This window comes from Saccharothrix ecbatanensis (assembly GCF_014205015.1).
Lineage (GTDB): Bacteria > Actinomycetota > Actinomycetes > Mycobacteriales > Pseudonocardiaceae > Actinosynnema > Actinosynnema ecbatanense.
On the sequence record NZ_JACHMO010000001.1, the window covers coordinates 2,121,332 to 2,236,674 of the forward strand.

At 71.2% G+C, this 115,343-nt stretch carries 94 protein-coding genes and 1 pseudogene (2 of these 95 running past the window's edge); 41 read left to right on the forward strand and 54 right to left on the reverse strand.

From position 1 onward, the window contains the following. The 3 genes and pseudogenes from F4560_RS09145 to F4560_RS46535 form a co-directional block, all read left to right on the forward strand. Positions 1–4,656 carry the 3' portion of a type I polyketide synthase gene (locus tag F4560_RS09145; protein WP_221483419.1) on the forward strand. 2,727 nt of this gene lie to the left of the window's left edge, so 4,656 of the gene's 7,383 nt are visible here — the last part of the coding sequence; the start codon falls outside the window, past its left edge; its stop codon occupies positions 4,654–4,656. Beyond that, on the forward strand, positions 4,653–6,188 hold the full coding sequence (locus F4560_RS09150) for an MFS transporter (RefSeq protein WP_221483420.1): 1,536 nt from the start codon (positions 4,653–4,655) through the stop codon (positions 6,186–6,188). The genes F4560_RS09145 and F4560_RS09150 overlap by 4 nt, the downstream gene beginning before the upstream one ends. A gap of 79 nt (positions 6,189–6,267) precedes the next feature. Beyond that, a pseudogene (locus F4560_RS46535) lies at positions 6,268–6,375 on the forward strand (hypothetical protein); the annotation flags it as partial. A gap of 172 nt (positions 6,376–6,547) precedes the next feature. Here F4560_RS46535 and F4560_RS09160 read toward each other — a convergent pair. Further along, positions 6,548–9,700, reverse strand: a complete 3,153-nt coding sequence (locus tag F4560_RS09160) for a glucan 1,4-alpha-glucosidase (RefSeq protein ID WP_184918588.1) — start codon at positions 9,698–9,700, stop codon at positions 6,548–6,550. A gap of 91 nt (positions 9,701–9,791) precedes the next feature. After that, entirely contained in the window at positions 9,792–10,952 is a 1,161-nt protein-coding gene (locus tag F4560_RS09165) for an ROK family transcriptional regulator (protein WP_184918590.1), read from the reverse strand. Positions 10,953–11,145: 193 nt separating this feature from the next. On the opposite strand from F4560_RS09165, the gene F4560_RS09170 reads away from it, so the two are divergent. From F4560_RS09170 to F4560_RS09210, 9 genes are all read left to right on the forward strand, one after another. Next, entirely contained in the window at positions 11,146–12,426 is a 1,281-nt protein-coding gene (locus F4560_RS09170; RefSeq protein WP_184918592.1) for an ABC transporter substrate-binding protein, read from the forward strand. Positions 12,427–12,449: 23 nt separating this feature from the next. Beyond that, positions 12,450–13,418, forward strand: coding sequence for a carbohydrate ABC transporter permease (locus tag F4560_RS09175; protein ID WP_184918594.1), 969 nt, complete (start codon positions 12,450–12,452; stop codon positions 13,416–13,418). 16 nt (positions 13,419–13,434) lie between these two features. Beyond that, positions 13,435–14,298 (forward strand): carbohydrate ABC transporter permease, encoded by an 864-nt coding sequence (locus F4560_RS09180; protein ID WP_312868918.1) that lies wholly within the window; start codon positions 13,435–13,437, stop codon positions 14,296–14,298. Positions 14,299–14,317: 19 nt separating this feature from the next. Continuing rightward, positions 14,318–16,045 (forward strand): glycoside hydrolase family 13 protein, encoded by a 1,728-nt coding sequence (locus F4560_RS09185; RefSeq protein WP_221483421.1) that lies wholly within the window; start codon positions 14,318–14,320, stop codon positions 16,043–16,045. A 46-nt stretch (positions 16,046–16,091) separates the two neighbouring features. Next, on the forward strand, positions 16,092–18,419 hold the full coding sequence (locus F4560_RS09190) for a family 49 glycosyl hydrolase (RefSeq protein ID WP_184918598.1): 2,328 nt from the start codon (positions 16,092–16,094) through the stop codon (positions 18,417–18,419). 170 nt (positions 18,420–18,589) lie between these two features. Then, positions 18,590–19,297 carry a hypothetical protein gene (locus F4560_RS09195; protein WP_184918600.1) on the forward strand — a complete coding sequence of 236 codons (708 nt, stop codon included), beginning with the start codon at positions 18,590–18,592 and terminating at the stop codon, positions 19,295–19,297. Positions 19,298–19,362: 65 nt separating this feature from the next. Continuing rightward, positions 19,363–19,776: a hypothetical protein gene (locus tag F4560_RS09200; protein WP_184918602.1), complete on the forward strand. Its 414-nt coding sequence runs from the start codon at positions 19,363–19,365 to the stop codon at positions 19,774–19,776. Further along, positions 19,773–20,204, forward strand: a complete 432-nt coding sequence (locus F4560_RS09205; protein ID WP_184918604.1) for a hypothetical protein — start codon at positions 19,773–19,775, stop codon at positions 20,202–20,204. Before F4560_RS09200 ends, F4560_RS09205 begins: the two co-directional genes overlap by 4 nt. Before the next feature lie 116 nt (positions 20,205–20,320). Next, positions 20,321–20,986 carry a lytic polysaccharide monooxygenase gene (locus tag F4560_RS09210; RefSeq protein ID WP_184918606.1) on the forward strand — a complete coding sequence of 222 codons (666 nt, stop codon included), beginning with the start codon at positions 20,321–20,323 and terminating at the stop codon, positions 20,984–20,986. Between the two features lie 263 nt (positions 20,987–21,249). Here the strand turns inward: F4560_RS09210 and F4560_RS09215 are convergent, their stop codons facing one another. Genes F4560_RS09215 through F4560_RS09235 form a run of 5 tightly spaced genes read right to left on the reverse strand, consistent with a single transcriptional unit; the run spans position 21,250 to position 29,090 of the window. Further along, positions 21,250–22,584, reverse strand: a complete 1,335-nt coding sequence (locus F4560_RS09215) for an ABC transporter substrate-binding protein (RefSeq protein WP_184918608.1) — start codon at positions 22,582–22,584, stop codon at positions 21,250–21,252. After that, positions 22,581–23,714 (reverse strand): GlnX family signal transduction membrane protein, encoded by a 1,134-nt coding sequence (locus tag F4560_RS09220; protein ID WP_184918610.1) that lies wholly within the window; start codon positions 23,712–23,714, stop codon positions 22,581–22,583. Before F4560_RS09220 ends, F4560_RS09215 begins: the two co-directional genes overlap by 4 nt. Next, positions 23,711–25,141, reverse strand: a complete 1,431-nt coding sequence (locus tag F4560_RS09225; RefSeq protein WP_184918612.1) for a vWA domain-containing protein — start codon at positions 25,139–25,141, stop codon at positions 23,711–23,713. The genes F4560_RS09220 and F4560_RS09225 overlap by 4 nt, the downstream gene beginning before the upstream one ends. Further along, the gene (locus F4560_RS09230; RefSeq protein ID WP_184918614.1) at positions 25,138–27,378 is read right to left on the reverse strand and encodes a serine/threonine-protein kinase; all 2,241 of its coding nucleotides are present in this window, start codon (positions 27,376–27,378) and stop codon (positions 25,138–25,140) included. The genes F4560_RS09225 and F4560_RS09230 overlap by 4 nt, the downstream gene beginning before the upstream one ends. After that, positions 27,375–29,090 (reverse strand): S1 family peptidase, encoded by a 1,716-nt coding sequence (locus tag F4560_RS09235; RefSeq protein WP_312868923.1) that lies wholly within the window; start codon positions 29,088–29,090, stop codon positions 27,375–27,377. The genes F4560_RS09230 and F4560_RS09235 overlap by 4 nt, the downstream gene beginning before the upstream one ends. Between F4560_RS09235 and F4560_RS09240 the strand changes: the two genes are divergently transcribed. After that, complete coding sequence (locus F4560_RS09240; RefSeq protein ID WP_184918618.1) at positions 29,074–30,282, forward strand: GNAT family N-acetyltransferase; 1,209 nt, start codon at positions 29,074–29,076, stop codon at positions 30,280–30,282. The two genes, F4560_RS09235 and F4560_RS09240, sit on opposite strands and share 17 nt — an antisense overlap. A gap of 21 nt (positions 30,283–30,303) precedes the next feature. Here the strand turns inward: F4560_RS09240 and F4560_RS09245 are convergent, their stop codons facing one another. Next, positions 30,304–30,690, reverse strand: a complete 387-nt coding sequence (locus tag F4560_RS09245; RefSeq protein ID WP_184918620.1) for a hypothetical protein — start codon at positions 30,688–30,690, stop codon at positions 30,304–30,306. Positions 30,691–30,962: 272 nt separating this feature from the next. Between F4560_RS09245 and F4560_RS09250 the strand changes: the two genes are divergently transcribed. The 6 genes from F4560_RS09250 to F4560_RS09275 all read left to right on the forward strand — a co-directional run bounded on the left by F4560_RS09250 (position 30,963) and on the right by F4560_RS09275 (position 39,668). After that, a complete protein-coding gene (locus tag F4560_RS09250; RefSeq protein ID WP_184918622.1) occupies positions 30,963–31,904 on the forward strand; it encodes an NAD-dependent epimerase/dehydratase family protein in 942 nt (313 codons plus the stop codon). After that, entirely contained in the window at positions 31,904–33,496 is a 1,593-nt protein-coding gene (locus tag F4560_RS09255; RefSeq protein WP_184918624.1) for an MFS transporter, read from the forward strand. Before F4560_RS09250 ends, F4560_RS09255 begins: the two co-directional genes overlap by 1 nt. 280 nt (positions 33,497–33,776) lie before the next feature. Beyond that, positions 33,777–34,796: a glycosyltransferase family 4 protein gene (locus F4560_RS09260; RefSeq protein WP_184918626.1), complete on the forward strand. Its 1,020-nt coding sequence runs from the start codon at positions 33,777–33,779 to the stop codon at positions 34,794–34,796. A 7-nt stretch (positions 34,797–34,803) separates the two neighbouring features. Then, positions 34,804–36,900 carry an amylo-alpha-1,6-glucosidase gene (locus tag F4560_RS09265; protein ID WP_184918628.1) on the forward strand — a complete coding sequence of 699 codons (2,097 nt, stop codon included), beginning with the start codon at positions 34,804–34,806 and terminating at the stop codon, positions 36,898–36,900. Between the two features lie 417 nt (positions 36,901–37,317). Then, positions 37,318–38,580, forward strand: a complete 1,263-nt coding sequence (locus tag F4560_RS09270) for a GlnX family signal transduction membrane protein (protein ID WP_184918630.1) — start codon at positions 37,318–37,320, stop codon at positions 38,578–38,580. Continuing rightward, on the forward strand, positions 38,577–39,668 hold the full coding sequence (locus F4560_RS09275; protein ID WP_184918632.1) for a transporter substrate-binding domain-containing protein: 1,092 nt from the start codon (positions 38,577–38,579) through the stop codon (positions 39,666–39,668). Before F4560_RS09270 ends, F4560_RS09275 begins: the two co-directional genes overlap by 4 nt. A 45-nt stretch (positions 39,669–39,713) precedes the next feature. Here F4560_RS09275 and F4560_RS09280 read toward each other — a convergent pair whose 3' ends face one another. The 7 genes from F4560_RS09280 to F4560_RS09310 form a co-directional block, all read right to left on the reverse strand. Then, positions 39,714–40,085: a CU044_2847 family protein gene (locus F4560_RS09280; protein WP_184918633.1), complete on the reverse strand. Its 372-nt coding sequence runs from the start codon at positions 40,083–40,085 to the stop codon at positions 39,714–39,716. A 30-nt stretch (positions 40,086–40,115) separates the two neighbouring features. After that, on the reverse strand, positions 40,116–41,546 hold the full coding sequence (locus tag F4560_RS09285) for a vWA domain-containing protein (RefSeq protein ID WP_184918635.1): 1,431 nt from the start codon (positions 41,544–41,546) through the stop codon (positions 40,116–40,118). A gap of 17 nt (positions 41,547–41,563) precedes the next feature. Continuing rightward, a complete protein-coding gene (locus tag F4560_RS09290) occupies positions 41,564–43,768 on the reverse strand; it encodes a serine/threonine-protein kinase (RefSeq protein ID WP_184918637.1) in 2,205 nt (734 codons plus the stop codon). Next, a complete protein-coding gene (locus F4560_RS09295; RefSeq protein ID WP_184918639.1) occupies positions 43,765–45,276 on the reverse strand; it encodes a S1 family peptidase in 1,512 nt (503 codons plus the stop codon). The genes F4560_RS09290 and F4560_RS09295 overlap by 4 nt, the downstream gene beginning before the upstream one ends. A gap of 151 nt (positions 45,277–45,427) precedes the next feature. After that, a complete protein-coding gene (locus F4560_RS09300) occupies positions 45,428–46,879 on the reverse strand; it encodes a class I adenylate-forming enzyme family protein (RefSeq protein ID WP_184918641.1) in 1,452 nt (483 codons plus the stop codon). Positions 46,880–46,937: 58 nt separating this feature from the next. Continuing rightward, positions 46,938–48,656, reverse strand: coding sequence for a glycosyltransferase (locus F4560_RS09305; RefSeq protein WP_312868930.1), 1,719 nt, complete (start codon positions 48,654–48,656; stop codon positions 46,938–46,940). Positions 48,657–49,012: 356 nt separating this feature from the next. Then, positions 49,013–49,951 (reverse strand): GDSL-type esterase/lipase family protein, encoded by a 939-nt coding sequence (locus F4560_RS09310; RefSeq protein ID WP_184918646.1) that lies wholly within the window; start codon positions 49,949–49,951, stop codon positions 49,013–49,015. A gap of 95 nt (positions 49,952–50,046) precedes the next feature. On the opposite strand from F4560_RS09310, the gene F4560_RS09315 reads away from it, so the two are divergent. Both F4560_RS09315 and F4560_RS09320 read left to right on the forward strand, forming a co-directional pair. Next, complete coding sequence (locus F4560_RS09315) at positions 50,047–50,571, forward strand: PadR family transcriptional regulator (protein ID WP_184918648.1); 525 nt, start codon at positions 50,047–50,049, stop codon at positions 50,569–50,571. Continuing rightward, complete coding sequence (locus F4560_RS09320; protein WP_184918650.1) at positions 50,568–51,185, forward strand: GyrI-like domain-containing protein; 618 nt, start codon at positions 50,568–50,570, stop codon at positions 51,183–51,185. The genes F4560_RS09315 and F4560_RS09320 overlap by 4 nt, the downstream gene beginning before the upstream one ends. Positions 51,186–51,457: 272 nt before the next feature. Here F4560_RS09320 and F4560_RS09325 read toward each other — a convergent pair whose 3' ends face one another. Continuing rightward, complete coding sequence (locus F4560_RS09325; protein ID WP_184918652.1) at positions 51,458–51,601, reverse strand: hypothetical protein; 144 nt, start codon at positions 51,599–51,601, stop codon at positions 51,458–51,460. A 46-nt stretch (positions 51,602–51,647) separates the two neighbouring features. On the opposite strand from F4560_RS09325, the gene F4560_RS09330 reads away from it, so the two are divergent. Then, positions 51,648–52,463 carry a hypothetical protein gene (locus F4560_RS09330; RefSeq protein ID WP_184918654.1) on the forward strand — a complete coding sequence of 272 codons (816 nt, stop codon included), beginning with the start codon at positions 51,648–51,650 and terminating at the stop codon, positions 52,461–52,463. 18 nt (positions 52,464–52,481) lie between these two features. Here the strand turns inward: F4560_RS09330 and qhpG are convergent, their stop codons facing one another. From qhpG to F4560_RS09355, 5 genes are read right to left on the reverse strand one after another with little or no spacing between them, the layout of a single operon-like run. Next, positions 52,482–53,825: a flavin-dependent monooxygenase QhpG gene (gene qhpG / locus F4560_RS09335; protein WP_184918656.1), complete on the reverse strand. Its 1,344-nt coding sequence runs from the start codon at positions 53,823–53,825 to the stop codon at positions 52,482–52,484. Next, entirely contained in the window at positions 53,822–55,153 is a 1,332-nt protein-coding gene (locus tag F4560_RS09340; RefSeq protein WP_221483423.1) for a radical SAM/SPASM domain-containing protein, read from the reverse strand. The genes qhpG and F4560_RS09340 overlap by 4 nt, the downstream gene beginning before the upstream one ends. Beyond that, positions 55,150–56,034: a hypothetical protein gene (locus F4560_RS09345; RefSeq protein ID WP_184918658.1), complete on the reverse strand. Its 885-nt coding sequence runs from the start codon at positions 56,032–56,034 to the stop codon at positions 55,150–55,152. Before F4560_RS09345 ends, F4560_RS09340 begins: the two co-directional genes overlap by 4 nt. After that, the gene (locus F4560_RS09350) at positions 56,031–57,437 is read right to left on the reverse strand and encodes a hypothetical protein (protein ID WP_184918660.1); all 1,407 of its coding nucleotides are present in this window, start codon (positions 57,435–57,437) and stop codon (positions 56,031–56,033) included. The genes F4560_RS09345 and F4560_RS09350 overlap by 4 nt, the downstream gene beginning before the upstream one ends. Next, positions 57,434–58,897 (reverse strand): ferritin-like domain-containing protein, encoded by a 1,464-nt coding sequence (locus F4560_RS09355; RefSeq protein ID WP_184918662.1) that lies wholly within the window; start codon positions 58,895–58,897, stop codon positions 57,434–57,436. Before F4560_RS09355 ends, F4560_RS09350 begins: the two co-directional genes overlap by 4 nt. Before the next feature lie 316 nt (positions 58,898–59,213). Here F4560_RS09355 and F4560_RS09360 point away from each other — a divergent pair, with 316 nt between their 5' ends. Beyond that, positions 59,214–60,362 (forward strand): L-talarate/galactarate dehydratase, encoded by a 1,149-nt coding sequence (locus F4560_RS09360; protein WP_184918664.1) that lies wholly within the window; start codon positions 59,214–59,216, stop codon positions 60,360–60,362. Between the two features lie 118 nt (positions 60,363–60,480). Further along, a complete protein-coding gene (locus tag F4560_RS09365; protein WP_184918666.1) occupies positions 60,481–62,217 on the forward strand; it encodes an OmpA family protein in 1,737 nt (578 codons plus the stop codon). A 147-nt stretch (positions 62,218–62,364) separates the two neighbouring features. Here the strand turns inward: F4560_RS09365 and F4560_RS09370 are convergent, their stop codons facing one another. Continuing rightward, positions 62,365–63,624: an NAD(P)/FAD-dependent oxidoreductase gene (locus tag F4560_RS09370; protein WP_184918668.1), complete on the reverse strand. Its 1,260-nt coding sequence runs from the start codon at positions 63,622–63,624 to the stop codon at positions 62,365–62,367. A gap of 121 nt (positions 63,625–63,745) precedes the next feature. Beyond that, a complete protein-coding gene (locus tag F4560_RS09375) occupies positions 63,746–65,272 on the reverse strand; it encodes a PucR family transcriptional regulator (protein WP_184918670.1) in 1,527 nt (508 codons plus the stop codon). A gap of 226 nt (positions 65,273–65,498) precedes the next feature. Between F4560_RS09375 and lysS the strand changes: the two genes are divergently transcribed. Beyond that, complete coding sequence (gene lysS / locus F4560_RS09380; RefSeq protein ID WP_312868935.1) at positions 65,499–67,172, forward strand: lysine--tRNA ligase; 1,674 nt, start codon at positions 65,499–65,501, stop codon at positions 67,170–67,172. Between the two features lie 53 nt (positions 67,173–67,225). Here lysS and lexA read toward each other — a convergent pair whose 3' ends face one another. From lexA to F4560_RS09395, 3 genes are all read right to left on the reverse strand, one after another. Next, positions 67,226–67,888 (reverse strand): transcriptional repressor LexA, encoded by a 663-nt coding sequence (lexA, locus tag F4560_RS09385; RefSeq protein WP_184918674.1) that lies wholly within the window; start codon positions 67,886–67,888, stop codon positions 67,226–67,228. Between the two features lie 19 nt (positions 67,889–67,907). Further along, positions 67,908–69,044 (reverse strand): glycoside hydrolase family 3 N-terminal domain-containing protein, encoded by a 1,137-nt coding sequence (locus tag F4560_RS09390; protein ID WP_184929009.1) that lies wholly within the window; start codon positions 69,042–69,044, stop codon positions 67,908–67,910. A 471-nt stretch (positions 69,045–69,515) separates the two neighbouring features. Next, positions 69,516–70,064 carry a carboxymuconolactone decarboxylase family protein gene (locus F4560_RS09395; RefSeq protein ID WP_184918675.1) on the reverse strand — a complete coding sequence of 183 codons (549 nt, stop codon included), beginning with the start codon at positions 70,062–70,064 and terminating at the stop codon, positions 69,516–69,518. A 120-nt stretch (positions 70,065–70,184) separates the two neighbouring features. Here F4560_RS09395 and F4560_RS09400 point away from each other — a divergent pair, with 120 nt between their 5' ends. Together F4560_RS09400 and F4560_RS09405 are read left to right on the forward strand one after the other, a co-directional pair. Continuing rightward, on the forward strand, positions 70,185–70,820 hold the full coding sequence (locus F4560_RS09400) for a phosphatase PAP2 family protein (protein WP_184918677.1): 636 nt from the start codon (positions 70,185–70,187) through the stop codon (positions 70,818–70,820). Between the two features lie 50 nt (positions 70,821–70,870). Beyond that, positions 70,871–71,260 (forward strand): hypothetical protein, encoded by a 390-nt coding sequence (locus F4560_RS09405; RefSeq protein WP_184918679.1) that lies wholly within the window; start codon positions 70,871–70,873, stop codon positions 71,258–71,260. Positions 71,261–71,456: 196 nt separating this feature from the next. Here F4560_RS09405 and F4560_RS09410 read toward each other — a convergent pair whose 3' ends face one another. Next, positions 71,457–72,053 carry a DUF3558 domain-containing protein gene (locus tag F4560_RS09410; RefSeq protein ID WP_184918681.1) on the reverse strand — a complete coding sequence of 199 codons (597 nt, stop codon included), beginning with the start codon at positions 72,051–72,053 and terminating at the stop codon, positions 71,457–71,459. Between the two features lie 70 nt (positions 72,054–72,123). On the opposite strand from F4560_RS09410, the gene F4560_RS09415 reads away from it, so the two are divergent. The 5 genes from F4560_RS09415 to F4560_RS45480 all read left to right on the forward strand — a co-directional run bounded on the left by F4560_RS09415 (position 72,124) and on the right by F4560_RS45480 (position 80,821). Further along, complete coding sequence (locus F4560_RS09415; protein ID WP_246477767.1) at positions 72,124–72,603, forward strand: MarR family winged helix-turn-helix transcriptional regulator; 480 nt, start codon at positions 72,124–72,126, stop codon at positions 72,601–72,603. Between the two features lie 506 nt (positions 72,604–73,109). Beyond that, positions 73,110–76,517 carry an ATP-binding protein gene (locus F4560_RS09420; protein ID WP_184918683.1) on the forward strand — a complete coding sequence of 1,136 codons (3,408 nt, stop codon included), beginning with the start codon at positions 73,110–73,112 and terminating at the stop codon, positions 76,515–76,517. Next, positions 76,514–79,921, forward strand: a complete 3,408-nt coding sequence (locus F4560_RS09425) for an ATP-binding protein (protein WP_184918685.1) — start codon at positions 76,514–76,516, stop codon at positions 79,919–79,921. Before F4560_RS09420 ends, F4560_RS09425 begins: the two co-directional genes overlap by 4 nt. 386 nt (positions 79,922–80,307) lie before the next feature. After that, on the forward strand, positions 80,308–80,484 hold the full coding sequence (locus F4560_RS09430; protein ID WP_221483424.1) for a hypothetical protein: 177 nt from the start codon (positions 80,308–80,310) through the stop codon (positions 80,482–80,484). Positions 80,485–80,698: 214 nt separating this feature from the next. Next, entirely contained in the window at positions 80,699–80,821 is a 123-nt protein-coding gene (locus tag F4560_RS45480) for a hypothetical protein (protein ID WP_281391897.1), read from the forward strand. 160 nt (positions 80,822–80,981) lie between these two features. On the opposite strand, the gene F4560_RS09435 is transcribed toward F4560_RS45480, so the two are convergent. The 12 genes from F4560_RS09435 to F4560_RS09490 all read right to left on the reverse strand — a co-directional run bounded on the left by F4560_RS09435 (position 80,982) and on the right by F4560_RS09490 (position 90,526). Next, positions 80,982–81,209 (reverse strand): hypothetical protein, encoded by a 228-nt coding sequence (locus tag F4560_RS09435; RefSeq protein ID WP_184918689.1) that lies wholly within the window; start codon positions 81,207–81,209, stop codon positions 80,982–80,984. A 1-nt stretch (position 81,210) separates the two neighbouring features. Further along, the gene (locus tag F4560_RS09440; RefSeq protein ID WP_184918691.1) at positions 81,211–81,831 is read right to left on the reverse strand and encodes a helix-turn-helix transcriptional regulator; all 621 of its coding nucleotides are present in this window, start codon (positions 81,829–81,831) and stop codon (positions 81,211–81,213) included. 150 nt (positions 81,832–81,981) lie between these two features. After that, positions 81,982–83,004, reverse strand: coding sequence for an NAD-dependent epimerase/dehydratase family protein (locus tag F4560_RS09445; protein WP_184918693.1), 1,023 nt, complete (start codon positions 83,002–83,004; stop codon positions 81,982–81,984). 31 nt (positions 83,005–83,035) lie between these two features. Beyond that, positions 83,036–84,025 carry an NADase-type glycan-binding domain-containing protein gene (locus F4560_RS45485; protein ID WP_184918695.1) on the reverse strand — a complete coding sequence of 330 codons (990 nt, stop codon included), beginning with the start codon at positions 84,023–84,025 and terminating at the stop codon, positions 83,036–83,038. 1 nt (position 84,026) lies between these two features. Continuing rightward, complete coding sequence (locus F4560_RS09455; protein ID WP_184918697.1) at positions 84,027–84,569, reverse strand: phage tail protein; 543 nt, start codon at positions 84,567–84,569, stop codon at positions 84,027–84,029. Continuing rightward, positions 84,566–86,494, reverse strand: coding sequence for a putative baseplate assembly protein (locus tag F4560_RS09460; RefSeq protein WP_184918699.1), 1,929 nt, complete (start codon positions 86,492–86,494; stop codon positions 84,566–84,568). Before F4560_RS09460 ends, F4560_RS09455 begins: the two co-directional genes overlap by 4 nt. After that, positions 86,494–86,901, reverse strand: coding sequence for a gp25 family contractile injection system sheath assembly initiator (locus F4560_RS09465; protein ID WP_184918701.1), 408 nt, complete (start codon positions 86,899–86,901; stop codon positions 86,494–86,496). Before F4560_RS09465 ends, F4560_RS09460 begins: the two co-directional genes overlap by 1 nt. A gap of 1 nt (position 86,902) precedes the next feature. After that, positions 86,903–87,208, reverse strand: coding sequence for a PAAR domain-containing protein (locus tag F4560_RS09470; RefSeq protein ID WP_184918702.1), 306 nt, complete (start codon positions 87,206–87,208; stop codon positions 86,903–86,905). 22 nt (positions 87,209–87,230) lie between these two features. Next, positions 87,231–88,994 carry a VgrG-related protein gene (locus F4560_RS09475; RefSeq protein ID WP_184918704.1) on the reverse strand — a complete coding sequence of 588 codons (1,764 nt, stop codon included), beginning with the start codon at positions 88,992–88,994 and terminating at the stop codon, positions 87,231–87,233. Further along, a complete protein-coding gene (locus F4560_RS09480) occupies positions 88,991–89,698 on the reverse strand; it encodes a CIS tube protein (RefSeq protein ID WP_184918706.1) in 708 nt (235 codons plus the stop codon). Before F4560_RS09480 ends, F4560_RS09475 begins: the two co-directional genes overlap by 4 nt. A gap of 15 nt (positions 89,699–89,713) precedes the next feature. Then, positions 89,714–90,139 (reverse strand): phage tail protein, encoded by a 426-nt coding sequence (locus F4560_RS09485; RefSeq protein WP_184918708.1) that lies wholly within the window; start codon positions 90,137–90,139, stop codon positions 89,714–89,716. Between the two features lie 75 nt (positions 90,140–90,214). Beyond that, entirely contained in the window at positions 90,215–90,526 is a 312-nt protein-coding gene (locus F4560_RS09490; RefSeq protein ID WP_184918710.1) for a hypothetical protein, read from the reverse strand. Positions 90,527–90,617: 91 nt separating this feature from the next. On the opposite strand from F4560_RS09490, the gene F4560_RS09495 reads away from it, so the two are divergent. The 3 genes from F4560_RS09495 (at position 90,618) to F4560_RS09505 (ending at position 91,624) form a co-directional block, all read left to right on the forward strand. Continuing rightward, the gene (locus tag F4560_RS09495; protein ID WP_184918712.1) at positions 90,618–90,806 is read left to right on the forward strand and encodes a hypothetical protein; all 189 of its coding nucleotides are present in this window, start codon (positions 90,618–90,620) and stop codon (positions 90,804–90,806) included. Between the two features lie 102 nt (positions 90,807–90,908). Continuing rightward, positions 90,909–91,058: a hypothetical protein gene (locus F4560_RS09500; RefSeq protein WP_184918714.1), complete on the forward strand. Its 150-nt coding sequence runs from the start codon at positions 90,909–90,911 to the stop codon at positions 91,056–91,058. Between the two features lie 206 nt (positions 91,059–91,264). Then, positions 91,265–91,624, forward strand: coding sequence for a hypothetical protein (locus tag F4560_RS09505; protein ID WP_184918716.1), 360 nt, complete (start codon positions 91,265–91,267; stop codon positions 91,622–91,624). Positions 91,625–92,735: 1,111 nt separating this feature from the next. Here the strand turns inward: F4560_RS09505 and F4560_RS09510 are convergent. The 8 genes from F4560_RS09510 to F4560_RS09545 all read right to left on the reverse strand — a co-directional run bounded on the left by F4560_RS09510 (position 92,736) and on the right by F4560_RS09545 (position 102,183). Then, positions 92,736–92,894, reverse strand: coding sequence for a DUF6760 family protein (locus tag F4560_RS09510; RefSeq protein ID WP_181320139.1), 159 nt, complete (start codon positions 92,892–92,894; stop codon positions 92,736–92,738). Continuing rightward, positions 92,891–93,367: a hypothetical protein gene (locus tag F4560_RS09515; protein WP_184918718.1), complete on the reverse strand. Its 477-nt coding sequence runs from the start codon at positions 93,365–93,367 to the stop codon at positions 92,891–92,893. Before F4560_RS09515 ends, F4560_RS09510 begins: the two co-directional genes overlap by 4 nt. Continuing rightward, positions 93,367–93,810 (reverse strand): phage tail protein, encoded by a 444-nt coding sequence (locus F4560_RS09520; RefSeq protein WP_033440650.1) that lies wholly within the window; start codon positions 93,808–93,810, stop codon positions 93,367–93,369. The genes F4560_RS09515 and F4560_RS09520 overlap by 1 nt, the downstream gene beginning before the upstream one ends. Before the next feature lie 33 nt (positions 93,811–93,843). Next, a complete protein-coding gene (locus F4560_RS09525) occupies positions 93,844–95,361 on the reverse strand; it encodes a phage tail sheath family protein (protein WP_184918720.1) in 1,518 nt (505 codons plus the stop codon). A 172-nt stretch (positions 95,362–95,533) separates the two neighbouring features. Continuing rightward, entirely contained in the window at positions 95,534–97,663 is a 2,130-nt protein-coding gene (locus tag F4560_RS09530) for an ATP-binding protein (RefSeq protein WP_184918722.1), read from the reverse strand. Further along, positions 97,660–98,331 carry a Pvc16 family protein gene (locus F4560_RS09535; protein WP_184918724.1) on the reverse strand — a complete coding sequence of 224 codons (672 nt, stop codon included), beginning with the start codon at positions 98,329–98,331 and terminating at the stop codon, positions 97,660–97,662. Before F4560_RS09535 ends, F4560_RS09530 begins: the two co-directional genes overlap by 4 nt. A gap of 16 nt (positions 98,332–98,347) precedes the next feature. Then, on the reverse strand, positions 98,348–101,398 hold the full coding sequence (locus F4560_RS09540) for a DUF11 domain-containing protein (RefSeq protein WP_184918726.1): 3,051 nt from the start codon (positions 101,396–101,398) through the stop codon (positions 98,348–98,350). Between the two features lie 164 nt (positions 101,399–101,562). After that, positions 101,563–102,183, reverse strand: coding sequence for a helix-turn-helix transcriptional regulator (locus F4560_RS09545; RefSeq protein ID WP_221483425.1), 621 nt, complete (start codon positions 102,181–102,183; stop codon positions 101,563–101,565). Between the two features lie 171 nt (positions 102,184–102,354). Between F4560_RS09545 and F4560_RS09550 the strand changes: the two genes are divergently transcribed. Further along, positions 102,355–103,623: a COG1470 family protein gene (locus F4560_RS09550; protein ID WP_184918730.1), complete on the forward strand. Its 1,269-nt coding sequence runs from the start codon at positions 102,355–102,357 to the stop codon at positions 103,621–103,623. Positions 103,624–103,689: 66 nt separating this feature from the next. On the opposite strand, the gene F4560_RS09555 is transcribed toward F4560_RS09550, so the two are convergent. Further along, positions 103,690–103,857: a hypothetical protein gene (locus tag F4560_RS09555; RefSeq protein ID WP_184918732.1), complete on the reverse strand. Its 168-nt coding sequence runs from the start codon at positions 103,855–103,857 to the stop codon at positions 103,690–103,692. Beyond that, positions 103,854–104,222, reverse strand: coding sequence for a hypothetical protein (locus F4560_RS09560; protein ID WP_184918734.1), 369 nt, complete (start codon positions 104,220–104,222; stop codon positions 103,854–103,856). Before F4560_RS09560 ends, F4560_RS09555 begins: the two co-directional genes overlap by 4 nt. 263 nt (positions 104,223–104,485) lie before the next feature. Here F4560_RS09560 and F4560_RS09565 point away from each other — a divergent pair, with 263 nt between their 5' ends. Further along, entirely contained in the window at positions 104,486–105,259 is a 774-nt protein-coding gene (locus F4560_RS09565; protein WP_184918736.1) for an AfsR/SARP family transcriptional regulator, read from the forward strand. A 32-nt stretch (positions 105,260–105,291) separates the two neighbouring features. Here the strand turns inward: F4560_RS09565 and F4560_RS09570 are convergent, their stop codons facing one another. Continuing rightward, positions 105,292–106,455 carry a M20 metallopeptidase family protein gene (locus F4560_RS09570; protein WP_184918738.1) on the reverse strand — a complete coding sequence of 388 codons (1,164 nt, stop codon included), beginning with the start codon at positions 106,453–106,455 and terminating at the stop codon, positions 105,292–105,294. Positions 106,456–106,560: 105 nt separating this feature from the next. Here F4560_RS09570 and F4560_RS46065 point away from each other — a divergent pair, with 105 nt between their 5' ends. Both F4560_RS46065 and F4560_RS09580 read left to right on the forward strand, forming a co-directional pair. After that, entirely contained in the window at positions 106,561–107,577 is a 1,017-nt protein-coding gene (locus F4560_RS46065) for an Lrp/AsnC family transcriptional regulator (RefSeq protein ID WP_184918740.1), read from the forward strand. Between the two features lie 25 nt (positions 107,578–107,602). Continuing rightward, positions 107,603–108,583, forward strand: a complete 981-nt coding sequence (locus tag F4560_RS09580; protein WP_184918742.1) for a glycosyltransferase — start codon at positions 107,603–107,605, stop codon at positions 108,581–108,583. Positions 108,584–108,667: 84 nt separating this feature from the next. Here F4560_RS09580 and F4560_RS09585 read toward each other — a convergent pair whose 3' ends face one another. From F4560_RS09585 to F4560_RS09590, 3 genes are read right to left on the reverse strand one after another with little or no spacing between them, the layout of a single operon-like run. Beyond that, positions 108,668–109,891: a pectate lyase gene (locus F4560_RS09585; RefSeq protein WP_221483426.1), complete on the reverse strand. Its 1,224-nt coding sequence runs from the start codon at positions 109,889–109,891 to the stop codon at positions 108,668–108,670. A 43-nt stretch (positions 109,892–109,934) separates the two neighbouring features. After that, positions 109,935–110,174: a hypothetical protein gene (locus F4560_RS43470; protein ID WP_221483427.1), complete on the reverse strand. Its 240-nt coding sequence runs from the start codon at positions 110,172–110,174 to the stop codon at positions 109,935–109,937. After that, entirely contained in the window at positions 110,150–110,827 is a 678-nt protein-coding gene (locus tag F4560_RS09590; protein ID WP_221483428.1) for a right-handed parallel beta-helix repeat-containing protein, read from the reverse strand. Before F4560_RS09590 ends, F4560_RS43470 begins: the two co-directional genes overlap by 25 nt. Positions 110,828–111,043: 216 nt before the next feature. On the opposite strand from F4560_RS09590, the gene F4560_RS09595 reads away from it, so the two are divergent. Then, positions 111,044–113,416 carry a GH92 family glycosyl hydrolase gene (locus tag F4560_RS09595; protein ID WP_221483429.1) on the forward strand — a complete coding sequence of 791 codons (2,373 nt, stop codon included), beginning with the start codon at positions 111,044–111,046 and terminating at the stop codon, positions 113,414–113,416. Continuing rightward, positions 113,413–114,705 (forward strand): glycosyltransferase, encoded by a 1,293-nt coding sequence (locus F4560_RS09600; RefSeq protein WP_184918744.1) that lies wholly within the window; start codon positions 113,413–113,415, stop codon positions 114,703–114,705. The genes F4560_RS09595 and F4560_RS09600 overlap by 4 nt, the downstream gene beginning before the upstream one ends. Before the next feature lie 148 nt (positions 114,706–114,853). On the opposite strand, the gene F4560_RS09605 is transcribed toward F4560_RS09600, so the two are convergent. Further along, positions 114,854–115,343, reverse strand: the 3' portion of a protein-coding gene (locus tag F4560_RS09605; protein ID WP_184918746.1) for an ABC transporter permease. 341 nt of this gene lie beyond the right edge of the window; the window shows 490 of its 831 coding nt (coding positions 342–831); its start codon lies beyond the right edge, outside the window — the gene reads right to left on this strand; the stop codon is at positions 114,854–114,856.

The window sequence follows — 115,343 nt, forward strand, 5'->3', positions numbered from 1 at the left end:
GTCTGGGACGGGGCCGTCGAACCGGTGCTCGTGCCGTGGGTCGGCGACCACGTGCTCGCCGGGTCGGTGGTCATGCCCGCCACCGCCTACGTCGAGATGGCGCTGGCCGCCGGAGAACTCACGCTCGGCAGGGACGTGGAGATCCAGCGGTTGGAGATCAGCCGTCCCCTTGTGGTCCCGTGGCCGCACGCGTCGACCGTGCGCACCCAGACCTCTTACGACCCCGAAGGGGGCGCGTTCCGCATCACCAGCACGCACGAAACCGGCGCCGAGCGACGTCCGCACGTGCGCGGACGGGTCCGGCAACGCACCGGACCGGCCCCCGACCCGGTCGACGTGATCGGGCTCCGGGCCGGGATGACCCTGCGGCACACGGCCGATCAGCTGTACTCCTCGATGGAACGGCACGGGCTCGCCTACGGCCCGGACTTCCGGGTGCTCGACGAGGTGTGGGTCGGCGACCGCGAAGTCCTGGCCGGCTACCGGCACACCGCGCCCACCGGCGAGTTCACCATCCACCCGGCGCTGCTCGACGGCGCGTTGCATGCCGGGTTCCCCCTACTGCACGACATCGCGCAGGGCTACGCGTACCTGCCCTCGGCGTTCGGTCGGGTCCGGGTGTGGCAGCCCGCGACCCCGACTGGGTTCATGCGCGTCCGGGACCGCACCCTCATCCCCGGTCACCCCTGCTGGGACGTCACCGTCCTGGCCGAGGACGGCGCCGTCGTCGCCGAGCTGACCGGGTGCCGGCTGGGTCGGATGGCCTGGACCACCGACACCGGGCTGAGCCGTGTGCGCACCGTTCTCCGCGCCGCGCCACACCCCGACGGGACGGCCGCGCCCAGTCCGCTGCCCACCTCGCGGGAGCTCATGGCGGCGGCGCACGACCGGGTCGCGCAGTTGTGCCGGGACGTGGGTCCGGGCCTGCGCCGGTTGCACGAACTGAGCCGGACCGCGTTCGGGCACGACTGGGCCGAGACCCTGTCGACGGTGCTGCCGCCGGGGACCCGGGAATTCGGCCAAGCGGACCTCTTCGCCGCAGGGGTGCTGGAGAAGCACGCCGGGTACGTCGACCTGGCGACGTCCGTGGCCCAGGCGGAAGGGCTGGTCGAGCCGACCGGGTCGGGGCGGTGGAGGTTCACCGGCACCAGGCCCGATTTCGGCGCGGTCTACCGCCGCCTGCTGGACGAGGTGCCCGGGGGCGTGGTCGACCACCTGCCCGCGTTGACGATGTGTCGGAACCAGATCCCCGTGCTGCGCGGTGAACGTGACCCCTTGGAGGTGCTCGCGGCGGACGGCAACGAGCACCTGCTGGTGCAGTCGTTCGACCTCGGCCTCACCAGCCGCTTCTACGACCTCATCGTCCAGGAGGTGCTGCGGCAGGTGTTGCGGCGGTGGCCGGCGGACCGGCCGTTGCGCGTGTTGGAGGTCGGTGCGGGCACGGGAGGCCTGAGCTCGGCGCTCCTGCCGCTGCTGCCCGCCGAACGCACCCACTACGTCTACACCGACGTCTCGCCCTACTTCCTCACCCGCGCGGAGAAGCGCTTCGCCCGGTACGACTTCGTCCAGTACCGCGCCTTGGACCTCGACGCCGACCCGCACGAGCAGGGGTTCGCCGCGGGCGCGTTCGACCTGGTCGTCGCGGCCAACGCGCTGCACACGGCGAAGGACCTCGAAGCCGCGCTGGACCACGTCGCCGCGGTGCTCGCGCCCGGCGGCCGGCTGGTGGCCTTCGAATCCCACTCGGACGTGCTGCTCGCCCCGATCTTCGGGTTGATGGACAGCTCCCGGGCGGCCACCGACCGGCACCTCCGGTCGGGCATGTTGCTGCCGCTCGAGCAGTGGCCGCCGTTGCTGCGCCGCCGCGGGTTCACCGACGTCGCGCAGACCGGAGCCGAAGACGACCCGGTTCCACCCGAGTTCTCGGTCATCGTCGCCACGGCGCCGGACCGGCACGTCGACCGACCCGCGTTGCCCGCCGGCGGTCAGGCGACCTCGTGGGCGCTGCTGACCGAGTCCGCCGAGGAGACCGCACTGGCCGAGCACACCGCCGATCTGCTGCGGGACGCCGGATGTCCGGACATCCGGATCGTCCCGACTTCCCGGTGGACACCGCCGGGCGACGTGGGGGACATGGCAGTCGTGCTGATCCTCTCTCGACCCGAGGGCGACGATCCCGGCGTGCTGGTGGACCGCACCACCCGTTGCGCCGCGGTGTTGCGCACTCTCGCGCGTGCCCAGCGCGGGTTGTCGTTGTGGGTCGTGGCCCGCCCCAACGGCGCGGTGCCCACTCCGGACGCCATCCAGTCGTCGGCCGACGCCGCGGTGTGGGGCCTGGCCCGGTCGCTCGGCAACGAGAACCCGGCGCTCGCTGTGCGGCGGATCTCGCTGCACCGCGGCGGTCGGGTCGGGCACGAAGCGGACCGGCTGGTCAGGGAACTGCTCGCCCCCGGCGCGGAGGACGAGATCGTCCTGGCCGAACAAGGCCGTTACGTGCCGCGCGAGGTGGAACTCGCCGACACGGTCGCCGACGCGCCCGCGTACGAGTTGGAGATCCGCAGCCCTGGGCTGTCCTACGAACTCGCCTGGCGGGCGAAACCCGTTCCGACCCCCGGGAACGGGCAGGCGGTGGTCGAGGTCCACGCGGTGGCGCTGAACTACCGGGACGTGATGCAGGCGACCGGGTTGGTCCCGGTGGAGGCGTTCGAGTCGACCGGCGCCCACCAGTGCGGGCTGGAATGCGCGGGCGTCGTCACGGCGGTCGGGCCGGACGTCACCGGCCTGGCGGTCGGCGACCGCGTCTTCGGCCTGGTGCCCGCCGCGTTCACCTCCCACGTGCTCGCCCGGGCCGACGCGCTCGTGCCCGTGCCCGACTCGATGACGTTCACCGAAGCGGCCACGCTGCCGGCGGTGTTCAGCACCGTCCACTACAGCCTCGGCCACCTGGCCCGGCTCACGGCAGACGACACGGTCCTGGTGCACGGCGGCGCGGGTGGTGTCGGGCTGGCCGTCCTCCAGTACGCCCGGCTGCACGGCGCGACGGTCATGGCCACCGCCGGCACGGAGACCAAGCGCGCGATGCTGCGGGCACTGGGCGTCGAGCACGTGGTGGACTCGCGCAGCCTTGAGTTCGCCGACGAGGTCATGCGGCTCACCGACGGCCGCGGCGTCGACGTCGTGGTCAACTCCCTTGCCGGAGAAGCGATCGCGCGCAGTCTGGAACTGCTGCGGCCCGGTGGTCGTTTCGTGGAGCTCGGCAAGCGGGACATCCTCGCGGACGCCGAGTTGCCGCTGAACCCGTTCCGGAACGACCTGGCCTTCTTCGGCGTCGACGTCACCGCGTTGACCACCAGGCCGAAGCAGCTGGCGGCGCTGACCGCCGAGGTCGCCGAACAAGTCCACAACGGCGCGTACCGCCCGCTGCCGCACTGCGTCTACCCGGCCGGTCGGGTGGACGAGGCGTTCCGGCTGATGCAGCACTCCCAGCACGTCGGCAAGGTCGTGGTGTCCTTCGAACCGGGCGCGGAACCGGTCACCGTGCGGGGCAACCCCGAACCACCGGCGCTGGACCCGGACAGCACGTACCTGGTGACCGGTGGACTCGGCGGATTCGGCGCCGCGACCGCGTGCAGGCTCGCCGAACGCGGTGCGCGGCACCTCGCGCTGGTGAGCCGGCGCGGCGCCGACGCACCCGAGGCCGAAGCAGTGCTCAAGGCACTTGCCGACCTGGGTGCGCGGGCGGTGCCCTACGCGGCCGATGCCGCCGACCCGGACGCCATGCGGCGGGTCATCGCCGACATCGACGCGAGCGGCCACCCGTTGCGCGGGGTCGTCCACTGCGCCATGCACCTGGACGACGCGCCACTGGCCGACCTCACCGACGAACGCATCAGGGCCGTGCTCAGCCCGAAGTTGGGCGGTGCGCTGGTGCTGGACCGGCTCACGCGCGATCACGACCTCGACCTGTTCCTGCTGTACTCCTCGTCCGCCACGCTGGTCGGGAACGCCAGGCAGTCCCCGTACGTCGCGGGGAACCTGTTCCTGGAGGCGTTGGCACGGCAACGGCGTCAAGCGGGCCTGCCCGCCACCGCGATCGCCTGGGGCGCGATCGGCGACGTCGGCTACGTCGCCCGCAACAACCTCGACCAGGCCCTGACCCTGATCGGGATGGACGTCGTGCCGGTGGGTGAGGCGCTCGCCGCGGGCGAGGACGTCATGGGCCACGACGAGGTCGTGACCGCCGTCGGCAGGTACCGCTGGGCACGGCTGCGCGCGATCCTGCCCGGCACGCGTTCGCCCCGGTGCTCGGCGCTGGCCTCCTCCGACGGCGAGGGGAGTGGCGGCGCGGCCGAACCCCTGGTGCGGCAGCTCGCCGGGATGAGCGCGGACGAGGCGCTGGACACCATCGCCACCGTGGTCACCGGCATGGTCGCCGAGGTGCTGCAACTCGATCCCGAGCAGATCGACCGACACCGGCGGGTCGACACCTACGGCATGGATTCCCTGATGAGCGCCGAACTGGTCATGGCGATCCGGAAGCGGTTCGACGTGGACGTCTCGCCGATGGAGCTGCTGCACAGCGAAGGCACCGTCGCGGGCTTCACCGAAGTGCTCCACCTGCGGCTCGGGCTCGCCACCGCACAAGCGTCGTCGTGACAGGGCAGGGGGTCGCCGCGCCGACCCGGCGGTGGGCGGCCACGTTCGTGGTGTGCTCGGGGATCTTCCTGCTGGGCATGGACTTCACCGTGCTCAACGTCGCCGTGCCCGACCTGCAACGCGACCTCCGGCCGTCGATGGCCCAGGTGCAGTGGATCGTCGACGGCTACGCGTTGGTGTTGGGCGGCATGGTGCTGGCCACCGGCGCGATCACCGACCACATCGGACGGCGGCGGTCGTTCGTGGCCGGGTTGGCGGTGTGCGGCGCGACCGCGGCCTGGGGTGCGTTGGCGCACCAACCGTGGCAGCTGATCGCGGCACGCGGCGGTATGGGCGCGGGCGCGGCACTGCTGATGCCCGCGACCTTGTCGATCGTCACGACCCTGTTCCCCGAACCCGCCCTGCGTCGCCGGGCGATCGCCCTGTGGACCGCCACCGCCGGCGTCGGGGGCATGACCGGGCCGGTGATCGGCGGGTGGCTCGTCGAGCGGTTCTCCTGGCAGGCCGGGTTCTGGATCACGGTCCCGCTCGCGGTCGTCGGCATCGTGGCGGCGTTGCTGGTGGTGCCCGAGTCCCGTGCGCCGCGCGGTCACCGTGTCGACGTCCTCGGTGTGGTCCTGTCCGCGCTCGGTCTGCTGGCGCTGGTGTGGGCGATCATCGAAAGCCCGGTCCGGGGTTGGACGAGCGCCGAGGTGTTGACCGCCTATGCCACTGCGGCGGTGCTGTTGACCGCGTTCGCCGTCTGGCAGTCCCGCGGTCGCCACCCCATGCTGCCGTTGCCACTGCTGCGCAGGCCACGTGTCGGCGTCAGCGCGCTTGCCTTGGCGTTGATGTCCTTCGGCCTCTACGGCGCGTTGTTCCTGATCACGCTGCACCTCCAGGGCGTGCTGGGGTACAGCCCGTGGCAGGCCGGACTGCGCACGTTCCCCATGGCCGTCGCCTTGGCGGTCGGAGCCGGTGCGGCGCTGCCCCTGCTGGCCAGGCACGGTGAGAAGGTGCCGATGGTGGCGGGGCTGGGCCTGGTCACCGCCGCGTTCATGGTCCTGGCGGGGGTGGAGACCGGCTCGGGCTACCCGCACGTGCTGCTGTTCCAACTCGTCGCGGGATTCGGCGCGGGCATGGTGGCCGCCGCGGGCACCGACACCGTGATGGGCGCCGTGCCGCCGGATCGGACCGCGCTGGGCTCCTCGATCAACGACGCCACCCGCCAGGTCGGCGCGACATTGGGCGTCGCCGTACAGGGCTCCATCCTGACCGCCGTCTCCACCGCCCGCCTGCACGAACTGCCAGAACTGGCCGGACAACCAGCCGGCCACACCGTCCTGGACGCCCTGTCCCTGACTGCCCGGCTGCCCGACACCGTCCGGGACCACTACCAGGACATCGCCCGGGAAGCGTTCATCGACGGCATGACCACCGCCGCGATCACGGCCGCAGCCGTCACCCTCGCCGCCGCCGTGCTGGTCGCCGTTCGCCTGCCCAGCGCCGCCGCCAAGCCGTCCTACACCCGGTCGAGTGGACGCTGCGGCTGAACGAGTGGCCTCTGAGTCATCTGACGCAGAACCCGCCCGCGCTCGTCGGTAGACCTTCGATTCATCGGGGAACAACGCCCGTTCGGTCTGGAACCGCACCGGCAGGGCCGCGCGCGTGTACTTCAACAGCGGGTACTGCGGCACTACGACACCGTCAACGCCAACTCCTGGCGCAACCTCAGCGTGACGTTCGACAACAACCCGTCACACCAGTTCTCGCCGTACTCGGTCGCCTGCCATTGAGCGTGACCGGAACCCATCGGCCACAGTGCTGAGCCGTTGACCATGGGAAGCGGGCGCGGGCACCGGTTCACAGGACCTGGTGCTCGCGCCCGCCGCTTGTGGTGCCACCGCTACTTTCAGGGCCGCAGGCTCACGAAGGGCAGTACGACCGGGCTGGACGCGGTCCAGTCGAGAACGGTGGCCTGGTCGGCGTCACCGGTGATCACGTCGATCGTGTTGGGATCGCTGATGTCGGTGTCACGGCTCGGCAGGTCGAAGCTCTGCTCGCCCGCGCCACCGCCGAAGCGGTACTCCTTGGTCCACGGGAAGCCGTTGTCCCAGTGGGCCTTGCTGTACACGGGCCGGACCAGGCCGATGCCCTCACCGGGTTCGGCGTTGGAGTAGATCGCCACCTGGTAGCCGGCCGCCGCCAGGTCCCCGAAGGCCGACGCGGGCGCGGTCACCACGATGTCGTGCGTCGCGGGCACCACCCGAAGCTCGGCGGTGGACACCTTGGCCGTCGACGCGTCGTACACCCCGAGGGACAGCGGCTGGTCCGGGTAACGCCCGTCGGCCACGACGGCACGGCTCCACGCCCCGGCGGTGGCGGTGTTCGTGCCGGGCAGACCGGGAGAGGCGCCGGTCGGCTGGGACGGGTCGCGCAGCAGGATGTTGACCCGCTGCACGCTCATCCCGTTGCCGCCCCACGGGTTGTTGATCGCCCCGGCGACGCGGGTGACGAACCGGACCTGGTCGCCGTCGCGGAACAGGTCGAACTTCGTCAGGTCGAAGCTGCGCGGGCTGAACGCCCCGTTCGTCGGGTAGACGTACGTGCCGGGCCCGTTGTCGTCGCCGGTCGGGTCGGTGAGCCCGCCGATGCGTTCGCCGTAGGAGAGCACGGTGCGCCGCTCGTAGGCGGTCGCGCCGTCGCCCACCGCCGCGACGCTGATCGTGTTGTCGATCCCGGCCACCTCGACGTCGGCGCTGAACGCCCCGCCGACCACGTCCACCCGCTTCTTCGCCGAGCCGACCGCCACGACCACCGAGCGGGCGTCGGTCGTGCCGTGCACCCGAACGGTCCGGCCGGTGGCGGTGGACAGGTCGTCAGGGCCGTCCACCGTGAGGGAGACGGTCGGGACCACGCCCGCGCGGTAGCGGTCGGCCACCACGGACGGTGTCTCGACGGGCCTGCCCGCGCCGATGCCCTGCGCCAGCCGCACGTACTGCGCCATCGCCCACGCCAGCGGCGCGGCTGATCCGGTGCCCTTGCCGAACACGTGCCCGTACTCGGTGGGTTCGGCCCGGTCCCAGACCTGCTCGGGGATCATCCGGCCGCTGTTCGCGGTGGCCGCCATGGTCCGCAGGTAGGGGAGCGCGTCGCGCCCGTTGGCCAGCTCGTACTCACCCCGTTCACCGGACAGCAGCGGCCACGGCCGGCCGATGCCGGCACCGGTCCACGGCGCGCCGTCCGCCGTCTCGCCGTACCCGTCGTGGGTGTAGCGCTTCCACATCTCGCCGCTGGGAGTGGTCACCTTGATCGACGCGTCCACCTCGGGCAGGGATTGCGCGACCGCGCGGTCGCCGGGCGGTTTCACGCCGAGCCGCACCAATTCCAGGAAACCGGCGTCGACCACCGCGTTCTCCGGGTGCACGCCCGCGCCGTTGGCCCAGCCGCGGGTGGCGCCGTCGTTCGGGTCGCCACTGCCGGAGACGCGCATGTAGTAACGGCCGTCGCCCAGCGGACCGTTGGTGGTGAACATCCACTGCTCGGCTTGCCGCTGCCAGGAGTCGGCGGTGGCGTTGTAGAGCGTGGCGCCGTCGGTGTCACCCGCGCGGCGGGCGATGTCGGCGGCGGCGGTCAGCCCGGCGATCTGACTGGCCAAAGTGGACGGAGAGTAGCCGCCGGTCTCCTCCCAGCGCTCCTGCGGTGTCGTCGGACCCGCCTGGACCAGGAAGTCGGCGGCCTTGGCGATGTGGTCGCGGTAGAACGCGGGGTCGAACCTGCCGGTCTGCCACGCGAGCACGATCGGGAACGCGGTCTCGTCCAGCTGCACGTTGGTCTGGTCGGGGGAGCCGTCGACCTTGGAGGTCTGCGGGAAGCTGCCGTCCGGCCGCTGCTGGCGGGTGAACAGCCAGTCCACCGCTCGCCGGCCCGCCGCCGTGTCGCCGGCCGCGATCAGCCCGGACACCTGGTGGTACATGTCCCGCGCCCACACGAAGTGGTAGCCGCTGCCGCCGCCGGACGCGCCGTCCGCCGGCACCGCCTGTCCCCACGGGATGGTCAGCGACGCGGAGAACGCGCCGGGGTACGTCTTGTCCTCGTGCGCCTTCACCGCCATGACCGACGCCCAGTACTGGTCGAGCAGGTCGGCCGGGAGCTTCGGGTTCTCGAGCGAGTCGGTGTAGAGGTGCCAGCCGAGCTGGTACCAGCGCTTGGTCACGTGGAACGGCCGGTGCAGGCTCGCGCGGGCGCCGGTGAGCGCGGCCTGCTTGGTGCCCGCGAAGCCGATCGCCAGGGTGGTGCGGGTCGTGCCGTCACGTCCGGTCGGGAGTTGACCGACCTGGGCGATGTTGCCGGGGCCCGCCTGCGGGTACGTCGTGGTCAACCTGAAGTTCGCGGCCAGGTCCGCGAGCCCGTCGCTGGTGCCCACGTAGCCGGTGGAGGTCGCGGCGAAGCCGGTGCTCGACACCAGGGCGCTGGCCACGGGACGGTCCGGCAGGTGGGTGTCGACGGCGGTCAGGGCGTCCTTCGACGCCCGGCTGGTGTCGTTGCCCGAGTCGCCCGCGAGCTGGGGGTCGAACAGGGTGTGGAGCCGGAGGTCGCCGCCCTTGAGCGGTCGTAGCTCGACGTCCACGAGGACGGTCGCGGCGGCGGGGTCGGTGATGTAGGTCTTGGTGAGCTGCCAGCGGCCGGCGTCGTCGGTGACCTGCTGGCGGTACGTGAGGGACTTCCGGTCGGCGAGGGTCGTGGTGTGGGTCGTGCCCTCGGTTTCCCGCTGTGCGAATGACTTCCCGTCCGTGACGACGAACTCCAGCGTGCGCGAGTTCGGGGTGTCGGCGCTGGGGTAGTAGACCTCGCTGAGGGTGCCGCCGGTGAGGGTGAACCAGATCTTCGACGCGGAGGTGGTCGAGGTGCCGATGCCCTCCTTGTCGCCGGTCGTCCAGGTCGAGGCCGCGCCGGGGGCGCCGGGCGGGTCGGGCTCGGCCGTGGCCGTGGCCGTCGTCAGGAGCAGGCAGCCGGTGGCGGCGAGCGCGAGCGCTCTGCTCCGGCGTGGACGGGATGTGCGCATTGGGGCTCCTCGTCGAGCTTCCATCGGCGGTGATGGGCGTGCGTCATCGCCACGGCTGGTGTCGCCGTGGAAGAGGGGTCGTGCGGTGGGGTCAGGGAAGTCGCTTGGGCAGGGCGGCGAGCACGGTGCGCTGGATGGCCACGGCAGCGGCGCCGCGGGCCCAGAGCGTCGGGTCGTCGTTGATCAGGCGCAGGTCGATCGGTGACGCCTCGGCGTGGCGTGCCTGCGCGATGCTCGCGCGGATCCGCGCCTCGGCGACCTGGGCCAGCCGGATGCCCTCACCGGTGAGGATGACCCGTTCCGGTTGGGCGATGTTCGCGACGGCCGCGATCAGCGTGCCGAACGCGTGCCCGGCCCGGCCGACGATCTGGTCGGCGACCGCGTTGCCCGCCTCGGCCAGGTCGAGCACTTCGTCGTAGGTGACCGACCGGCCCAGGGTGAGGGCGGCCTGTGACTGGATGGCGTCGGTGGTGAGCAGGGCTTTCACGCAGCCGCGGTGCCCTTCCGGGCAGGACGGGCCGAGCGGGTCGATGGGGAAGTGGCCGAGCAGGCCGAGACCGGAGTCCGGGCCGCTGACGAGCCGGTCGTGGATCACCAGCCCACCGCCGACACCGGCGCCGATGGTGAGCACGGCGAAGCTCTGCACGTCGCGCCCGTCGCCGAACCAGTGCTCGGCCGCCATCAGCGCGTCGAGGTCGTTGGACACCACCGTCGGCCTGCCGGTGGCCCGGCCGACCGCCGCACTGAGGTCGAGGTCCTGCCAGTGCAGGAACACCGCGCGCTGCACGCGGGCGAAGTCGCGGACCACGCCGCCGATGCCGATGCCGATGGCGGCGACGGGCCGGGCCGGGTCGTCCAGCGCGGCGACCAGTTCGGCGATCCGTTCGACCACGGCCTCGGGTGACTGGTCGGTGATCTCGACGGTGGCGCTGTCGAGGATGTCGGCACGCAGGTTGGTGAGCACGCCGTAGGCGCGGAACCCGGCGAGCTTGATGCCGATGAACCGCTGCACGTCGGGGTCGACGTCCAGCGGCTGGAGCGGACGGCCGCCGCCGCGCAGGTTCGGCGTCTCCACCTCGCGCAGCAGGCCGGCGTCCATCAACGGCTTGGTGAGCCGGGTGAGGCTCGCCGTCGACAGGCCCAGGCGGTCGGCCAGTTCGGAGCGCGCCAGCGGTCCGTGGAGCAGGACTTCCAGCGTCACGCGCCGTGCGGACGGCAGCAGGGGTGCCCAGGGCGATGCGGCGTCGAGCACCGTGCGCTCCTCGTAGAGGTCGGGGGTAACCGGAGCGCAATAGTACCGCGACGAAACTAGCTGGCAAGACCCTTCACGTGACGAAAACGTGACTAGCAGCGGGTTGACGCGTTACAGTCCTCTCACCGTTAATGTTGCGACAAAGAAAACCTCGGGCAAGGCGACGCCGCCGTCGCGACTCTGGAGGATCGACATGCGCAGGAACCCCGTACGACTGGTCACGGCAGTGGCCGCGGCCCTGGCCCTGGTGATGACCGGGTGTTCGAGCGGGGGCGACTCCGGCGACCCGAACACGCTGAAGGTGTGGTGGTGGGAGACCGACGACAGCGCGTTGTCGGCCGCCTGGAAGCACGCCGTCTCGATCTTCGAGAAGGAGCACCCTGGTGTCACGGTGAAGCAGGAGCTCAAGACCTACGAGCAGATGCAGCAGTCGGGGCAGTTGATCCTGGACTCCAACGACACCCCCGACGTGCTGGAGTACCTGAAGGGCAACGCCACCGCCGGTGTGGTGGCGAAGGCCGGTCTGCTCACCGACCTGACCGAGGTCGCCCAGAGCCGGAGCTGGAAGGTCGACAACACCGCCCAGCAGGTCGGGCTGTACGACGACAACGGGCTCATGGGCTCCGGCAAGCGCTACGGCGTAACCAACTACGGCGAGTACGTCGGCGTCTGGTACAACCAGGACCTGTTCGCCCAGCACAACGTGCAGGTGCCGACGACCCTGGCGGAGTTCGAGAACGCGCTGAAGACGTTCACCGACAAGGGCCTCACGCCGCTCGCGCTCGGCTCGGCCGACTACCCCGGCCCGCACCTGCTGTACTCGCTGGCCCTGGCGCACATGGATGAGAAGTCGCTGGCCGCCTACCAGCGGTTCGAGGGCGAGGTGGACTGGTCGGCCTGGGAGAAGGCCGCCACCACGATGCGCCAGTGGGTGGAGAACAAGTACATCAGCACCGACTCCACCGGCATCCCCGCCCAGGACGCGGGCAACGCGTTCATCGCGGGCCAGTACCCGATGTTCGTCTCCGGCACGTGGTGGGGCGGCCAGATCGCCGAGCAGCCCACGTTCAAGACCGACCAGTTCCTGTTCCCCGGCAACAAGCTGCACCCCGGCTCCGGCGGCAACCTGTGGGTCGTGCCCGCGAAGGCCAAGAACAAGGACCTCGCGTACGACTTCATCGAGATCACCCAACGGCCCGAGGTGCAGAACTTCCTGGCCGACAAGGGCGGCGTGCCGGTCGCGTCCGAGCCCGGTTCGGCGAGTTCGGCGATGGGCCTGCTGGTCGGCGACCGGTTCACCGAGCTGCTGTCCGGCGACAAGGGCGGGCTCGCCTGGTACCCGGACTGGCCGGTCGCCGGCCTGAACGACGTGCTGCTGGCCAACACCACGAACCTCGTCGGCGGTGACGCGACCCCGCAGCAGGTGGTCGAGGCGATCAAGGCCGCCTACGACGCCGGCAAGCCGACCGCCTAGACCGGCCGCGGGAAAGGATCGTCATGCCCTCGACGAACACAGTCACGCTCAACACGGCCACGCACGCCGTCACGCCACGCAAGGGCACGTCGGAACGCCGTGGCGGCTACTGGTGGTACATCCTGCCGGGCGCGGTCGGGTTCCTCGCCGTCGTCGCCGTGCCGTTCGGGATGAACCTCTGGTACAGCCTCACCTCCTGGAGAGGCGTCGGCGACCCGGTGTTCATCGGGTTCGAGAACTACCAGCGGCTGCTGGGCGACCCGCTGTTCTGGGCGTCCTTCCGGCACAGCGTGGCGTTCATCGTGGCCATGGCGATCCTCCCGACGGCCATCGGGGTCCTGGTCGCGGCAGTGCTGTTCAACTACATCTCGCCGAAGTTCGGGTCGAAGGTGGCGAGCTTCCTGCGCGCCACCTACTACCTGCCGCAGATCCTGCCGATCGCGGTCGCGGGCGTGCTGTGGAAGTGGATGTACCAACCGCAGTACGGGATCATCAACACGACCCTGCGCGACCTCGGGCTCGGCGGCCTGGCGCAGAACTGGCTCGGCGACTCCGACCTCGCCATCTACGCGGTGATGAACGTGCTGGTCTGGCTCCAGATCGGCTACACCGTGGTGGTGTTCATGTCCGGGCTCTCCCGGGTCGACCCGGCGCTGTACGAGGCCGCCGAGCTGGACGGCGCGAGCTGGTCGCAGCAGTTCCGCACCATCACGCTCAACCAGCTCCGACCGGAGATCGCGGTCGTGCTGATCACCACGTCGGTGGCGGCGTTGAAGGTGTTCGCGCCGATCTTCGTGCTCACCCGCGGCGGTCCAGGCACCAGCACGATCGTGCCCGCCTACTTCTCGTTCTCCAGCTTCTTCACCACGACGAAGGTCGGCTACGGCGCCGCGGTGGCGTCCGTGCTGGCGCTGATGATCTCGGTCGTCGCGGTGGCGCTGCTGCGCTACCAGACCCGCAACTCGGAGGGGTTCGATGACGGCCGTCCATAGTCCGGAGAAGCCGGCCGTGAGCCCGGCGTCCCCTCCCGTGCGCCGGGTCAAGCGCCGCAAGCGCGGTGTGAGCGGCTGGGTCGTGCTCGCCCTGGTCGCCGGTGTGGGCCTGCTTATGCTGTTCCCGTTCTGGATCGCGCTCATCAACGCGTTCAAGCCCGCACCGGACTACATCGCCAACGGCCCCGTCTCGCTGCCCACCGAGCTGGACTTCTCCGCCCTGGTGGACTTCTGGGGCGGCGTCGACTTCAACCGCAAGCTGCTCAACAGCGTGGTGATCAGCGGCAGCGTGGCGCTGATCGCGGTGACGCTGAGCCTGCTGTCCGCGTTCGCCATCGGCATCGGCCGCATCCGCGGGCGGATCTGGATCCTCGCATTGTTCATGCTCGCGTTCACGATCCCGCAGGAAGCCTTGGTCTACCCGCTGTTCGTGCTCACCCGCGACCTCGGGCTCTACGACACCATGACCGGCGTCATCATCATCCTGGCCGTGCTCCAGAGCGCGTTCGGCACGTACATGCTGTCCTCGGTGCTCGGCACGTTCCCGCCGGAGGTGCTGGAAGCCGCACGGCTCGACGGCGCGAGCCGGTTCCAGGTGCTGCGGCTGGTGGTCCTGCCGCTGACCAGGCCGACGATGGCGGTGCTGATGACGTTCTTCTTCATCTGGACCTGGAATGACTTCTTCCTGCCGCTGGTGTTGCTGCCGTCGGCGGACAACCAGACGGTGTCGGTCGCGCTCGGCGCGCTGAGCGGCCAGTACACCAGCGACCCCACGGCCCTGGCCGCCGCGTCGTTGGCGGGCATCCTCCCCGCGCTGGTGTTCTTCCTGCTCTTCCAACGCACGCTGATGCGCGGCGTGAACCTCGGCGCCGTCAAATAACCTCCCAAAAGGACATACATTGAGCCTCGAACAGACGGTCACCCACGCCGTGGCCACAGCCCCGTGGTGGACCTCGGCCGTGGTGTACCAGGTGTACCCGCGCAGCTTCGCCGACTCGAACGGCGACGGCGTCGGCGACCTCAACGGCATCACCGCCCGGCTGGACCACCTGCAACGCCTCGGCGTCGACGTGATCTGGCTGTCGCCCGTCTACGCCTCACCGCACGCCGACAACGGGTACGACATCTCCGACTACCAGGCCGTCGACCCGGTGTTCGGGACGCTCGACGACCTCGACCGGCTGCTCGCCGAGACGCACGCCCGGGGTATGAAGCTGGTGATGGACCTGGTGGTCAACCACACGTCCGACGAGCACCCGTGGTTCGTGGAGTCGCGGTCTTCGCGCGACAGCCCGAAGCGCGATTGGTACTGGTGGCGCCCGCCCCGGGACGGGTTCGAGGCAGGGCAGCCCGGCGCCGAGCCCACGAACTGGGAGTCCTTCTTCTCCGGCCCGTCGTGGACGTTGGACGAGGCGACGGGGGAGTACTACCTGCACCTGTTCGACCGCAAGCAGCCGGACTTGAACTGGGAGAACCCGGAAGTCCGGCAGGCGGTCTACGAGATGATGCGGTGGTGGCTGGACCGGGGTGTGGACGGCTTCCGGATGGACGTCATCAACCTGATCTCCAAGGATCCGGACCTGCCCGACGGCGCCACCACGGGCACCGGCGGACTCGGCAACGGGTTCCCCCACTACGGCACGGGCCCGCGCATCCACGAGTTCATGCAGGAGATGCACCGCGAGGTGTTCGAGGACCGGCCGGGCGACCTGTTGACGGTGGGGGAGATGCCGGGCGTCACCTGGGAGGACGCCCGGCTCTTCACCGACCCGACGCGGCGCGAGCTGGACATGGTGTTCCAGTTCGAGCACGTCTCGCTCGACCACGGTCCCGGCGGCAAGTTCGACCCCAAGCCGCTGGACCTGCGTGACCTCAAGGCGTCGCTCGGTCGGTGGCAGACCGCGCTGGGAGAGGTCGGCTGGAACAGCCTGTACTGGAACAACCACGACCAGCCCCGCGTGGTGTCGCGGTTCGGTGACGACGGCAAGTACTGGCGTGAGTCGGCGACGGCGTTGGCGACCGTGCTGCACCTGCACCGCGGGACGCCGTTCGTGTACCAGGGCGAAGAGTTGGGGATGACCAACGTCCCGTTCGCCGGGGTGGGTGACCTGCGTGATGTGGAATCGCTCAACCACTTCCGCCAGTCGGTCGCCGCCGGGGGTGACCCGGAGTCGGTGTTGCGCGGCCTGCGCGCGATGGGCCGTGACAACGCCCGCACACCGGTCCAGTGGGACTCGACGCGCAACGCCGGGTTCACCACCGGCGAGCCGTGGATCGTGGTCAACCCCAACCACACCTGGCTCAACGCCCAGGCCCAGTACGACGACCCGCTCTCGGTCTTCAACCACTACCGGCGGCTCATCGAGCTGCGCCACACGTTCCCGGTGGTCGCCCATGGCGATTTCCGGATGCTCTTGGCCGACGACCCGTACATCTACGCCTTCGAACGCGAGCTGGACGACACCCGCCTGCTCGTCGTGGCCAACCTCAGCGGCACCACACCGACCGCCGTGCTCGACGGCGAGTGGGCCGCCACAGACCTGGTTCTGTCCAATGTGGAATCCGTCTCGCTCGTGAATGGACGGATTGCGATGGAACCATGGAGTGCGCACGTATTCGTCCGTTGACTCCCTGACGGACATCCCTTCCCAATGACGAGAAGAGGATTTCGTTATGTCCAGAGCAAGAGTGAGCCGACCGGCGGCGCTTGTCGCCGGTCTGGCGCTCGCCCTGGCCGGCGCCGTCGCGCCGGCCGTCACGGCGGGCGCGGAGACGCCCCCGGTCATCCAGGCCGCCTCCGTCGCCGCCGCCTCCACCGCTGACAGCGATCAGCTCAAGACGTGGTGGCACGACAACCACGAGTTCAACACCGGCAGCCCGGTGGCGAGCGACAAGGTCAGGCGTTCGTCGTTCTACGACGTCCAGGTCGCCACCGCCGCGGCGCCGGCGACCAGGTACGACTCGTTCGCGTACATGAGCATCGCGCGCAGCGGGAAGGGGAAGATCGGCTACACCAAGGAGGACGGCGCCGAGTTCTCCTCGTCGGCGAACCTGACGATGAGCTGGTCGTCCTTCCAGTACGCGACCGACGTGTGGGTCGACGTCTCCCTGCGCACCGGCCAGAGCATCTCCTCGGCCGACCAGGTCAAGATCAAGCCCAGCAGCCTGAACTTCGCCAAGCAGCTCGTCGACGGCGACACCGTTCGGGTCAAGGTTCCCCACAGCGCGGCGGGCTACCGCTTCTCCGTCGAGTTCGACCCGCAGCTGTACACGGCGTACAACGACATGTCGGGTCCGGCCACCGACGCCGGCAAGCTCACCACTGCCTCGGGCAACGGCAACCGCGCCATCCACACCGAGCCGCGCAACTCCATGATGATCTTCGCCGAACCGGCGCCCACCGGGACGGAGCGGGACCGGCTGATCCCCACCACGGCCTCGGGGAGCACCTACTACCCGCCGCAGGGGCAGGTCACCAACCTGAACACGATCAGCGAGGAGATCGTGTACTTCCGGCCTGGCACCTACTACATGACCTCGAAGTACCACGCGTTGCTGCCCAAGCAGGTCAAGTGGGTCTACCTGGCGCCTGGGGCGTACGTGAAGGGCGCCGTCCGCTTCCCCGACGACAGTCAAGGGCTGTACAGGGTGACCGGCTACGGCGTGCTCTCCGGCGAGCAGTACGTCTACGAAGCCGACACCGCCAACAACTACAACCACCTGTCGGGTTCGTCCAACTGCCACTCCACCTGCGTGAAGATGCTCCAGTTCGCGTCGGCGCAGGGTCGGCAGCAGCACCTGGACCTCCAGGGCGTGACCATCAACGAACCGCCGTACCACTCGTTCGTCGTCTACGGCGACGAGCAGACCTTCAGCATGCGGGTCGAGAACTACAAGCAGGTCGGCTCCTGGTACTGGCAGACCGACGGCATCGAGCTCTACCGCGGCAGCACCATGAAGAACACGTTCTTCAACGCCAACGACGACGTGCTGAAGATGTACCACAGCGACGTCAGCATCGATAACACGGTGATCTGGAAGAACGAGAACGGCCCGGTCATCCAGTGGGGTTGGACTCCCCGCAACATCGACAACGTCCGGGTGAACAACACGCACGTCATCCACAACCGGATGTACTGGAAGGACGTCAAGTACAACACCTGCATCATCAACTCTTCCTCGCACTGGGAGAACATGGGCTCGACCACGACGGCCAACCCCAGTACGTGGGTGAAGAACATGACCTTCGAGAACATCACCGTCGAAGGCATGACCAACTGCGCGATCCGCGTCTTCGCCCTGTCCAGCACCGAGCACATCCACGTCAAGAACCTCAAGATCGACGCCTGGAGCCACCTGGACGCGTCCTCGCAGGTCAGCCTCCTCAAGCGGTACAGCAACAGCAGCGGGCAGAAGGTGGTCCTGGGCAACGAGACGCGGGACAGCCGCGGCCTGAAGCTGGAGAACTACACCGTCGGCGGCACCGTCATCGACAAGGCCGGCGCCAACTGGGCCGCGGACCAGCTCGGTCGGATCGGCTTCGACGCCGAGACCTGGGACAACTGGAACGCCTGGGGCCCCGGCGGCAACAACCCCGGTCCGGGCCCCGACCCGGTCACCGGCGGCCGGATCGTCAACGGGGGGACCGCAAAGTGCGTCGACCGCGCGGGCGGCGGCACGGCGAACGGCACCCCAGTTCAGCAGTGGACCTGCGCCGACGTGGCCTCCATGGCGTGGGCGCTCGACGGGCAGCAGCTCAAGTCCGGCGGCAAGTGCCTTGACGTCGAAGGCGGCGCCACCGCCAACGGCACCAAGGCCCACCTCTGGGACTGCGGCACCTGGGACAGCCAGAAGTGGGCCTTCCAGTCGAACGGCACCCTGAAGAACCTCAAGTCCAACCGCTGCCTGGACGTCGAAGGCCAGAGCACCTCCAACGGCGCCCGCCTGCACCTGTGGGACTGCGGCGCGTGGAACAGTCAGAAGTGGACACTCGTCGCCTGACAGATCCATAATGGACTGTCGCATTAGTCTGAACGTGTAGCAAGTAAGTCCTTTATTGACACCGAAAAGTGTCGTGCACTAACCTGAAGAAGCCGCCGCCACGGTGTTCAAGCCCCGGCGGGACACCCTTTCCCCCGGTGCTTCCTTCCGATTCTGACGGAGGCACACCCATGAAGAAGTCGGTCAAGGCGGCTTGGACCGCGACCGGAGTCACCGGCCTCGCGCTGTCCGCGGCGTTCCTCGCGTCCTCGCTGCCCGCGAGCGCGAACGTCGTCGCGGTCACGTCCCCCGTGAGCGCGGGCCCGGCGGCACACGGCCAGCAGTACCCGGACGGGCCGTCCTCGGTCGACGGCTCGCCGATGGAGCGGTGCCGGCGGGGCACGGACTACACCGTGCCGAGCCGCAACCCGGTCCTGGACGAGTCGCTGACCACGAGCTTCAAGAGCAACGTGGGCCTGTCGGTCAAGGTCCAGCTCGAAGGCGGCACCTACTACGGCAGCCGCAAGCTCATCTTCACCAACACGAGCAACGCGCCCGTGCACACCGACTGCCTGGTGCTGAAGTTCCGCGCGCCCTCGGGCTCGGTGGACCACCACTACCGGGCGTCCGTCCAGTACGGGCACCCGCAGCAGGACTACGTCGAGGTGCCCCGCGGCAACGGCGAATCGCACTACGTCATCCGCCTCGGGTTCCACGACGTGCCACTCGCCGATCGCACCATCCCGGTCGGGCAGACGTGGGTCTACGAGCTGGCCGGCTCCAACCAGGGCTCGATGAGCCTGGAGGCCACGCGTGACTCCGTCGAGGTCGTGGCGGACATGAACGTCGGCGGCAACACCTGGATCTCCCGGTACGGGACCAAGCGCCTGGGCAACTGACACCAGGCAGGTGGCGGTCCCGCAGCGTTGCGGGGCCGCCACCCGGTCACCCGGGAGGATCCACGGTGAAAACCCTTGTCCACATCGCCTTGGCCGTCACGGTCGTCGCCGGCTGCGCCGCCAATTCCACTGAATCAGGACACCATCACCACCACGCCATGACGGCGGAGGACGCCGCGCGGCTGCGCGGGGTCGCCACCACGTACCTCGGCCTGCTGTCGGGCGGCGACCCGACCACGGCGTGGGACATGTGGACCGCAGACGCACAGCAGCGCGACGAGCGGCAGGTGTTCGCGGACCGGCTCGCGCGGTGCGGGCCCGGAATCCCGTACGAGGTGCTCGGCGTGGTCGCCGACGGGCCGGACCTGGCCAGCGTGACCTGGCGGCACGGTGAGCGCACCGGAGAGCACCTGCTGCGCCTCCAGGACGGGCAATGGCGCGTCGACCCCGTCGACACCACCACGTGCGGTGCGCCGTGAACGCCCGCGCGGTGACGCTGCTGCGCTGCTCGCTCGGCCTGGTGTTCGTCTGGTTCGGCGCGCTCAAGATCGCCGACGTGACACCGGTCGCCGACCTGGTCGCCCGCACGGCGCCCTGGTTGGACCGCGACCTGCTGCTGAACTCGCTGGGCGCGGCGGAGGTCGTGCTCGGCGCGGCGTTCTGGCTCGGCCGCCGGCTCCTGTGGGTCGCGGCGGCGGCCTCGGCACACCTGCTGGGCACGTTCCTGGTGCTGCTGGTCCAGCCGCACGCGGTGTTCCAGGCCGGCAACCCGCTGCTGCTCACCACCGAGGGCGAGTTCATCGTCAAGAACCTCGTCCTGATCACCGCGTGCCTGGTGCTCATGTCCGCCGACCAGTCGCGCGTATTCCCGTCGCAGTCGACACCAGGACGCTCCGGCGTGGCCTGACCACGCCGGGGTGAGCGGGACCGCCCGGTGGCGGCCGGCTGGTCCCGCTCGTGCGGAAAGCGGTGGCGTCGACCTCTGTCGACGCCACCGCCCCACTTCACACACGGAGGACACCCATGCACACCGCCTCACCCACGGTCCGACGCCGGACAGCCCTGCACTTCGCGCTCCTGGCGGCACTCATCGCCTCGGCGCTGACCTTCCAACCGACCCGCGCCTCGGCCCACGGCACGGTCGTCGATCCGCCCACGCGCAACTACGGGTGCGCCACCCGCTGGAACGGCCCGGGCGCGCCGGGCATGCAGGAGCAGGACTTCATGTGCTACCTGGCCTGGCACCAGAGCCCGGACGCCATGTGGAACTGGAACGCCTTGTACGCCAACAACCTGGGCGAGGACATCGAGCGCGCCATCCCGGACGGCCAGATCTGCAGCGCCGGACGTGCGGAGATGGGGCGTTACGCGCCGATGGACAACCCCGGCGCCTGGAAGGCGGCGAGGGTGGGAAGCACGTTCCCCGTCACCGTGCAGGACGTGGCCCGGCACGGCGCCGACTACCTGAAGATCTACATCACCAAGCAGGGCTTCGACCCCACCACGTCCGTGATCGGCTGGGACGACCTGGACTTCGTCAAGCAGACCGGCCGGTACTCGTCCCAGTTCGAGTACAAGACCGACGTGTCAACCTCCGGATACAGCGGACGACACGTGCTCATCACCGTCTGGAAGGCGTCGCACATGGACCAGAAGTACTTCCTGTGCAGTGACGTCGACTTCGGCTGATGTCCGCTGGTCAACGTCTGGCTAGCGCCTGTCGCGCCCGTTAGTGCGCTCCCGTGAGTCCTACGTTCAGAACGCGCGAGTCGTACCTTCAGAACCACCGTGTCCTACGTTCAGGACCCCCGAATTCAACGCTCAGAACAAACGATCTTGTACTGAGCGTTGAATTCACCCGTTCCGAACGTAGGACTCACGGGTCCTGAACGTAGGACTCACGGGGTCTGGAGGTTCGACACGCGGGGTCTGGGGGTTCGACACGCGGGGGGTTATGCGGCGCCGCAGGGGAAGTCGAGCCACTCGTCCGGTCCGATGTTGGTCCGCACGGTGTCGAGTTGGGCCAGCACGGTGTCCAGGCGGGCCGGGTCGTTGACGTACTCCAGCGCCGCCCGGTAGAACGCGGTGCGCATCACCCCCGGCATCAGGTCCGACGCGTCGAAGCAGAACGTGCCGGACGACGTCAGCGTGGAAGCGATCTTCCGGCTGACGTCGTCGCCGTACACCGCCGTAGGCACCTTGCGGTTCACCGAGAACGCCCCACCGCCGCGCGGCCAGATCTCCTGTGCCCGCGAGGAAGCGAGGAACTTGATCAGCTTCTCGGATTCGGGCGTGCGGTTGAACATCGCCGCCAGGTCGGCCGAGACCTCCCACGCCCGTTCCCCACCGGTGGACGACGGATAGGGGAAGAAGTCGAAGTCCTCCCCGGCCACCAGCGGCATCCCGTAACCCTTGTACGTGCTCATGGCGAACGTGCCCTGGTGGTCCAGCAGGCAGCCGGCCGACTGGTCGAAGAGGCCACGGCCGGCGTCCGCGAAATCGGTCAGCAGCACGGACTTCGGCCCACCCCGCACCGCGTCCGGCCCGATGAACTGCCCCCACGTCAACCAAGCGCGCTTGACGGGTTCCGACGTCCACGCCAGCCGACCGCCCGCCCACTGCCGGTAGACGTCCGGTCCGGCCTGCTGCAACAGGACGTTCTCCACCCAGTCGGTCCCGGGCCACCCGGAGTCGGGGGTGGCGCCCATCCCCATGCACCACGGCGCCGCGCCCGCGACGTCGCGGAGGAACGCCGACAACTCGGCCTCGGTTTCCGGCTTCGGCGCCGGCAGGCGTTTCGGGTTGAACCACACAGTGCCCTTGAGATCGGCCTTCACCGCGACGCCGTAACGGCTACCGGTGGCCGCCCGTTCCAGCTCCACCCACTGGCCGCTGTACTCGTCGGTCTGCGGGCCGAGCACGTCGTCGAGCGCGTGCAGGTAGCCGTCCCGCGCGTAGTTGGCCAGTTCACCGGGGCTCGGCAGCACCGCAAGGTCGGGCGGTGTGCCCTGCTGCACCTCGGATCGCAGCACCTGGCCGAGCGCACGAGTGCCGCTGTACTCGACCTTGATGTCCTCCTCCGCCTCGAACGCCGCCAGCACGGCCTCGAAGCTCTCCTTCTCCGCGCCGGTCCAGGAGCCGAGGATGGTGACGGTGGGCGTGGCTCCGGCTCCGGCGCACCCGGCCAGGCCGGCCGCCACCAGCAACGCCGTGAGCAACGCCGGAAGCAACGGCCGAAGCAACGCCCGAAGCGACGCCGGAAGCAGTGATGTCGTGGTCCTGGTCATCGTCGCCTGTGCCTGTACTCGTCGAGACGGGGACGGAACCCGAGCCAGACCAGCACCGCGATCAGCAAGGCGGCGGCCGGGATCAGGAGTTCCAGGTCCGCGGCGTCGTTCGCCGCGTCGATGTTGTCGTTGACGCGCTCGACCCGCTCGGCCAGCACGAGGTCGGAGGCCTGCGCCTCACCATGAACCGCGGGGAGTTCGGAGATGAACCGGGTGACGGTGTAGCCGCACCCGCCGTCCGCGGCCCGGCACTCGGCCGTCACCAGGTCGCCGAGCGCGTGTTGACCGACGGCCGTCGTGGCGGAAGTCCGGTCCTCCCAGGTCTCGACGAGTGCACGCAGGTCACCGGCCGCGCCCGCGACCCGGTCCTGCGCGTCCACACCGCGGAGGGTGATCACGCACAAGCCGACCAGCACCGCCGTGGCCAGGAGGAAGAGCGGGTTGAACGTCCGGCGGAACCGCTTGGCGTGGAAGACCTGCGCGCCGATCAGGAGGCCGAGCAGCAGGACCACGGGCACGGTCAGCGACACGACCCGCCACAGCGATGTCGAGCTCCTCGCCAGCTGGACGGCCAGCGCGTCCCGCTGCACGTCCACGAGCGTGTCGAGCTGCGCCAGCACGCCACCGTCCGCGTGCAGCAGTCGGGAGGCGTACCAGAGGTCGGTTGTGGCCAGGCCGCTGTCCTGCCGGTGGTGCGCGTCCGCCTGCCCGATCCACCCGGTGTAGGCGACCAGCAGTCCTTCCACGACCTGGATCTGCTCGCTGCCCGCATCGCCGGCGACGTTGGCCTCGGCGACCTGGGCGAGGCTCTGGCTCGCCGCCGCGATCCGGTTCTGGTACTGGTCACCCGGCCCCGACAGCCGCGCTTCACCGGTGACGAAGCTGTTGATCGCCAACCGGTCGGCCTCCACCAGCGCGGACTTCGCGGCCGACGCCGCCACCAGCGCGGCGGACGTTCGGGTGTCCACCGTGTCGATGGTGTCGTGGACGCTGTCGAAGGCGGCCCACGAGAAGGCGGCCACCGCCGCGGTCGTCACCAGGATGGCGGCGAGCAACGACCGCAGCACCGGCCGGGTCCGCCACCGCGTTTCCCGCCGGCGAAGGCGTTGCGGCTGTCCGACAGTGGTCACGAGGGTGCCCCGATGCGGTGACGGCACCCCTCGCAGTACACCCAGCCGGGCGGCCACACCAGCCCGCAGTTCGGGCAGACGACGTCCGGCCCTTCGACTTCCGCGACCTCCACCACCTCGCCCGGCGGAACGCGGTTGGACTTCACCGAGCCCATCGCACTGCTGAGGAGGTCTTCCGGTGAGAGCGACGGCTTGACCCGCACCACGCCGGCCGCGGGCTCGCCGACGACGTCCACCAACCGGCCCAACCGGCGCAGGGCCTCCGCGTTGCCGGTCGCGGAGGCGAGCGCCACGGCCAGTCCCCACTGCTCCTCGGCACGCCGCGCGTCCCCGACGTCGTACGCGTCGTAGCCGGCCATCATCGCCGCGCCGAGCTCGGTCTGCCGGCTGTAGTGGGCGACCAGCGGGTGGATCACGCTGGAGAGCTTGAGATCGGCGGTCCAGCGCACGCGGATCACGCCGGGCCCGCCCCGATCCGCGCCGGGGTGGTCGACCTCCAGGTCCGCCCGCGCGACCTGGACCTCCTCGTTCAGCGGCGCGTCATCCCTGCTCACGTCGAGGCACACGTGGAAGTCCCGGCTCTCCTCGCCCCACGCGCCGGTCGAGAACACCGTCGTGCGCTGGTCGACGCGGGTGCCGTGTTCGGTCAGGTCCGCCTGCGTGGGCAGCACCTGCCGGACGAACCGCAGCCGGGCCGACCGCCCGATCCGGACCCGGATCCGGATGTCCGGCACGACCTTGTCCATCGCCGTGCGCATCATCCCGGCGAAGTCGGCCACCAGCTCGTCACCGGCCCGGACTGCGTCGGCGGACCCGTGCAGCACGGACACGATGCGCAGCAGCTCCTCCGGCGACCAGTCCGCACCGATGCCGCGCGCGTCGCAGGTGAAGCGTCCCTCGCAGTCCGCGAGCACGGCGTCCAGCTCCTGCCTGGTCTCGTGCTCGTCGCGCCCGTCGGTGAGCAGCATGACGTGCCGGATCGCCGACGGGTGGGCGGCCAGCAGCCGGTCCGCCAGCCGCAGCCACGTGCCGATGGCGGTGCCGCCGTCGGGCCTCAGCCGGCGCACGGCCTGCTTCGCCATCGCCCTGGACTCGGACGTGGCGACGATGAGGCGCCCGTCCTTCGGGTACACCTCACGCGCGGTGTCGGTGCCCGCGACCACGGCGAAGTGCACGCCGTCGCGCAACGCGTCGATCGCGGCGGCGGCTGCCTCCCGGGCCGAGGCGATCTTGGTCGGCGGGTAGAGCATCGAGCTGGAGCAGTCGACGGCGATCACCTCGGCGGCGTCGGCCCCATCGGGTCCCGCCATGCCGCCGAGTCCTGCCGCGGTGACGGTCAGCACGGCGTGCATCTCCGTGTCGCCCGGTGACAGGTACTCGTTCTGCTCCACCGCCAGGGTGATCCGGGGCTGCGTTCCTGAGGTCATCTCCACGTCCTCGGACGGGTCTTGTTGGCCAGGTCCATCAGGATGGCGAGGTCGTCGGCGTCGTCGGCCTGACCGGCCAACGCCCGGTACGACTCCGAAAGGTTGCGGGCCAACTCCTTCCTTGTCGGCCCGGAGCCGAAAATCCCGCCCCTGGGCAGCACGACGGGGTCGGCGACCGCCTCGAACGCGGCCTCCCGCAGGATCGCGGTCATCCGTTCACGGGCGGGACCGGTCGGGGCGCCGCCGTCCAGGTAGAGGCCGGACAACCGGTCCGCGGCCTCGCTCAGGTCGGCCGGGTCGGGTTTGCCCTCGGCCGTGGTGGGCCCGAGCCGGCCGGCGAGGATGACCACGGCCGCGACCGCGGCGGCGTCGTAGTGCCGGGACACCTTCGGCACCTCGTCCAGCAACGCCACCGCACCGGCCCGATCACGGCGGCCGAGCCGGATGCGTGCCAGCCCGAAGGCGGCGCTGCCCTGCGACCGGTCACGCCGCCAGACCGCCTCGTACAGCCTTTCCGCGCGGAAAAGATCACCGCCGTGCTCGGCGCAGAACCCGAGCGCGAGCTTCGGCGCGTCCTCACCGGGCAGGGCGTCGTAGACGGCGTCGAACTCCGGCCGGGCCGCGTCGACCTGGTTCCGGGCCAACGCGAGCAGCCCTCGGTGCCAGGCGATCCGCCAGCCGTCGGGCGCCAAGCCGATCACGGCCTCCAAGCTGACCACGGCATCCAGGTCGGCTGCGGCTTGGTCGGGTCTGGCCAGCTCCAGGTACGCCCGGCAGCGGGCGAACCTGACTTCGGCGGTGTCGAGCCCGGCCGTCGACAGCTTGTCGAGCAGCCGACGCGGTTCGGACGCGCCGGCGGCCGTCACGACGCTCTCGGCGGCGTCGTCCGGGTCGACCCGCGGCACGGGCAGCCCGACCGCGACCGCGCCGGGCGTCGGACGCCCGTCGGGCAGCGACTCGCCGGTGCCGCGGTACTCCTCGGGCCGGGTCCAGCGCGCCAACGGCGGCACCGAGCCCAGCCCGTCGTCGAGCAGCGCCGCCGTGGGCGTGAACGTGGTGGACGGCTCGGGCCTGGCGACCCCGTCGCGCAGGGAGGCGAACTCCCGCAGCACGCCGTCGAGCTGGTCGAGCATCTGCCGGGCCGACGCGAACCGCTGTGCCGGGTCCTTGTGGGCCGCGCGGTCGTGGAGTCGTTCCAACGACCTCGCCGCAGTGGCGAGGGGACTGGTGCTCTTCTCGATCGGGTAAAGCTGCCCCCAGTCGACGGTGGCGTGGAACAGCCGTTTCAGCATCTCCCCGACGGTGTGGATGTCGGACCGCACCGTCAGGTCGTGTGGGCCGCTGACTTCGGGCGCCTCGTACCCGTCCGTGCCGATCCTCGGTGACGTGTGGTCGTCGGCCCGGCGCACCCCGCCGAGGTCGATCACCTTCACCCGGCTCTCGTGCTCGCCGCGGTCGCCCGGCCGGACGATCACGTTGGCGGGCTTCATGTCGCAGTAGAGGAACCCGCGCCCGTGCAGGTACTCGAATGCCTCCAGGACGTGCCTGACGCACGTGAGGACGTGCTCCGCCTTCAGCGGCTCACTCCCGAGCGAGGACCGCTGCTGTACCTCGCTCAACTCCAGCCCGTCGACGTACTCCATCACGATGTAGTCCCGCGACTCACCGGTCCGGGCATCGCGGTGCGGCACGAAGTTGAAGATCCGCACGATGTTCTTGTGGTCCATGGTGGTCAACGCACGGCGTTCCGCCACGGCCGACCCGGTGTCGTTCGCGTCGATCAAACCCTTGAGCACCACGAGGTTGCCGTCCAGGTGCGTGTCGCGCGCGAGGTAGACCCAGCCGATGCCGCCGCGGGCGAAGCACCCCAGCACCTCGTACTGGTCGGCCACCACAGTGCCCTGGTGAAGCGTCGGGAGGAACGAGTACGGGTAGCCGCACGGGCCGCAGACCCCCTCGGCCCGCGCCGGGTTCCCCTTGTAGCTCCGACCGACCTCCGCCCCGCAACGGCCGCACCGGCGGCTCCGCTCCGGCACCTCCGCGTCGGAGCGGATGCGGCTCGACGGGTCGGGGAACGCGAAGACGGGCAACGACAACGGGTTGCCCCGCCGACCGCTGTCGGAGTCCGCCTGGACGTCGACCTGGACGTCGACGCTCAACGGCCGCCGGTCGCACGTGTCGCAGAAACCCGTCTCCTCCACGGTTCCGCCGCAGCCGGGCCGGTTGCACGGGGTCACTTCGGCTCCTCCTGTCGCACTGCGCGCGCGTACGCCAGGACCGTGTCCCTCACGGCGGTCAGATCGGGTGGCGATCGGCGCAGCAACCCGGTGGCCGTGCGGTGCAGGGCGACGAGGTCGGCGCGCTCGGCGATCCGGCGCTTCACCGCCTCCGACAGGTAGACACCGAGCAGCTTCTCCTGTTCGTGGAGTTCACGCGGCACGTCACCGGGATCGGCGTCGGCCTCGATGGCGGCGACCTCGCGGGCGAACTTCTCCAGTCGTGGCCGCACCCGCGGGGGATCGAGGCGCTTGGCGACGATCCGCAGCTCGGTCGCCCGCTGCCTGAGCTTCGTCGCCCGGTCGTCGGGGTGCCGCATGATCACCCGGGTCAGGCCGTCCAGGCGCTGCTCGACTTCCCACGCCCAGGCAACGGCCAGGCTCGGCGAGGACTCGTGCCGGAACCCGAGGATGAGCCGGGTCCCGTGGTCGGCGAGCGGTCGCAGCACGTCGTTCAGCAAGCCGTCGGGGTGAACGGCCTCGTCCACGCCGTCCACCACGACCGTCATCGGCGGGATACCGGCCCGGACCACCGCGCTCGACCCGAGCCGGTCGTCCACGGCGATCCCCGCCCGGCGCACGATCCGCCGCGCCACCTGGTCCGCGGTCCGCTTCGCGGCGTCGACGGCCAGGTCGATGCTGCCGACCGCCGGCACCGTGCCCTCCGGCGCGTCGGAGGAGACCAACCGCGACCCCCGGTCGGACAACGCCACCAGCCGGTACAGCTCGCTCCGGTCGGCGCCCACCACGGTGATCACGACGTCACCGCGATCCCCCCGGGCCAGCCAGTCCGCCAGCGCCTTGGCCACACCGACCCGCGTGACGCCGGGCTCCGCCTTGCCGCTGAACACCTCGTCGGCGGCGGATTCGCCGGTCACCCACCGGTCCACGTCGGGGAGGTGCGAGACGATCGTCTCCACCGGGATCATCCACGACAGGCCGGCCGGCTGCGTGCTGTCCTTGTACTCGCTGACCACGATGCCGAGCACGGCGCCGGTCTGCTCGTCGACCACCCCACCGCCGCTGAACCCGCGACGCACCCGCTGCTCGACGGTGGACCGGGCGTTCATCTGGATCCACTCCGACCCGGGACCGGCCGCGCCGGCGAGCACCGTGCGCGCGTAGACGCCGTCGCCGACCTTGGCGGGGAACCCGAACACGTGCACGGCGCGGTCCCAGCTCACCGCCATCCGGCTCAGCACGGCGCCGGCGCCGGGTAACTCGCGATCCAGTTCGAGCAGCGCCACGTCACCGCGACGGTCCGGCAGCACCGGCACGCTCTTGCGACCGACGGCCCGTGCGGTGGTGGACCCGACTTGGACCACGACGTCGTCACCGATGTCGGACACGACGTGCGCACACGTCAGCACATGCCGTTGCCCCAGTTGGACTCCGGCGCCATGGGTGCGTCCCTCGGCGTCGACAAGGCGTACCCGCCACTGTTCGCCGTCGGACAAACGTCGCTGTCCAGCCCCCACGCCGCGACCATACGACGCGCCCCGACCCGCCCGAGGCACTCCGGGGATCAACCCCTCGAATGGCGCAAAGGGCGGCGTGTGCCCGACCGCAATTCGGTTGACCTGGACACGGCGCGAAGCTGGACTGCGTGGGACACCACGAGTCGTGGTCTGGGAATGCCAGGAGGAAGCGGCAGCAATGGAGATTCGTTCCACGACCGACCAGGACCTCGACGTCTTCGTCGATACCCTCCATGTCGCGTTCGGGCATTTCCGGGAAGCCCCGACCGGGGGTGGTGGGCTCTGGTGGTCGGCGCTCGAAATGGACCGCGGCCTGCTCGCCGTGACGCCGGACGGCCGGCCCGTCGGCACCGCCGCCGCGTACTCCTTCGAGCTCACCCTGCCCGGCGAGACCATCGTCCCGGCCGCCGGGGTGAGCGCCGTCGGCGTGCTGCCCTCGCACCGACGCCAGGGCGTGCTCAGCGCGATGATGCGGCACCAGCTCACCGAGCTGCGGGCCCGAGGCGAGTTCCTGTCCGTGCTGCTGGCCACCGAGGCCGTGATCTACCGCAGGTTCGGCTACGGACCGGCGACCTACACGCAGACGCTGACGGTGCAGCGCCACCGTGCCGCTCTCGCGCTCCCTCGTGCGCCTGGAACGGCGACCGGCTCGGTCGAGGTGATGCGGCGCTCGGAGTGCGGAGGGATCCTAGAAGACGTCTACGACCGTTACCGCCGCGCACAGCCCGGCGCACTGTCCAGGCCGCGCAGTTGGTGGGCCGTGGGCGCCGGCCAGCCCCCGATCTCTCCCGCGCCGCGCTATGTCGCCGTCCACCGTGACACCGACGGTGTCCCGGACGGGTATGCCAGCTACTCGCTCGGCGAGCACGGCACCCTGACCGTCGACGAGACCATCGCCACCGACGACGCGGTCTCCACGGCCCTGGCCCGGTTCCTGCTCGGGCACGACCTGGTCACCCGGGTCGTGCTCAAGCACTGCCCGCCGGACCACCCGCTGCGCTGGCAGCTGGCGGACTTCCGCGCCGGCGAGGTGGGCGGCGACACCGACTGGCTCTGGGTGCGGCTGCTGGACGTCCCGCGTGCGCTGACCGCGCGCGGTTGGTTCACCGATGGCGAGCTGGTCCTCGACGTCGAAGACCCGTTCCTCGGCGAGCACGGCCGCTACCTGCTGACCGTCCGCGACGGCAAGGCCGACTGCGTCCCGACGGACCGGGAGCCCGACCTGTCCCTGGACGTCAGCGACCTGGGCTCGGTCTACCTCGGCGGCACCGCCCCGAGCACGCTCGTGCGTGCCGGACACATCCGGGCCCACCACCCGGACGCGGCCACCCTCGCCGACGCCCTCTTCCGCGCCGAACGCCCACCGCACTGCCTGCACTGGTTCTGAACCGCACGATCCTGAGCCCGTTCACGCTCCTTGAGGTGGCACGGACCGCACCAGCGCCAGCTGCCTGCTCGCCGCCGTCAACAACGTGCGGGCCTCCAACAGCTCACCGAACGCAAGGTGCTCGCACGCCGCCCTGGCGCAGGCGTGTGCCTGCTGGAGCAGGGACCGGTCGCCCGCCCGCACACCGACGTCGAGGAACTCCAGGAGGTCGTCCCGAGCACTCTGCGCGTACACCTCGGCGTCCTCCGGCAAAGGGGCCTTGGCCGACGCGGACGTGGTCACGCGCAACGCCTTCTGGATCGCCTGGTCCGCCAGGTCCGCGACTTCCCGGATCGACTGCTCGCCACGCGCGTCCGCGCCCGGCGGACCGCCTTCGCGCACTGACGTGTCGGCACGCTCCGGTTCCATCCCGATCACCGCCTCCGCCGTCGGCCCACGACTCGGACTGCTTGGCGTGGGCGTCGGATACCCGGGTCGACCGCGGTCAACCGCACCATTCCCGCTCCAGGCAGTCGACCCTCCCCGTGCGTCAGTGATGACGGTGGGTGATTGTCGGGTTTGGTCGCCACGAGGGCTGTCACCGTTCCAGGGGGAGGGCGTCCGCCGGCGGTTAGCGCGGTCGGGGCGGGATACCCAGGCCCAACGGGCAGGCGTCGCGCTCCCTCATGAGGAGGATTCGGATGCGAGTGCTGGTCACGGGTGCCCACGGCAAGCTGGGCGCGGCGACGGTCGAGAAGCTGGTGCGGAGCGGGCACGAGGTGACCGGGGTCGACCTCGCGCCACCGGTGCACGACCGCTCCCTGGACGCCGCCTACTTCCAGGCCGACCTCGCCGACGCGGGCCAGGTCGCGGCCATCGTGCCGGGCCACGACGCCGTCGTGCACGCCGCCGCGGTGCCCAGTCCCAAGCACCACCCGTCGCAGGTGATCTTCCAGAACAACGTGATGTCGACGTACCACCTGGTAGAGGCCGCCGAACGGGCGGGCGCGCGGCGGTTCGTCTTCATCTCCAGCGAGACCGTGCCCGGGTTCTCCTTCCCCAAGCGCTACTTCCACGCCGACTACGCGCCCATCGACGAGGAACACCGGGTCCGCCCGCAGGACCCGTACGCGCTGTCCAAACGGGTCGGTGAAGAGCTCATGGACGCCGTCACCGCGCGCAGCGACCTCACCGCCGTCTCCATCCGTCCGACGTGGATCCAGTGGGAGGGCAACATCGAGCGCAACATCGGCCCGGTCGTGCGCGCCCGCGGCTCGGACACCAGCGCGTCGTTCTGGTCGTACGTTGTGGTCTACGACGTCGCGGACCTCATCGAGGCGGCCGCCACCGCCGACACGCCGGGCCACGAGGTGGTCTACGCCGCGGCGGCGGACAACGTGGCCAACCTGCCGTTGCACGACCTCGTGCGCCGCCACTTCGGTGACGAGGTCGAGTTGCGGCCGGTGGCGCGGGTGGACGCCTCGGGCATCTCGTGCGCGAAGGCGGCCCGCCTGTTCGGCTGGAAACCCGTGCGCCACCGGCGTGACTGGCTGGACGACGACGGTCACCTGCTGCCGGAAGTGCGGGAGAGGCTGGACCGGGAGGACACCGGCGTGCACCGCGGGCTGCGCGCGATCCGCTGATGCGGACGGCCACCGGCGCCGGCGCGTGGGCGCCGTTGCGGCGACCCGAGTTCCGCTCGCTGTGGATGGCGCAGTTCGTCGCGAACATGGGCACGTGGGCGCAGACGGTGGGCGCCCAGTGGCTGATGGGCGACCTCACCGGCAGCGAGTTCGCCGTCGCCCTGGTGCAGGCGGCCACCACGCTGCCGGTCTTCCTGTTGGTGGTGCCCGCCGGCGCCCTCGGCGACATCTTCGACCGCCGCCGCCTCCTGCTGACCGGTCAGCTGATGATGCTGCTCGGCGCGGGTGGCCTGGCGGGGCTGACGGCCGGTGAGCTGACCACGCCGGTCCTCCTGCTGCTGATGATCGCGCTGATGGGCATCGGGCAGGCCCTGTGCGTGCCGTCGTTCCAGGCGATCCAGCCCGAGCTGGTCACCCGCGACGAGATACCGCAGGCGGCGCTGCTCAACGGCGCCAACGCGAACGTCGCCCGCGCGGTCGGCCCGGCACTGGGCGGCGTGCTGATCGCGGCCATCGGACCGGCCGCCACCTTCGCGTTCAACACGCTGTCGTTCCTCGGCGTGCTCGTGGTGCTCTACCGGTGGGACCGCCCGCCGGACCACCGACCGCTCGGCGTGGAGCGCGTGCGGGCCGCGATCCGCGCCGGTGTGCGTTACGTGCGCAGCGCGCCGAGGTTCGCCACGGTGCTGGCCCGCTCGGCGCTGTTCATGACGTTCGCCGGCGGCCTGTGGGCACTGCTGCCCGCCATCGCGAGGGGACCGCTGCGGCTGGGCCCGGACGGCTACGGGCTGCTGCTCGGCAGCGTGGGGCTGGGCGCGGTGGGCGGCGCGTTCCTGGTGCCCCGCGTCCGCGCGCTCGTCGGGGCGAACGTGGTGGTCACCGGCGGCATGTTCGGCTACGCCATCGCGGTGCTGGTCGTCGGCCTGGTCGAAGACGTGCCGATGGCGGTCGGCGCGCTGGTGCTGGCCGGGACGGCGTGGATCGCGGTGCAGTCGACGCTCGCCGCGAGCGCGCAGGTGCTGCTGCCCGCGTGGACGAGGGCACGGGCCTTGGCGTACTTCCAGCTGGTGTTCATGGGCGGGCAGGCGTTGGGCGCGATCGGCTGGGGCGTGGTCGCCGACGTGGTGAGCCTCCGCGCCGCCTTCGTGATCCCGGCCGCGGCGCTGGTGGTCGTGACCGCGTTCAGCGTGTGGGCGCTGCCGCTGACGGAGGCGGAGCTCGACGTGTCGCAGGTGACGCACTGGCCCGAACCGGTGACCAGGCTCGAACCGGACGCCGACGCCGGGCCGGTGCTCGTGATCGCGGAGTGGCCGGTGCCGCCGGACAACGCCGAGGCCTTCGTCCGGGCGATGCGCAAGGTCGGTCGGGCACGTCGGCGCACCGGCGCGACCTGGTGGGCGCTGTTCCAGGACGTGGAGGACCCGACGCTGTTCCTGGAGACGTTCATCGTCCGGACCTGGCACGAGCACCTGCGGCAGCACGACGAACGGGGCACGGTGCTCGACCGCGAACTCGAAGCCCGCGCCCGCGGCATGGTCGTCGACGGCGAGGAGCCGCAGGTCCGCCACCTCATCCTCATCCCACGGTCCTGAAGGAACTTCACAAAGGACGCTCTGTGAAGGGGGTGCCCTGATCGGTTGCCTCCGGGGCCTCTTGCGTGTCAGCGCGCGGGTGCGGGGTACCTCGGCCGATGACCGCGTACTCCACAGTGGACGCGGCGGGCGGAAGCAGACGTGTCATGACGAACTCCTCGGCCCAGCGTCGGGCGCAGCACTCGGAGTCGACCCGATTCGTTCGCGTGACGGAGAGCCCCTTCGAATGCGTTCCCGCGGCACCACTCCATCGGGTGAAAATGGCGGTCGGAGCGGTCCGGTGAAGGTCGGTCTGCTGGCGCCGCCGTGGATCCCCGTTCCGCCACCGTCCTACGGCGGTATCGAAGTGGTGGTCGACTGCCTCGCCCGCGGGCTCACCAAGGCGGGGCACGACGTGGTCGTGTTCACCGTCGGCGAGAGCGAGGTCCCGGTGGCGACGCGGTTCGTCCACGAGCACGCCGCCGGTGACCGGATCGGAGCCGACGAGGTGGGGCTCAGCCACGCGGCGTGGGCGTACGAAGGCTTCGCCGACCGGGACGTCATCCACGACCACACGCTCTTCGGTCCGTTGTGGGCAGTGGCGCAAGGGCGGGACCACGTCGTCGCCACGTGCCACGGCCCGATCTACGGGGACCTGCGGCACGTCTACGGCTTCTACGGCAGCCGGCTGCCGCTGGTCGCGATCTCACGTGACCAGGCCGCCCGCGCCCCGGAGGTCCACGTCGACGCGGTGATCCACCACGGGGTGGACCCGGAGCGGTTCCCCTCCGGACAGGGTGACGGTGGGTACCTGCTGTTCCTCGGTCGGATGACACCCGACAAGGGGGCGCGGGAGGCTGCCCAGATCGCCCGAGCCTGCCGCCGACCGCTCAAGATCGCGGCGAAGATGCGTGAGGTCACCGAGCGCGCGTACTTCCACGAGCAGGTCGAACCGCTGCTGGGCGGCGACATCGAGTACGTCGGCGAAGCGGACATGGACCAGAAGCTCCGACTCCTCGCCGACGCGCAGGCACTGCTCAACCCGATCCACTGGGCCGAGCCGTTCGGGCTGGTGATGATCGAGGCGCTGGCCTGCGGCACGCCGGTGCTCACCTACGCCATCGGGTCGGCGCCGGAGATCGTGGAGCACGGTGTGACCGGTTTCGTCTGCGCCGACCACGCCGAGCTCATCGCGGCGGTCGGCGAGGTGGACCGGCTGCGCCGGCGGGACTGCCGTGCGGCGGTCTCGGAGTACTTCTCGACCGAGCGGATGGTGGCCGACCACATCCGCCTGTACGAACGAGTGCGCTGTGCCGGGTGATGACGCGATGACCACCGCATGGACCTCCGGCGCCGCCCCGCCCGTCACCGGGAACGGGAACGGCTCCACCACCCTCGTCGAGGGTTCGACGTTCTGCCAGTCCTCGATCGACGGCGACATCATCCCCGGTCGGCCGCACGGGCTGTTCGTGTCGGACACCCGGGTCCTGTCCGGCTGGCAGCTGCACCTGGACGGCACGCCGGTGGAGCCGTTGAGCACCATCGACGGCGCGCCCTACGCGGCGACGTTCGTGGGGCGGGTCAGGCCGCACAGTGGCCTGGCCGACAGCACGGTCCTGGTGCTGCGCCGCCGTCAGGTCGGGGCCGGGATGCGGGAGCAGGTCGTGCTGCGCAACCTCGCGGACGAGACCGCGGTGCTGACGGTGGCCGTGCTGGTGGAAGCCGATTTCGCGGACCTGTTCGAGGTCAAGGAGGGCAGGGCGCGGACACACCACGGCGTGGAGGCCGCGGCCGGCAGCGACGGCCTCACGTTCCTCTGCCCCGGCGCGGAACAGTGCCAGACGGTGACGGTGACCGCCGACGGCGAACCGGACGTGGTGCCGCGGCAGCTGACGTTCCACGCGATGGTGCCGCCGCGTGGCGAGTGGTCGGTGTCGCTGGTGGTGCAGGCCGCGGTCGGCGGCGTGACCGGGCACGAGGAGCACGACGAAAAGTCGCCGGAGTGCCGGCTCCACGCGTGGCGCATGGCCACGCCGCAGATCACCACCGGCGCGTCCGGCCTGGTCACCACGCTCGCCACGAGCGCGTCCGACCTGGGCGCGTTGCAGATCCACGACCCGCGGCACTCGGAACGACGGGTGGTCGCCGCGGGCGCGCCGTGGTTCATGGCCCTGTTCGGCCGCGACTCGCTGCTGACCAGCTGGATGGCGCTGCCGCTGGACCAGCGGCTCGCGCTCGGCACGTTGCAGACCCTGGCCGACCACCAGGGGGTGAAGGTCGATCCGCTGACCGAGGAGCAGCCGGGCCGGATCCTGCACGAGGTCCGACTCGGCCGGGCGGCGGCCTTGGCGCTCGGCGGCGGCAGCGCGTACTACGGCACGGCCGACGCCACCCCGTTGTTCGTGGGCCTGCTGGGCGAGCTGCACCGGTGGGGTCTGCCGCCGGCCGAACTCGCGTCGCTGCTGCCCGTCGCCGATCGGGCGCTGGCGTGGATCCGCGACTTCGGCGACCGCGACGGCGACGGGTTCGTGGAGTACCAGCGGGCCACCGACCGGGGACTGCTCAACCAGGGGTGGAAGGACTCGTTCGACGGGGTCAACTTCGCCGACGGCCGGATGGCGGAGCCGCCGATCGCGCTGGCCGAGGTCCAGGCGTACGTGTATGCCGCCTACACGGCGCGTGCCGAGATCGCGGTGGCGTCCGGCGACCAGCGCACCGCGGCGGAGTACCGGCGCAAAGCCGCCGAGCTCAAGGCCGCCTTCAACGAGCGGTTCTGGCTGCCCGAGCGGGGGTGGTTCGCGTTGGCGCTGGACGCGGAGAAACGACCGGTCGACTCGTTGACGTCGAACATGGGGCACTGCCTGTGGTGCGGGATCGTGGACGACGACAAGGCCGGCGCGGTCGCGGAGCACCTGCTCAGCCCCCCGATGTGGTCCGGTTTCGGCATCCGCACGCTCGCCGACACCATGGGCGCGTACAACCCGATGAGCTACCACAACGGCTCGGTCTGGCCGCACGACTCCGCGATCGCGGCGGCGGGGCTGATGCGGTACGGGTTCGTCGCGGAGGCCCAGCAGGTGGCGATGGGCGTCCTCGACGCGGCCCGGCGGTTCGGCGGCCGACTGCCGGAACTGTTCTGCGGCTTCGACCGTGTCGAGTTCCCGTCGCCGGTCCCGTACCCGACCTCCTGCTCCCCGCAGGCCTGGGCCGCCGCCGCGCCGATCCTGCTGACCCGCACTCTGCTGCGCTTCCAGCCGGACCTGCCGTCGGGGAAGGTGATGGTCGCCCCGGTCGTGCCGGACCGCCTGGTGCCGCTCAAGATCGAGAACCTGCCGCTGGCGGAGTACCGGCTGTGCATCGACGTGCGTGAAGACGGGTGGGACGTGCAGGGCCTGCCCGAGCACTTGGTGGTCACCGGCCCTTGACGCGGTCCGGGCACGGACGCCGCCCTATCCGGGCAGGAATTGGATACGGACGGAGTCGTTGTCAGGAGCGTGTTCGCGGTGGTCCCGGGAACTCGTTGCGGGACACGCCGATGCCTCGACGTTGACCCGGCAGCTCTCAGGAGCACGAGCGCCGCCACCCCCCCCGTGCCGAACGCGCGCCATCCGCGGACCATCCTCGACCACCTCCCGAACGAGGACCCCTCAACTGGGAATTCGGCGGTGACCGCCTTCCGCTACTCCTTTTACCCGAAAGTGGGGGAGGGGATGGGCGGCGATCGGTCACAGGTTCATCGATTCCGGCGACACCGCGTAATCGCTGTGCTTGACTCGTAGATCAACGAGGGGGTCGCAGCCGCGAACCGCATTTCTGCGGAGGTGTTTCGAGGGGTGGCGTTGGTGCGTAAACGTTTCGGCGCCTATCTCCGGCGCACCGAAGGCAGACTGGCGCAGATCGCGGCGCTGACCGCGCTGTCGGCGATCGTGTTCGGCCTCGTCGGGATGACGGTCCTGCGTGACCGGCAGGCGCTGCTGGACGACGCGGTCGACCGGCGGGGCGCGCTCACGACCGCCGCCCTCGACATCTACCGGACGTTCGCCGACGCGGACGCGACCTCGCTCGACGTCGTCCTGGTGGACGAACAGCGCTCGCCCAGGCTCCAGCAGAGGTTCCGCGACGACGTCTTCAACGGCGTGAACGCGCTGCGGGAGGCCGCGTCACGGGATGCCGGCGGCAGCTCCGCCGAACGGGTCCGCAGGGTGACCGCGCTGGTGCCCCAGTACGTCCAGCTGGTCGAGGCCGGCTGGACCGCCAGCCGCAACAACCAGCCCGTTGCCACGTCCTACCTCTCGCAGGCGTCGTTCCTGGTGCGCGGCACGATCCTCAAGGACGCCGACGAACTGCACCGCGAGCAGATCAAAGCCCTCACCGAAGCGCAGCGCAACGCGTCCGAGCACGCCTGGTTCACCTACGCGCTGGGTGTGGTCGTGCTCATCATCCTCTACCGGTCGCAGCGGTTCCTGTTCGCGCGGACCCGGCGCAAGGTCAACATCGGCCTGCTGGCGGCGACCGCGCTGACGCTGATCGCCCTGCTCTGGTTACCGATCGCGCTGATCATCTCGGCGGCCAACGCGGAGGACAGCATCGTGACACGGGAGAAAGTGGTGGCGCTCCTGGCGAAGGCGCGCAACGTCGGCCGGTCCGCCGACGGCAACGAGGCGCGCATGCTGATCTACCCGGCACTCGGCGACAAGACGGCGCTGGAGACGGACCTGGGGACGATCGGCACGCTGATCGAGGACGCCAAAAAGCACGCTGGGTCCGGACCCGACCGGGAGCGGGTCGACCAGGCGGTCGAGGCGTTGAAGTCGTGGACGGAGGCCGACACCCCGTTGATCAATAAAAAGGACCCGCCGTTGACGTACCCCGAGACCGTCGCCCTGGTGACCCCGCCGGCGGATGATACGAAGTCCTTCGCCGAACAGGTGGACGATCACCTCACGGACGCGATCACCGGTTACACCAAGAGGTCCGCCGAGTCCACGGATGCCGCCCGCGAAGCGCTCGACGGGTTGCACGTCGTCTTCGCCCTGTTGGCGATCGGTGCGGCGGTCGCGGCGGCGGCCGGGTTGTGGCCCCGGATCGCGGAGTACTACCGATGAGGGCGCGCGCCGCCGTCGCGGCCCTCGTCCTGCTGGTCGCGGGGTGTTCGGGCCAGGATGCCGCGCCGGCGAAGGAGAGCACCGCGCCGCTCGTGCTGCCCGACGGCTACTCCCCGACCGGGTTGCCGGCGTCCAGGGTCCCGGACTGCGAGACCCCGTCCAGCAAGGACCGGTACAACCCGCGGATCACCCTCAACCCGGCGGGCCTGGCGCGTGACGCGTCCGGCCGGCCCACCGGCGCGACGTTGGAGAAGATCCGCACGAACGGGCTCGTGGTGGGTGTCAGCCAGACCACACCGCTGCTGAGCAGCCGCAACCAGGCGACCGGGCGGATGGAGGGCTACGAGGTCGACATCATCAACCGGGTCGCGGCGGAGCTTTTCGGCGCGGAGCTCGCGGTCGACGACCGGCGGCTGCGCCTGGTGACGCTGCCGACCGGCAGCCGGTTGCTGGCGCTGGACACCGGTAAGAACATCGAGGAGCGGGGCCGGGACCCGAGGTTGGCGGAGGTGCCGGAGGTCGACATGGTCGTCGCCGACGTGACGCTCACGTGCGACCGGGTGGCCAACCACGACGTGATGTACTCCACGCCCTACCTGACCACGAACGCGGGCATCCTCAGCCGCTTGGGCGCGGAGCCGCGGGCCACGTTGGCGGACCTGACCGGGAAGAAGGTGTGCGCCGCGTCGGGCACGACGAGCATCGCCGACCTGAAGCGGGCGCAAGAGCAGGGCATCGGGATCGAGCCGGTGTCGGTGCCGGACTCCAGTGAGTGCCTGATGCTGCTGCAACGCGGTCTCGTGGAGGCCGTCTACACCGACTTCCCGATCCTCCAGGGCTTGCAGCTCCAAGACCCCGGCACCAGGTTGGTGCACTTGCGCGGCCAAGGCGGCGGCGAGGCGGGCATCGCGATGAGCAACGAACACCCGGACCTGGTCCGGTTCGTGAACGGCGTGCTGGACGAGATGCGCGACGACGGCACCCTGGTCGCCTCACGGGACAGGTGGTTCGTGGACGAGGTGCGGGCGGCGGGGCTGGACGATCCCGGTCCGCAACCGCCCCTGCCGCGCGTCCCCTACGTCGACTGACTTGTTTCGGGGAGTCTCGTCGAACAGGGACTTCCGAAACACCGCCTACGGCTCCTCGACGGTCTCCTCCTCCACGGGCAGGCCGTCGCGGCGCCACCGGAGCTTGACCTCGAACTGGCCCTGGATGCCGGTGCGGGCGATCACCGCGCCGGCCTCGGCGTCCAGCTTGAGCCCGAACTTCAGCTCGACCTCGTCGGGCGCGCGGGTCATCGACGTGAACTGGGCGAGGGCCGCCGCGGCGGCGTCCCGGACTCCGGCGACGGCCTGCTCGAACGTGTCGCGTGCTTCCTGCAGGACCCGCGTCGACGTTCGGCCGGCGCGGGAGACGCCCGGCTGCTCGTCCACCTCGACCAGGATCGAGCCGCCTTCGGCCAGCGGGAACCGGACGAGCTCCGAGTACGGGTGCTCCGTGGTCACAGGGTTGTTCTCCTCAGGTGTTCTCGGTCGTCACGCGGTCAGCGCGGTCCGGCAGTCGCCGCAGAACCGCGCGTTGGAGGGCCACGTCTTCGCGCAGTTCGGACAGGTGATGTCGGCCGCCGCGGCGGCTTTCGGCGCGGTGGAGGTGGGACGGGAAGGCGTCGCCATGGGGCTCATGCTCGACACGACCGACCCCATCACGGCGGACAGCAGGTCGACGGCGGCGAGCCGGTCCTTGAGCCGCACCACGCCTTCCGCCGGGTCGCCGACGACGTCGACCAGCCGCAGCAGCCGGACCAGCACCTTGTCGTTGCCCAGCGCGGTGGCGAGGGCGACCGCGCGGCCCCACTCGGACGCGGCCTTCCCCAGGTCGCCGGCGTCGTGGGCCTCGCACCCGCCCAGCACGGCCTGACCCAGCTCGGCCTGGTCGGTGTAGTGCGCGACCTTGGGGTCCAGCACGCTCGACAGCTTCAGGTCCGCCGTCCACTGCGCCAGGACGTTCACGGGTGGGCACGCGGCCTCGAAGTCCGTCGCGCCCGCCCGCCGGATCTCCAGGTCGACGCGGGCGACCCGCATGTCGCTGTCCAGCTCCGCGTCCGACGAGTCGACCTTGAGCCGCAGGTGGAACTCGCGGTTCTCCGCGCCCCACGACCCGGTGGTGAAAGCGGTCGTGCGCGCGTCGAGCGGGTCGCCGACGAGCGCGGCCTCGGTGGGGAAGGTCTGGCGCAGGAAGTCCACTTCTGAGCGGTTCATGGCCTTCACCACGATCCGAGCCTCAGGGACGATCTTGTCCATCGCCGTCTTCGTCATGGACTCGAAGTCGGCGACGAGGTCGGCCGGATCCCGGATCGCGTCGGCCGTGCCGTGCAGCGCCGCCGCGATGCGCAGCAGCTCGCGCGCCTCCCAGTCCGCGCCGATGCCGCGGGAGTCGCAGGTGAACACCCGGCCGCACCGCTCCAGCTCGATGTCGATCTTGCGGTCGACCTCGCTGTTCTGGCCGTCGGTGAGCATGATGACGTGCCGGACGGCCGCCGGGTGCGGGGAGAGCAGGTGGCGGGCGAGTTCCAGCCACTCGCCCATGTTGGTGCCGCCGTTGGCGCGCAACCGGCTCACCGCGTTCTTCGCCGCCCGTCGGGACTCGGGCGTCGCCGGGACCAGGCGCCGCACGTTCGGGTAGACGAGCCGGGCGGTGTGCGTGCCCTCGACCACCGCGAACAGCGCGCCGTCGCGCAACGCGTCGATCGCGGCCTTCGTCGCCCGTTGGGCCGCCGCGAGCTTCGTCGGCGGGTACGCCATCGAGCCGGAGCAGTCGATGGCGATCACCTCGGCCACCTCGGGCGCGGCGGCGGCGCCCGTCACGCCCTCGGCGGTCACGGTGAGGACGGCGTGCATCTCGTCGTCCTCGGTGGACAGGTAGCGGTTCTGGCTGACCGCCAGGGTGAAGCCCGGCACGTTGTCCATTTCCCCGTCCTCGTGTGTCATCGGAACGTCACCGGCCGGTACCGGTTCGCGAGGTCGACCAGCCGGGATCGTTCGGCCCTGGTGTCGGCCTGCCGGGCCAGCGCCCGGTAGGACCGTTCCAGCCGCAGCCGCAGCGGCTCCTCCTGGTGTCGGAGCACGTCGTCGCCGGCCATGGCCGCGGCGAGTTCCGCCTCCTGCACCACGGCCTCCAGCCGGACGCGGGACTGGCCGGTGGCCGCGCCGCCGTCGAGGTAGAGCTGCGCCAGCCGGGTCGTGGCGGCGGCGAGGTGGTTGGCGTCCGGGCGGTCGGACTCACCGGACCGGGTGAGGACGCCGCTGAGCACGCGCACGGCGGCGATGTGCGCGGCGTCGTAGTGCCGGGACACGGGCGGCGTCTCGTCCAGCGTCGCCACCGCGCCCATGCGGTCGCACCGCGCGAGCCGGACCCGTGCCAGGCCGAACACGGCGCTGACGACGGACCGGTCCCGCCGCCACACCGCGCCGTACAGCGCCTCGGCCTGGGCGAGTTTGCCCTGGTGCTCTTCGCAGTAGGCCAGCGCGAGCTTCGGCGCGTCCTCACCGGGCAATTCCGCGTAGACCGCGTCGAACGAGGCCTTGGCCTGCTCGACGTCCTCGCCGGCCAGCGCGATGAGCCCTTCGTGCCACCGCAGCCGCCAGTCGCCGTCACCGCCGAGCAGGTCGCGCGCCTGGGTCAGGCTTTGGGCCGCCGCACGGAGGTCGCGCGCGGCGAGGCCCGCCCGGCACCGGACGAACGCGGTCTCCGGGGTGCGCAGGCCCTCCGTCTCCAGCCGGTCGAGCAGGCGGTGGGGGTCTTCGGCGTCGGCGGCGGCCAGCACGTCGGCCGCCGGGTCGTCGGCGGTGGCACGCGGCACGGGCAGGCCGACGGCCACCACGTCCGGTGCGGGCCGGCCGTGGTCGAGCGGCAGGTCGTCCGGCGGGGCGTCGAGCCACCGGTCCAACGGCGGCACGGCGCCGAGGCCGTCGTCCAGCAGCGTGGCGGTGTGCACGAACAGGGTCGACGGCTCCGGCCGCGGCTGCCCGTCACGCAGCGACGCGACCTCGCGCAGCACACCGCGCAACTGGTCGGCCATGTCGGCGGCGGACGCGAACCGGCGGTCCGGGTCCCGGTCCAAGGCACGGGTGTAGACGCGGCGGAACGATTCGAGGCCGACCTCGACGCGTTGCCGGTCCTCGATGCCGTACTGGCCGGTGCGGTCCGCGGTGGCGAGGTAGAGCTGGCGCAGCAGCTCGCCGACCGTGTGCAGGTCGGACTGGACGGTGAGGCCGCGTTCGGCGATCTCGGACTCGGGCACCTGGAAGCCGTGCGCGCCGACGATCTTGCCGGACCGGTCGCCGAGGCGCCGGACCGCGCCGAGGTCGATCAGCTTGATCCGGTTGCCGCGCTCGCCGTGCCGGCCCGACCGGACGATCACGTTGTCCGGCTTGAGGTCGCAGTAGAGCAGCCCGCGTTCGTGCAGGTAGTCGAACGCGGCCAGGATCTGGAGCCCGGCGGCGATGATGTGCTCGGTGCGCAGCGGCTCGCCCAGCGGCAGCGAGCCGTGGCGGGACCGGTCGGCCACTTCGTTGAGCACCAGGCCGTCCACGTACTCCATGACGATGTACGTGCGCGGCGTGCCGGTATGGGCCTCGGGGTGGCTGACGAAGTTGAAGATGCGGACGATGTTCGGGTGGTCGATCGTGGTCAGGGCCTGCCGTTCCGCGGTGGCCAGGTCCTCGTCCGCGACGTCGATCAGTCCTTTGAGGACAACCGGGTTGTCGTCCAGGTGGATGTCCTTGGCCAGGTAGATCCAGCCCAGCCCGCCGCGCGCGAAGCAGCCGACGACGCGGTACTGGTCGGCGACCAGGTCACCCGGTTCCAGGCTGGGCAGGAACGAGAACGCGGTGCCGCACGCCAGGCAGAACCCGACGCCCTGGTCGGGCAGGGCGGTCGGGTCGAGGCAGTCGGGGTTGGCGCAGCGCCGGACCCGGACCGGCACCTGCGGGTCGGTGAGGATGCGGCTCGTCGGGTCGGGGAAGTCGAAGACGGGCAGCGACCACGGGTCGTCGCCGGCACGCGACCGGCGGCTGCTCGGCCCGGTGGACGTGGTGCTGCGCGGCGCCTCGGCCGGACGTCCGCAGTCGTCGCAGTAGCCGGTGTCGTCGATGGTGCCGTTGCAGCGCAGCCTGGTGCAGGCGGTCATCCCGGTTCCCCTTTCGCCAACGCCTGGCGCACGGCGTCCTGGTACGTCCGCACGGCCTCGCGGGCGGCTGCCTCGTCGAACGGGTCGGCGACCAGCAACGCGTGCGCCCTGCGGTAGGCCACGGCGGTGCCGATGTGCTCCACGAGCCCGCCATCGCCCGCTTTCGCCTGCCACGCGTCCAGCAGGCCGCGCAGGTCGGACCTGGTGCTCTCGTCTTGTCGCGCGGCGTGTCGCGCGTGTTCAGCTCGGGCGACGGCGTGGTCGAACCGGGGCAGCCGTTCGGCGACCAGCGCCCAGTCCTCGTCGGCGGCGCGGCGCAGGGCGGTGAGGCTGAGGCGCAGCTTGCCGGCGTTGCCGCCCGGGTCGGCCCGAAGCAGCGCGGTGACGCGTTCGGTCAATCCGTCGAGCCGGGTGGTGACCGCGTCCCGGGCCAGGGTGCGCGCGGCGGCGAGGCCTTCGGAGTCGTTCTGGCGGAAGCCGAAGACGAGCCGCGCGCCGCTGGTGACCATGGGCCTGAACACGTCGTGGAGCAGGGCCTGCGGCTCGTCGGACTGGTCGATGCCGTCCACGACGATGGTCATGGGCGGGGTGCCGGCTTGGACGCGTTCGGTGCTGGAGGTGTGTGCGGCGAGCCCGGCGCGGTCCACGATGCGCCGTGACACCTCTTCGGCGGTGAGTCCTTCGACGTCCAGGGCGAGGTCGGGCTCGGGGGAGCCGCCGGCGCTGGACAGTGCGACGGCCTGCCGCAAGTCGGTCAACTCGTCCCCGACGATGATCAGCACGGCCGCGCCGTCCTGTCGGCGGCCGAGCCAGTCCATCACCTCTCGGACGCGTCCGGCCACGCGGGTGTCAGTGGGGGCCGTCGTGAAGAGCGGGTCGATGCCGCTGTCGCCGCGCACCCACTCGGAGATCACCGGGAGGTGCGCCTCGATGGCGGCGACGGGCAGCATCCACGACAGCCCGGCTTCGTCGTCGGTGTACTCGCTGACCACGATGCCGAGGACGTGCCCGGTGGCGTCGTCGGCGACGCCGGACCCGCTGAACCCGGCCCGGATGCGCTGCTCGCCCGCCGAACGGCGGTTCATCTGGAGCCATTCGGATCCGGCCCACGCGGCGACCGTCATCCGGGCCCAGACCCCGATGTCGAGGCCATGGCCGTTCGGGTAGCCGAGGGCGTGGACCTGCCGGTCCCAGGTGAGGGCGGTCCGGTGGAGCATCGCACCGGCTCCGGGCGGCGGGTCGGTCTCCAGCTTGAGGAGGGCGACGTCCCCGCGGTCCTCGCCGTGCGCCGACACGCAGGCGATGATGCGGGCGTCGGCGGTGGGGGAGCCGCGCAGGCCGACCAGGTCGACGGCGAGGCCGGTGGCGGCGAGTGCGACATGAGCGCAGGTGAGAACGTGCCCGCGGGGTAACAGGACACCGGCGCCGAGCACTTCGCCCCCGCTCCGGGCACGAATCCGGACCCGCCACCCCTCGGCCCCGTGGGCGAACGGCCCGGTGCCTCCCATACCGGCCATCATTCCCGAACGATAAAGCAGGGTGGCGAAGAAGATCACCGATACGCCGAACCCCACCCCGTTCGGCGTAAACGGGCACGCGCGCCACGATTCGGGCCACGTCGCACAAATCCACGGTTTCGCGGCAAGTGCCGGTGTGGTGTCAGGGCTTCCACTCCCGCACTACGGACCGGCGCAGCTTGCCCGATCCGGTCCGCGGCAAGGACTCCACGAACACCACTTGGCGCGGCACCTTGTACGCCGTGAGGTGGCGACGGGCGAGGTCGGTCAGGTCGTCCTCCAGCTCGTCGTCGCCGACCGGCGAGTCGACCCGCACGACGTAGGCGCGCAGCCGGACCGTCCCGTCGTCATCGGCCACGGCGCACGCCGCCACTTCACGCACCAGCGGGTGACTCCCGAGGAGGTGCTCCACTTCCAACGGATGCACCTTGATCCCTCCGACGTTCTCGATGTCGTCCAAGCGGCCGTTGACGCGGATGAACCCGTCGGCGTCGATCGACGCCAGGTCGCCGGTGGCGTACCAGTCCCGCGTGCGCTCGGCCTCACCGTCCTCACCGACGCCGACCGTGATGGTCGGTCCGCGCACCTGCAACCGGCCCACCTCGTCCGGCTCCACGGGGTCGCTCTGGTCGTCCACCACACGCACTTCGAACGGCGGCAGCGCGCGCCCGACCGTGCCCACCCGCCGTGCGCCGGGGGTGTTGTGGGTGAACGCCTGACCGACCTCGGTGGAGCCGATGCCGTTGAGCAGCCGGTCGCCCAGGACCTCCATCAGCCGTTCTTCCAGCGCCGTCCCCAGCACCTCGCCACCGGCGGCGGCGATGCGGAGGCCGGCCAGCCGGTCGCGGTCGGGGTGGGCGACGAGCTTGCTGTAGAAGGTCGGCACCGCGAACAGGGCGGTGACGTCGTGCTTCGCCACGATCGCCAGCACGTCCTCGACCTGCGGAGGATTCGGGTTCAGCACCACGCGGCTCCCGCTCATCAGCGGGTACAGCAGGGAGTTGCCCAGGCCGTAGGCGAAGTAGAGCTTGGAGACCGAGTGGACGACGTCGTCGGGTCCCAGACCCAGCGCGGGCACGGCGAACGTCCGGTGGTGGATGATCGCGTCGCCGTGCAGCTGCGGGCACAGCCTGGGCACGCCGGTGGTGCCCGAGGTGAACATCGCGTACGCCTGTTGGTCCGCGGCGCGCGGCGCGGGCGGGATCGGTTGTGCCCCTTCGAGTTCGGCGAACACCGTCACGGGGAATCCGCTCAACGACCGCCGGTCGCCCGGACGGCAGACGACCAGCGCGGGCTGCGCGAGGCCGAGCACCCGGTGCCGCTCGTCGTGGTGCAGGCGCGGGTTGATCGGCACCGCGACCGCGCCGAGGTGCACGGCTGCCAGGAACGTCAGGACGAAATCCGGCCCGTCGTCCAGCACGACCGCCACCCGGTCACCGACCTGCACTCCCGCGCGGACCAACCCCCCGGCGACGCGGGCCGCTCCGGCGTACACGTCGATGTGGGTCAGCACAGCGCCGTCGACCTCGTAGGCCGGGCGGTCCAGCCACCCGCCGGCGGCGGCTCCGGCGCGCATCGCGTAGACCAGGTTCATCGCACTGTTCCCCCTGCTCCGGCCCGCTTGGCGGGGAAGGTCGCACGAACGCGGGTCGTCATCGGTCCGACCCCCCGGTGAGGAGAGCGGCCACCTCCGAACGCCACCCCGGCACCAGGTCGAACAGCCCGCCGATCGCGGCCAGGTCCGTCAACGGCGTCGGCCCGCCGCGCAGCGCGCCGACGAAGTCCGCGTACGAGCCGTCCACCGGTGACGCCGTGAGGTCGGCGGCCAGTGCGCCTTCCGTGCCCGTGACCGAGATGCGGAACTGGGGCTCACCCCAGCTCACCTCGACCGCCCCGGTCACTCCGCCGGCCACCGCCACGGCCCGCACCCGGTCGTGGGCCGCTTCCACCGTCCGCACTTCGGTCACGGGCGCGCCGAGCACCCGTTCGACCGCGTCCAGGACGTCCGGGCCGAGTTCGGTCACCAGGTTCCGGTCCGTCGTCACGTGGTCGAGGCGCACCGCGAAGCCTTGCGGAACCCCGGCTCGCCCCTCGGTCACCGCCTTGCCCAGCGCGGTCAGGTCCGGGTGGTGCGCCCAGGACAGGTCGACCGAGCACCGGCCGGGCGCTTTCCGCGCGGCCTCGACCACGATGTCGTCCACGACGTGCTTGCCCACCAGGACGTGCAGCCCCCGGCGCAACGCGATCAGCACGGCGGAGGTGTTCGGCGCGCGCACCACGACACCCTCCGCGGGAACCGTCTCCACCAGTCGCGTCCCGTCGCGCAGCACCCAGGGAACCCTGTGCTCGGCGGGCTCCGAGGCGTTCGGATCCGTCACGCCGACGACCCGCACACCGGGCACCGCCTGCGTCGCCTCCGCTCCGACGATGACGACCCGCACGTCGGCAGGCTCCGCGGTGGCCAGCACCCGATCGCTGGCGAAGAAGCTCAGATCCGCCGCCGCGGACGTCGGATCGCCGAGCACTGACACCCGCGGCCGGTCCAGATCGGAGTAGTCCTTCTCGACCGGCACCCACTCCAGGTCCGCGGCCGTGTGCTCGGGTCCCTTGGCGAAGACGTCGGCCCAACGGCTGCGGATCACCCGCATGTGCCGCTTCCAGATCGGGAGCTTGTCGTGCCCGACGTGGTTGAACGTGGTGCCCTCGAAGTGCCGCATCGCCACCGACCCGACGTAACGCATCCGTTCGCCGTCGGCACGCAAACGGCAGCACAGGTCGATGTCCTCGCACAGCGATACCGGGTCGAACGCCGCGTCGAACCCGCCGACCCGCCGGAAAGAGCTGTGCCGCACCATCAGCGCGGCGGTGGGCGCCCAGGTCTGCTCGCGGTGCTCCCGGTGCGTGGCGGTGAGGGCTTGGCCGCGCCCGACAGACCCGACGTGGCCGTTGACGGTGGACCCGCCGCCCGCGCACTGCACCAACGCGCCGTCGCCGGGGTAGAGCAGCAACGGTGACACGGCGGCCAGGCCCGGATCGGCGGTCAGCTCGGCGACGAGCACCTCCACCACATCCGGGTCGTCCACGAGCACGTCGTTGTCGAGGAAGAACAGGAACTCGCCGCGTGCCACCGCCGCGCCGACATTGCGCCGTTCGCTCCCGCCGCGATCGTCCTCGTGGCGCAGGACGGTCAGAGGGCGGCCGAGGTCCACAGCGGCCAGGTACTCGGAGGTGCCGTCGTCGGATCCGTTGTCCACCACGATGATCTCGAAGTCGCCGGACGCGCGCGCGAGCGACACCAACGCCCGCCGCGTGTACTCCAAGCGGTTCCTGACCAACATGACGACCGAGACCAAACCCGGTATCGGGTTCACACTGCGCCCTTCACGAAACGGAGATCGTCCTCACGCGGCACGTCGTTGTGCCGTTCGGAGCACGGGGGCCGGGGCGGTGCCCACGTGCTTGCTCCGTCGCGGTGTCGGGATCGGTCCGACCGGTCGGAGTTCGACGCATGTGCGCGCAGCAGTGGGGCTGCGGACCGCTTCATCGGTGGTTCGGCGAATAGTAGAGGCGGACTCACGGTGTGCGCCAGCCCGCGACTCGGACTTCCGAAGGGAAATTGTGGAGGGACGTCGCCGAAATCCCGTGCCATTGGTATGCGCGGTCATTCCGGGAATGATGCTATTCGCTTTGACCGGGAATTTCGCGCGTAGCCGCGGGCACGGGCCGGTCAGCGGCCGGTGGCTGTCAGGACGGCGGAGGCGATGGCCTTGTGCCCGTCAGGGGTCGGGTGGACGTCGGTGTGGCCGCAGAAGTACGTCAGCGCGCACACCTTCGCCACCGATGTCGGGATCGAGCCGTACGTCGGGTCCTGGGTGATCTCGGTGAACGGTCCATAGCCCCCGGTCGAGGCGGTCACGTCCACGAACGTCGCCCCGACCTTCTCGTACTCGGTCTTGAGCGCGGCGTTGAAGAAGTCCCGGAACAGCGGCACCGACAGGCGCGCGAGGTCCTGGCCGTTCGGGAACGCGGGGGACACCCACGCACCGAGGAACACGTCCGGATAAGTCAGACCCACGATCGGGGCATCGCCGGCGGCTTCACGCAGCGCGGGCAGGGTGGCGGCCAGGCCTGCCCGGACGTTGGCGACGGCCCGCGACGCGCAGCCCAACGCATCGGCCGCCCGCGCGCACGGCGCCAGGTCGTTGCCGCCGATCACCACCGTCACCAGACCCACTCGCCCCTGGTGCTCGCGCAGCGCCTGCACGGCCGCGTCGAGTTGGGTGCGGCCCGCCGGGTCCGGCGCGCCGGGAGCGACGTTGCCGGGGGCGCAGGCGGGTCCACCGAGCAGTTGCGCGGACGTCGCGCCGCTGCACGCGACGTTGATCAACCGCAGGTCCGACTGCTCGGCGACGAGGTACGCGAAGCCGTCCGCGCCGGTCGACGTGCCGGCGGCCGGCGGTCGGTAACCGGTCGCGTACGAGTCGCCCAAGGACACGTACACGCTGTCTGCGGGCGGTGCGCTCTCGCTGGGCGATGCGCTGTCGCTCGGCGGTGCGCTGTCGTTGGTGGCTGAAGGGTTCTCGGACGGCGCTCCGGTGCACGCCCCGAGCGCCACCGCCAACGCCACCGACAACGCCCCGATCAGTGCGGATGGCCGCGGCACCATCAGCCCCTTCTGTCCCGTGGGTGATCGTCAGCCTCCCAGGCTACGCGTGACGCCCGGCCTCGGCGGGGCGAGTATTCTAGTGTTAGAATAGCGACGTGTCCGAACGCCTCACCCCCGCCGAACTGACCCTGCTCGGCCTGCTCGTGGAGAAGCCCCGCCACGGCTATGAGCTGGAGGAGGTCATCACGGCCCGCGGCATGCGGGAGTGGACCGAGATCGGGTTCAGCTCCATCTACTACCTGCTCACCAAGCTCCGTGACCGCGGCCTGGTCGCCGAGAGGGGCGACGAGCCGGGGCGCGGCAAGACCCGCAAGGTGTTCGAGCCGACCGAACGCGGACGTGAGGCGTGCGCGGCCGGCGCCGAGGAGGCCATCGCCACCCTGCGGCCGGTGTTCCCGCCGGTCCTCGTCGGCCTGGCCAACCAGCCGGTCATCCCGCCCGAACGGCTGCGTGCCGCACTGGCCCGACGGGCGGAGGCGCTGGCCGAGCGGATCGCCGCGGTCCGGGCCGCCGCGCCGCCCGACGCCCCCGATTTCGTCCGCGCGATCTTCGACTACTCGCTCCACCAACTCGAAGCCGAAAAGACGTGGCTGGCCACCTACCGAGGAGAACAGCGATGACCCCGTACGACGTGAAACGCGAGCTGAAGGAGCTGTACGCGCCGAAGAACCGGGACTGGGCGCTGATCGACGTGCCGCCGCAGCAGTTCATCGCGTGCGACGGCAAGGGCGACCCGAACACCGCGCCCGAGTACGCGCGAGCGGTCGAGGCGCTGTACTCGGTGGCGTACACCCTGAAGTTCGGGAGCAAGCGCGCCGGCAGGGACTTCGTGGTCGGCCCGCTCGAAGGCCTGTGGTGGTCGGACGACCCGACCGTGTTCACCGCCAGGGAGAAGGACTCGTGGCAGTGGCGAATGTTGATCAGCCAGCCCGACTGGATCACCGCGGAGGACATCAAGGAGGCCACGGAGGCGGCGTTGGCGAAGAAGAAACTCCCGACCATCGCCGAGGTCCGCCACGAGAGGCTGGACGAGGGCACGTGCGCCCAGGTGCTGCACATCGGCTCGTACGACGACGAAACACCCATCCTGGCGACCCTCCACAATGACTACTTGGCGGCCAACGACCTGGTGATGACCGGCCTGCACCACGAGATCTACATCGGCGACCCCCGCCGCGTCGAACCCGCGAAGCTGAAGACCATTCTGCGCCAACCGGTCCGCCCCAAGCCGTAACGCACGATTGGGTGAACCGTTCGCGTGCGGCGAAATGGTCGGTCGAGGCGGGACGACCTGAAGGGCATGAGGAGGACAGAACTTCACGCCACAGCGGTTGCCGGCTTGTGCGCGGCCACGCTTGCCGTGATGGCGGCGTGCCAGGGGCAGGAACCGGCACCGGCACCTGCTCAACCCACCAGCACGACCATGACGACGGCCACGACCACGAGCACGAGCACGACGCGAGCGCAGGGCGGCGACCAGCTGCCCACGGGCACGATCACCGCCACCTACGCCACCGGGTCCACGGTGTCGCCGTCCGGGCCGCTGATCCCCGAGCCATCGGCCGAGCCCACGGCGCCGAGCTCGACGGATTCGGCATTGATCACCGAACCGCTCACCCCCACCCACACGGCGCCGCCGGTCGTCACCACAACGGCACCGTAGATGGGCGTCGGCAAAGAAACGCCGGAGCCAGTGGTGGCGTGGCCACGGCTCGTGGCGGTGCTGTCGGAGGCCGCGGTCATCTCGGCGGTGCTGTACTACTTCGGCTGGGTCCGCACGGAGGCGACGTACGGCCGGTTCGGGGTGAGCCTGAGCCTGCTGGAACTGGCCACGGCCGACTACATCCTGCGCAGCATCAACTCGGCGTTCCCGCCGTTGATCGGCCTCGGCGCGGTCCTCGTGGCGCTCGCCGCGGTGCACCGCCGATGGGTGGCGCCGGCCCTGGCCGCCGAGCCCTCACGCTGTGCGCACCGGGTCGCGCGTGCCGCGATCCGGGTCATCACGGCCGTGTGCGTGCTCGGGCTGGCGCTGGCCGCGCTGGGCGTGGTCGCACAGGACACGGTGGGCAAACCGCTGGGCTGGTGGCTGCCCGCCATCCTGACCGTGGCCGCGGCCGGGCTGATGTACGTCGGCTCGGCCACCGGGGCAACCTCGCCCGTCGGGTCGACGGTGCTGCCGGCACTGGCCGTCATCGGCGGGCTGTGGCTGGTCACCGTGCACGCCCACCGCACGGGCGACGAGTTCGGTGACCGATTCGTCGCCGGACTGCCCGGCAAGCCCGAAGTGGTGCTCTACAGCGCCGAACGGCTCGCCATAGCGGGCCCCGGCGTAGGGGTGGCGCCGATCGAGCAGGAGGGGTCGCGGTTCAAGTTCCGCTACACCGGACTGCGGATGCTGATCCACACCCAGGACCGGTACTTCCTGGTCGCGGCGGAGTGGCAGCGGGGCCGTGACGCGACCTACGTGGTCGCTTCGACCGACGACACCCGCCTCGACGTCATCGGCCGCTGATCAGCCGGACCAGTCGGATCAGTCGGTGACGAGCAATCCCTTGCCGTACAGCCATTCCGCCGTCGCCTCGGCACGCCCGGCGGGAAGACGGGCCGACCACGTGCGGAGGAGATCGGCGAGGGACGCGGAGTGCTGCACGCAGTCCAGCAGCGGAGCGAGTTCCGCGTCACCCACGTGGGCGATCGGCGTGGGCAGGGCTGGATGGGTGAGCGCACGGCGCATCGTGACCAGGTCCCCGACCGGGCACGGAGTGGGCACCACGGCGGCCTCGGCGGACAGGCGAACGGGTCGGCGCAGGTGGTCGGGTGTCAGGGGAAGCGTCACGGCGGTCGGCGGGGGAGGTGTGGCGCGGCGACGCCAGAACGGGTGGTCGCGGTGGGGTTCGCACCGGTGGTAGTGGGCGCCGGTCCAGGCCGTGTGGCGGGCCACGGCACGGTCCCGGCTGTCCCGGTAGAACTCGAGCGCGGCGGCACGGTCGCCGTCCGAGAGCAGCGTGTGCGCGGTGACAGCGGCGGCCATGGCGCTCTGCAACGCGCTGTCCACACCGGACGACGTCAGCGGGTCCAGCGTGAACGACGCTTCGCCGACCTTGACCGAGTCGTCGGTGACGGGGGAGTCGTCCCGGTACCCGGTGGCGTCGCACACCGCGACGACGCGCGCCGACGGGCGGTCCGGGAACAGCCCGGTCGAATCGAGCAGCTCGTGGTAGAGCCGTTTCAGGTCGGTGGAGCAAGGATGCAGGAGTTCGGCGTCCACGAACGCCATGGCACGGAACGCGCCACCGGGTAACGGCGTGCCCCAGCACCAGCCGCGTGGTCCGGTGCCGAGCCGGGTCGGACCGTCACCGCGCCAAGTGGCGTGCAGGGTCAGCGTCCGGAGCCCGGTGGCGGTGGTCGTGCCGCCTGAAGCGCGCCGCCGCCCGCTGGCGTCGACCAGGAACCGCGCCCGCAGCACGTCGTGCCCCACCGGGATCTCCCAGCCGGCCGGACCACGGCGGGGACGTCCGGCGCGCACCGGCTGGAACACCGACACCCCGGCGGCACGTGCGGCGGCCAGCAACGCCTGGTCGAAACGCCCCCGGTCGACCGTCACCGCGCGTGGATCGGGCTCGACCATCCGGATGTGGGCGTCCTCCCAGCGCACCAGGGCACCCGGCGACGGCACGCTGCCGTCCAGCGCCTCTCGCACGCCCAAGAAGTCCAGCAGCGGAGGCACCCCCGGGGACAGCGCCTCGCCCACGTGCGGACGCGGGAACACCCGCCGTTCCACCAGCACGACGCGGTGACCGAGCCGGGCCAGCCGAAGCGCGCACACCGACCCGGCCGGCCCGCCGCCGATCACGCAGACGTCCCAGGCCGTCATATGCTGAAGTAGTCGGGCCGTGCCGCGAGCACGCGGCTGTAGACGGTGAGGCAGTGGTGCAGCCAGCCGCGGATGTACTCGCACGCGGGCCGGCCGCGGCGGATCACCTCGTGGTGGCACCCGCCGCCGCACAGGTACCGGGCCCAGCAGCCCTTGCACGGCTCCTGGCGGTGCACGTGCCGGTCGGTCAGCCACCGGGCGCGCTTGACGTCGTCCACCCCGCCGGCCAGGTCGCCCATCGCGCCGTCCTCGTCACCCACGAACCGGTGGCACGCCGCCAGGTCGCCGTCGGCCGACACACCCAGGTAGCCCGCGCCCGCCCCGCACGGGTACGGCCGGTGCGTGCCGCGGTGGATCTCGCGCAACGCCGTGGCCAGGTTGGTGAACGGGTAGCGCCGCCCGGCCAGCACCCGCCGGACGAACTCGTCACCGCACGCGGTCATCTGCTCCAGCATCACCTCCAGGTCCGGCAGCGCCATCTCGCCGCGACCGTTGGGCGAGCTGAGCATGGGGGAGAACCCGACACCGTGGAACCCGGCGGCGGTGAACTCGTCCAGGGTCCGCGGCAGGTCCAGGTTGAGCGGTGTGACCGTGACGCGGGCCGACACCTGCATCCGCCGCTGGGCCACGAGCAGGGGCGCCACCCGGTCCATGATCCGCTCGTAGCTGCCGCGCCCGTCACGGTGGGGCCGCAGCAGGTCGTGCCGCGCGCCAACGCCGTCCAGGCTGATCGTCACGGCGAACGCGTGGTCCTCGAAGAACTCGCCGTCCTCGGGCGTGAGCAGGGTGCCGTTGGTGGTGATGGAGAACGTGACCGGCACACCCGTCCGTTCCGACACCGCCTCCGCGTACTCGGTGGCGGCGCGGACCACGGGCCGGTTCATCATCGGCTCGCCACCCAGGAACGCGAGGTTGACCCGTTCGCCCGGGGCGGCCTCGCGGAACAGCGTGTCCACGGCGGCGAACGCGGTCGTCACGGGCATGTTCTTGGCCGGACCGCCGAAGTCGCCCTGCTGCGCGTAGCAGTAGGTGCAGCCGAGGTTGCACTTCTGGGCGACGGCCAGCGACAGCGCCCGCACCGGCGGGGGATCGGGCGCGGTGTCGTCGATCTGCCGGGGCGCGTCGATGCCCAGGTCGGCGAGCACCACGTCCAGCGCCCGTGGGTCCGGATCACGGCGGGCGGCGTCGAGGCGGTCGTAGAGGGCCTGACCGACGCCGAACAGGCGGCTGCCGTTGGCGAGCAGCGCGCGCGGCCCGTCCTCGGTGCGCAGCAGGTGGACGTCGGGGTGGACCGGGGTGGACGCGGCGAACAGCTCACGAGCCGTCACTTCGCGCCGCTTTCCGGCTCGGTGCCTTCGCGCCCGGGTTCGACGTGTTCCGGCGCGTCGTTGCCGCCGACGATGAACCGCAGCCTGCCCTGCCAGTCCCGGAACAGGTCGTCGTAGCTGACCAGGCGGGAGTCGGTGCGGTCGTCCAGCACATACTCGCGCGGCTCGCGGTCCTTGGCGAACCAGTGGTTGCCGGTGCTGGTGCCCAGCGCGGTGTCCTCGACGTTGACGTAGTCCGGTCGGCTGGCGGCCCAGTAGTAGCAGGCGCATTCGCGGTAGTCGTTCTGCCAGGGCGAGCAGAGCCCACGGGTCAGGTCGCCCGGTCCGGCCATGTTCTCGGCGATCACCGGCAGCGGGCCGCCGGCCGCCTCGCTGTGCGCGAACAGCGGCCGGACCTCCAGTTGGACCTCCTCCACCAGCGGTCCGGGCACCTCGGCGGGCCTGCCCACCGGTTTCGGCGCCGGGCCGCTGGTGAACAGGCACGTGACGGTCTCACCCGCGTGCTCGGCCAGCACGTCGGCCAGGGAGTTGGACCACTCCAGCATCATCACGCCGTCCGGGTTGTCGACCGACGTCAGCAGGCCGGACGGCGCGCCGGGGCGGGTCGGGCCGACGAGGTGCGCGATGACGTCGTGGCCCGCGACCGCCAGCAGTCGACGACCCTTGAGCCGCTCGTAGCCCTCGTCGGCGTCGACCACGTAGTTGTCCGCCTCGTGCAGTTCGACGCCGACCAGCAGCCTGCGCCAGATGTTGCGGATGTCGAATTCGAGGCCGGGGTAGGCGTTGGAGATCGCCGACACGGGCAATGTGCTCGGCGGGTTGCCCGCGGCGCGGTGGTCGAGTTGCGCGGTGAGGTTCAGCGGCTCGATGGAGTCGTTCATGCCGGCCCTCCGGACTCGTCGGCGCCCCGGTCGTGCCGGAGGTTCTCCTGCCGGAAGATCTCCTGGCGGGCGGCCTTGCGCACCAGGTCGACCTGGCGGCGGGTGAGGGCCAGCGACCGGCCGTCCGCGCCGCGCATCAGCGCCGGCATCTTCCGCCTGCCCTTGGCGCTGAGGTCGCCCACCTCGTCGTGGTCGCGCAGGACGTCGGCGAACCAGGGCGCCGTGCCGCTGCGCAGGGCGGCGAGGACGTTCTGGTGCAGGGCGAAGACCGCGGCGGTGTCCACCAGGGACGGAGCCATGATCGGCTCGAACGTCCGGCCGGTGTCGGCCGAGTCCTGCCGCACCATCGTGCTGGCCGCGTCGACCCGCCCGTCCACGGTGTTGCCGTTCATCACGGCTGTGTTCATCAGCCGCACCGACTCCAGCGCCCGACGCAGCACCTCTTCGGCCACCTTGTGCGCGTCTTCAGCGGTGTCCTCCCGGCGCGCTTTCGGCCCGTAAAGCGCCTGGTCGAGCTCGTCCGCGATCGTGCGCACGGGGATGCTGTCCGGCGCGTAGGCGGGCGGACCGGCGCCTATGCGCCCGTAGGCCTTCAGCTTGCGGCCGTCCACGGTCAGCTCCACGTGCACCAGGCCGTCGCACTCGTCGTCCAGGTAGCCCCGGCTGACCCAGCCGCGCTGTTCGTCGTCACCGGCGTAGATCTGGCCCGGGATGGTCAGCCGAGGATCGCCGGGCTCGTCCACGTGACCGCGCCAGGTTCCCTTCGTGGCGTCGTACAGGGCGTCCACGACGTTCGGGTCGTGGTCGCCGACCGTGCCGCCGGAGCCGTAGACGTTCCCGGCCGCGGGCGTGAAGCGCAACCGGATGCCGGGGTACTTCGTCGTCGGCTTGATGTAGCGCGCGTGGCCCAGCGGCAGGGTCTTGCCGGTCAGGAAGTTGGCGCACTCGCCGTTCAGCCCGTGCTCGCCGTGATCGCTGAACCAGCCGGTGTCGGCGTCGATCCGGTCGTCCAGGTTGTAGGTGCGGCGTTCGATCTTGTGGTTGCCGACCCGGACGCACCACCGCACGTCCTTCGGCTCGAGCTTGTTGGCGCGCAACAGGTCCACGGTGAGCGGGTGCAGCTTCCGGTCGTCGTCCGTCAGCGCCCAGACCTCCAGGAACGGCGCGACGGGCTTGACCTTGCCGTGCCCGTCGGTGAACCGCAGCTGTTCGGGCGCCTTGTCGTCGACGATCTCGCCGGAATCGGGATCGACCCGCAAGGTCGGCGCGGGCACCAGCACCCGTGGCGCGAGCGGCTCGTCCGGGTCGGGCTCGGCGGTGTAGTTGTCCATCGGCTCGGCCGCCGCGCCCAGCCGGCCGATGGCCAGCGGGGGCAGGACGCGCAGTTCCAGGATCCGGGTCATCCCGTGCACCCCTTCCGGCTGAGGATGTGCTCGATCTGCTCCAGCGCCCGTCGGTCGGACTCGCGCAGCGCCACGACGTACGGGTCGCGCGCGCAGTCCGGGTTCGTTTCGAGCAGTTGGTCGGTGAGCAGCCGGGACGCCTGCACGAGGTCGCGTTGCAGCAGCCAGCGGTCGTGGTCGCGGTCGGGCAGTTCGAGGCTGTAGGGCATCTCGAACGGCGGCCCGGCCCGCGGGCCGTCCGGGTGGTCCTTGTCCAGCGGCAGCTCGACCAGCCGTCCGGCCAGGGCGCGCAGGTTGTACATCTCGGCGAACGCCCGGTGCACGAGCGCGCCGCGCCCGGTGAGCACACCGCCGTTGTCCAGCGGGCCGGACAGCCGGAAGGCGTGCGAGATGTCGGTGAGCAGCATCCGGTAGCGCAGGTTGAACAGGTGGCCCCAGAGTGCCGTGAACGGGTCGGTGATCGGGCTGGTCGTCACGGTCTTGGCGCCGAGCTGCACCATCACGGACTCGTTGAGGCGGTGCGCGGTCACGGGGTTCTCCGCGATCGGCCGGGACACCTTGTCCTGCTCCGCTCGGGGCAGCTTCTCCAGCTCCAGGTAGATGCCGAGGAACCGCTTGAAGTGGGACGTCTCGGCCTGTTCGTCCACGTCGACCGCTTCACCCTGCTCGCCGACCTCGTGCAGCGCCTTGCGCGCCGAATCCCGGGAGAACACGCCGAACACCAGCAGCTCGGGGGACTTCACGTCCGGCACGTTCCCGGCTTCCTGCCCGCGCTCGCCACGCGTGTAGCCGCGCCCCCATTCGTCCCAGGACGCCTGGTAGGGCAGCGTTTCCGCGTGGAACAGCTCGTCCGGGATGTGCTCGCGGTTGCTGAGGATCTTGTCGATCCGCCCGTACAGCTCCCCGACCCGGTTGACCTCCTGCCCCACGGCGACCTCGGCGTCCTTCTTGACCCTCTCGGCGATGTCGTCCGTCCACTTCGCGGGACTCTCCGCGACGACGTAGGCGGCCAGCGACTCGCGGGTCAGCCGGCGCAGCGTGAACGGGAACGGGTAGAAGTCCGAGCCCCAGGGGTAGTCCTCGCGGTCGAGGTTGATCGGGGCGCCGAGCGAGGTCAGCAGGTTCTGCACGGTGACGAGGTGGCCCATCTCCTCCTTCGCGATGCCGAGGATGACCTCCTGCCAGCCGCGCACCTTGTCGCGCAGGCCCTCGGGCACCTGCGGGCCGCCCATCGAGTAGGCGGCGAACAGGTACTGGACCATCAGCGAGTGCTCGATCTCGGCCGCGACGTGCAGCAGCATGGTGGTGTAGTCGCGCCAGTTGAACTCCGGCGGCAGGACCGGCTCTTTCTCCTCCGCGTCGAGCGGGCCGGCGACCGAGAGGCACGCCATGGCCGCCGGCTCGTCGTCGAACAGCTCCGGCAACACCGAAGCCATGTGCCGGTGCACTCTGGACCGCATGGCACGAACCCCGTCCTCGCCTGTTGGGTGGGCGTAGGGGTGAGCGTGCCGGCGCGGGACCGCCCCCGCTCCGGTCGCGGTGAACGCCAGTCGGCTTGGTGAACCCCACTCATCCGACCGGGCGAGCCGACCTGACCGACAGTCGACCGCCGCCACCACGGCCGGGCTACGGCCGTGATCGTTGGTGGACGCCCCGGTCGGTCCGCCCCTTCGCTCGCGCGTGCGTTCCGACCAAGTAAAGTCGGGTCGCCGCCTCGCCGCCGTTGTCAAGGACCGCCTGCCCCTGTCGTCTGGAAAGCGCTTGCCGAGGAGCCTCATGTCTCTGGACCCCGTCGTCGTGCCCGACCGGATCGTCTCGATCACGCTGTCGTCGGTGACCCTGCCCCTGCCGACCGGGATCAGTGACGCCAAGGTGTTCACGGGTTGGCAGCGGCCGATGACCGAGGTCGCCTTCCTGTTCGCGGAGATCCGCACCGAGGCCGGGCTGGAGGGCGTCGGGTTCAGCTACTCGAAGCGGGCCGGTGGGCCGGCGCAGTTCGCGCACGCCCGCGAGGTGGCGCCGGACCTGATCGGCGAGGACCCGAACGACATCGGCAGGCTGTGGACGAAGCTGGTGTGGGCGGGCGCGTCGGTCGGGCGCAGCGGCGCGTCGACGCAGGCGCTGGCGGCGTTCGACGTCGCGCTGTGGGACCTCAAGGCGAAGCGCGCGGGCCTGCCGCTGGCCAAGCTGCTCGGCGCCCACCGCGACTCCGTGCGCTGCTACAACACCTCGGGCGGCTTCCTGCACGAGTCGATCGGGCAGGTCAAGGACAACGCCACCCGCACGTTGGAGTCGGGCGTCGGCGGCATCAAGATCAAGGTGGGGCTGCCGGACCCGGCGGAGGACCTGCGCCGCGTCGCCGCCGTCCGCGAGCACCTGGGTGACGGGGTGCCGTTGATGGTCGACGCCAACCAGCAGTGGGACCGGCCCACGGCGGCCAGGGTCGGCCGGGCGCTGGAGGAGTTCGGGCTGGTCTGGATCGAGGAACCCCTCGACGCCTACGACGCCGAGGGCCACGCCGAGCTGGCACGCTCGCTGACCACGGCCATCGCCTCCGGTGAGATGCTGACCAGCGTCGCGGAGCACTACGAGCTGATCCGGCTGGGCGCGGTCGACATCCTGCAACCCGACGCGCCCCGGGTCGGCGGCATCACCCAGTTCCTCAAGCTCGCCACCCTCGCGGACCACCACCACCTCCAGCTCGCGCCGCACTTCGCGATGGAGATCCACGTCCACCTGGCGGCGGCCTACCCGCGTGAACCGTGGGTCGAGCACTTCGACTGGCTCCACCCGCTGTTCAACGAACGGCTGGAGACCAGCGGCGGCCGGATGCACCTGTCCACCCGCCCCGGCCTCGGCATCACCCTCAGCGACCAGACCCGCGCCTGGACCACCGACACCGACACCATCGCCAAAGCCCGTTGACCGGTGCCCCGGAGTGTCCCGAACGGGCAGAAGGTGTGCCCGCGTCCTCCTGACGAGCACGGCGATGCGGCCCTTACGTTCGGACGGTGAGAGGACCCGTCGTAGGGGAGAGCCGATCATGACCACACACATGGGCGCGCACCGTCATCGCCACCGCCCCGGCACGGGTGCCGAGGAGGAACGGGAAAAGCGTTCGTCGCACCCGCTCGGCGTCGACGCCCTGCTCGGCATGCAACGTGCCGCCGGCAACCAGGCGACCATCGACTACGTCCGGCAGGTGCAGCGCTACACAGGGCCTGGGACGCCGGTGACCCCCACGTTCACCCCTGGCTCGGGCGACGAGCTGGGTCCGTTCACCGCCAACGATTTCACCGTCACCCTGACCGGAGGCGACGAGAGCCCTCCGACGCTGGACCTCGACAAGTACCACCGGTCGGCGAGCTCCGAGTTGTCGTGGGCGGGCGACGAGAGCATCGCGATCAGCACTGCCGACGAGGCCAAGGAGTTCTACGCGCTGCCCGGCGTGCTCGCCAAGGCGAACGCGTCACTCCGGGCGGTCGACAGCCCGGTGCGCCTGGTCGCGGGCGGATACACGCTGCCGAACACGAAGGGCCAGGTGCTGACGGTCGTCCGACCGGCCTACACCCATCGCGGCAGGGCCCCCGTCAACGAGCTGACGACCTTCATGCGGCTGACCCAGCACGAGTGCGAGGCGGTCGCCACCACCATCCTCGGCAAGGACCGCCTGACCCACGTGGTCTTCCGCAACCCCGAGGGTCGTGCGGTGTCCGCTCCCTCCGGGTACCAGGGGGAGCGACTGCCGGCGCTCGCCGAGTCGTTGGCCGGCCCCCGTCCCCCGACGACGGTCGAGGAAGCTGCCGACGCAGTCCAGGGCCCGAAGCCGAAGACGGGGCCAGGCAAGCGGTACGGCGAGGCCGTGCACCAGAACAAGCCGGAGTTGGCCGCGAGCGCGCGGGCGATCGGCGTCAACGAGCACGCACGGCCTGAACCTGGTGAGGGCCTCGCGGTGCACACGATCGACGCACCGCTCAAGCCGGACGGGCGGCTCGACAAGTTCGACTACTCGACCAACGCGGACCTCGACCACACTTGGGTCTTCCACCACGCGGCCGTGGTCGCCGAGAGCCTCGACGGCCAGGACCAGGTCACCTTGGAGAATTTCAACCGGCGGAATGACGAAGAGCGGTTGAGCGAGACGATCCTCGCCGGGGTGAAGGACCGGTTCGCCGCTCGGTTCCCCGATGTGATAGCGCCCATCCTCGACAAGGCGGCGAAAGCGCCGCAGCCAAACCAGGCTCACGCCGTCGAGGCGCTGAGCGAAATCCGCGTCCAGCTCGGTGCGGAGACCAAACAGGCCATGGCCGATGCGCGGGACCAGTACGACCACATGCGCATACGCCTCGAGAAATCGAGCGTCGAGAGGTGGTACTTCAAGATCTTCTCGCCGGGTGGGGCGCAGAGCTTCCACGCTCGGAACACGGACGCGGTCAACCGGCTGACGGTCGTCACCACGAACGTGCCCGAGGTGACGTTCGAGACCCATTCGGCCGAGCCGACGGAGGAGGGCGTGCAGGTGCTGGAGAAGATCGCCCGGTCCACGCGAGAGACCGAGATCCAGCTTGTGATCGAGGGCCACGCCAAGGGTGGGCTCATCCCTCTCCGGAGACTCGCGCGCAAACGGTCGGACCGCGTCCGGGAGGAGCTGGAGAAGCTCGGGGTCGCCAAGGACCGGATCCGGACGGAGCACAAATCACAGAGCGACATCGCCAAGGTGATCATCTACCCGGCCGACCGCCCGAACCGGCGCGTGCCCGGGACCGACCCCAGGGGCTGACCACCGTGACGCCGCTGCCGTCAGGGCGGCCTGGGAGGTGGGGCCGCCCTGACGGCGAGGGTGTCCGTGGCGTCGGGTGTTGATCAGCGCCGGCTCCGCGGACGGGAAGGTGGCTCAGTGGGTGCGCGCCGGGTGGATGCGCGCCGGTCAGCGCAGCGGGCCGACCGCGCGCAATGCCTCCGGCTGCTTGCCGGTGGTGATCTGCTCCGCCAGCAGCCGTCCGGTGATCGGGCCGTGCGCCAGGCCCCACATGCCGTGGCCCCCTGCGACGTACACACCGGGTTCGCGCACCGCCCCGATCAGCGGACGGCCGTCGGGCGTGACCGGGCGCGGTCCGACCCACACGTCGCGGCGGTTCTCCCAGTCCACGCCGTCGAGCAGCGGACGGGCGGACGCGATGATCGCCTCCAGCCGGGCCGGCGCACCGGGCGCGTCCGGGTCGCGGAACTCCATCGTGCCCGCGACCCGCAGCGCACCCTGGTACGGCGTGCACGCCACCCGCACGTCGGGCAGGTAGACCGGACCTGGCACGGGCCGGTCCACCGGCACCGTGAACGAGTAGCCGCGACCGGCCCGGACCGGAACGCGCACACCCCAGCGGGACGCCAGCCGCGACAGCCACGCCCCGGTGGCCACGACCGCGACGTCGGCGGACACGCCCTCACCACCACGCGACCGCACCGTGACCCCGCCGCCGTCCTGTCGGATGTCGGCGACCTCGAACACGCGGATCGTGCCGCCCCTGGCCACGACCGACCGCGCCAACGCCTGCACGAAACCGCCGGGGTCCATGTGCCGCTGCCCGTCGATGCGCACACCTGCGGTCAGGGTCCGGGACGCCGTGGGGACGTACTCGCGCAGTGCGTCGCCGTCGAGTTCGACGTGGTCGACGGGTTGACCGGCGTCGGCCATCCGGCGAAGTTCGCGCAGCAGCCCCTGCGCGTGCCGGGAGCTCTCGAACGCGGCGGTGATCGGCGCGTCGACCGTGGGCGCGTCCACGCCGTTGGCGGTGAGCACGTCGAACGCTTCGAGGCACTCGTCGTTGAGCGGCAGGTTCGCCCGCACCGCACGGGTCCAGGACGACCACCGGCAGTTCGCGGCGAACCGCGCCAGGAACGCCCACAGCCCAGGGTCCGCGGTCAGCGGGATGTGCAGCGGCGCGGACGGGCTCAGCAGGCCTCGCGGGCCGTAGCGCAGCACGGTGGGTTCGTTCAGCGGGATCGCCAGGCCCGGCGCGATCCACCCGGCGTTGCCCCACGACGCGCCGGCGGCCACACCCGTGCGGTCGACCACGGTCACCTCGACCCCGCGTTCCTGGAGGAACCAGGCGGTCGAGAGGCCCACGATGCCCGCGCCGACCACGACCGCCGAACGGGGTCCGCCGTCGCTGCGCCCGACGTCGACCATGACCACCTCCACACCAGAGCGGAACTGCTGTCGACGTCAGCATCGCTCGGGTGCCACACCGGGCCGTTGTCCGTTCCCGACAATCCGTGTACGTGGTCTTGTCGGACACCGACAGAGGGCCTCAGTCCCCGGCCGCCGCCAGGTCGATGATCATGGCGAGGCGCTTGCGGGCGTCGTCCAGGTCGAGCGCGGTCACCTCGGCCATCTTCCGCAGCCGGTACCGGATGGTGTTCGCGTGCACGCCGAGCAGTTCGCCCGCCTGCGCCAGGTCGCCCTGCGCCTCCAGCCACGCCCGCAACGTCGGCACGTACTGCGTCGAGTGGTCGGTGTCGTGTCGGCGCAACTCGGCCACCGGTCCCCGTGCCGGCGTGCGGCCCGCCCGTGACGCGGCGCGCAGGCGTTGCAGCAGGATGTCGTCCCAGGAGTCGTCGTAGGCGGGCGGCACCGTGCCCGGTGGGCGGGACTCGTGCAGGGCCATGCACTCGTCGGCCTCCTGCCGGCTCGCGGGCAGGTCCGCCGGGGACGCCGTGCCGCCGATACCGGCCGTCACCGTCACCTGGGCGGGCAGCGCGGCCCGCAGCCGGTCCACCCACTCCCGCGCCGCGGGCACCTGTTCACCGGGCAGGATCGTGTAGAGCGTGGTGCCGGACAGGGTGCTGCGTCCCGGCCGTGACCAGCCGAAACCCGTGGTGGCCCGGTCGAACGCCAGCAGCAGGGCGGCGTGCCGTTCGGCGGCGATGTGCGCGCGGACGGCGATGACACGCAGCGGACCTTGGTGCAGTCCGAGCCGGCTGACCACCGTGGCGGCGTCCGCCGTGCCCTCCAGCAGGCGCATCACCAGCTCGGACTCGACCTGGCGCTCCAGGTCCGCGCTGGCCCGCGAGCGCAGCAGGTGCAGCGCCACCGTGCGGGCGCCGTCGGCGAGCGCGGCGCACGACTCACCGGTCAACGGCGCACCGCACGTCACCCACACCGACCCGAGCAGCTCCCGGCCCGCCCGTGCCGCGACGACCATCCGCCCGGTCAGGCCGTGCTCGCGGTCCTCCTCGACGAACAGCGGCTCGTCGTGTGTGTCGAGGTAGGCGAACACCCCGCGCCGTTCGAACAGCTCACGCAGCCGGTCCGGGGCATGCCGACCGAGGATCGTCGCCAACCTGGCCGGATCCGCGGCCTCCTGCGAACTGGAGTACGCCAGCACCCGGGACAGCCGGTCCTCGATGGTCACCGCGCCGCCGACCGCGCCGGCCAGGCTGTCGGCCAACGCGAACAGGTCCGTGGGGCCGCGCCCGGACTCGGTCTCCCGGCCCTCCAGCACCAGCCCGTAGACCACGCCCGCCAGCTCGCTCCACGACACCGCCGGGTCCACCACCGCGACCGCGACGCCGGCTTCCTCCCCGGCCGCCGCGGCTGCCCGCTCCTCGTCGGCGTCGGCGTGCACCAGCACCACGCGCGCCCGTGCCGCCACGGCCCACGCGACGGCCTGCGCCACCGACTCGGCCCCGACGGCCAGGAACACGTCACCGCCGACGGCGTCGGCCGCCTCGTGCATCACGACGTTGCGCAGCTCCGCCGACCGCGCCATCGGGCAGCACACCAACCGCACCCCGTAGCCGCCCAGCACGTTCACCAGGCGGTCCAGCTTGACCATGCGCGAACCCCTGTTCCCGAGCAGACCACCTACCGTAACCGCCGGCCGTGGGACCACCCGCCGGAAACGGGTCGCGGCGCGCATTCCCGCCACCTCGGAAATCGACTTGCCGGACCCGATTGCCGCGATTGCCGGCGACACCGGAATCGCAGTGCCCCCGGATGTGGTGAGCGCGGCCGACCGGGGATAATCGTCGCATCGATTGCGTGAAGGGATGTGGCTCGTAGTGGATCGCTCGACCGAAGCGGACTGGGTTTCGCGGCTCGCGGACGAGGTGGTGGCGGAAGCCGACCGCCGTGCGCCGGGCAAACCCGTCGTGTGTGCCTCGGGGTTGAGCCCGTCCGGCCCGATCCACCTCGGCAACCTGCGCGAGGTGATGACCCCGCACCTGGTCGCGGACGAGATCCGCCGCCGCGGTCGGGAGTGCGAGCACCTGATCTCGTGGGACGACTACGACCGGTTCCGCCGGGTGCCCGCCGGGATCGACCCGTCGTGGGCCGAGCACATCGGCAAGCCGCTGACGTCCGTCCCCGCGCCGCCCGGCAGCGCCCACGCCAACTGGGCCGAGCACTTCAAGGCGTCGATGATCGAGTCGCTGGCGCGGCTCGGCGTCGACTACCGGGGCATCAGCCAGACCGAGGCCTACACGTCCGGCCGCTACCGCGACCAGGTGCTGCTCGCGATGCGCGAACGGGGCCGAATCGACGAGATCCTCGGTCGTTTCCGCACCAAGAAGAAGCCGCTGGACGCCGAGGCGGTCGACAGCGACCCGGACGGGTCCGACGACACGGCCGGCGCGGGGGACTACTACCCGTTCAAGCCGTACTGCACGACGTGCGGGCGCGACACGACCACGATCACGGCCTACGACGACGCGTCGACCGAGATGACGTACACGTGCGCGTGCGGTCACGGTGAGACGGTGCTGCTGTCGGAGTTCACCAACGGCAAGCTCGTGTGGAAGGTCGACTGGCCGATGCGGTGGGCCTACGAGGGCGTGATGTTCGAGCCTTCGGGCGTCGACCACTCCTCGCCGGGGTCGTCGTTCGAGGTCGGCGGCCACATCGTGCGCGAGGTCTTCGACGGCGTGCGGCCGATCGGCCCGATGTACGCGTTCGTCGGCATCACGGGCATGGCCAAGATGAGCAGTTCGGCCGGCGCGGTGCCGACGCCGGGCGACGCGCTGCGCATCATGGAGCCCGCCGTGCTGCGGTGGCTGTACAGCCGGCGCAAGCCGAACCAGTCGTTCAAGATCGCGTTCGACCAGGAGATCTACCGCCTGTACGACGAGTGGGACGCGCTGGCCCAGCGGGTGGCGCAGGGCACCGCGAACGGCGCCGACGCGACCGCCTACGCGCGGGCGGTCCGCACCGCCGAGGTCGTGCTGCCGAGCACGCCGCGGCCGGTGCCGTACCGGATGCTGGCCTCGATCGCCGACATCACCACCGGTGACGAGGCGCAGATGCTGCGGATCCTCGCCGGCGTCGACAGCGCCGACCCGATCAAGGAACTGGACGAGGTCCGGCCGCGGGTCGACTGCGCGGAGCGGTGGGTCGAGGCCTACATGCCCGCCGACCAGCACACCCGCGTCCTGGCCGAGCCCGACGCCGAACTGCTCTCGTCGTTGGACGACGAGCAGCGGCACCTGGTCGCCCTGCTGCTGGAGCGGCTGGAGGACGACTGGTCCCTCGACGGCCTCAGCACGCTGGTGTACGGCGTGCCCAAGCTCCACGCCGGACTGCCGATGGACGCGCAGCCCACGCCGGAGCTGAAGGTGATGCAGCGGTCGTTCTTCGTGCTGCTGTACCGGTCGCTCGTCGGCCGCGACACCGGTCCCCGGCTGCCCACCCTGCTGCTCGCGGTGGGTCCGGACCGGGTGCGCAAGCTCCTGGGCGCCTGACCTCGGCCGGGTCCGGTGCGCGTCGCTTCACGTCGCGCGCCGGGCCTGGTTCGTCAGACGCTGCGCAGGACTGAGACGACGGCGCCCATCACGACGGCCTCGTCGCCGTCGAGCACCGGGTAGGCCGCGTTGCGCGGTTCGAGGAACACGTGGCCGTTGCGGCGCCGGTACACCTTGACGGTGGCCTCGCCGTCGATCATCGCGGCGACGATCTGGCCCGAGTGGGCTTCCGGCTGCTGCCGCACCACGACGATGTCGCCGTCGCAGATCGCCGCGTCGATCATCGAGTCACCGCGCACGCGGAGCCCGAAGACGGTGCCGCGCCCGGTGAACTCGCGCGGCAGCTTCAGCATGTCGTCGACGTGCTCTTCGGCGGTGATCGGGCTGCCCGCCGCGATGTGGCCGACCACCGGCACGGTCACCGAGTCGTCGGCGGACCGCTGCGCCGAGGGCTCGTGCAGGAACACGCGCACGTCGATCGGTCGGGACATCGCCGTGCCGCGCCGCAGGAAACCCTTCTCCTCCAGGCTCGCCAGGTGCTTCGACACCGTGGACGCCGACCGCAGGCCGACCGCGTCGCCGATCTCCCGCGTGCTCGGCGAGTACCCGTGCCTGACCACCCAGTCCCGGATCGCGAGCAGGATGCGCTGCTGGCGTTCGGGCAGGGTCGAGGTGTCCAGGTGCTCGAACGCGTCAAGATCGTCGTAGGCGGTCACCGGCGGAATGATAGTGCGCTCAACACACCTGCTTCGACGCCAGCACCCGGCGGAGGGCCTCGTCCACGCGGGCCTGCGGCAGGGTGCCCGCGGCCACCGCGCGTTCCAGGTGGTCGAGCACTTCACCGACGCGGCCACCGGACGACCACAGGGCGATGTCCGCGCCCGCGGCGAGGGCCTGCGTGACGGCGTCGGGCAGGCCTACCAGGTCGGTCACCGCACGCATCGCGCCCAGGTCGTCCGTCATCGCCGGGCCGGTGAAGCCGAACTCGCCGCGCAGCAGGGCGTAGGCCTCCGGGCTGAGGGTGGCGGGCTTGCCGGCGGTCAGACCGGGCACGTTGATGTGCCCCAGCATCACCACGACTTCACCGAATCGAGTGAGGTGCCGGTACGGGACCAGATCCGTCCCGCGCAGCGCGTCGAGCGGCGGCGACTGCACCGCGCCGAGGTGCGAGTCACCGCTCGTGTTGCCGTGCCCGGGGAAGTGCTTGACGACCGGCGCGACGCCCGCGTCCTTCAGTCCGGCGGCGAACGCGAGCGCGTACCCGAGGGCGGTGTCCGGGTCGGGGCTGAACGACCGGTCGCCGATCACCGTCCGGTCGGGTTGGCCGCTGGTGTCGAGGACGGGTGCGAGGTCGGTGGTCACGCCGCGTTCGCGCAGCACCCGCCCGCGTTCGTGCGCCACCGCGCGGACCTGGTCGGGCGACATGTCGGCCGCCATCCGCCGTGCGCTGGGCATCGGGCCCGCGATCGCTTCGAGCCGCTGGACCCGGCCGCCCTCGTCGTCCACGGCCACGGTGAGCGGCAGGGTGGACGCGGCGTGCACGGGGCCGAGGGCGTCCGCGCTGAGCAGGCCGACGTCGTCACCGCCGATGAAGATGCCGCCGACCTGCTCGCCCTGGACGGCGGCCAGTGCGTCGGCCGGTCCACGGGGGTCGACGCCGACGACCACGAGCTGCGCGAGCCGAGCCCGCAACGGCAGCGCGGTGATCTTCGCGGCGCACGGGTCCTCGGGCGGTTTGGGCGGCTCGGGCGGCGGAGGTGGGGTCGACCGCTCGGCCGACGAGGTGGACGGCGGCACGGTCGAGGACGACGGCTCGGCCGCCGGAGACCCCGCCATCAGGCGTTCACCGGGCGAGCTGGTCGCCACGGCCATCGCCGCCGCCAACAGGGCGCCGACCGCCACGAACAGCAGCAGCGTGGAGGTGCCGGCGCGTCGGCCGCCCGGCCGCGTCACGCTCGACCGCTTCCGACGGTCGGCGGACCGGCGTGACCGGGGCTACGGGTGAGCTCGCACACGTCGACGGGTCCGGCCGCCCGGTGGCTTGTCCCCACGGTCGTCCAGGTCGATCCAGATCCCGCGTGCAAAATGTTTCACTCCCACGTCGTTGCCGGTAGGCGATGGGCTGCTGCCAGGCCGCAGCCACGACCACGGCCGTCGAGCGGCCGGTACGGCATTCCGCGTTCGCGGGGACATCACCCGACATGATATCCGTGGTCGGATGGTACGCGGAAAGCCGAGGTTCGCCACTTCCGCCAATTCCGAGGTGACCTTGAAAGGGCGGGAAAACGATTACCCGGGCCGCGTCGCAATCGATCGGGTGAACTCGCGGATCAAGCTTGTCGATTACCCCCGGCGCAGGTAACCGTGCTCGATGATCCGCTGCGCGGCCTCGGTGTACATCCCGGTGTCCGCCGGCGCGAGCGTGCCCAGGCCGTCGACGTACCGGTTGTACATGCAGAACGCCGCCGCGATCAGCACGGTGTCGTGGATCTCGACGTCGGTGGCGCCGTGCTCGCGTGCCGTCTCCACCATGTCCTCGGTGACGTTGCGGCCGGACTCGCTCACCGCGCCCGCGATCCGCAACAGCGCCCGCAGCTTGTCCGACACCGGCGCGGCGTCGAGGTCGGCCCGCACTTGCTCGACCAGCGTCATGCCGTCGTGGAGCTGCGCGGCGGCGAAGGCCGAGTGGGAGTCGCAGCAGAACGTGCAGTCGTTGAGCCCGGAGACGTAGGCGGCGATCAGCTCCCGCTCACCGGCCGGCAACGAGTTCGGGCCGCGCAACAGGACCTCGGCCAGCTCGTTGAGCGGCTTGGCGGTCTCGGCCCGGAACCTCAGCGGGCCGGTGATGCCGGGGAACAGGGTCTCGTCCACGCCGAGGTCGATGTGCGCCATGGGTGTCACGCTAGCTGTCCGACAGCCCCGTTAACCACCACGCACACCATGATCGGAGAATACGACACGCCGTCGCCAACTCACCGGTCGCCGCCACCACCAAGGAGTCCCGGAACCAGCATGACCACGCCCACCGACATCACCCGCAAGACCACCTCCCGCCGGGTCGCACGGCTCGCCACCGAGGTGCTCGCCCCGTGGGTGTGGGTGCTCGGCCTGCCCTTGGCGATCGGCTGGCACGCCACGAAGACGTTCGGCGGCACACTTCTGTGGGGCCTGGTGGTCGGCATCACCGGCTCGGTCATCCCGATGGTCGTGATCATCCGAGGCGCACGACGCGGCAAGTGGGACAGCCACCACGTCACCAACCGCGAAGGCCGGCTGATCCCGTTCATCGCCTGCATGATCTCACTCGGTGGCGGCATCGCGCTTCTCGTCCTCGGCGGCGCGCCCAGGCAGATGATCGCCCTCTCGCTGGCGATGTTCGCGTCGCTGGTGGTCAGCATCGCCATCACGTTCGCGCTCCCGGCCAACGGCGCCCGAGGCTGGAAGATCTCCATTCACGCGGCGGTGGCGGCCGGATCAGCCGTGATCCTCACGATCGCCTACGGACCCTGGTTCGCCCTCGTCGGCCTCGCCGTCGTGCTGGTCGCCTGGTCGAGGGTCGAACTCGGCGACCACACCACATCCCAAGCCACCGCGGGCAGCGTCCTCGGCTTGATCATGGGTGGCTTTCCCTACTGGCTCTTGACGTAGCCGCTCCGGTCTCAGCGAGACCACGAACGCCGCCAGAGGAGGAGCCGACGATGAGCGAGGACGTCCCAAGCTGGCCGGAAGAACTTCTGGTGGAAGGGTGCCGGTGGCTACGGCGGATCGTGGGGATGCAGGAGCAACGGCTCGGCTTCCGGCAGCGTCGGGACACCTTGGAGCTCGCCGGGTGGTTGGCGTTGCTGGTGGGCTGCCTGGAGTACGACATGGGGGACCGGCGAGCCTCCGAGGCGGCTCGTCGGTTGGCGCTCAGCCTCGGCCAGGAGATCGGGAGCGCGGGCGTTCTGGGCTGGGCACACGAGATGAAGGCGTGGTTCGCACTGACCTCCGGTGACTACCGGGGCGTCGTCGCAGCCGCGCGAGCGGGTCAGACCGCGTCAAGCTTGGTGCAGCGGCAGCGCGTGGAGGTGACCTTGAAGGTGCCGTGACGTTCGGGCCGTCAAGCGTTGTCCGGCGCGCGGAAGCCACTCCCGTCGTTGGCCATGGTCTCCCAGGACTTGGCCACGGTCCTGATCGACAGGTTCTCCGGCGAGCCCGAGGCCGAGGCGTACCTGGAGCAGCTGCGCGAGATCCGCCGCGCCTACTGACCGGCGGAGTCCGCGTGAAGGCGCGGGACCGGTCGGGTCAGGCGGCGGGGAGTCGGTCCAGGGCGAGGGCGGCGAGGGACTGGGCTGCGGGGCACACGTCGGCCTGCTCGGTGGTCCTCTTCAAACTGATGGCCATCACCGGCTGGTCGGTGTGCTGGTCGACGGGCTTGCGCAACGCGATCCGCAGCACGCACAGCCCTTCCTGGGACCGCCGCCGCGTCGGGTGGCCGCTGATTGCGCCCTGCTCGGCTCCCTGCCACATGTCCGCCCGGTGCACCTGGATGATCAGGAACTCGGCCGGCATGCCCTTGTCGTCCACGCTGTCACCCAGCTGCCACGAGCACCGCTTGCCGGGATCCGTGATCAAGTCCTCCGCGGAAGGGGACTTGGCGGTCGCCTTGATCTCCTCCAACGTCAGCAGCTTGCAGACATCGCCGTCGGTGAACTTCTTCGGCGCGGACGCGGCCAGGTCCTGTGGCCGGGCGTCCGCACTCGGCACGGGACCCCAAGTGGACGGCGCCACCGAAGTCGCGGACGGCGTCGTCGGCGCGGGGTCAGGGGTGCCGGTGCACCCGGCGACGAGGAACGCGAACGTCAGCAGTCCCACGGTGGCACGTCGGGCACGAAAGGTCACGACCGGCCATGCTACGCGACCGGGAAGTTCGTCGTACGAATCGTGACCGAACTGGATGTACCCTGAACCGATGGGAAAGCACGACGGCCGGATGGGGCTGGTGACCGCCATGGTGCGGACCACGTTCCTGGTCAACGCCGTCTACGCCCAGTCCGGTCGGGAGCACGGCCTCACCCCGCAGCAAGGGCAACTCCTCTGCGTTTTGATGGCACAGCCCTACGGCATGGGCGAGCTGAGCACCGTGCTGGGCCTGGCCAAGTCGAGCCTCACCGGCCTGGTGGACCGGAGCGAGCGCAACGGCCTGGTCCGCCGTGAACCGGACCCCGAAGACACCCGCGCGGTACGGGTCGCGCTGACCCCTCGGGGCGGCAAGCTGGCCGAAGAGTTCTACAACGAGACGTGCCGCCGGATCGACGAGCTGCCGACCTCGCTCGACGCCGCCGAACGTGACGCCCTCGCCGACCTGCTCGGCCGCGTCGTGCTCGACAACGAGGTTCCGGTGGTCTTCCTGGAACTGGACGAAGCGGCCTCGTCCGCCCGCAAGCACTAGAGCACGCGGACGCGATTACAGTTCGTGTGACGAACTAATGCGGCACGCCGTTCCTCCATGCGGCCTAACCGGTTGCTCTGTGGTGCCGCATTCGTGAATACGGCGTCCGCTCGCAGTCGGCCCGCCGCACTTGTTCCTACCACTCCGGGGGTATCGGTGTTCACCCCCACGGCATGGCGACCGGAGTGGCCCGCTGTGGTTATGTTGGAGTCGAGTGCGATCGAGTCCGTCGGGTGGGTGGACTGATCGCGCAGGTCAGGCGGGGTGAGGGGGTCTCCTGTTTCGATGTCGCCGGTCGAATGCGCCGCGGACGCCATTCCCCGTCCGCTGGAATGCGTCTTGCTTGGTGGACCTCTTCGCAGGTGGCGGGCCTGTTCGGGGACCGTGATAACCTGCCGCGGTCGAAGTGGGAACTCCCGGAACTCCCGGAACTCGCCAACCGGTCCGAATCCGCGCGCAATCACCCGAATGGCCTCGCATTCCAGACGCAGTGGACGGAAACGGTGATGAGCGCCACGGTCCCCGTCACCGTGGAACTGCTGGGGCCGGTCAGGGCATGGCGAAGCGGGGTGGAGGTCGACCTCGGCACCGCACGGCGGCGTGCGGTGTTCGCCTTGCTCGCACTTCGGGCCGGCCAGGCCGTTTCCAAGGACGAGCTGATCGACGGCGTCTGGGGCGACTCGCCTCCCGCGACCGCCGGCGCCGGCCTGCACACGTACGTCTCCGGCTTGCGCCGCGCGTTGGAACCGGAGCGGGCCAAGCGGTCCACCGGGGTCGTCCTCACCTCTGCCGGTTCCGGGTACTGCCTGCGCGTGCCGGTGGACGGAGTGGACGTGCACCGGTTCGAACGCCACAGGGAGCGGGCCCGAGAGTTGGGCGACCGCGACCCGGCGCTGGCGTTGGCCGAGCTGGACCAGGCGCACGCGTTGTGGCGGGGTGAGGCGCTGTCGGGCGTGCCCGGCCCGTTCGCCGAGTCGCAGCGGTCGCGGTTGCACGAGTTGCGACTGGCCACCGCGGAACGCCGGGCCGAGTTGGCGCTGGTCGTCGGACGGCACGGGGACGTGATCGCGGACCTGGCGGCGCTGACGCGTGAGCACCCGGTGCGGGAGGGCCTGCGCGCGTTGCTGATGACGGCGTTGCAGAGGGCCGGGCGGCAGGCCGAGGCGTTGGAGGTCTACCACGACGCGCGGCGGGTGCTGGTCGAGGAACTGGGGATCGAACCCGGTGCGGCGTTGCGGCAGGCGCATCGGATCGTGTTGGAGGACAAGGCCGACGACGTTCCCGCGCCACGCAGGGTCGGCGTCTCGCCGACGGTCCAGCCCGCCCTGTTCGTCGGTCGGGACGAGGAGTCGGACGTGCTGCGGGAGGCCGTGTCGCGCCTGGCTGCCCGGCGGGGTGGCGCGGTCTGGGTCGACGGTGAGCCGGGGATCGGCAAGTCCGCCCTGTTAGCCACTGGGCTGTCCGGGGCGGTGGAGGCGGGGTGCCGGGTGGCGTGGGCCGCCGGTGACGAGTTCGGGCCGCGCAGCCCGCTGCGGGTGCTGCTCGACTGCCTCGACGTCACCGAGTCGTCCCGTGATCCACGCCGGGCCGCGTTGGCGCAGGCTTTGCGCGGCCCGGTCGACGCTCTCGGCGACCCGGTGCCCATGGTGATCGAACGGCTGCTGGGCCTGGTCGACGAGTTGTGCGCCGAGGCGCCGCTGATCATCGTGGTGGACGATGTCCAGTGGGTGGACGAGGCCAGTGTCCTGCTGTGGCACCGGCTTCTGCGGAACGTGCGCCAGTGGCCGCTGCTGCTGGTCGCGGCGGGGAGGCCGGTGCCGCGGCGAGCCGACGTCGAGCAGGTGCGGCGCACGGTCGTCGGCTCCGGTGGCCGGGTCCTCGAACTCCGCCCGCTGTCGGACGACTCGGTCACCGCGATGCTGACCGGGCTCGTGGGCGCCCCTCCCGGTCGCAGCCTGCGCGCGCTCGTCGGCCTCGCCACCGGGAATCCCCTGTACACCAAGGACTTGGTCGACGTCATGCTGCGCGAGGGCACGATCCAGGTGGTCGACGGCCTGGCCGAGGCGACCCCGTGCGCCGATCAGGAGATGCCCCGCGCGCTGGTGTCGGTGATGGCCCGAAGGCTGGGCTTCCTGTCCCCGGCCACCACGGACGTGTTGCGGTCGGCGGCGCTGCTGGGTGACGAGTTCGCCCTCGGGGACGCCGCGACCGCGCTGGGCCGCACGTCGTCGGACCTCGTCGCGGCGGTGGAGGAGGCGACCGCCGCCGGTGTGCTGGACGACGGTGGGCTGAAGCTGGCGTTCCGCCACCCGCTGATCCGGCAGGCGCTGTACCTGTCCGTGCCCGCCGGTGTCCGGGCCGCGCTGCACCGCCAGGCCGCGGGCGCGCTGGCCGACGCCGGCGCACCGGCGGAACTTGTCGTCGGGCAGTTGGCCGCTGCTCCCGGCACGGTGGACGAGTGGGCCGCCGACTGGCTGACCGAGCGCGCGGCGGTGCTCGTGCGCCGGGCGCCGGACTCGACCGTCGGGCTGCTCCGCGCCGTCCTCGCCGAGTCCACTGTGGACGCCGAACACCGGGAGCGGTTGGCCGCGCTGCTGGCCCGCTCGATGTTCTGGCTGGGTCGGCCACCCCAGGCGGCGGCGCGGTACGTGCTGGCCCGCACCAGGAACCAGGACCGGGCGGCCGGGATGCGCTGGATCCTCGCCTACACCCGGTACCGGGACGGGCAGGTGACGGAGGCGGTGGACGCGTTGCGGGCGGCGGTGGAGGACGACGTGACACCGCCGTTGTGGCGGGCGCGGATGGAGTCGTTGCTGGCGGTGGTGCAGCGGGACGGCCTCAACGACGTCGCCGCCGCCGAGGCGACCGCTCGTCGTGCGTTGCGGCGGGGCGAGGAACTGCGCGACGACTTCGCCGCTGCCCATGCGCTGCAAGGGTTGTGGCAGGTCAGCACGGTCCGCCGTGATCACTTCCAGGCGTTGGGGCATGTTGATCGTGCGCTGGCCTTGGTCGTGGGCGACCCCGACTTCAGCACGCTGGCGCTCGGCCTGCTGGACAACAAGGCGTTCACCTTGCAGAGCCTGGACCGGCTGGACGAGGCCGACGACGTGCTGCATGAGGCCCGTGAGCTGGCCGGGTCCGGCCCGCACATCACCACCGCCGTGCAGGACTACTGGCGCGGCCGGTGGGACCGGGCGTTGGCCGAGGCGGACGTCCTGCGTGACGATCCGGGCAGCACCGCCTACGGGTTGCGTGAACGCGGACCGGTGCTGCTCGTGCGGGGTGTGGCGGCCCTGATCGCCGCCCGACGTGGCCGGACGCGGCTGGCCGAGGAACACCTCCGTGCCGCCGCCGAACAACCCCTGGCCGTGCCCTCCGACCGGGAGAACGGCGACTTCCTGATGGTCGCGCGAGCGGTGCTGGCCGAGCGCGCGGGGCGGCCCGACGAGGCCTTCGCCGCCGTGGAGCCACTGTTGACGTCGATGCCAGGGCACATGGTGCTGCGGCACCAGTGGCTGCCCGACGTGGCGCGGCTGGCCGTCCGGACCGGGCGGTCGGACCTGGCCGAGCGGGCACTGGCCGGGTGTGTCGAGGAAGCCTCGATGGAACGGGTTCCCGGCCGGGCGCACGCGGCCGAGGGCCGGTGTCGAGGGCTGGTCCGGGGTGATCCGGAGCCGGTGCTCGAAGCGGTGGCGCGGTACCGGGCGGTCGGACGGCCGGTGGAGTTGGCGGAGGCGTTGGAGGACGCGGCGGTGCTGTTGGTGGCGCGGGGTGACCGTGCTGAGGGTGACGCGGCGTTCCGCGAGGCGTTGGCGGGGTACGGCGGCTTGGGCGCGGTGCACGACGTGCAGCGGGCGCGGGACCGGATGAGCAGTGGTCCTGAGGATGCGGACGAGAGGTGGATCGCGGGATGACGGGCGCGTTGCGGGTCGAGCTGCTGGGCACGGTGCGTGCCTGGTCGGGTGAGCGGGAAGTCGCCCTGGGCTCATCGAGGCCGCGTGCGTTGTTCGCGATGTTGGCGTTGCGCTCGGGTGGCGTGGGGCGTGACGAGCTGGTGGCGGGTGTGTGGGGCATCGACGCGCCGCCGACGGCCGAGGGCAGCGTCCACACGTACGTTTCGACGTTGCGCAAGGCACTGGAACCGGACCGGCCACGCGGCACCCCGTCCCGCGTGCTGGTGTCGGCGGGCTCGGGGTACCGCCTGCTGGTGGACGGCGGGCTGGACGTGGCGCGGTTCGAGTCGTCGCGCGACCAGGCCCGGCGGCTGCTGGTGGACGGTGACCCGGCGGCTGCCCGGCGTTCGCTGGACGAGGCGTTGGAGCTGTGGCGTGGCGAGGCGCTGGCGGGATTGACCGGCCCGTTCGCCGACGCCCAGCGGCGCAGGCTGGGCGAAGCGCGGACGACCGCGCGGGAACTCCGGGCCGAGGCGGCGTTGGCCTCCGATGCGCACGCGGAAGTGGTCGCCGAGCTGGCGGCCCTCGTCGCGGAGGAGCCGTTGCGGGAACGGGCGCGTGAGCTGCTGATGCTGGCGTTACACCGGTCCGGGCGCAGTGCGGAGGCGTTGGAGGTGTTCCGGGACGCGCGCCGGGTGCTGGTCGCCGAGCTGGAAGTCGAGCCCGGCCAGCGCCTGCGTGCCGCGCACGAGCACATCCTGAGCGGGACGGATCCGGAGCCGGCGAAGCGTCGCCTGTCCATTGTGGAGCCTGCCGGCCCGCCGCCCGACACCGAGCTGGTGGGGCGGGACGTGGAGCTGGCGGCGGTGCGGCGGCTCGTCGACGACGTCACCACCGGGGCCGGTCGGCTGCTGTGGGTCGAGGGCGAGATGGGCATCGGCAAGTCGGCGCTGGTTTCGGCCGTGCTGGCCCAGGCTTTACGGGCCGGGCACCAGATCGCCCACGCCGTGGCGGACGAGCTGGGCAGCCGGTTCCCGCTGCGGCTCGCCCTGGACTGCCTCGGCGTCGACACGCACTCGCCTGATCCGCGGCGTGCGGCGACGGCGCGGGCACTGCGCCAGGAGCGGCCCGCCGGGTCGATCTTCGCCGACTCCGACCCCGTGTTCGGCGCGGTCGACCGGCTGGTGGCGTTGGTGGAGCAGCTGTGCGCGGACGGGCCGTTGGTGTTCGCGCTGGACGACCTCCAGTGGTCGGACGAGACCAGCACGCAGGTGTGGCACCGGCTGACGACCGTGGCGCGGCGGCTGCCGTTGCTGCTGGTCGGCGCCGCCCGACCGGTGCCGTACCGGGCCGAGATCGCCCGTCTGCGCCGGGACGTGGAGTCCGGTGGGGGCGCGGTGCTGGATCTCGCGCCGTTGGCCGACACGGAGGTGGCGGGGCTGGTCGGACGGCTCGTGGGCGCGTCGCCCGGTCCCGGGCTGCGTCGGATCGCCGCACGTGCCGGGGGCAATCCGCTGTACGTGCGGGAGGTCGCCGACGCGTTGGTCCGTGAACGTGTCGTGGAGGTCGACACCGGGGTGGCGGACGTCGCCGTGCACGCGCTGGACCGGGTGCCGGTGTCGCTGGTGTCCGCGGTGACCGGGCGGCTGGACTTCCTGTCCGACCCGACCCGGGAGGTGCTGCGGTGGTCCGCCCTGCTCGGTGGCGAGTTCGTGGTGAGCGACCTGTCGGTGGTCCTGGGCACGCCCGTGTTCGACCTCGCCGCACGGCTTGAGGAGGCCATCGCGGCGGGCGTTCTGCGCGACGCGGGTCCGCGGATGGCGTTCCGGCACCCGCTCATCCGGCAGGCTTTGTACGAGGGGACGCCCGCCTCTTTGCGGACGGCGCTGCACCAGCAGGCGGCGCAGGCGTTGGCGGCGTCCGGCGCGCCCGTGGACCACGTGGCGGAGCAGCTGCTGGCGGCGGCCGGCGAGGTCGGTTCGTGGGTGGTGGACTGGCTGGTCGCGCAGGCTCCCGCGCTGGTCTACCGGGCGCCGTTGGTGGCGGTCGAGTTGCTGCAGCGGTGCCTGCGGTCGTCCGTGGCGCGGGATGAGCGTGACGCGACGTTGATGGCGCACCTGAGCAGCGCGCTGTTCCGGATCGGGCGGGACACGGAGGCCGAGGAGCACGCTCGTCGCGCGTTGCCCCGGTTGCGGTCGCCGGACCTGATCGCGGAGGTGCGTTGGACGCTCGCGTACATGCCTTATCGGGGTGCGCGGGCGGAGGAGGCGGTGGCGGCGTCACGGGAGGCGTTGGCCGATCCGGTGCTGTCGGACATGTGGCGGGCCAGGCTGTTGTCGTTGCTGGCTTTGGTGCAGCGGGCCGGGATTGGGGAGTTGGACGGCGCCGAGGTCAGTGCGCGGGCGGCGATCGAGGCGGGGGAGCGGGCCGCCGACCCGTTCGCCATCGGTCAGGCGTTGGAGGTGCTGTGGCAGGTGGAGGCGGTGCGCCGGGACTACCCGCGTGCCGTGGCGTACCTGGATCAGGCGTTGGACGTGGTGGGTACGGATGTGAGCCTCACGGACCTGCGGTTGTTGTTGCTGGACAACCGGATCTTCACGTTGCAGTGCCTGGACCGGTTGGACGAGGCGACTTCGAGCCTGCGTGCGGCGTTCGAGTTGGCCGGGCGTGGGACGCCGGTGGCGGGTCTGCACCTGGCTGCCGCCGTGCACCAGTTCTGGCTGGGTGGGTGGGACGCGGCGGTGGCGGGGTTGGAGGGGGTGGTCGGCGATCCGGAGTTCACCGGCTTCGGGCTGCGGGAGGGTGGTCCGGTGCTGCTGCACGGCGTGGTGGCGTTGATCGCGGCGCACCGGGATGACGGGGTTGCGCTGGCCACGCACCTGGAGACCGGGCTGACGTTGCCGTTGGTGACGGAGGCGTACCGGGAGAACTGCGATTTTCTCGTGGCGGCGCAGGCGATGGCGGCGGCGCGTGACGGTGATCATGCGGGTGCGGTGGCGGTGTTGGGCACGATCCTCGATACGCGGTATGCGGACATGATGCTGCGGCACCAGTGGCTGCCGGAGTTGGTGCGGCAGGCGTTGGCTTGTGGTGATCTCGCCACGGCTTGGGCGGCGGTGGAGGCTTGCGAGGCCGAGGCGGCGCGGGAGACGAAGGAGGCGCGTGCGTCGGCTGCGGCGCGGCGGTGTCGGAGCGTGCTGGCGGCGGACCCGGAGGGGTTGGCGCCGGTGGTCGGGCACTACCGGGCGGCGGGGCGGACGTTCGAGTTGGCGCAGACGCTGGAGGACCAGGCCGTGCTGTTGGCGCGGCGGGGGCAGGCGGCGGAGGCTGAGGGTGTCGTCGGGGAGGCGATCTCCCTGTACCGGGGATTCGGCGCTCTGTGGGACGTCCGCCGTGCCGCTGCTCGGGTGGCGGAGTCGGCCTGAGCAGCGGAGTCGGTCTGAACAGCGGAGTCGGTCTGAACAGCGGAGTCGGCCTGAACACCGCCCCTTGCGGTGTGGGTCGTGGTGGTGATCGGTGGACCGGCCCCGCCTTGTGGCGGCTACGGAGCTCGGCTGAGGGCCGGCCTCCGTCGTTCGGGCGGCGGCGCCGAGCTGAGCACCGGCCCACTTCGCCTGGGTCACGGAGTCGGGTCTGAGCACCGGCCTGCCTCGCTCGGACGGCGACGGAGGGCCGAGCACCTGCCCACACCGCAGCCGCGCGGGTCGTGGCGGTGGGCTGGCGGCTGGTGCGAGCCGTCCGGGTCGCAGTGGGATGGACACCGGCCCACGTCGTGCGGATCGCGGTGGTGGGCCGAGGACCGGCCCACGTCATGCGGGTCGTGATGGCCCGAGGGATCCACGTCGCGCCGGTGGCGGTGGGCCGGAGACCGGCCGCTGGAGACCGGCCGCTGGAGACCGGCCGCTGGAGACCGGCCGCTGGAGACCGGCCGCTGGAGACCGGCCGCTGGGGACCGGCCTACGCCGTGCGGCCGGCGGAACAGGGCTGAACACCGGCCCGCATCGCGCGGGTGGGCTGGGGACCGGCCGGTGGTGTGCGGGTCGTGGAGTCGGGCTGAGTACCGGGCCACTTCGCCTGAGTCGGGGCGGGGGCTGGCGGCTGCTCCACGCCGTGCGGGTGGCGGCGGTGGGCTGAGGGTCCGTGCAGGCCGTGGGGTGGCGGCGGCGGACCGAGGCTCCGTGCAGGCCGCGCGGGTGGCGGTGGTGGACCGAGGGTCCGTCCGCGCGGGTGGCGGTGGGCTGAGGGTGGCCCGTGTCGCGTGGCTGGTGGGCGTGGCCCGTGTCGCGTGGGTGGGGGCGTGGGCGCTGGGGAGTCTGCTCGGGTGAGCGGTTCGGTGTGGGGTTGTGGTGGGGTCCGTCTGTGGTCGGGGTGCAGGCTGGGGGCCGTGGTGCCATACCTTCTTCTCTCTGGCAACACATTCGGCATTTCCATTCATCCCCGGAGCCGGTGACCCTTTTGGGTGATCTTGGCGGTTCTCGGCGCCGGTCAAATCCTGGGGGTGTGGTCCTTGTCGTCCTCGGGGGCGTTGATCACACCGTCGGCGGACATCACCCACAGGGTCTCGGTGCGTGGGTGTCGGATGGGCCGTGGCATCCGGTTTCGGGTGGGGTGTGGCATTCGGTCCTTGGCGCGGATGCCCCGCAGTGCCAGGTCCACCACTTGGCGCAGTGCTGCACCGTCCTTCCTCGTCAAGGCTTCGGGCTTGGCGGTCACGTCAGATCATCCCCTTCCGAAGGGCATAGGCCACCGCATGCGGCCGGTTGCGTAGGTTCAGCCGGGTCGTGATGCCGTAGAACACGTTCTTGATGGTCCGCTCCGAGTACGACAGCCGGCCTGCGATCTCCGCCGTGTCCAACCCGTCCGCCATCAACCGCAGCACGTCGGCCTCCCGCGCCGACAGCCGATCAGGGCCACCCTCCGGCGACAGCACCTGCTGCTGCAACCGCTGCACATGCCGGAGCAACTCGGCCACCATGTTCGGCGGCATCACACCGCCACCCGACGCCGCCGACAGCACACTCCGCAACACCAGCTGGTCAGTCACCGTGCTGCGCGGCAGGACTGCGACGATTCGGCACTCGACCGCCGTCAGCACATCCGCCTCGCCGACCTCGTCGACGATCAGCACCACCGGCGCACCCACGTGCGCGGCGGCCCGGCGCAGCCGCGACACGACCTCGGTGGTCAGCTGGTTCACCGCCACCACCACGACGTCGGGCTTCTCGTGCTGCGCGTTCTCCAACACCCGCACATCGGACCTCGACCCGAGGTACGCGATCAGACCCGTCATGCTCAGGTGATCCGCCGCCTGGACGACGACCCGGACTTTCTCCACCGCTGCCTCCCACGGTCTCGGTTTGCACCACCGAGTCTGTGATCTACGGCTTCACGCGGTCTCAAAGGCGTCTACAAGGATTCTTCACGCCCCGCGCCCGCCGTGAAGAACCGTGAAGAACCGTGAAGAACCAGCAAGCGCACACCGAACTCAACACCGGGGACCGCTGCCGGTCAAGGGGTCGGCTAGCACATCTGCCCAGTGCCCGTGTACCGACAGCAGGATGTCAGCCAGACCGTGCACCGGTTGCCAGCCCGGGTAGTCGCGCCGGAACTTGCGCGTGTCGGTGATCCACCACCGAACATCGGCGAACCGGTTCTCGGGCTCGTACTCGAACGGCACCTCGCAGCCGGTCAGGTACTCGTACTGCGCGATCAGCTCCAGGATCGACGCACTCCGCTCCCGCCCGCCACCCGCGTGGTAGACCTCGCCCGGCCTCGGCTCCAGGTAGAACTGCCAGAACATCTCCACCAGGTCCCGCGCGTCCAGCACGTCCCGCACCTGCTTGCCCCCGTGCCCGATCACCGGGAACGTCGCACCGCGCACGGCAGCCCGCACCATGTTCGACAGGAAGCCGTCCTGCACCACCCCCGCGCCGGTCACGCTGCCGCACCGGAACACACCGACCCGCATCCCCAACCCGCTCGCGTACGACCGCGCCGCGAGGTCGGCCGCCAACTTCGACACCCCGAAGAACGTCCGGTTCACGCCGTCCGCGCGGACCGACTCGTCGACGCCGTGCTCGTGGTACGGGTGCGAGGCGTCGATCTCCCACCTCGTCGACGCTTCCAGCACCGGCAGGGAGTCCGACGCGTCGCCGTACACCTTCGTGGTGGACGTGAGCACGACGACCGCACCCGGGCAGTGCGTCCGAACGGTCTCCAGCACGTTCATCGTGCCGACCGCGTTGACGTTCAGGTCCACGAGTGGCTGCGTGGACACCGGCTGCCCGGCCGTGTGCACGACCAGCCGCACGTCCGTGCCGTACTCGCCGAACACGCTGGTGAGCGCGCCGAGATCACGCACGTCCGCCCGGTGGTGCCGGTAGTTCGGGATGAGCTCGACGTCCGCCAGGTTGTCCACGCCCACGACCAGGTCGAACCTCGCCGCGAGCGCCCGCACGGCCTCACCGCCCACCAGACCCGCCGAGCCGGTGACCACTACCACGTCCATGTGCCGCTCCTACTCTGTCTACAGTGGACACCTAAGGTCGGCGGAAGAACTCCACCTCGCCCAACGCGATGTGCCGTCCCGGCGCCAACCCGGCGGCGGCCTGCACGACCAGCCGGACCCGCACGACCCCGCTCACCGCCATGTCGACGCGTTGCGGCCCGACCTTGTCGGCGAGGGGTAACGGGATGGTGCGGTTGACGCCGTCCGCCGACGTCACCACCATGTCCACCGACGTCACCCTGGCCTGCCCCAGGAACGCCTTCTCCTCCACGCCCGCGCCCGTGTGCACCACCACCGACAGCAGCCGGAACGGTGTGGCGAAACCGAACTCCACCGTGTCACCCACAGCGGTCGCGCCCCAGTACCGGTTCGACAGCCCGTCCACGGCGGCGGCAGCGGGGTGGCCGGGCACCTCGGCGGTGGCGGTGCTGCTGCTCGGACCGACGGCGACCGGGGTGGACGTCTTGTCGCGGATGTCCTCGATCAGCGCCAGGGCATTGGGGTAGAAGAGGATCGCGGCCAGCAGCAACACCGCGCACGCCGCCACCGCGACCAGTCGGCGCAGCCAGCGTGACCGGTCGCCGTGCCACCGCCACCGACGTCGTGTCAGCGGGCTCTCCTTGCGAACAGCGGAGGAGACCAGCGGCGTGGCGCAGCGGCGGCAGAACCGGCGTCCGGGCGGGTTCGCGGTGCCGCACGCCGGGCACGGCGGCCCGATGACCACCTCGTCGTCCACCGCGCTGGGCAGTGGTCGACGGGCTTCCGGACGACCCGGCGGCACCGGTCCCGGCCGCTTCTCGGGCTCCTGTTCGGCGAGCGGCCCGGCGAGCGGCCCGGCGAATGGACCGGCGAGCGGCCCGGCGAGCGGCCCGGCGAATGGACCGGCGAGCGGCCCGGTGAGTGGTCCGGTGAGTGGCTCGGCCGACTCCGGCGTGGCGGCCCAACCCAGGTAGGTGCCGCAGTTGCCGCAGAAGTCGTCGGCGTCCCGCATGGGCGCGCCGCACTGCGTGCACAGGCGCATGTCAATCCCCGTTCAGCACTTCGACGGTGCAGGTGACGTGCAGCGGGCGCGCCGCGTCGACCAGCGCCACCACCCGCTCCCGGTCGACCACCCCGGACCGGCCCGGCCGCACCCGCACCACGACGACGTCCTGCCGTTCGGGCATGGCGGTGTCGGGTCGGGTGGACCACGTCGCGCCCGACCCGTCGACCACCGAGGCCCGCACGCCCAGGCACAGCTCCAGCCGTGCCACAAGGCCTTGAGCGGTGCCGCGCAGGCGGTGCAGGTCGACGGCGCGGCGGACCGCTTCACGCCGCAGCGACTCCGGCCACGACGGGTCCATGTCCGCCGCCACCCAGGACGACAACCACGCGACGAAGTCCTCTGGCGCGAGGTCGGCGTCGAAGTACTCGGGCAGGTTGTCCAGCGTCGACAGGATCGCGGACAGCACGGCGTCCAGACCGGAGGTGAACCGCTGGGCGAAGTCGTCCGCCGCGTACAGGGCGGGCAGCATCTCGCCCAGCGGGTACCGGCTGGGCAGCTCTGGCAGTGCGACGCGGCTCATGCGACCACGACCTGGTGCTGGTAGGAGAACACCAGGGCGTTCGGCGCCACCTCGACCCGGTCCACCGGAGCACCGCGCGCCCCGGTGATCGGGTTGGCCGGGAACAGCCGGATCTCCTCCACCAGTCGCACCCCGGCAACGCCTTGCAGCACCGCGAACACCTCGCCGAACTGCACGGGCCGCCCGAACTCCCACCCCACGCCGTCCGTGCCGCCACGCAACGGGTTGAGGTAACGGTAGAGGGCGTCCAGCGCTTCCTCACGCACGCGGTTGGCCTCGGCTTCAGGCGCCGCCACCCGCGCGACGACCGTGATGCCCTGGTAGCGCGGCGGTTCCACGACCAGCCGCGTGCCGAGCAGCCGCCGTTCGTCCAACCGCCGGGCCACCGCCGACACCACGTCCTCGGTCGGCACCAACTGCTCGAACCTCAGCCGGTCGCCCTGGTCGGCGACGGCGTCGGGCACGACCAGCACTCGCGCCGCGCCCGGCCCGTCAGGCAGGCACCGCACCCTGGCCAGCGACGGCGCGGCCAGCTTGGCGATGTGCTCGTGGTCCTCGGCGGTCACCGCTCGTTCCTGCACCCGGAGCTGGTGGGGCGCACGCACCTTCGCCTCGGCGATCGTCTCGCCGTCCACGCCACCGCGTGCCGCCTCACGGTTCTCCACCGCCGACACGTACGGCACGGAACTGCGCAGCACGGAGATCGCGCCACGCGCCACGTTCCCGGAACGCCCGCCGCCCGTGCGGTAACGGGGCACCTGCACCACCGAGCCCTTGGGCGGCACCGCGCCGTAGCGGCGCAACGTCCCGTCCGCCTCACGGACCGCCGGCGGGAACTGGAACTCGCCCCGGACGGCGTCCAGCACCACGTGCCGGTCGTCCGGCTTCGACGCGCCGAAGTGCTCCACGACGGTCCAGTCCTGCCAGCCGTCGCCCGCCGACACCCGCACCACCAGCGGATCGCCGTCCAGCAGCACGGGGGAGCGCGGCACGGTGAACCGCTGCCCCGGCACGCCCGCCGTCTCACCCAGCGGCACATCCCTCTCGGTCTCCGCGTGCTCGGCCGCCGTGGTACCGCCGATCGTGAACGCCTCGGCCTCCCTGATCGTCGGGGAGTTGGCGTAGAACGGCTGCTCGCGCGCCGGCTCGGTGACCCGGCAGCGCAGCCAGCCCGCGCGGTGGCCGGCCACCACCGACTCGGCGTGACCGGCCGGCACGTGCAGCACGACCTCACCGGGCCGGTTCAGGCCGCCGGTGCTGTCCTCGTCCACCTCGCACGGCAGCCAGTCCTGCCCGGTCCACGCCTCCCACACCAGCGGCGGCTGCCGCGGGTCCACGCCGATGCCCTCGACCCGGCTGTCCAGTCGCAGCACCACGACACAGCGCGGCACCGCCGCCGACAGGCCGAACAGCGTCGCGTCACCGGGCGCGGGCGCGGCCTGGAAGCACCGCACGTCCTGGCCCGCTTCCAGGTCTCTGGTGCGGTCGGCGTGCTCGCCCGACGCCGCCCTGGTCACCAGCCGCTGCACCGAGCACGGCACCACGGCCAGCTCGTCGGTCGTGGCGAACACGACCTCCTCGGAGTCCTCCGAGCGTTCCGTGGAGACTTCCGTGCCGACCGGCAGCACCACGGTCTGCGGCTGCGGCGCGGACAGCCAGAACGTGACGTCGGCGCGCGCGGCGGTCGGCGGGAACAGCGTGATGCCGAGCAGGTCCAGGAACGCCAGGTGGTTGCGCTCGGGCACCCGGTTGAGCCGGTAGACGAGCTGGTCGACCATCTGCGCGAACGTCTCGATGAGCGTGACGCCGGGGTCGGAGACGTTGTGGTCCGTCCACTCCGGACAGCTCTGCTGGACGTACCGCTTGGCCTCGTCCACGAGCTGCTGGAACCGGCGGTCGTCCAGGTTGGGTGCGGGCAGCGCCATCAGTCCGCGCTCCCTTCGTCGGGGATGGTGTAGAAGGGGAAGACCAGGTTGCGCTGGTCGTTGGTCGACCGGATCGTGTAGCGCACGTCGATGTAGAGCGTCCCGGCCTCGACCGCGTCGAACGCGACGACCACGTCGTCGACCTCGATCCGCGGCTCCCACCGGTCCAGCGCGGCACGCACCTCGCGGGCGATGTGGCCCGCCGTGGCGCCGTCCGCCGACGCGAACACGTGCTCGTGGATGCCGCAGCCGAACTCGGGGCGCATCGGCCGTTCACCCGGCGCGGTGCCCAGGACGAGCCGGATCGCCTCGGTGATCTCCTGGTCGCGCTCGACCATCCCGATCCCGCCGGTGGGTCCGGTGCGCATCGGGAAACCCCAGCCGCGCCCGATGAAGCTCTCGCTCATGTCACCTGCCTCCGATGTGGACGGTGGGCGCGCCGGAGAGGATGGTCGCGTCGCACGTGGTGCTGTCGCCGACCCGAGCCGCGTTCACCCCGCCGATGAGCACCTGGCCGGTGAGGCGGGGTTCGACGATGTTCAACGGCCCCATCGCGAGGTCCTTCGGCACGATGCACACGTGCTGACTGCCGCCCACAGCGGCAGGCTTGCCCTCGATCAGGACCGTGGCGACCTTGATTGCGACGGCGGCCGGCGGTGGGCCGACGGTGCCGCCGTGCGACGTCTTGTCACCCAGCCGGGCAGCGGGGGGCATCAGGTCTCCCTCGTCATGAGCGTCAGTTGATCCGGACGATCGGGGCCTTGACCACGGCTTGGACGCCGCCGTCGAGGGACGCGTCGGTGCCACCGTTCACGGACGCCGAGGTGGTCGCCTCGACGGACACCGTGTTGCCCTTCAACACCAGGTCGCCGAGCCCGGCGTCGACGGTGATCCCCTTGGCGTTCAGGGTGATCGAGCCGAGGACCCGGCGACCCCGCGGACCGCTCACGCGGATGTCGATGCTGCCGGTCTTCTCGTCCAGCGTGATGTCGAGCCGCTTGTCGCCGGTCTGGACCCGGACACCGGCGGTGGTGAGGCCGTCCAGCAGCTCCAGCCGGTTGCCCTTGCGGGACACCAGCGACCGCCGGTTCACCCGGCCGCTCGTGCGGTCCACCAGCGGCAGGTCGTGCGGTGAGGGGAGGTCGACGCCGTTGTAGAGGCCGCCGAGCACGTACGGGCGGTCCAGGCTGCCCTGCTCGAAGCCGACCAGCACCTCGTCGTTGACCTCGGGGCTGAACACCCCGCCGCCGCCGACCCCGCCCCACTGCACGGTGCGGACCCAGTCGGTGACGTAGTTGTCGTCCAGCCAGGGGAACTTCAGCCGCACCAGGCCCCGCTGGTCGCGGCCGACCTCCTTGATGTCGGTGACGATCCCGGTGGCCAGACCCGGCATCCGCGGCGAGCGTGCGGGCGCGTTGCCGCCCAGAGCCAACCCGGCCAGCGACCGGTCCGGCGAACTGCTCACCGTGACGATGCTGCGGTAGCCGGTGACGGAGTCGATCACGTGCCGCACCGACGAGGCGGTGTAGCGCCCGCTGAACGCCGGCCCGGCGTCGTCCAACGTGATCGGCACGCCCGCGCGCAGCTGGGGGTCGCCATTGGCGACCGCCTCGATCTCGGCGTACCCGGCGCTGACGGCCTCGGCGAGCGACCGTGCCGCGGTGTCGGCCTCGGCCTGCGTGCTGTACGGCGTGTCCGCCACCAGCATGGTCGTCCGCTTGCCGGCGACGGACGTGCCGAAGCCCGGCAGGGCGGTCTTGCTCCGGATGGCCGGCTCGACCGCCACGAACGCCTTCTTGGTCGCCACGTCCCAGGCCCGCACCTCTACCCTTTCCACCTGGTCGGCTCCGGTGAGCGAGGCGCGCAGGGACAGCAGGCGGTCGTGCCGGAGCACCAGAGGACTTTGCACGTCGGGCGCCGGCGCACCGGACGCGGGCTTGGGCTTGAGCAGCTCCAGCTTGCCCGTGTCGTCCACCTGGACGGTCACGCCGTGCTCGTGGGCGAGCTGCTGGAGGAACTCCCAGTCCGACACGTTCGCCTGGCTGATCTGCGTGTACCGGACCGGGGAGAGCTCGACGCGGCCGACGGTGAGGCCCGCGTTCCGGGCGACCTGGCGCACGACCGTGGCGGCGGGGACGTTGTGGAACGCCTCCACCCGGCGGCCCCGGAACAGCCGGTGGGCCTTGCTCATGGCGCGGATGACGGTGAACGTGCCGGTCGAGTCGCGGTCCGCCTCCAGCGCGGTGACCTCGCCGCCGAACAGCTGCGCCTTGCTCTCGACCGTCACCACGGACACCGTCACCGGCGTGCCGATCTTGATGCCGCTGTCGGTCAGCAGCTCGTGCATGTCGTCCCGGTAGGTGAGGACGGCGAGGTCCGGCAGGCCGACGTTCTCGTCGACCACGCAGCTGACCAGCCTCTCCTCCCACATGGGCGACAGCGAGCCGGCCTTCACGATCAGGTCGGCGGCGAACGACCGGAGCGGCTTGGCGGCGGTCATCGTGCGTCCTCCATCGCTGGCACCAGCAGCTCGACGCCCGGCACGAGCAGCATCGGGTCGTCGATGTCGTTCGCCTCGGCGATCACCCGCCAGGCGGTGGCGTCGCCGTACTCGCGCCACGCCAGCTGCGGCAGGCTGTCGCCTTTGACGACACGGTGCGTGCGGCGGGCCTCGCGTGACCCTGACGTCGGGTTCTGGCCGAGGACGTAGGCGCCGGCCTCCTCGATCGACAGCGAGCACCTCGCACGCAGCGGGCGTCCGTCGACGTCGAACAGCGAGTAGTCCACCGAGAGGTTCGACAGCACGCCGTCGAACGACGTGGTCTTGGAGGTGCCCCACTCGAAGCGGACCCACGGGCTCGCGGGCTTCTTCGTCGCCAGGCTCTTCTTGGTGGGCACGCAGGCCTTGAGCAGCTGCTCCACCCGGATCTCCACCGAGTTGTCGTGCGTGGCGGTGGCGTCGAGGAGGACGTCCACCGACAGGGTCCGCGGTCCGCTGCCGACGAACTCGGGCATCGACGCCTCCTCCGCCATGCGGGAGGGGTTGCGGCGCCACTCGGTGTTCTTGCTCAGTGCCAGCGTGCTCGGGTTGAACTGGAACTTCACCGTGGCCAGCCGGGCGCCCGGCTTCGCGCCCGTCTTGGCCGGCGGCTCCATGATGACGAGCTGGGCGCGGGTGAGGCTCGCTCCCGGTTTGCGTGCCATGTGGTGGACCTCCTGTCAGGACGCGTCGATGCCTTCGTGGGCGAATTCGAGGGTTTCCGTGGCGGCTTGGGAGGTGGACGGGTCGAAGGACGGGCCCTGCCAGCGGACGGGGACGATGCCCTGGACCTGCCAGCTGGCGATCGTGCTGCCGTCGGGGGTGAGGGCGACGATCTCGCCGTCCTTGCGCTCGACCTTCTTGATGACGTCGTTGAGCCACTTGACGACTTTGGCGGTGTCCTTGGTGACCGGTCGCGTCATCGTGATGTTCGACCAGGTGATGCGGGAGGGGAGCTGCCAGCTGAAACCGTTGTTGCCGCCCTCGGCGAACTGCTCGACCTCCATCTGCGCGCCCATGCCGTCACAGGTGTGGAACGCGCCGAGATCGTTGCCCGCTATGGAGAGCCGGAAGAAGACGCTGGTGGCGAAGAGGGTGTCGGACATCGGGATCTCCTGTGCTGGTCTGCGCGTTCGGTCTGTGCTTTGGCTCTGTGCTTTCGGTGTGCGCGGTGGGGTGGGTCAGCGGCGGCGGTCGTGCAGGATGCCGGCGCGCTCGCGGCCGTGGCGCAGTTCGGCGCGCAGGAGCCTGCCGACCGGGTCGAGCAGGCGGCGGGCGAGGTCGTCGAGGTCGGAGCGGTCCAGGCGCTGTGGTCCGGACTGGTCGGCTGCGGACTTCTTGTTCTTGTTCCCGGACTTTGTGTGTACGGAGTCGTCGTCCACGGCGTTGTTGTCCAGGGTGCGGTTTGGCGACCGTTGGACGGTGGCCGACCAGGTCACCGGGGTGGCGGGCGGTGCCTTGGCCTGCTGGACCGGCTTCGGCGCCGACACCACTACGGGTGGGTACGCCGGTTTGATCGGGTGGTGGGCGGTGGATCCGGGTAGGTCGGCTGGTGGAGTCGGCCGGACTACGGCGCGCTGGACGGTGCGCTGGACGGTGTTCGTCGGTGTCGCGGTGGGTTGGGTGCTGGTCGTGGGTGTTGCGGTGCGCTGGACGGTGTTTGTCGGTGCCGCGGTGCGGTGGGTGCTGGCCGTCGGTGTTGCCGTGCGCTGCACGTTGCCCGCCGGTGTTGCGGCGCGCTGGATGTTCCCGGCCGGCGTCGAGGTGTGCTGAAGGTCGTTGGCCGCTGTGGCGGTGCGCTGCACGCTAGTCACCGGTGTTGTGGCGGGAGGTGTGTCGGTCGGCGGTGTCGCGGTGGGATGTACGCCTGTCGCGGTGCGCCGGTGGCCGCTGCTTGCGGGTGTCGCAGTCCGCTGGATGCTGCTCGTCGGTGTCGCGCCGCGCTGGGTGCTGGCGGTGTGCTGGACGTTGCCGGTCCGCGTGGTGGTGTGCTGTGGGCCGGTCGCCACCGTCGCGGTGTGCTGAACGCTGGTGGTCGGTGCGGTGGTGCGCTGTGATCCAGCCGTGGCGCGGGGGAGCACCGGGTCCGGATGTGCACGCGCGACCCCCTTGGCAACCGCGCGTTGGACATCGGGCCTAGTGCTCCCGTCGCCCGAGGGCCTGCGCGTTGCCGAGCCCTGGCGGGTTGGGGACGTCCACTGGAGCGGGACCGCTTTGGGCAAGTTCGCCGTGTGCGGAGGCAGGTCCGGGGTTGTGGGGGAGACCAGTGGGCGTGCCGGGAGCAGGGGCGCGGTGGCGGTGTAGCCCTGCCCGGTGTAGCCCTGCCCGGCTTGGTCCCGCCCGGTTTGGCCCTGCGCTGTCCGGCCCTGCGCTGTCTGGTCCTGCGCTGTCTGGTCCTGCCCGGTTTGGCCGTGCCCGGCGTGGTGCTGCCCGGTCTGGCTCTGTTCGGAGTGACGCTGCCCGGAGTGACGCTGCACTGTGTGGCGCTGCACACTCGGGTGGTCGAGTCGGACGACTGGAAGCCGTGCCTGCCGAGGCATCGCTTCCTGCCCAGGCACCGGTTCCTGCCTCGGTGTCCGCGCCTGCCCTGACGTCCGTGCCTGCCCCGTCGACCGTGGTGCCCCTGCGGGCCGTGTGGTGTCGGGCTGGCGGTCCGGCTCGCCCTGATGGTTGTCCTGACGGTTGTGCGGCCGGCCGGTCGTCGGCGATCCGATCGGGTCGCTCGAAGCCTCCGACCGCTGCACGACCGCACCGGCCGGCAACTGCGCCAAGGGCTCACCGAGGATCGGCCCGCGCGGGCCAACGGTGTTCTGAGTGTTGAATTCAGGGGTCCTGAACGTAGGACTCACGGGGTCTGAGTGTTGGACTCGCGCGGTTTGGTCGCGCTGCACTACTGCGGTGGCGGGGATCTGTGCTAGTGGCTCGCCTAAGACCGGGCCGGTTCTGGGCTTCCGCTGCACGGGTGTCTGGCTGGAGGGCGGGCTGGGTGCGGGTCGGTTGCGGCTCGGCATGGTCATGGGAGTGGGCGAGTTGTTCGGTGGCGGCGGGGATGTGGCGGTCTGGCGTTGTACGGGAGTGGGTGTCGACTGCTGTCCGACCAGTGGGGTTGGTTCGGCCGGATTCGTCGCGCGGAGGGCTGGAATCGGGCGTAGTGGGGTCACCTCCCGACGCGCCGCGATCAGCGGTGTGCCGAGTCGGCGCAGCGGTACCGGGGTGGCGACTGATCGCTGCGTGACGGGTGGCTCCGGCGCAGCGGGGGTGGTGCTGGACCCGGTGGGTGCGGGAGAAGGAGGAAGTGCGGCAGAACTTGCAGGGGGTGAATAGTTTGCGCTGGGAGGTGTTGTGAGAGAAGGAGTTGCGGGTGAGGTGGTGGGGCGGAGGGCGACGGTGAGCTGGTCGTTTCCGGTGTACTCGCCCGGCTCGCCGGTGTGCCGCGCCACCCCGTGCATCACACCGGCCGGAGCGCCCGGCAGGACGGCGTGACCCAGCTCCCCGCCCGTCCGGTGGTCCTGCCACGCCGCCAGGCCGCCACGGAACCGCAGCCCGTCGCCCACCGCGATCCCCGCACGCTGGATCACGCCGTCCATCGGCCGGGTCGCACGCCAACCACCATCGGAATCGGGTCGCCGCCGCGCCGGCGCGGCGGAAACAGGAACAGCGGCAGCGGGCTTGCGGCGGAACCTGTCCCAGAAGCCCATCGGGTCACCCCCCTTCGTTCACCCTCGTGTTGATACGTGCGATCTCACGGACCCAACGCCTGCGCTCGTGGTGCTCAAGGTCGAGGATCTGCTCTCGTTGCCAGTGGAAGTGGTAGGCCACGTACGCGACCTCCTCGTGCAGCCGGTCGGCCGCGTACGTCACGATTCCCCCAGGCGACCACCGGCCAGGTCGACCTCGAACCCACTCCCGCACGACGGGCACGTCACGCCCGCACGCGTGTGCCCCTCGCTGTTGATCCGCCGGTAGAAGTCCTGGAGGAACGCGATGTCCGTGGCGTACATCCGCTCCACCACACCCACGTTCACCTCCTCCACCGCGCCCAACTCGGTGATCACCATGCTGAGCAGCAGCACGCTGAGGTAGCCCGGGTTCTCCTTCACCCGCAGGTCGATCTGCGGTCGCAGCTCGTCCCGGGCCGTCGCCAGCCGCATTCGGCCGTGCCGGTGCACCACGCCCTCCGCGTCCACGTACCCGCGCGGCAGTTCGAAGTCGAACTCCGTGCGCAGCGCGGGCTCACGCTCCACCATCGAAGCGACCGAGCCGGCAGAACCGGTGGTCTCGACGGGCTCCGCGAGCTCGTCCAGCGAGTCGAGGCCGATCACCCGACGCCTCATCAGTCCTCCAGGGTGATGTCCTCGAAGGTGATGGTCACCTTCTCGATCGCGGCACTGGACTCGCCCGCCTTGAGCGACGGGCCCTCCCACTTGCTGACCCACCCGTTGACCAGGTTGAGCCGGCGTTCGGTCTCGCCCTTGCTGTTCATGATCTCGATGGTGATGTTCTGGCGCGCCGTCTCGACGTCACCCTTGTTCACCGTCTCCTTCAACCACTTGGTGAACTCCTTGCTCTTGTCCATCCCCCTGGTGACCGTGATCTCGCCGCCCTTGCGGGCGCCGGGCTGCTTGCGCAGCAACGGCTTCCCCTGCGGGGTCACCTGCGAGATCTCGACCACGTCCTCCTCGATGGTCACCCCGCTGACCTCCTGGAGGGACTCGACCATGTACGCGCCGAGCTGGAGGCCGAAGATGTGGGTGGAGAGAGCGTCGCCGTCTGCCATGACTGATGCTGCCTTTCCGGATGGGACGTGGGGCTATTCGCTGACGAGGCTGGTGTTGTCGGAGAACTGGGCCAGGCGGAAGACCACGAACTCGGCGGGCTTCACCGGCGCCACGCCGATCTCGCACACGACCTGGCCGAGGTCGATGGACTCCGGCGGGTTGTTGTCCCGGTCGCACTTGACGTAGAACGCCTCGGCCGGCGTGCGGCCGAACAGCGCCCCCTGACGCCACTGCTCGGTGAGGAACGCGGTGATGTTGCGCCGGATCCCGGCCCACAGCCGGTCGTCGTTCGGCTCGAACACGACCCACTGGGTGCCCAGCAGGATCGACTCCTCCAGGAAGTTGAACAGCCGCCGCACGTTCAGGTAACGCCACGCCGGGTCGGACGACAGCGTGCGGGCGCCCCAGATCCGGATGCCACGGCCGGGGAACGTGCGCACGCAGTTCACGCCGACCGGGTTCAGCAGGTCCTGCTCGCTCTTGCTGAGCGTGATCTCCAGGTCCACCGCGCCGCGGATGACCTCGTTGGCCGGAGCCTTGTGCACACCCCGTTCGGCGTCACTGCGCGCCCACACGCCGGCGACGTGACCGGACGGCGGCACGAGCGTGTTGCGCCCGCTGGCCGGGTCGAAGACCTTGATCCACGGGTAGTACAGCGTGGCGTAACGGGAGTCGTGGTTCGCCTCCTGCATCCGCCACTTGTGCACCCGCTGCGGCGTGAGGCCGGGCGGCGCGTCCAGCACCGCGACCCGGTCGCCCATCTGCTCGCAGTGCGAGATGACGGCCGCCTGCACGGTCTGCACGCCCTCCAGGTCGATCAGACCGCGCTGGTAGGCGCTCATCAGGTCGGGCACCGAGACCATGGTGACCTCGTCGATGTTCTCCAGGCCGCCGAACCCGGTCCGCGCCTCGGAGTCGCCGACGTACTCCTGCGCGTCGAGCTTCACCGGCTTGGTGGCCTTCGGAGCGGGCACCGCCACCGACTGCTTGTCGGGCCGCGCCAACGCCGTCCCGGCCACCTCGGTGACCTCGATCAGCTTCGACCGCTCGGCGACCTGCGTCACCACGTAGTTCTTGATGTTCTTCCGGGTCGACACGTCGAACGTCTCGACCACCTTGTCGCCTTGGCGGACCAGCAGCTTGAAGCGGTCGTCCGGCGGGTTCTCGCCGTCGGCGTCCGCGACCTCCACGGAGATGTCCGGGCCCGCCGACGGCAGGGCGGAGATCCGCAGCCCGCCCAGCGTCACGGGCTGCGCGGCCACGGGCGTGGCGTCGGCGTCACGGTCCGAACCACCGATCCGCACCACGTACGCCGAGCCGCCGCCGTTGGCGAAGTAGCCGTAGACGGCGTGCGCGAGGTAGGTGTCCTCGGTGAAGCCGCCGAAGCTGCGCACGTACTGGTTCCAGTTGGCGACCAGGGTCGGCTCGTGGAAGGGGCCCTGTTCGGCGAAGCCGACGAAGGCCGCCACCGCGGTGCCGACTCCCTCGATCGGGCGCGCACCGGTCTGGACCTCCTCCACGTACACGCCGGGCGAGAGGTACTGCGGCATGGTCGCTCCTTCTCTGCTCATCCGCTCTGGCCTCACAAGCCTCTCGCCGGGACGTCCGCGGCGGCAGGACCGGCGGACCCCGGTCGAGGGCATTCCCCTTGCCCGAACAGGCAATCGAAACCATCCGCGCAAACGAAAGAGCGCCCACAGCGGGGCGCCCTTGCCGCAAAACTCAGTGGTCCAGCCACGACCCGAACTCGCCGGGCAACACGAGCCGTCCCAGTTTTCGGTATTCCTGGTGTACGGCGGACATAACGTCGGCCATCCGCAACGGCCGGTCGGCGGCGGCGGCGAGGTATGCGGCGGTCACCACGCACGCCCGGATCGACCCGCCCGCCAGCTCGAACCGCTCGGCGCAGAACGCCAGGTCCAGGTCGTCCGCCCGGGGCAGCCGCGAGCCAAGGCAGCGGTCCCACAGCGCGAGCCGCTGCGTGGCGTCGGGCACCGGGAAGTCGGCGATCACGTCGATGCGCCGGGTGAACGCCTCGTCCACGTTGGACCGCAGGTTGGTGGTGAGCACCGCGATGCCGTCGAAGGACTCCATCCGCTGCAACAGGTACGCCGACTCCATGTTGGCGTGCTTGTCGTGCGAGTCCTTGACCTCCGACCTCTTGCCGAACACGGCGTCCGCCTCGTCGAACAGCAGCACGCCGTGCACGCCGGCGGCCTCGGTGAAGATCCGCTCCAGGTTCTTCTCCGTCTCGCCGATGTACTTGTCCACCACCGACGACAGGTCCACCACGTAGAGGTCCATCCCGACCGCACCGGCGACGACCTCGGCGGACATCGTCTTGCCCGTGCCGGACTCACCGGCGAACAACGCCACCACCCCGCGTCCCCGACCGCCGCCGGGACGCATCCGCCACTCGCCCAGCACCCGTTCCCGGTGCCGTGCGCGCATCACCAACTCGTCCAGCTGCCGCCGTGTCGGCTCGGGCAGCACCAGGTCGTCCCAGTCCACGGCGGGGGTGATCCGCCGCGCCAACTGCTCCAGGCCGGCCCCGTTCTGGGCCCGAACTCCGGCCCGGACGTGCGCCAGACCGACCGGCCGGTCCTCCAGCACGGCCAGCCGAGCGGCGACCGACACCGCGCGATCCACCTCGTCCGTGCCGAGCCGGTACCCGGCCAGGTCTCCCACCATGACGGGATCGGCCGCGGCACCGGTGGCGTCGGCCAGCGCGTGCGCCCACCGTTCGGCCCGCCGGTCCGCGCTCAACGCCGGGACGGGCACCGACACCACCGGGTGCGCCGTCCACTGGGGATCCCAGTGCCGCCTGCTGTGGAACAACAGCGGCACGTCACCGGCCAACGCGGTGAGGTCGCGGATCAGCCGGACCTTGTCGGGCAGCAACGGTTCCAGGGGGCCGAACACCAGCCCCGCGCCACGCAACCGTGCCTCACGGACCGCCGCCGCCAGCGGGGGATGCGCCTGGTCGGCCACCGCCGGGACGTCCAAGACCAAGGCGTCACGACCGGCCGTGGCCAGGGCCTCCACCGCGACACGGGCCGCGTCGCCGTCGGTGTCACGCAGGTGGACCGCCCGGATGCCCGCGTGCATCGCGTCGCCTATCCGCCTGGCCAGCGGTGACTCCGGAGTTGTCGGACACGTCGAACCGCCGGCCGAGCCCGAGGGGTTCCCGGTCCGCCGGGCCAACGGCGATGCGACACCGCCGGCGGGCACCAGCCTGGCCGCGTCGCCGATCGCGGGATCGGGCTCGTCGTCGCCGAGCAGGTGGGCGACGACCCGGTCCGGCACGCGCAACGCCCGGGACAACGTCGGCAGCTCGCTGTCCCTGACCTCCAGCAGACCACCCCGGACCAGCGGCGCGGACGCGGCGAACCGGAACCGGCCCGCGCCGGCCGCCGGCAGCCCGCACAGCTCCATCGCCAGCCCCACGGTCGCCCGGCGGCGGGTCACGTCGTCGTTGAGGTAGCCGTAGAGCCGTTCGAACCGGGCGTCGACGTCCGGCGCCATGGCGACCAGCAGGAACTCGACGTCCACCGGTTCCAGGTCGAACCGCCGGGCCAGGGTCAGCAGCCGGGGGCCGGGCTCGGGCACCGTCGCCGCGAGCACGTCCAGCTCGGGATCGGCGTCCGCCGGCGCGAGCGGTTCCCGCCGCTCGTCGAGGACGCGTCGCACCGACTCGGCGGTCAGGTACAAGCCCCGGTGCGGGTCGTCCAACGTCGGATCGCTCGCGGCCCGCGCCGCCACCGCCTGCCGCACCCGCCACTCGACCGCGCCCAGCCTCGCCCAGAGGTAGCCCAGGTCGGGCGTCGTGGTCGGGATCGCTGTCGCCGTCATCGGATCGGGCCTCCACGTCGTCGCCGGTCCGCGGGCCGCTGCCGGGCCGGGGCGAAACCGACGTCACCGGGTGTGTCGTCGTAGCGCAGCCTGCGGTTTTCGTCTTCGGGCGCGCCGACGAGGACCAGGCCACCGTCGGCCGGAGCGGCGAGCGGGGTCAGGGTGCCGGCCACGGGCGCGGTCACCACCACGTTGATGGCCGGTTTGAGCCGGCCGCCGAGCGCGGACCACACGTCGGTCGCCGCACGGCCCTCCGACACCGGCCCGCCGCACTCCAGCAGCACGGTCAAGTCCAGGTCCGCCAAGGACCCGGTGAGCCACTCCGACGCCAGCCGCCCGTGTCCCGCCAGGCACGTCAACGCCTGCGACAGCAGCCGGTGCTCGTCCTGGGGCCGGTTCGTCCACGCGGTCACCAGGTACGACAGCCGGAACCACCGTGGCGGCTTGCGGTGCGCGACGAGCTCGTCCCGCTCGAACACCTCCAGGTTGCCGGTGCTGCGCCGGGACTCGTCCTCGCGGATGTCGTACAGGAACACGTTGACCGTCGGCGCGTTGCGCCGTGCCGTCCAGTCGGTGGTGGGCGCCTCGAACGCGAGGTCACCACCACCGCCGGGCACGCCACCGGCTTCGAGCATCCGGCGGATCCCTTCGTCCACCTCGTGGATCACTGCGACCTCCTGGGAGTCACCTGCGCCGGACCATGTCGGGCGGTCCGACGGTGCCGGGCACGACGAGGAACGGAGTGGGGTCGGCTCGGAAACCGGGGCCGGTGGCGGTGATCGTCCGCGGCCCGGTCTGGTCCTTGCCGAGGATGAGCAACTGCGCCGCGAATCCGCCGTCCGCACGGGGGATCGTGGGCGCCGCCGCCGCGGTGATGCCGGGCGACCACGTCAGCCGCACCGGCACACCGGGCGGGAAGTCCACGCCACGCACCGACGTGACGAAACCGGGTTCGCCGATCGGCGGCACGGCGACGATCCGGGGCAGCAGCACGCGCATCGGCGCGGCGGCCACGTTGTCCGCCGGATCGGCGTCGGTGCCGGTCGTGCGCAACGTGCCGCGCACAGTCGTCTCAAGCGGCGCGTTCGGCGCCAGCACGACCTGCACCACCTGCGACGCTCCCGGTGCCAGGTCGGGCAACGGACAGCCGCCGGCGGCACAACCCGGCGGCAAGGTCGCCACGGGCACTTGGGCGGGGAGCGCGAAGTCCAGCCGGAGCCCGGTGGCCAGCCCACCGCCACCGTTGCGGACCGTGTAGGTCACCGTCGCCCGTCCGCCCACATAGGACGGATTCGGCTGCACCACCACGGCCAGCGAAGGGCCGGCGGCGGGCGGGGCAGGCGGCGGTGGCGGGGGCGGCGGGGGACCGGTCACCGGGTCACGCACCGGGATCGCCGTGCTGGACGCGTTGTCGGACGGCAGGACGTCGAGCACCGTGCCCGCCACCGACCACGTGACGCTGCGCCGTCCGGGCACCAGGCCCACGACGTCGGTGACGATCTCCACGGCCTCGCCCGGCTCCACCACCCCGAGGTCGCACCGCAACTCGGTCACGTCGCACGAGCCGCGCGCGGGCCGCAGCCCGTCCAGCCGAACGCCTTCCGGCACGGCAACGGTCAGCGAAGTGCCGGGTGACGCGGCCGGACCGCGGTTGACGACGGTCACCGTCACCGGGGTCGTCACGCCGGTGTCCGCGTCCGGGGCCGCGGGTGGCGCTTCGACGGCCAGGTCGACGGACTGCTGCCAGGTCGGCTCCTTCTGCCTACCCGGCAGGTCCGCCGTGATCCGCCGCACCTCGCCAGTGCCCAGGTCGACGACGTCCAGCTCCTCCGGTGACACGAGATCGCCCTCACGGCGTGCGGTGAGCACCACCCGCTCTCCGTCGGGGGAGAACGACACATCGCGGGGCTGGAACGGACCCGAAGGCGGCGCGGTCAACGGGGTGGCGCACGTGTTCGTCCCCGAGGGCAGCAGCACGCGGCATTCGTTGTCCGCCAACGACACCAGCAACACGCCGTCGGCCTCACGGTTGAACGCCAGCCCGCGCCCGTCCGGGCTGAACACCGAACTGTCGTCGGTCACCTCGCAGTCGAACCCGCAGACCGCCGCCGACACGTCCCGCTGCTGGTCCAACGTTCCGGCGCGGGCCGTCCACACGTGGTTGTCGCGGACCTCGGCGGTGGGGCCGTCGAAGACCCGACCGCGGGTGAACGACAGCGTGCTGCCGTCCGGCGACCACTCGGGCTGGGTGTCCTCCTGGTCGGCGACGTCCGGAGGGGGCGTCAACCGCCCGACCACGGCGCCGGTGGCGACCTCGACCACCACGATCCGGCTCGGGCCGCCGTTCGGTCGCACCCCGCCGGGCGTGCGTCGGGCGAACGCCAGGAACCGGCCGTCCGGCGACCACACGGCGTCGAACTCCCAGTCGGTCGGGGACCGGTCCGCCACGGGCAGTCGGCGGGCGTTGCCGCCGTCCGCGTCCACCAGCCACAGCCGCTGCACCCGCCTGGCGTCGATGGTCTCGAACCGGCTCAGCGCGATGGTCCGGCCGTCGGGGGAGTAGGACTGCCGCTGGGTCCACGGGTCGAAGCCGGCGCGCGGGCGGAACAGCAGGTTGGGGTCGTTGACGCTCTCCGGGTCCTCGCGCAGCACCGCGACGCCGAGGTCGCGCGGGTCCGAGCCGTCCGGTCGGATGTCCTGGAGGGTCGCGGTGAAGCGGGTCTCGGCGGTCGTGCGGGCCACCAGCAGGTGCTCGCCGCGCCCGTCCACCAGCCACGCCGGCGACGTGACGGTGCGGTCCTCCGCCAACATCAGGCCGGGCGCGACCGTGACGGGCAGACCGGGGCCGGTGTCGACCTGGTACACCTTCTCGACGTTCGGGTCGGCCGGGCAGGAGCACGTCTGGTCGATGCTGAGGAACAGCAGACCGGCGCCGTCCGGCTTCCAGACCGGCCAACGGCCGCGCCACCCCGCTTGGTCACCACCCAGCACCGGGGCGCCGACGCTTCCGCCGTCGAGCACGCGCAGCTGCCGGGTGCCGTCGATGTCGAGGCTGTAGGCGATGCGGCCGTCCCTCGGGTTCCAGTCCGGTTCGCCCGCGTCGCCGTCCGGCTCGTCGGTGACCCGCGTGGCGCGACCGCCGCCGACCGGGATCCGGTAGATCTCGCGCGCGCCGTCACGATCACCGGAGAACGCGATGCTCGCGCCGTCCGGGGAGAACGTCGGCCATGTCTCGTCGGACCGCGTGTCGGTCAGCTGCCGCAACCCCGTGCCGTCCACGCCGACCAGCCACAGGTCGCGCCGCTCGCCGTCGAGCGAGTCGAACACCACCGTCCGCAGGTCGGGGGACAGCCGCGGGTGTGCGGCGTCGAGGCCGTCGGTGAGCCGGCGCACCGAGCCGTCCGCCGCGCGCAGGTACACCTGGGGCTTTGGCCCGTCGCGCAGGCTGGTGAACACCACCAGGTTGCCGCGCGCGGAGACATCGTCGTCGTGGTGGGCCGGTCCGGCGCCGAGCAGCGGTTCACTGGGGCGCAACTGCTCGGGCACCGGACCGGTCACCGCGCCGATGCTGCGGTGGCCGGTGCCGGTGTAGGCGATCCGCCCGGACACAGGGTCGTCCTGGAGCACCGACGCCGACACCGACGTGGCGACGTCGTTCACCACCACGACCGCGGCGCTCAGCGCCACCACCGCGCCGATCAGGGCGAGGGGTCGGGTCGGCAGCCGGTTCGACAAGGGTCCACCTCCGTCTGGGGAACGCACGTCCGGCCATGCGTCTGGCCGTGCACGTCTGGGCGTGTGCCGAATCGTCGTCCGGCACACCGGGCGCCACGGAGGTCCCGGCGGGCACGGTCGGGGCACGACTCCGGGCTGTTCGGGCAACTCGCGCTTTAGGCGAGTCAGATCAAGCCGTGCCGCATCACGTACCCGACGGCGTGCGCACGGTTGCGCAACTGGAGCCGGGTGGTGACCTCGTGCAGGACGTTCTTCACCGTGCGCTCGGAGAACGACATCTTCGAGGCGATCTCGGTCGTGTCGAAACCCTCGGACACCAGTCGCAGCATGTCCGCCTCACGCGCGGTCAGCGTGGACAGCGACGGGCCGTTGGGGTCCAGCACACTGCGCTGCAACCGGCCCACGTGGTCGAGCAGCTTGCCCAGCAGGTCGCCGGGCAGCACCGCTTCTCCTTTGGCCAGCGCGGAAACCGTGGCCACCAACCGGTCCTGGTCGGCCTCGGCCCGCCGGATCACCGCCGTCACGCCGCAGTCGATGGTGGTCTGGAGGGCGTCCTGGTCGAAACGACCCACCACCAGGCCGATGCGCGTCGTGGACGACCGCCGCAGCCGGCGCAGCACCTGTGCGGTGGCGTCGTCCACCTGGTCCACCACCACGAGCGACACGACGGCCCGCTCGTCGTCCGGCCGCACCACCTCGACCTCGGGCCGGGGCCGCAACTGGTACGTGATGCCCGCCTTCAGCACCGGGTCCTCGGCGTACACGGCCACCGGAATCCTGGACATGAATCCTCCTGTGGAACAGCCGGCCCGCACGGTCGGCGACCTCGTTGTGACCATCGTGGGCGGCAGAGGGGTTCGCGTGCACCGGCGTGGGGACTTCGGTGCACGGGATTGCCCGTACAGTGCCCTTTTCTCCCTGTCGGCCGATGGTGCGCCGTGCCTACCGTTCAGCGGGTGACCACAACGACCGAATTCGGGCTCCCCACCGTGGTTGTCACGCCCGGTCAGGAGACCAGCACGACGATGACGGTGCGCAACGACAGCGATATCGTCGAGGCGTACGAGTTCGAGGTGGTGGGCGGGTGCGCCCCCTGGACCACCGTCGAACCGGCACGGCTGTCGCTGTACCCCGGCACCTCGGAGCAGGTCGCCATCGTGCTGCGCCCGCCGCGATCACCCGAGGTGCGCGCCGGCGAGGTGCCGCTCGGGGTGCGGGTGCTGCCCGCCGAACGACCGCAGTCGGCGGTCGTGACCGAGACGACCGTGGTCGTCGAACCCTTTGCGAAGCAACGGGTCCGGCTGATCCCCAAGCGCCGCCGGGCGTGGCGCAGCGCGCGCTTCCGCGTCGAGGTGCACAACGACGGCAACACGCCGACCTCCGTCACGCTCGCGTTGCCCGAAGCCGACGACCACCTGAAGTACACGGTCGCCACCACACCGACCACTGTGGACCCCGGCGGGCGCGCCGAGCTGGAACTGCGCGTGCGGGTGGCGAAGGCGCTGTGGTTCGGTAAGCCCAAGGTGTGGCCCGTGCGGTTGGACGCCGTGGCGCTGGCCGCGGACCAGCGGGACGAACACGAGCTCGCCGGTGAACTGGTGCAGCTGCCGATCCTGTCCAAGTGGCTGCTGTCCCTGCTCGGCGCGTTGTTGATGCTGCTGCTGGCGTGGCTGCTGCTGGTGCGCCCGGCGGTCCTCAGCGCGGCGCGCGAAGCCGCCGACGGCCGTGCCCAGGAGATCGTCCAGGCCGCCGAACCGCAGGCGCCGGCCGAGGAGCCGGGCGCCGCGCCGGAGCAGCCGCCCGCCGGTGAGCAGGGCCAAGGAGAGGGACAGGGCCAGGGGCAGGGCCGCGGCACGGCCGGTGGACGTGAACAGCACTCCGGCACCATCGCGGTCACCACGAACACCGGTGAGCAGACGACCGGGGCGTACGTCGTGCCGCCGGGCAAGGTCTTCCACATCACCGACATCGTGCTGGCCAACCACCAGGGCGACGAGGGCGTGCTGACCATCGCGTTCGGGGAGCGCACGATCACCACGATCGCGCTGGAGACGTTCCGCAACCAGGACTACCACTGGGTGACGCCGATCGACATCCCGCAGAACGGCACCGTGACCGTCACCGTCAACTGCGCCAGGCCCGGCACCCCGGCGAGTGGCCGGCAGGCCGCGAACTGCTCGCAACTGCTCCACGTCAGCGGCGAACTGGGCGACATCGTCCCCTGAACCCGCCCAAAGCCACAACGCCGCGCACCCGTTCCAGTGGGTGCGCGGCGGATTCGCGTCACGGGGTCATCCGGAGCGGCGGTTCCACTCGTCGAGGAGCGCGTCGATCCAGGCGAGCAGCAGCTCCACGGTGGCGTCGTCGTCGCGCTCGCGGTAGTAGCGGAGGTCCTCGCCGGCCGCCGCCAGTTCGAAGCGCAGGTCGCACGACGTGAGACCGCCCTCGGTCGGCCTCACGGCTCGAGCGGCGCGTTGCGGGCCGCCATCCGGAACGCCTCGATGTACTTCGGCAGCTCGACCAGCGCGCGTTCCCACGAGCCGGACGTGATCTGCTCGGCGAACACCGCGTCGACCACGAGCCGGTCCACGCAGGGGTCCATGTCGTCGCCCGCCGCGTCCCGCAGCCGCCGCGACACCTCGATCCGGTGCGTGCGCGACCGGATGACCTCCAGGGTCCGCTCCAGCTCGCCGATGACCCGCTCGGCCTCCTCCGGCCGGACCACGAGCCAGCCCTTGGCGGCCAGGTCGAGGAACAGGTCCCCGGCGAACCTCTCGCGCGTCGAACCGTCCGTCACGCGACCGCCGTCCTCGTCGGGCCACATCGCCTTCACACCTCCGTACCGGCACCGGGGCCGGTACCGGTCCTCCGGGACCCCCGCCGGCCGTGCGGCAGGGGCTGGCTTGAGCCCATCATGCGGGACGGGTGCGCCGAAAGGCCGGCGGACCAGGTCTGCCCGTCCGTACTCCCCCGGGTTCCCGGCGCGGGGGAGAGCGGTGGGCGGTTCTACGCCGAACGGGTGACGCGCGACGGGATCTGAACCGATCGGTGTTGCTGTGCGTGCCCCTCCTGACCGAGGGGGTGCGGATGTGCTCTGACGAGCTGAGGGTGAGCGTGCTGGGGCCGGTGCGGGCCTGGCTGGGTGAGGTTGAGCCGGCACTGGGCCCGACCCGGAGGCGGACGGTGTTCGCGGTGCTGGCCGGTCGGGCGAACCAGGTGGTGTCGCGGGACGAGCTGGTCGACGGCGTGTGGGGCGACGAGCCGCCGATGGGTGCGGTCGGGAGCCTCCACACGTACATGTCCGGGCTGCGCAGGGCTCTTGGGCCGGCGCGGGACGCGTTGGTGTCGCGGCCCGGGGGTTATCTGCTGCGGCTGGCCGAAGCGGCGCTGGACGCGGAGGTCTTCGAACGCGGTCGGGCCGAGGCGCAGCGGCTGGTGGCGGCGGGCGACTGGAGCGGCGCACGTGACGCCGTGGACGCTGTGCTCGGGCTGTGGCAAGGATCGGCCTACTCGGGGTTGTCCGGTCCGTACGCCGAGCAGGAACGGCGGCGGCTGGGGGAGTTGCGGTTGAGCGCGGTGGAACTGCGCTGCCGTGCCGGGCTGGAGTTGGGGCAGCACGTCGAGGTGGTCGCGGAGGTGACCGCGCTGCTGGTGGAGCACCCGTGGCACGAGTCGTTGCGGGCGCTGCTGATGCTGGCCCTGCACCGGTCCGGGCGGGACGGTGAGGCGCTGGAGGTGTTCCGGGCCGCGCGGCGGGCGCTGATCGAGCAGCAGGGCATCGAACCGGGTCCGGCACTGCGCGACGCGCACCGGGTGGTCCTCGCCGAACTCTCACCCCGGCGCGTGGCCAGGGCCTGCTGACCGGTGCCACCGGCTGGTGACGTGAGGCCGGGTCACCGGCGCAGGGCCAGTTCTGCGAGGACGGTGGCGCCGTCGGTCAGGACGGAGTCGTCGAACTCGGCGCGCGGGGAGTGGTTGTCGGTGGCGCCGTTGCCCGCGCCGAGCAGGATGAACGCGCCGGGGACCCGCTGGAGGACGCGGGAGAAGTCCTCGCCGCCGGGCAGCGGGTCGGCCAGCGGGCGGAACCGGTCCTCGCCCAGGACCTCGGTGATCGTGTCGCCGACGAACGTCGTCTCCTGCGGGTCGTTGACCGTCATCGGGTAGCCGTCGACGTAAGTCACCTCGGCGTCCAGGCCGTGCGCCTGTGCGATCGACCGGGCCAACGTGATCGCGGCGTCCTTGATCCTCGCCTTGGCCGGCGCGGAGAACGTGCGCACGGTGGCCTCGAACCGCGCGGTGTCGGGGATGACGTTGCGGCGGGTGCCGGCGTGGAACGAGCCCACGGTCAGCACGACGGGGTCGAAGATGTCGGACTGCCGGGTGACCAGGGTCTGGAGCGCCGTCACGATCTCGCACGCCACCGGGATCGGGTCCTTCGCCCGGTGCGGCCTCGCGCCGTGCCCGCCGGAGCCGACGACGGTGACCTCCAGCGCGTCGGACGCCGCCATGGTCGTGCCCGGCCGGGCGGTGAACACCCCGTGCGGCACAGCGGAGCTGAACACGTGCAACGCGTACGCGGCGTCCGGCTTCGGGCCCGCGGCGTCGAGCACGCCCTCGGCGATCATCGCGGCCGAGCCGTCCCACCCTTCCTCACCGGGCTGGAACATCAGGATCGCGTTCCCGGCCAACGCCTCCCGCCGACCGGCGAGCAGATGCGCTGCGCCGACCAGCATGGCGGTGTGCATGTCGTGGCCGCACGCGTGCATCGCGCCGTCCACCCGGGACGCGTAGTCGAGCCCGGTGAGTTCTTGCACGGGCAGCGCGTCCATGTCGGCGCGCAGCAGCACCACCGGTCCGGGCCGCGATCCGCGCACCACAGCCGTCACGGAGGTCAGCCCGCGGCCGACGGACACCTCCAGCGGCAGCCCGTCGAGCGCGGCGAGCACCTTCTCCTGCGTGCGCGGTAAGTCCAGGCCGATCTCGGGCTCGGCGTGCAGGCTCCTGCGCAACCGGACCAGGTCGTCCCGCAGTGCGACGGCGTCCTCGCGTACTGGCATCGGTGATCTCTCCTCGACTTCGGTTCGGGGTACTTGTCGAAGGATCAAGGTCGATGTCACCCTCACCGCTGACATTGCCGGAATCGATCACCAGGACGGCGTCCAGTGCAGGATTCGCGCACACCCGACGAGACGGACCTCCGGCTCGTCCACGCGCTCCAGGCCACGCCCCGGGCGACGTGGCACGAGGTCGGGCGGGCGCTCGACATCGACCCGGCCACCGCCGCGCGACGGTGGCAAGGGCTCACCGACGCGGGGTTCGCCCGGGTCACCGCCTACCCCGACGTGCGACTGTGGGCGCAGGACCACTGCAACGCGTTCATCGAGCTCGACCTCGAACCGACCGCCCGCGCGCACGCCGTCGAGGTGCTGTCACGGCTGCCGCAGGTCGTCTCCATCGCCGTCATCAGCAGCGGGCGGGACCTGTTCCTGACCGTGCTGACGCCCGATCTCCCGACGCTGTCCCGGCTCGTGCTGCACGACCTCCACCGGTTGCCCGGCCTGCGCGGGACGCGGACGCACACCGTCACCACCGTCTACGGCGAGGGCAACCACTGGCGGCTCGGCGCGCTCGAACCCCAGCGGCGCGCGCAACCCGACCGGCACATCCCGTCGACCGCGAGCCGTCCCGTCTGGAAACAGCACCACCGGGACGTGCTCCGCGCGCTGGACGACGGACGCAGGCCGGCGGCCGAGATCGCGGCCGGCGCCGGCAAGAGCGGCTCCACCGTCCGCCGGTGGCTGAACGAGATGGTCGACGGCCGGTTGCTGTCCCTGCGGTGCGAGGTGGCGCAGTCGATCACGGGGTGGCCGGTCAGCGCGACGTTCCGGGCCAGGGTGCCGCCGGACGAGCTGGACCGGACCGGGGTCGCGCTCACCGAGCTGCCGGAGGTCCGGCTGTGCGCGGCCGTGACCGGGGCGGACAACCTGGTGCTGACGCTGTGGCTGCGATCGCTCGGCGACATCCAACGCGTGGAGGCGGAACTGGCCCGGCGACTGCCCGCGCTCACCCTCACCGACCGCGCCGTGACCCTGCGCGCGGTGAAGCGGATGGGCTGCCTGCTGGACGAGAGCGGTCGGATCACCGACGTGGTGCCGATCGACCCGTGGGCGTCCTGCTGACCGCACCACCAGTAGATTCGTCGCCATGCGCGTACTGTTCGCCGCCCTCGCGTCGGTGGGCCACACCTACCCCCTGATCCCGCTCGCGATCGCGGCACGAGATGCGGGGCACGAGGTGCACTTCGCCGTCGGCGAGGGCGTGCACGCGCCACTGGCCGCGAACGGACTGCGGCCGTTCCGCCCCGCCGATTCGTTCTACGAGATCTACGCCGAAGACCTCGAACCGGAACTGGCCCGGCTCAAGCCCGACCTGGTGGTGCACGAGTGGGGCGTGCCGGGAGCTGCCGTCGCCGCTCGCCGAGCCGGGATCCCCGGCCTCTGGCACGGGTTCGGCCGCATGTTCCCCGAAGGCATCGGCCTCGAATCGACTGCGAAGACCGGACGCCCGCACGTCGACATCTGCCCGTCTTCGTTGCAGGACAAGGACTTCCTCGCGACCGAGGACCGGATCGAGCTGCGTCCCGTCCCGTACTCCGAACCCGCGCCGCTACCCGCGTGGGACAAGCCTGTGGTCTACCTGACGCTGGGCACCGCGTTCGGCACCGCGGACCTGCTCACCACGGTCATCAAAGGGCTGGCGACCCTGGACGTCCACGTCGTGGTCGCCACCGGCCGCGTCCGCGTGGACGAGCTGGGCGACCTGCCGCACAACGTCACCGCCCAGCCCTGGGTGCCGCAGGCGGACCTGTTGCCGCACGTCGACGTCGTCGTGCACCACGGCGGCAGCGGCACCACCCTCGGCGCCCTCGCCGTCGGGGCCCCGCAGCTGGTCCTGCCCCAAGGCGCCGACCAGTTCGCCAACGCCGAGGCGGTTACCGTCGCCGGTGCGGGCCTACGGCTCCTGGCCGACGAACTGGACGCCGACGCCGTGGCCGAACACGTCCGCACGCTGACCCAACGCCACGACCACCGTGACGCGGCCCGCGCGATCGCCGAGGAGATCGCCCGGATGCCTTCACCGGACGAGGTCGCCCGCCGCCTGCCGGACTACGCCAAACGCCCGTAGACGCCTCTGCCCCCACCGACACCGTGCGGCGTCGATGGGGGCAGAGGTCGATGGGTCAAGGGTCGATGGCCGGGGGGACAGTCGCTAGCGCTGGGTGATGTCTGACGGTGAGTAGAAGCAGTTCTTGCCGTCCGCGCCCTCACCGATCTTCTTCGGCTCGGAACCCTTGGGCACGCCCTGGTACTTCTCGCAGATGACCGTGCTGCCGTAGACGGTGATGCGGGAGAAGCGGGCGGTGTCGCCCCAGTTGGTGTTGATGCCGGCGAGCACCTTGGTGGAGCGTGCCGTGACGCCGTCCATGACCACGTGCCGCTGGTACGAGGTGGAGCAGTTGCCGCAGGCCCGGTAGAGCTTGCCGGAGCCGTGGACCTGGAAGTTGCGGATGGTCACGGTGCCGGCGCCGTTGTGCTGGAACACCTTGTCGGAACCGGACTTCGCGCCGCCGCCGTCGACGAGGTAGGTGGCGGAGGAGCTGGAGCTGCGGAAGGTGGCGGCGTCCTCGCCCACGTCGTTCCACCAGACGTTGCGGATGACGCAGGAGCCCTCGCAGTGGATGCCGTCGCCGGCGGGCGCGTCGATGAAGAGGTTCTGGATGGTGCCGCCGTTGGCCACGACGAACATCGGGTCCTGGCCTTCACCCTGGCCGCCGTCGCCGATGCCGTAGTAGCGCTTCATGCCGCCGTCGAAGAACGTGCCGGCGTTCTTCGTGGTGGTCTGGTGCACGCTGCCGGTGTTGCTCGGCCACGGGCCACTGCCGTCACCGCCACCACCGGGGTTGGTCGTGGTGGTCGTCGTCGTGCTGGTCGTCCGGGTCGTGGTGGACGTGCTGGTCGACGACGAGGTGGACGTGCTGGTGCTGGTGGACGTGGACGTCGGCGAGCCGGTGCACGTCACGCCGTTGAGCTTGAACGACGTGGGCGACGGGTTGGAGCCCGACCACGAGCCGTTGAACCCCGGCGTCGCGGACGCGCCGGTGCCGAGGGAACCGTTCCAGCTCATGTTCCGCACCGTCACCGTGCTGCCGGACTGGCTGAACTCACCGGACCAGCCCTGGTCGACGCGCTGGCCCGCGGCGAACGTCCACTCCAGCGTCCAGCTGGAGACCGCGTCACCCAGGTTGGTGACGGTGACGTTGGCGCCGAAACCACCGTTCCACTGGCTGGACACCACGTAGTCCACCCGGCACCCCTCGGCCGCGCTGGCCGTCGGACCACCGGCCACCACCAACGCGGCGGACATCGCCGTCACCGACGCCACGGCGCCCACCGTCGCGGCCCACCGGGCCGATCTGCTCGTGCGTGTACTCATCTATGTCTCCTTATGCTCAGCGTTGAACGACAGGGACGACAGGTCAGATCCGAGCGCCCAACCGGGCGTAGTTCTTGGCCTGGAGGAACGTCGACGGCCGGATGTTCCCGGCGGAGTCGCGGCCGCCTGCGATGGTGGACGTGCTGGTGCTCGCCAGGTCCGAGTCGGACCAGGACGACTTGATGTCCCAGGAGTTGCCCGAACCGGTGGAGCTGCCCAGCGAGACCGGCTTGGCGTTGCCGACGGCCAGGTTGGCGGTCAGCTTCGACCGCGAGCGGTCCACCGTGAAACCGTTCTTGGCGTTGCGCCGCGCACCACGTTGCCGGTGCCTGAGCCTTCCTTGACGGCCAGGCCGTCGGCGCTCTCGCCGTTCTTGCGCGGGTCGCGGTTGCCGTAGCTGTCCAGGTTCAGGATCAGGTTGTTCGCGGACGCGCCCTGGAGCTGGAATCCGCTCTCGTAGTTGTCCCGCGTGACCAGCCGCTCGAACACGTTGTCGTCGCACCCGGCGCAGTAGTACGCGTACGGGCCGCGGATGATCTCCAACCCCGAGACGTGCCACCAGGACGCCTCCTGGTGGAACACCCCGCGCTGGTCACGCGGGATGCTGCCGCCGACGGGGGTGTGGCCGGCCGGCAGCGCCTCGCCGTCCACCACGACCCGTTCACCGGGGTAGTCGGCGAGCCGGATCGGCCGGCCGGGCTCGCCGCTCTTCCGGATCTGGATGTTCGTCGTGACCGCGTACGTGCCACCCCGGACGAGGATCGTGGCTCCGGGCGTGGCGAGGTCGATCGCCTTCTGGATGGACTTCAGCGGCCGTTCGACCGTGCCGGGATTCGTGTCGCTGCCGTTCCCGGCCACCACGAAGGTGGGGTCGGCGGCCTGCGCCGGCGCGGGCGCCAGAGCGAGCAGCGCGACGGCCGTCGTGAGAGCAACCATTGATCTCATGCGTCCTTCGTCCTACTTTCGGGCAGAATTGCCGAAGGTGTTCTGGGAGCGCTCCCAGTAAGGTTAACGCAACAGTTTCGAGCGAGGCAAGATAATTCACGGACGTGAATCTTCTTTGTTCCGCCACGAAACCGCCAGGCCGGTTCGCATACCTGAACAAAGCTGCCCGAAAGGAAATCCGGCGGGCGTCGGACGCGCTCACGCAATATGCATTCCTGGCTCCACGGGGCCATTGGCGGCCTTGGCGACTGTCACCCGAACAGGCGAACGCGGTGCGAGCGGACGTCCGGAGTTCACGTCGCTGAAACCACAGGGCGGCCCGCGCGGATCTACAGTCTCGCCATCCTGGACGACATTGATCCCTTCATCGGAACGGCCGCGACCTCCCTGCCGGCGGCGCAAGGTCTCGCGGCCACTTGGTGGTGGCCGAAAGCGCAGATCGGGAACACCCACCCGGGTGCCACGTCCCCGCTCGGCATGGTCTCCGCGTGCGCCTACTCCGGCGCCTACCCGACCGGGTACGGCCTCTACACGAAGAACACCGAAGGCCTGCCGGAGGAGATGTTCGACCGGCCGCAGGCCTCGGGGTTCACCCACTTCCAGCAATCCGGCACGGGTGCGATCCGCAAGTACTACAACTACGTGCGGGTGACGCCGATGGTGCAGCCGCTGGACACCCTCGGCCAGGCCTGGCCGCTGCACGACGAGGTGGCCGAAGCCGGGTACTACGCGGCCACGCTGGACACCGGCATCCGCTGCGAGATCACCGTCGGCGAAAAGGTCGCGGTGCACCGGTACACGTTCCCGGAGCACCGCAGCGCCCGGATCGTGGTGGACCTGTCCTGCGGTGGCCTGGCCATCGACCACGGCCACACGGTGCCGCTGCGGGCGCACGTGGAGAGCATCGGCCACGGTCGCGCGCAGGGCACGGTCGTCGTCGAGGGCGTGCCGCTGTCGGTGTACATCGAGGTCGACATCCCGGGCTGGCGGCAGATGCTGTGGCACGACCGCCGGCTGATCGAAGGCGGCACCCGGCTGGACTTCGACCGCATCCGGCAGACCACCCTGCGCCCGTTCGGCCTGCTGTTCATCGGGCCGGCCGCCGCCGGGCAGAGCGTCGAGGTGCGGATCGGCTTCTCCCTGCGCGGCTGCGAGCAGGCCAGGGCGAACCTGCGCCGCGAGTGCGGCGAGGGCACGCCGGCGTTCGGCAACACCCTGGCGCGGACCAAGGACCGGTGGCGCGACCACGTCGGCCGGATCGAGGTGGAGGGCGGCTCGCCCGCCCGCCGGCAGGTGTTCGCCACCGCGCTGTACCACTCGCTGATCAAGCCCTGCTTCGCGGACGACGAGAGCCCGTTCTGGCCGACGTCCGGGCCGTTCGCCTTCGACGTCTGCACGATGTGGGACATCTACAAGACCCAGTTGCCGCTGCTCGCCGCGATCTGCCCGGACCGGGCCGTCGACCTGCTGGAATCACTGATCCGGGTGTGCGAGGAGGAGGGCAACTTCCCGATCGGCTACCGGATGGCGCGCGGCGCGGACAGGTTCTTCCGGCAGGCCAGCGCGTTGGTGCACACCGCACTCGCCGACGCGCACGCGCTGGGACTCGGTGACCTGGACTGGAACTGGGCGCTGGTGCACATGGAAGCCGACCTGCGCCGGATGTACGGCGAGGACTTCTACGAGCACGGCGTGGTGCACCCGATCTCGCACACCCTCGACCTCGCCTACGCCTACCACTGCACCGCCGGCGTCGCCCGCGCCCTGAACGACGGACCGCTCGCCGACGACCTCGCCGCGCGCAGCCACCTGTGGTCCAACGCGTTCGACCCGGCCACCGGCCTGCTGCTGGACTCGTCGTTCTACGAGGGCGGCAAGTGGAACTACTCGTTCCGGCTCCTGCACGACATGGCCGGGCGGATCGCGCTGGCCGGCGGTGACGACGCGTTCGTCGCCATGCTGGACGCCTTCTTCGGCTACGGCGCGCAGCCCGTGAAGCAGCCAGGCAGGCGGCCCGACCCGGCGGAGATGGCGATCGGCTACGCGCTGAACCGGTTCGAAGGGCTGAACAACGAGCCCGACATGGAAGCGCCGTGGTCCTACCACTACGCGGGTCGACCGGACCGCACGGCCGAGGTCGTGCACGCGGCGCTGACGTGGCAGTTCGGCACCGGGGCCGGTGGGCTGCCGGGCAACGACGATTCCGGTGGCCTGAGCTCCTGGTACGTGTGGGCTTCGCTGGGGCTGTTCCCGATCGCCGGCCAGAACCTGTTCCTGGTCAACGCGCCCGCGTTCGCGCGCGCCACGATCCACACCGGTGGCCGGGATTTCGTCATCGAGACCAGCGGCCACCGGGAGACGCCCATCGGCTCCGACGGGCTGGAGCGCGTGCCGCCGCCGCAGTACGTGCAGTCCGCCCGGCTGAACGGGAAACCGCTGGACGTGGCGCACCTGCGCGCCTCCGACGTCCACGCGGGCGGGCGGCTGCACCTGGAACTCGGTCCGGAGCCCTCGGCCTGGGGCCGTGACTCCCGGCCGCCGTCACTGTCCGACCCCACCGCGACGGGAACTAGCACATGAGCAGGCCGAGCCGTCGTCTTGTCATCGTCGTCCGGGCCGACCCGGTGATCTGCGGTCATTCCGGTGAGGCCCGCAACCTGGCCGAGGTCGCGCTCACCCGCGGTTTCGACGACGTGCGCCTGCTGACGTGGCCGCTCCCGGCGCTCCAGGCGGCCGGTCTGCCGTTGAAGCCACTGGACCGGATCATGCCGTACAGCACGGGGATCACGGTGGAACGGCCCGAGCCGGTGGGCGACTACCGGGTGCCGGACGGCCGGTACATGGCCGGGCTCACCGGCCGCCTGGTCGAGTTGCTGGCCGAGCAGGTCCCGACCACGTGCCTGTCGATGTACCTCGCGCCGCACACCGCGGTGGTGGGGGAGGCCGTCGCCGTGGCTCGTGCCGCGGGCTACCGGCCCGATGTGCACACCATGGCGAAGGCGGTGGGCTCGGACGTCACCAACGTGATCCGCTCCTGCCTGCGCGACGGGCGGTTCGGGGCGGCGGTCGTGCTGCTGACCACGTTCCTGGCGAACGACCGGGTGCTCGCGGTGTCCGAGTACACCCGGCAGGAGATCATCGCCTCCGCCGAGGACGTCGACCGGCATTGCGGCACGCGGCTCGCCGACGAGTGCCGGCGCCGGGTGTCGGTCAGCTACCCGCCGATCGACACGTCGGCGTACCTCGAACTCGACCCGGCGCTGGTGGACGCCGCGCTCAAGCGCCGGGGGCTGGAACGTGACGGCTACGTGCTGTTCCTGTCCCGGGTGGCGCGGGCGAAGGGCGTCTACGACCTGGTGGCCGCGTTCGCGCGGACCAAGGCGCGGTCGCGGGTGAAGCTCGTGATCGCGGGGAACGGCCCGGCGCTGGACGACGTCCGGGAGATCGCGCGGCACGACGACCGGATCGTGTTCCTGACCGATGTGGACGATGAGGAGAAGCCGCTGCTGATGCGCGGTTGCGCGGCCTACACCTTGCCTACCAGGCCGGAACCGGACTTCGTCGAGACGTTCGGGATCGCGTTGACGGAGAAGATGCTCGCGGGCGGCGGACCGGTGATCACGACCACCACCGGCGGGACGGGTGAGGCGGTCGGCGGCACGGCGATCATCGTGGAGGCCGGGGACGTCACGGGCCTCGCCGCCGCGATCGACCGCGCGGTGCTGGAGATGTCCCCCGAGGAGCGGCAGGTGATGGAGGGCCGGGCCCGCGCGCACGCCATGTCGTTCGACCGGGCACGCGTCTTCGACGACCTCTTCACCGCGCCGGTCCTACCCACCCAAGACCGCGCCCCGGCCGCACAGCACTGACCTCACGGCCCCCGTGACGGCGAGCCGCCGGACGAGCTGAAGGACGGATCTTCCGGTCGTCCGGCCGAGTTGTGGCGCTTCTCGTCCGGTCCCCGGAAGATCCGTCCTGTGCTTCAGTCCCTTCCGCCCGCACCACGATCCGCGACAGCTAGCGGCTCAGGTTGCGGTAGCTCTTGACGGAAAGCGGGAGGAAGATCAACAGCAGCAGCACCGGCCAGACGATGGCCATCAGCGTGGCGTTCTCGACCACCCACGAGCCGGATTGGCCGACCCCGGGGTTGCCGAACAGTTGACGCGTCGCGGTGACCGTCGCGGAGAGGGGGTTCCACTCGGCGATCGTGCCGAGCCAGGCCGGCATCGTGTCGGGGGAGACGAACGCGCTGGACAGGAACCCGACCGGGAATTCGAGCGTCTGCGCGCTGGTGGTCGCCTCGGTGTGCAACACGAGCCCGAGGTACACGCCGATCCAGATCAGCGCGAACCGGAGCAACAGGATGAGCCCAACGGCGCCCCAGAAGGCTTGGGAGGAGCCGGCGGCACGCCAACCGATCGCCAGACCGGCGAGCATCATCACGATCAGGGTCAGGATGGAGAACAACATGTCCGCCACGGCCCGGCCGATGAGCACGGCCGCGGAG

Bases quoted from the DNA above. Each gene is read 5' to 3' on its own strand.
- F4560_RS09160 (WP_184918588.1), bottom strand. From the start codon at position 9,700: ATGCGCACATCCCGTCCACGCCGGAGCAGAGCGCTCGCGCTCGCCGCC.
- F4560_RS09170 (WP_184918592.1), top strand. From the start codon at position 11,146: ATGCGCAGGAACCCCGTACGACTGGTCACGGCAGTGGCCGCGGCCCTG.
- F4560_RS09175 (WP_184918594.1), top strand. From the start codon at position 12,450: ATGCCCTCGACGAACACAGTCACGCTCAACACGGCCACGCACGCCGTC.
- F4560_RS09190 (WP_184918598.1), top strand. From the start codon at position 16,092: ATGTCCAGAGCAAGAGTGAGCCGACCGGCGGCGCTTGTCGCCGGTCTG.
- F4560_RS09195 (WP_184918600.1), top strand. From the start codon at position 18,590: ATGAAGAAGTCGGTCAAGGCGGCTTGGACCGCGACCGGAGTCACCGGC.
- F4560_RS09210 (WP_184918606.1), top strand. From the start codon at position 20,321: ATGCACACCGCCTCACCCACGGTCCGACGCCGGACAGCCCTGCACTTC.
- F4560_RS09215 (WP_184918608.1), bottom strand. From the start codon at position 22,584: ATGACCAGGACCACGACATCACTGCTTCCGGCGTCGCTTCGGGCGTTG.
- F4560_RS09225 (WP_184918612.1), bottom strand. From the start codon at position 25,141: ATGACCTCAGGAACGCAGCCCCGGATCACCCTGGCGGTGGAGCAGAAC.
- F4560_RS09240 (WP_184918618.1), top strand. From the start codon at position 29,074: ATGGAGATTCGTTCCACGACCGACCAGGACCTCGACGTCTTCGTCGAT.
- F4560_RS09245 (WP_184918620.1), bottom strand. From the start codon at position 30,690: ATGGAACCGGAGCGTGCCGACACGTCAGTGCGCGAAGGCGGTCCGCCG.
- F4560_RS09250 (WP_184918622.1), top strand. From the start codon at position 30,963: ATGCGAGTGCTGGTCACGGGTGCCCACGGCAAGCTGGGCGCGGCGACG.
- F4560_RS09255 (WP_184918624.1), top strand. From the start codon at position 31,904: ATGCGGACGGCCACCGGCGCCGGCGCGTGGGCGCCGTTGCGGCGACCC.
- F4560_RS09265 (WP_184918628.1), top strand. From the start codon at position 34,804: ATGACCACCGCATGGACCTCCGGCGCCGCCCCGCCCGTCACCGGGAAC.
- F4560_RS09275 (WP_184918632.1), top strand. From the start codon at position 38,577: ATGAGGGCGCGCGCCGCCGTCGCGGCCCTCGTCCTGCTGGTCGCGGGG.
- F4560_RS09285 (WP_184918635.1), bottom strand. From the start codon at position 41,546: ATGGACAACGTGCCGGGCTTCACCCTGGCGGTCAGCCAGAACCGCTAC.
- F4560_RS09290 (WP_184918637.1), bottom strand. From the start codon at position 43,768: ATGACCGCCTGCACCAGGCTGCGCTGCAACGGCACCATCGACGACACC.
- F4560_RS09295 (WP_184918639.1), bottom strand. From the start codon at position 45,276: ATGGGAGGCACCGGGCCGTTCGCCCACGGGGCCGAGGGGTGGCGGGTC.
- F4560_RS09300 (WP_184918641.1), bottom strand. From the start codon at position 46,879: ATGAACCTGGTCTACGCGATGCGCGCCGGAGCCGCCGCCGGCGGGTGG.
- F4560_RS09310 (WP_184918646.1), bottom strand. From the start codon at position 49,951: ATGGTGCCGCGGCCATCCGCACTGATCGGGGCGTTGTCGGTGGCGTTG.
- F4560_RS09320 (WP_184918650.1), top strand. From the start codon at position 50,568: ATGACCCCGTACGACGTGAAACGCGAGCTGAAGGAGCTGTACGCGCCG.
- qhpG (WP_184918656.1), bottom strand. From the start codon at position 53,825: ATGACGGCCTGGGACGTCTGCGTGATCGGCGGCGGGCCGGCCGGGTCG.
- F4560_RS09345 (WP_184918658.1), bottom strand. From the start codon at position 56,034: ATGAACGACTCCATCGAGCCGCTGAACCTCACCGCGCAACTCGACCAC.
- F4560_RS09350 (WP_184918660.1), bottom strand. From the start codon at position 57,437: ATGACCCGGATCCTGGAACTGCGCGTCCTGCCCCCGCTGGCCATCGGC.
- F4560_RS09355 (WP_184918662.1), bottom strand. From the start codon at position 58,897: ATGCGGTCCAGAGTGCACCGGCACATGGCTTCGGTGTTGCCGGAGCTG.
- F4560_RS09360 (WP_184918664.1), top strand. From the start codon at position 59,214: ATGTCTCTGGACCCCGTCGTCGTGCCCGACCGGATCGTCTCGATCACG.
- F4560_RS09365 (WP_184918666.1), top strand. From the start codon at position 60,481: ATGACCACACACATGGGCGCGCACCGTCATCGCCACCGCCCCGGCACG.
- F4560_RS09370 (WP_184918668.1), bottom strand. From the start codon at position 63,624: ATGGTCGACGTCGGGCGCAGCGACGGCGGACCCCGTTCGGCGGTCGTG.
- F4560_RS09375 (WP_184918670.1), bottom strand. From the start codon at position 65,272: ATGGTCAAGCTGGACCGCCTGGTGAACGTGCTGGGCGGCTACGGGGTG.
- F4560_RS09390 (WP_184929009.1), bottom strand. From the start codon at position 69,044: ATGGCCGTGGCGACCAGCTCGCCCGGTGAACGCCTGATGGCGGGGTCT.
- F4560_RS09395 (WP_184918675.1), bottom strand. From the start codon at position 70,064: ATGGCGCACATCGACCTCGGCGTGGACGAGACCCTGTTCCCCGGCATC.
- F4560_RS09400 (WP_184918677.1), top strand. From the start codon at position 70,185: ATGACCACGCCCACCGACATCACCCGCAAGACCACCTCCCGCCGGGTC.
- F4560_RS09405 (WP_184918679.1), top strand. From the start codon at position 70,871: ATGAGCGAGGACGTCCCAAGCTGGCCGGAAGAACTTCTGGTGGAAGGG.
- F4560_RS09415 (WP_246477767.1), top strand. From the start codon at position 72,124: ATGGGAAAGCACGACGGCCGGATGGGGCTGGTGACCGCCATGGTGCGG.
- F4560_RS09420 (WP_184918683.1), top strand. From the start codon at position 73,110: ATGAGCGCCACGGTCCCCGTCACCGTGGAACTGCTGGGGCCGGTCAGG.
- F4560_RS09425 (WP_184918685.1), top strand. From the start codon at position 76,514: ATGACGGGCGCGTTGCGGGTCGAGCTGCTGGGCACGGTGCGTGCCTGG.
- F4560_RS09430 (WP_221483424.1), top strand. From the start codon at position 80,308: ATGCGGGTCGTGATGGCCCGAGGGATCCACGTCGCGCCGGTGGCGGTG.
- F4560_RS09445 (WP_184918693.1), bottom strand. From the start codon at position 83,004: ATGGACGTGGTAGTGGTCACCGGCTCGGCGGGTCTGGTGGGCGGTGAG.
- F4560_RS45485 (WP_184918695.1), bottom strand. From the start codon at position 84,025: ATGCGCCTGTGCACGCAGTGCGGCGCGCCCATGCGGGACGCCGACGAC.
- F4560_RS09455 (WP_184918697.1), bottom strand. From the start codon at position 84,569: ATGAGCCGCGTCGCACTGCCAGAGCTGCCCAGCCGGTACCCGCTGGGC.
- F4560_RS09460 (WP_184918699.1), bottom strand. From the start codon at position 86,494: ATGGCGCTGCCCGCACCCAACCTGGACGACCGCCGGTTCCAGCAGCTC.
- F4560_RS09465 (WP_184918701.1), bottom strand. From the start codon at position 86,901: ATGAGCGAGAGCTTCATCGGGCGCGGCTGGGGTTTCCCGATGCGCACC.
- F4560_RS09470 (WP_184918702.1), bottom strand. From the start codon at position 87,208: ATGCCCCCCGCTGCCCGGCTGGGTGACAAGACGTCGCACGGCGGCACC.
- F4560_RS09475 (WP_184918704.1), bottom strand. From the start codon at position 88,994: ATGACCGCCGCCAAGCCGCTCCGGTCGTTCGCCGCCGACCTGATCGTG.
- F4560_RS09480 (WP_184918706.1), bottom strand. From the start codon at position 89,698: ATGGCACGCAAACCGGGAGCGAGCCTCACCCGCGCCCAGCTCGTCATC.
- F4560_RS09485 (WP_184918708.1), bottom strand. From the start codon at position 90,139: ATGTCCGACACCCTCTTCGCCACCAGCGTCTTCTTCCGGCTCTCCATA.
- F4560_RS09515 (WP_184918718.1), bottom strand. From the start codon at position 93,367: ATGAGGCGTCGGGTGATCGGCCTCGACTCGCTGGACGAGCTCGCGGAG.
- F4560_RS09520 (WP_033440650.1), bottom strand. From the start codon at position 93,810: ATGGCAGACGGCGACGCTCTCTCCACCCACATCTTCGGCCTCCAGCTC.
- F4560_RS09525 (WP_184918720.1), bottom strand. From the start codon at position 95,361: ATGCCGCAGTACCTCTCGCCCGGCGTGTACGTGGAGGAGGTCCAGACC.
- F4560_RS09530 (WP_184918722.1), bottom strand. From the start codon at position 97,663: ATGACGGCGACAGCGATCCCGACCACGACGCCCGACCTGGGCTACCTC.
- F4560_RS09545 (WP_221483425.1), bottom strand. From the start codon at position 102,183: ATGTCCAGGATTCCGGTGGCCGTGTACGCCGAGGACCCGGTGCTGAAG.
- F4560_RS09560 (WP_184918734.1), bottom strand. From the start codon at position 104,222: ATGTGGCCCGACGAGGACGGCGGTCGCGTGACGGACGGTTCGACGCGC.
- F4560_RS09565 (WP_184918736.1), top strand. From the start codon at position 104,486: ATGTGCTCTGACGAGCTGAGGGTGAGCGTGCTGGGGCCGGTGCGGGCC.
- F4560_RS09570 (WP_184918738.1), bottom strand. From the start codon at position 106,455: ATGCCAGTACGCGAGGACGCCGTCGCACTGCGGGACGACCTGGTCCGG.
- F4560_RS09580 (WP_184918742.1), top strand. From the start codon at position 107,603: ATGCGCGTACTGTTCGCCGCCCTCGCGTCGGTGGGCCACACCTACCCC.
- F4560_RS09585 (WP_221483426.1), bottom strand. From the start codon at position 109,891: ATGAGTACACGCACGAGCAGATCGGCCCGGTGGGCCGCGACGGTGGGC.
- F4560_RS09590 (WP_221483428.1), bottom strand. From the start codon at position 110,827: ATGGTTGCTCTCACGACGGCCGTCGCGCTGCTCGCTCTGGCGCCCGCG.
- F4560_RS09595 (WP_221483429.1), top strand. From the start codon at position 111,044: ATGCATTCCTGGCTCCACGGGGCCATTGGCGGCCTTGGCGACTGTCAC.
- F4560_RS09600 (WP_184918744.1), top strand. From the start codon at position 113,413: ATGAGCAGGCCGAGCCGTCGTCTTGTCATCGTCGTCCGGGCCGACCCG.